General features: G+C 69.9%; 93 protein-coding genes, 4 tRNA genes and 5 pseudogenes. 65 read left to right on the top strand and 37 right to left on the bottom strand.

Annotation, left to right across the window (positions count from 1 at the left end):
* The 5 genes and pseudogenes from DI269_RS12850 to DI269_RS12830 form a co-directional block, all read left to right on the top strand.
* Positions 1-484, top strand: a pseudogene (locus DI269_RS12850) (hypothetical protein); the annotation flags it as partial.
* Positions 484-906 carry a roadblock/LC7 domain-containing protein gene (locus DI269_RS12845; protein ID WP_112136516.1) on the top strand — a complete coding sequence of 141 codons (423 nt, stop codon included), beginning with the start codon at positions 484-486 and terminating at the stop codon, positions 904-906. The pseudogene DI269_RS12850 and the gene DI269_RS12845, both read left to right, overlap by 1 nt.
* The gene (locus tag DI269_RS12840) at positions 906-1277 is read left to right on the top strand and encodes a DUF742 domain-containing protein (protein ID WP_112136514.1); all 372 of its coding nucleotides are present in this window, start codon (positions 906-908) and stop codon (positions 1275-1277) included. Before DI269_RS12845 ends, DI269_RS12840 begins: the two co-directional genes overlap by 1 nt.
* Positions 1255-1857: a GTP-binding protein gene (locus DI269_RS12835; protein WP_112136512.1), complete on the top strand. Its 603-nt coding sequence runs from the start codon at positions 1255-1257 to the stop codon at positions 1855-1857. Before DI269_RS12840 ends, DI269_RS12835 begins: the two co-directional genes overlap by 23 nt.
* An 11-nt stretch (positions 1858-1868) precedes the next feature.
* Positions 1869-2477, top strand: coding sequence for a GAF domain-containing protein (locus tag DI269_RS12830; protein WP_198667374.1), 609 nt, complete (start codon positions 1869-1871; stop codon positions 2475-2477).
* A gap of 82 nt (positions 2478-2559) precedes the next feature.
* Here DI269_RS12830 and DI269_RS12825 read toward each other — a convergent pair whose 3' ends face one another.
* The gene (locus DI269_RS12825) at positions 2560-3759 is read right to left on the bottom strand and encodes an acyl-CoA dehydrogenase family protein (protein ID WP_198667373.1); all 1200 of its coding nucleotides are present in this window, start codon (positions 3757-3759) and stop codon (positions 2560-2562) included.
* Positions 3760-4132: 373 nt separating this feature from the next.
* On the opposite strand from DI269_RS12825, the gene DI269_RS12820 reads away from it, so the two are divergent.
* From DI269_RS12820 to DI269_RS12810, 3 genes are all read left to right on the top strand, one after another.
* Positions 4133-5845, top strand: coding sequence for a bifunctional metallophosphatase/5'-nucleotidase (locus DI269_RS12820; RefSeq protein ID WP_112136510.1), 1713 nt, complete (start codon positions 4133-4135; stop codon positions 5843-5845).
* Positions 5846-5996: 151 nt separating this feature from the next.
* Positions 5997-6782, top strand: a complete 786-nt coding sequence (locus DI269_RS12815) for a Bax inhibitor-1/YccA family protein (protein ID WP_157974948.1) — start codon at positions 5997-5999, stop codon at positions 6780-6782.
* 4 nt (positions 6783-6786) lie between these two features.
* Positions 6787-7086 carry a hypothetical protein gene (locus DI269_RS12810; RefSeq protein ID WP_112136506.1) on the top strand — a complete coding sequence of 100 codons (300 nt, stop codon included), beginning with the start codon at positions 6787-6789 and terminating at the stop codon, positions 7084-7086.
* Here the strand turns inward: DI269_RS12810 and DI269_RS12805 are convergent.
* Positions 7083-9167: an FUSC family protein gene (locus DI269_RS12805; protein WP_112136504.1), complete on the bottom strand. Its 2085-nt coding sequence runs from the start codon at positions 9165-9167 to the stop codon at positions 7083-7085. The genes DI269_RS12810 and DI269_RS12805 overlap by 4 nt on opposite strands.
* 57 nt (positions 9168-9224) lie before the next feature.
* Here DI269_RS12805 and guaA point away from each other — a divergent pair, with 57 nt between their 5' ends.
* Together guaA and DI269_RS12795 are read left to right on the top strand one after the other, a co-directional pair.
* On the top strand, positions 9225-10769 hold the full coding sequence (guaA, locus tag DI269_RS12800) for a glutamine-hydrolyzing GMP synthase (protein WP_112136502.1): 1545 nt from the start codon (positions 9225-9227) through the stop codon (positions 10767-10769).
* Positions 10770-10800: 31 nt separating this feature from the next.
* Positions 10801-11721, top strand: coding sequence for an NUDIX hydrolase (locus tag DI269_RS12795; RefSeq protein ID WP_112136500.1), 921 nt, complete (start codon positions 10801-10803; stop codon positions 11719-11721).
* Here the strand turns inward: DI269_RS12795 and DI269_RS12790 are convergent.
* Positions 11718-12968, bottom strand: coding sequence for a phosphatidylserine decarboxylase (locus DI269_RS12790; protein WP_112136498.1), 1251 nt, complete (start codon positions 12966-12968; stop codon positions 11718-11720). The genes DI269_RS12795 and DI269_RS12790 overlap by 4 nt on opposite strands.
* Before the next feature lie 215 nt (positions 12969-13183).
* Between DI269_RS12790 and DI269_RS12785 the strand changes: the two genes are divergently transcribed.
* From DI269_RS12785 to pcrA, 4 genes are all read left to right on the top strand, one after another.
* Positions 13184-14302: a Cys-Gln thioester bond-forming surface protein gene (locus tag DI269_RS12785; RefSeq protein ID WP_112136496.1), complete on the top strand. Its 1119-nt coding sequence runs from the start codon at positions 13184-13186 to the stop codon at positions 14300-14302.
* A 390-nt stretch (positions 14303-14692) separates the two neighbouring features.
* Positions 14693-15799: a thioester domain-containing protein gene (locus DI269_RS12780; RefSeq protein ID WP_198667372.1), complete on the top strand. Its 1107-nt coding sequence runs from the start codon at positions 14693-14695 to the stop codon at positions 15797-15799.
* A gap of 243 nt (positions 15800-16042) precedes the next feature.
* Complete coding sequence (locus DI269_RS12775; RefSeq protein ID WP_269814159.1) at positions 16043-16309, top strand: chorismate mutase; 267 nt, start codon at positions 16043-16045, stop codon at positions 16307-16309.
* Positions 16310-16363: 54 nt separating this feature from the next.
* Positions 16364-18592, top strand: coding sequence for a DNA helicase PcrA (gene pcrA / locus DI269_RS12770; RefSeq protein ID WP_112136490.1), 2229 nt, complete (start codon positions 16364-16366; stop codon positions 18590-18592).
* On the opposite strand, the gene DI269_RS12765 is transcribed toward pcrA, so the two are convergent.
* Both DI269_RS12765 and DI269_RS12760 read right to left on the bottom strand, forming a co-directional pair.
* On the bottom strand, positions 18589-19332 hold the full coding sequence (locus tag DI269_RS12765) for a M23 family metallopeptidase (RefSeq protein WP_112136488.1): 744 nt from the start codon (positions 19330-19332) through the stop codon (positions 18589-18591). The two genes, pcrA and DI269_RS12765, sit on opposite strands and share 4 nt — an antisense overlap.
* Before the next feature lie 242 nt (positions 19333-19574).
* A complete protein-coding gene (locus DI269_RS12760; protein ID WP_112136486.1) occupies positions 19575-20534 on the bottom strand; it encodes a biliverdin-producing heme oxygenase in 960 nt (319 codons plus the stop codon).
* A gap of 312 nt (positions 20535-20846) precedes the next feature.
* Here DI269_RS12760 and DI269_RS12755 point away from each other — a divergent pair, with 312 nt between their 5' ends.
* From DI269_RS12755 to DI269_RS12725, 7 genes and pseudogenes are all read left to right on the top strand, one after another.
* A complete protein-coding gene (locus DI269_RS12755; protein WP_112136484.1) occupies positions 20847-21119 on the top strand; it encodes a hypothetical protein in 273 nt (90 codons plus the stop codon).
* A 63-nt stretch (positions 21120-21182) separates the two neighbouring features.
* Positions 21183-23672, top strand: a complete 2490-nt coding sequence (locus DI269_RS12750; protein WP_198667371.1) for an EAL domain-containing protein — start codon at positions 21183-21185, stop codon at positions 23670-23672.
* Positions 23673-23769: 97 nt separating this feature from the next.
* Positions 23770-23842 (top strand) — tRNA-Thr (locus tag DI269_RS12745).
* Positions 23843-23917: 75 nt separating this feature from the next.
* Positions 23918-23989, top strand: a tRNA-Met gene (locus DI269_RS12740).
* 96 nt (positions 23990-24085) lie between these two features.
* On the top strand, positions 24086-24256 hold the full coding sequence (gene rpmG, locus DI269_RS12735; RefSeq protein ID WP_091052442.1) for a 50S ribosomal protein L33: 171 nt from the start codon (positions 24086-24088) through the stop codon (positions 24254-24256).
* Between the two features lie 52 nt (positions 24257-24308).
* Entirely contained in the window at positions 24309-24677 is a 369-nt protein-coding gene (locus DI269_RS12730) for an FAS1-like dehydratase domain-containing protein (protein WP_157974946.1), read from the top strand.
* Positions 24641-25006, top strand: a pseudogene (locus DI269_RS12725) (MaoC/PaaZ C-terminal domain-containing protein); the annotation flags it as partial. The gene DI269_RS12730 and the pseudogene DI269_RS12725, both read left to right, overlap by 37 nt.
* 13 nt (positions 25007-25019) lie before the next feature.
* Here the strand turns inward: DI269_RS12725 and DI269_RS12720 are convergent.
* Positions 25020-25952, bottom strand: coding sequence for a 3-hydroxyacyl-CoA dehydrogenase family protein (locus DI269_RS12720; RefSeq protein WP_112136478.1), 933 nt, complete (start codon positions 25950-25952; stop codon positions 25020-25022).
* A 25-nt stretch (positions 25953-25977) separates the two neighbouring features.
* Here DI269_RS12720 and DI269_RS12715 point away from each other — a divergent pair, with 25 nt between their 5' ends.
* The 9 genes from DI269_RS12715 to DI269_RS12675 all read left to right on the top strand — a co-directional run bounded on the left by DI269_RS12715 (position 25978) and on the right by DI269_RS12675 (position 35163).
* The gene (locus tag DI269_RS12715; protein ID WP_112136476.1) at positions 25978-26622 is read left to right on the top strand and encodes a cob(I)yrinic acid a,c-diamide adenosyltransferase; all 645 of its coding nucleotides are present in this window, start codon (positions 25978-25980) and stop codon (positions 26620-26622) included.
* A 94-nt stretch (positions 26623-26716) separates the two neighbouring features.
* On the top strand, positions 26717-27709 hold the full coding sequence (locus tag DI269_RS12710; RefSeq protein ID WP_112136474.1) for an ABC transporter substrate-binding protein: 993 nt from the start codon (positions 26717-26719) through the stop codon (positions 27707-27709).
* A gap of 72 nt (positions 27710-27781) precedes the next feature.
* The gene (locus DI269_RS12705; RefSeq protein ID WP_112136472.1) at positions 27782-29302 is read left to right on the top strand and encodes a sugar ABC transporter ATP-binding protein; all 1521 of its coding nucleotides are present in this window, start codon (positions 27782-27784) and stop codon (positions 29300-29302) included.
* On the top strand, positions 29299-30348 hold the full coding sequence (locus DI269_RS12700) for an ABC transporter permease (RefSeq protein ID WP_198667369.1): 1050 nt from the start codon (positions 29299-29301) through the stop codon (positions 30346-30348). The genes DI269_RS12705 and DI269_RS12700 overlap by 4 nt, the downstream gene beginning before the upstream one ends.
* The gene (locus DI269_RS12695) at positions 30345-31370 is read left to right on the top strand and encodes an ABC transporter permease subunit (RefSeq protein ID WP_112136470.1); all 1026 of its coding nucleotides are present in this window, start codon (positions 30345-30347) and stop codon (positions 31368-31370) included. Before DI269_RS12700 ends, DI269_RS12695 begins: the two co-directional genes overlap by 4 nt.
* A gap of 134 nt (positions 31371-31504) precedes the next feature.
* Positions 31505-32431, top strand: a complete 927-nt coding sequence (locus DI269_RS12690; RefSeq protein ID WP_198667368.1) for an ABC transporter ATP-binding protein — start codon at positions 31505-31507, stop codon at positions 32429-32431.
* On the top strand, positions 32428-33279 hold the full coding sequence (locus DI269_RS12685; protein ID WP_232822727.1) for an ABC transporter permease: 852 nt from the start codon (positions 32428-32430) through the stop codon (positions 33277-33279). Before DI269_RS12690 ends, DI269_RS12685 begins: the two co-directional genes overlap by 4 nt.
* Positions 33280-33283: 4 nt before the next feature.
* On the top strand, positions 33284-33511 hold the full coding sequence (locus DI269_RS12680; protein ID WP_112136468.1) for a helix-turn-helix transcriptional regulator: 228 nt from the start codon (positions 33284-33286) through the stop codon (positions 33509-33511).
* A 152-nt stretch (positions 33512-33663) separates the two neighbouring features.
* Entirely contained in the window at positions 33664-35163 is a 1500-nt protein-coding gene (locus tag DI269_RS12675) for an alkaline phosphatase D family protein (protein ID WP_112136466.1), read from the top strand.
* A gap of 40 nt (positions 35164-35203) precedes the next feature.
* Here DI269_RS12675 and DI269_RS12670 read toward each other — a convergent pair whose 3' ends face one another.
* From DI269_RS12670 to DI269_RS12635, 8 genes are all read right to left on the bottom strand, one after another.
* A complete protein-coding gene (locus tag DI269_RS12670; RefSeq protein WP_112136464.1) occupies positions 35204-35641 on the bottom strand; it encodes a DUF2550 domain-containing protein in 438 nt (145 codons plus the stop codon).
* A 2-nt stretch (positions 35642-35643) separates the two neighbouring features.
* Positions 35644-35925: a F0F1 ATP synthase subunit epsilon gene (locus DI269_RS12665; protein WP_112136462.1), complete on the bottom strand. Its 282-nt coding sequence runs from the start codon at positions 35923-35925 to the stop codon at positions 35644-35646.
* A 165-nt stretch (positions 35926-36090) separates the two neighbouring features.
* Positions 36091-36768: a Crp/Fnr family transcriptional regulator gene (locus DI269_RS12660; protein WP_091052475.1), complete on the bottom strand. Its 678-nt coding sequence runs from the start codon at positions 36766-36768 to the stop codon at positions 36091-36093.
* A gap of 304 nt (positions 36769-37072) precedes the next feature.
* On the bottom strand, positions 37073-38269 hold the full coding sequence (locus DI269_RS12655; protein ID WP_112136527.1) for a MarP family serine protease: 1197 nt from the start codon (positions 38267-38269) through the stop codon (positions 37073-37075).
* Positions 38270-38295: 26 nt separating this feature from the next.
* On the bottom strand, positions 38296-38946 hold the full coding sequence (locus DI269_RS12650; protein ID WP_198667367.1) for an NUDIX hydrolase: 651 nt from the start codon (positions 38944-38946) through the stop codon (positions 38296-38298).
* Positions 38943-39497, bottom strand: coding sequence for a TlpA family protein disulfide reductase (locus tag DI269_RS12645; RefSeq protein ID WP_157974945.1), 555 nt, complete (start codon positions 39495-39497; stop codon positions 38943-38945). Before DI269_RS12645 ends, DI269_RS12650 begins: the two co-directional genes overlap by 4 nt.
* Positions 39494-40285, bottom strand: a complete 792-nt coding sequence (gene nth / locus DI269_RS12640) for an endonuclease III (RefSeq protein WP_112136458.1) — start codon at positions 40283-40285, stop codon at positions 39494-39496. The genes DI269_RS12645 and nth overlap by 4 nt, the downstream gene beginning before the upstream one ends.
* Positions 40282-41400, bottom strand: a complete 1119-nt coding sequence (locus DI269_RS12635) for a S8 family serine peptidase (protein WP_112136456.1) — start codon at positions 41398-41400, stop codon at positions 40282-40284. The genes nth and DI269_RS12635 overlap by 4 nt, the downstream gene beginning before the upstream one ends.
* A 198-nt stretch (positions 41401-41598) precedes the next feature.
* Between DI269_RS12635 and DI269_RS12630 the strand changes: the two genes are divergently transcribed.
* The 5 genes from DI269_RS12630 (at position 41599) to DI269_RS12610 (ending at position 47566) form a co-directional block, all read left to right on the top strand.
* Positions 41599-43965, top strand: a complete 2367-nt coding sequence (locus tag DI269_RS12630) for an SseB family protein (protein ID WP_112136454.1) — start codon at positions 41599-41601, stop codon at positions 43963-43965.
* Positions 43962-44327, top strand: coding sequence for a hypothetical protein (locus DI269_RS12625; RefSeq protein WP_091052758.1), 366 nt, complete (start codon positions 43962-43964; stop codon positions 44325-44327). The genes DI269_RS12630 and DI269_RS12625 overlap by 4 nt, the downstream gene beginning before the upstream one ends.
* A gap of 184 nt (positions 44328-44511) precedes the next feature.
* Positions 44512-45669: a Gfo/Idh/MocA family protein gene (locus DI269_RS12620; RefSeq protein ID WP_112136452.1), complete on the top strand. Its 1158-nt coding sequence runs from the start codon at positions 44512-44514 to the stop codon at positions 45667-45669.
* Complete coding sequence (locus DI269_RS12615) at positions 45666-46757, top strand: dihydrodipicolinate synthase family protein (protein WP_112136450.1); 1092 nt, start codon at positions 45666-45668, stop codon at positions 46755-46757. Before DI269_RS12620 ends, DI269_RS12615 begins: the two co-directional genes overlap by 4 nt.
* Positions 46754-47566 (top strand): sugar phosphate isomerase/epimerase family protein, encoded by an 813-nt coding sequence (locus DI269_RS12610; protein WP_112136448.1) that lies wholly within the window; start codon positions 46754-46756, stop codon positions 47564-47566. Before DI269_RS12615 ends, DI269_RS12610 begins: the two co-directional genes overlap by 4 nt.
* On the opposite strand, the gene DI269_RS29075 is transcribed toward DI269_RS12610, so the two are convergent.
* Together DI269_RS29075 and DI269_RS12600 are read right to left on the bottom strand one after the other, a co-directional pair.
* The gene (locus DI269_RS29075) at positions 47498-47821 is read right to left on the bottom strand and encodes a DUF397 domain-containing protein (protein WP_112136446.1); all 324 of its coding nucleotides are present in this window, start codon (positions 47819-47821) and stop codon (positions 47498-47500) included. The two genes, DI269_RS12610 and DI269_RS29075, sit on opposite strands and share 69 nt — an antisense overlap.
* A gap of 30 nt (positions 47822-47851) precedes the next feature.
* Positions 47852-48697, bottom strand: coding sequence for a helix-turn-helix domain-containing protein (locus tag DI269_RS12600; protein WP_112136444.1), 846 nt, complete (start codon positions 48695-48697; stop codon positions 47852-47854).
* A gap of 364 nt (positions 48698-49061) precedes the next feature.
* Between DI269_RS12600 and DI269_RS12595 the strand changes: the two genes are divergently transcribed.
* Positions 49062-49403, top strand: a complete 342-nt coding sequence (locus DI269_RS12595; RefSeq protein WP_112136442.1) for a hypothetical protein — start codon at positions 49062-49064, stop codon at positions 49401-49403.
* Here the strand turns inward: DI269_RS12595 and DI269_RS12590 are convergent.
* Together DI269_RS12590 and DI269_RS12585 are read right to left on the bottom strand one after the other, a co-directional pair.
* On the bottom strand, positions 49400-50032 hold the full coding sequence (locus DI269_RS12590) for a class F sortase (protein ID WP_157974943.1): 633 nt from the start codon (positions 50030-50032) through the stop codon (positions 49400-49402). The two genes, DI269_RS12595 and DI269_RS12590, sit on opposite strands and share 4 nt — an antisense overlap.
* Before the next feature lie 117 nt (positions 50033-50149).
* Positions 50150-50626: a hypothetical protein gene (locus tag DI269_RS12585; protein WP_157974942.1), complete on the bottom strand. Its 477-nt coding sequence runs from the start codon at positions 50624-50626 to the stop codon at positions 50150-50152.
* A gap of 205 nt (positions 50627-50831) precedes the next feature.
* Here DI269_RS12585 and DI269_RS12580 point away from each other — a divergent pair, with 205 nt between their 5' ends.
* The 4 genes from DI269_RS12580 to DI269_RS12565 are packed head-to-tail and all read left to right on the top strand — an operon-like array spanning position 50832 to position 55135.
* Positions 50832-51302, top strand: coding sequence for a 4Fe-4S binding protein (locus tag DI269_RS12580; RefSeq protein WP_112136436.1), 471 nt, complete (start codon positions 50832-50834; stop codon positions 51300-51302).
* Positions 51299-51790: an NADH-quinone oxidoreductase subunit J family protein gene (locus DI269_RS12575; protein ID WP_112136433.1), complete on the top strand. Its 492-nt coding sequence runs from the start codon at positions 51299-51301 to the stop codon at positions 51788-51790. The genes DI269_RS12580 and DI269_RS12575 overlap by 4 nt, the downstream gene beginning before the upstream one ends.
* A 50-nt stretch (positions 51791-51840) precedes the next feature.
* On the top strand, positions 51841-53487 hold the full coding sequence (locus DI269_RS12570; protein WP_112136524.1) for a DUF885 domain-containing protein: 1647 nt from the start codon (positions 51841-51843) through the stop codon (positions 53485-53487).
* Between the two features lie 4 nt (positions 53488-53491).
* Positions 53492-55135 carry a DUF885 domain-containing protein gene (locus tag DI269_RS12565; protein ID WP_232822726.1) on the top strand — a complete coding sequence of 548 codons (1644 nt, stop codon included), beginning with the start codon at positions 53492-53494 and terminating at the stop codon, positions 55133-55135.
* Between the two features lie 54 nt (positions 55136-55189).
* Here the strand turns inward: DI269_RS12565 and DI269_RS12560 are convergent, their stop codons facing one another.
* Together DI269_RS12560 and DI269_RS12555 are read right to left on the bottom strand one after the other, a co-directional pair.
* On the bottom strand, positions 55190-56077 hold the full coding sequence (locus DI269_RS12560; protein WP_112136431.1) for a CHAD domain-containing protein: 888 nt from the start codon (positions 56075-56077) through the stop codon (positions 55190-55192).
* Positions 56078-56211: 134 nt separating this feature from the next.
* Positions 56212-57342, bottom strand: coding sequence for a lytic polysaccharide monooxygenase (locus DI269_RS12555; RefSeq protein ID WP_112136429.1), 1131 nt, complete (start codon positions 57340-57342; stop codon positions 56212-56214).
* A gap of 181 nt (positions 57343-57523) precedes the next feature.
* Here DI269_RS12555 and DI269_RS12550 point away from each other — a divergent pair, with 181 nt between their 5' ends.
* Positions 57524-57976 (top strand): peroxiredoxin, encoded by a 453-nt coding sequence (locus DI269_RS12550; protein ID WP_112136427.1) that lies wholly within the window; start codon positions 57524-57526, stop codon positions 57974-57976.
* A 61-nt stretch (positions 57977-58037) separates the two neighbouring features.
* Here DI269_RS12550 and rdgB read toward each other — a convergent pair whose 3' ends face one another.
* The gene (gene rdgB, locus DI269_RS12545; protein ID WP_112136425.1) at positions 58038-58625 is read right to left on the bottom strand and encodes an RdgB/HAM1 family non-canonical purine NTP pyrophosphatase; all 588 of its coding nucleotides are present in this window, start codon (positions 58623-58625) and stop codon (positions 58038-58040) included.
* Positions 58622-59350 (bottom strand): ribonuclease PH, encoded by a 729-nt coding sequence (gene rph, locus DI269_RS12540; RefSeq protein WP_112136422.1) that lies wholly within the window; start codon positions 59348-59350, stop codon positions 58622-58624. Before rph ends, rdgB begins: the two co-directional genes overlap by 4 nt.
* A 156-nt stretch (positions 59351-59506) precedes the next feature.
* Here rph and DI269_RS12535 point away from each other — a divergent pair.
* Positions 59507-59591: transfer RNA gene (locus DI269_RS12535), tRNA-Leu, on the top strand.
* A 341-nt stretch (positions 59592-59932) separates the two neighbouring features.
* Positions 59933-60658: pseudogene (locus DI269_RS29070) on the top strand (SAVMC3_10250 family protein); the annotation flags it as partial.
* Positions 60659-60678: 20 nt separating this feature from the next.
* On the opposite strand, the gene DI269_RS27065 reads toward DI269_RS29070, so the two are convergent.
* Positions 60679-61350 carry a hypothetical protein gene (locus DI269_RS27065; protein WP_157974941.1) on the bottom strand — a complete coding sequence of 224 codons (672 nt, stop codon included), beginning with the start codon at positions 61348-61350 and terminating at the stop codon, positions 60679-60681.
* A 162-nt stretch (positions 61351-61512) separates the two neighbouring features.
* On the opposite strand from DI269_RS27065, the gene DI269_RS27060 reads away from it, so the two are divergent.
* Positions 61513-61653, top strand: coding sequence for a hypothetical protein (locus DI269_RS27060; RefSeq protein ID WP_157974940.1), 141 nt, complete (start codon positions 61513-61515; stop codon positions 61651-61653).
* A gap of 272 nt (positions 61654-61925) precedes the next feature.
* On the opposite strand, the gene DI269_RS12530 is transcribed toward DI269_RS27060, so the two are convergent.
* The 3 genes from DI269_RS12530 to DI269_RS12520 all read right to left on the bottom strand — a co-directional run bounded on the left by DI269_RS12530 (position 61926) and on the right by DI269_RS12520 (position 64771).
* Positions 61926-62504 carry a hypothetical protein gene (locus tag DI269_RS12530; RefSeq protein ID WP_112136420.1) on the bottom strand — a complete coding sequence of 193 codons (579 nt, stop codon included), beginning with the start codon at positions 62502-62504 and terminating at the stop codon, positions 61926-61928.
* A gap of 68 nt (positions 62505-62572) precedes the next feature.
* The gene (locus tag DI269_RS12525; RefSeq protein WP_112136418.1) at positions 62573-64387 is read right to left on the bottom strand and encodes an alpha/beta hydrolase; all 1815 of its coding nucleotides are present in this window, start codon (positions 64385-64387) and stop codon (positions 62573-62575) included.
* A 9-nt stretch (positions 64388-64396) separates the two neighbouring features.
* Positions 64397-64771, bottom strand: coding sequence for a hypothetical protein (locus tag DI269_RS12520; protein WP_112136416.1), 375 nt, complete (start codon positions 64769-64771; stop codon positions 64397-64399).
* Positions 64772-65150: 379 nt separating this feature from the next.
* Here DI269_RS12520 and DI269_RS12515 point away from each other — a divergent pair, with 379 nt between their 5' ends.
* Positions 65151-65810 carry a hypothetical protein gene (locus DI269_RS12515; RefSeq protein WP_157974939.1) on the top strand — a complete coding sequence of 220 codons (660 nt, stop codon included), beginning with the start codon at positions 65151-65153 and terminating at the stop codon, positions 65808-65810.
* A gap of 46 nt (positions 65811-65856) precedes the next feature.
* Here the strand turns inward: DI269_RS12515 and DI269_RS12510 are convergent, their stop codons facing one another.
* Complete coding sequence (locus DI269_RS12510) at positions 65857-66774, bottom strand: DMT family transporter (protein WP_112136412.1); 918 nt, start codon at positions 66772-66774, stop codon at positions 65857-65859.
* Here DI269_RS12510 and DI269_RS12505 point away from each other — a divergent pair.
* Positions 66773-68179 (top strand): aminotransferase-like domain-containing protein, encoded by a 1407-nt coding sequence (locus tag DI269_RS12505; protein WP_112136409.1) that lies wholly within the window; start codon positions 66773-66775, stop codon positions 68177-68179. The genes DI269_RS12510 and DI269_RS12505 overlap by 2 nt on opposite strands.
* A gap of 9 nt (positions 68180-68188) precedes the next feature.
* On the opposite strand, the gene DI269_RS12500 is transcribed toward DI269_RS12505, so the two are convergent.
* Positions 68189-69019: a hypothetical protein gene (locus DI269_RS12500; protein WP_112136407.1), complete on the bottom strand. Its 831-nt coding sequence runs from the start codon at positions 69017-69019 to the stop codon at positions 68189-68191.
* Between the two features lie 188 nt (positions 69020-69207).
* Between DI269_RS12500 and DI269_RS12495 the strand changes: the two genes are divergently transcribed.
* The 8 genes from DI269_RS12495 (at position 69208) to DI269_RS12460 (ending at position 76566) form a co-directional block, all read left to right on the top strand.
* Positions 69208-69438, top strand: a complete 231-nt coding sequence (locus tag DI269_RS12495) for a hypothetical protein (RefSeq protein ID WP_112136405.1) — start codon at positions 69208-69210, stop codon at positions 69436-69438.
* A gap of 57 nt (positions 69439-69495) precedes the next feature.
* Positions 69496-70569 (top strand): efflux RND transporter periplasmic adaptor subunit, encoded by a 1074-nt coding sequence (locus tag DI269_RS12490; RefSeq protein ID WP_112136403.1) that lies wholly within the window; start codon positions 69496-69498, stop codon positions 70567-70569.
* A 94-nt stretch (positions 70570-70663) separates the two neighbouring features.
* Entirely contained in the window at positions 70664-71371 is a 708-nt protein-coding gene (locus DI269_RS12485; RefSeq protein ID WP_112136401.1) for a response regulator transcription factor, read from the top strand.
* Positions 71368-72867, top strand: coding sequence for a sensor histidine kinase (locus DI269_RS12480; protein ID WP_112136398.1), 1500 nt, complete (start codon positions 71368-71370; stop codon positions 72865-72867). Before DI269_RS12485 ends, DI269_RS12480 begins: the two co-directional genes overlap by 4 nt.
* Positions 72868-72933: 66 nt before the next feature.
* Positions 72934-74115: an efflux RND transporter periplasmic adaptor subunit gene (locus DI269_RS12475; protein WP_112136395.1), complete on the top strand. Its 1182-nt coding sequence runs from the start codon at positions 72934-72936 to the stop codon at positions 74113-74115.
* Positions 74112-74816 (top strand): ABC transporter ATP-binding protein, encoded by a 705-nt coding sequence (locus DI269_RS12470; protein ID WP_112136393.1) that lies wholly within the window; start codon positions 74112-74114, stop codon positions 74814-74816. The genes DI269_RS12475 and DI269_RS12470 overlap by 4 nt, the downstream gene beginning before the upstream one ends.
* Positions 74813-76018 (top strand): ABC transporter permease, encoded by a 1206-nt coding sequence (locus DI269_RS12465; RefSeq protein ID WP_112136392.1) that lies wholly within the window; start codon positions 74813-74815, stop codon positions 76016-76018. The genes DI269_RS12470 and DI269_RS12465 overlap by 4 nt, the downstream gene beginning before the upstream one ends.
* Before the next feature lie 11 nt (positions 76019-76029).
* The gene (locus DI269_RS12460; protein ID WP_112136390.1) at positions 76030-76566 is read left to right on the top strand and encodes a hypothetical protein; all 537 of its coding nucleotides are present in this window, start codon (positions 76030-76032) and stop codon (positions 76564-76566) included.
* Between the two features lie 228 nt (positions 76567-76794).
* Here DI269_RS12460 and bcp read toward each other — a convergent pair whose 3' ends face one another.
* On the bottom strand, positions 76795-77268 hold the full coding sequence (gene bcp / locus DI269_RS12455) for a thioredoxin-dependent thiol peroxidase (protein ID WP_198667365.1): 474 nt from the start codon (positions 77266-77268) through the stop codon (positions 76795-76797).
* Positions 77269-77514: 246 nt separating this feature from the next.
* On the opposite strand from bcp, the gene DI269_RS12450 reads away from it, so the two are divergent.
* From DI269_RS12450 to DI269_RS12435, 4 genes are read left to right on the top strand one after another with little or no spacing between them, the layout of a single operon-like run.
* A complete protein-coding gene (locus DI269_RS12450; protein ID WP_198667364.1) occupies positions 77515-78249 on the top strand; it encodes an energy-coupling factor ABC transporter permease in 735 nt (244 codons plus the stop codon).
* Entirely contained in the window at positions 78246-78596 is a 351-nt protein-coding gene (locus DI269_RS12445; protein WP_112136385.1) for a PDGLE domain-containing protein, read from the top strand. The genes DI269_RS12450 and DI269_RS12445 overlap by 4 nt, the downstream gene beginning before the upstream one ends.
* A 28-nt stretch (positions 78597-78624) precedes the next feature.
* Positions 78625-79386: a cobalt ECF transporter T component CbiQ gene (gene cbiQ, locus DI269_RS12440; RefSeq protein ID WP_112136383.1), complete on the top strand. Its 762-nt coding sequence runs from the start codon at positions 78625-78627 to the stop codon at positions 79384-79386.
* Entirely contained in the window at positions 79383-80135 is a 753-nt protein-coding gene (locus DI269_RS12435) for an energy-coupling factor ABC transporter ATP-binding protein (RefSeq protein WP_112136380.1), read from the top strand. Before cbiQ ends, DI269_RS12435 begins: the two co-directional genes overlap by 4 nt.
* Positions 80136-80313: 178 nt before the next feature.
* Here DI269_RS12435 and DI269_RS12430 read toward each other — a convergent pair whose 3' ends face one another.
* Entirely contained in the window at positions 80314-81057 is a 744-nt protein-coding gene (locus DI269_RS12430; protein ID WP_112136378.1) for a DsbA family protein, read from the bottom strand.
* A 71-nt stretch (positions 81058-81128) separates the two neighbouring features.
* On the opposite strand from DI269_RS12430, the gene DI269_RS27055 reads away from it, so the two are divergent.
* The gene (locus DI269_RS27055) at positions 81129-82829 is read left to right on the top strand and encodes a copper resistance CopC/CopD family protein (protein WP_198667363.1); all 1701 of its coding nucleotides are present in this window, start codon (positions 81129-81131) and stop codon (positions 82827-82829) included.
* Positions 82830-82895: 66 nt separating this feature from the next.
* Here DI269_RS27055 and DI269_RS27770 read toward each other — a convergent pair.
* Positions 82896-83600 (bottom strand): annotated as a pseudogene (locus DI269_RS27770) (TatD family hydrolase); the annotation flags it as partial.
* A gap of 290 nt (positions 83601-83890) precedes the next feature.
* Here DI269_RS27770 and DI269_RS12410 point away from each other — a divergent pair.
* On the top strand, positions 83891-85009 hold the full coding sequence (locus tag DI269_RS12410; RefSeq protein WP_112136370.1) for a hypothetical protein: 1119 nt from the start codon (positions 83891-83893) through the stop codon (positions 85007-85009).
* 57 nt (positions 85010-85066) lie between these two features.
* Here DI269_RS12410 and metG read toward each other — a convergent pair whose 3' ends face one another.
* Positions 85067-86860, bottom strand: coding sequence for a methionine--tRNA ligase (gene metG, locus DI269_RS12405; protein ID WP_198667362.1), 1794 nt, complete (start codon positions 86858-86860; stop codon positions 85067-85069).
* Between the two features lie 188 nt (positions 86861-87048).
* On the opposite strand from metG, the gene DI269_RS12400 reads away from it, so the two are divergent.
* The 4 genes from DI269_RS12400 (at position 87049) to DI269_RS12385 (ending at position 92116) form a co-directional block, all read left to right on the top strand.
* Positions 87049-87852, top strand: coding sequence for a hypothetical protein (locus tag DI269_RS12400; RefSeq protein ID WP_157974937.1), 804 nt, complete (start codon positions 87049-87051; stop codon positions 87850-87852).
* A gap of 235 nt (positions 87853-88087) precedes the next feature.
* Positions 88088-90232 (top strand): transglycosylase domain-containing protein, encoded by a 2145-nt coding sequence (locus DI269_RS12395; protein WP_157974936.1) that lies wholly within the window; start codon positions 88088-88090, stop codon positions 90230-90232.
* Positions 90233-90423: 191 nt separating this feature from the next.
* The gene (locus tag DI269_RS12390) at positions 90424-91974 is read left to right on the top strand and encodes a dolichyl-phosphate-mannose--protein mannosyltransferase (protein ID WP_112136359.1); all 1551 of its coding nucleotides are present in this window, start codon (positions 90424-90426) and stop codon (positions 91972-91974) included.
* A gap of 69 nt (positions 91975-92043) precedes the next feature.
* Positions 92044-92116 (top strand) — tRNA-Ala (locus DI269_RS12385).
* A 50-nt stretch (positions 92117-92166) separates the two neighbouring features.
* Here DI269_RS12385 and DI269_RS12380 read toward each other — a convergent pair.
* The 4 genes from DI269_RS12380 to DI269_RS12365 form a co-directional block, all read right to left on the bottom strand.
* Positions 92167-93066, bottom strand: a complete 900-nt coding sequence (locus tag DI269_RS12380) for an alpha/beta fold hydrolase (protein ID WP_112136356.1) — start codon at positions 93064-93066, stop codon at positions 92167-92169.
* Positions 93067-93180: 114 nt separating this feature from the next.
* Positions 93181-94968, bottom strand: a complete 1788-nt coding sequence (locus tag DI269_RS12375; protein ID WP_198667361.1) for an ABC transporter ATP-binding protein — start codon at positions 94966-94968, stop codon at positions 93181-93183.
* Positions 94968-96653 (bottom strand): ABC transporter transmembrane domain-containing protein, encoded by a 1686-nt coding sequence (locus DI269_RS12370; RefSeq protein ID WP_157974935.1) that lies wholly within the window; start codon positions 96651-96653, stop codon positions 94968-94970. The genes DI269_RS12375 and DI269_RS12370 overlap by 1 nt, the downstream gene beginning before the upstream one ends.
* An 88-nt stretch (positions 96654-96741) precedes the next feature.
* Positions 96742-98508 carry a thioredoxin domain-containing protein gene (locus tag DI269_RS12365; protein ID WP_112136349.1) on the bottom strand — a complete coding sequence of 589 codons (1767 nt, stop codon included), beginning with the start codon at positions 98506-98508 and terminating at the stop codon, positions 96742-96744.
* Positions 98509-98651: 143 nt separating this feature from the next.
* Here DI269_RS12365 and DI269_RS29065 point away from each other — a divergent pair.
* Positions 98652-99230: pseudogene (locus DI269_RS29065) on the top strand (DUF998 domain-containing protein); the annotation flags it as partial.
* A 78-nt stretch (positions 99231-99308) separates the two neighbouring features.
* Here the strand turns inward: DI269_RS29065 and DI269_RS28215 are convergent.
* The gene (locus DI269_RS28215; protein WP_112136345.1) at positions 99309-99980 is read right to left on the bottom strand and encodes an aggregation-promoting factor C-terminal-like domain-containing protein; all 672 of its coding nucleotides are present in this window, start codon (positions 99978-99980) and stop codon (positions 99309-99311) included.
* Between the last annotated feature and the right edge of the window lie 107 nt (positions 99981-100087).

The following is a 100087-nucleotide window of genomic DNA, read 5'->3' as shown; positions in this document are numbered from 1 at the left end:
CCCGGCCGCGCCCCCGGCGGCGAGCATGCCGGTGCGCCAGCCGGGCGCGCAGACGCCCCCGCAGCTGCCGTCGGTGCAGCTGCGCCCCCTGCCCTCGGCGGGCAACGCCCCGTACGCCAACGCTCCGTACGCGAACGCCGCGCCCCGCATGGACGCGCCGGCCCCGGCGTACACCCCGGCCTCGGTGAACACCGGCGCCCTGCCGGTGACCGCGGAGATGGCCGCGATCGAGGCGCCCCGCCCGAACGGCTACGGCCAGCAGCCGGCGTTCGACGCCGACGGGCGGCCCGCCCTGCCCAAGCGCAGCAAGCAGACGCACCTCGCGCCGCAGCTGCGGGACGACCCGTCCCCGTCGTCGCGCGGGGCGGACCTGGGGCACGACCCCGGACTCATGGCGGCGTTCCAGCAGGGCCAGCAGCGCGCGGACGGCAGTCCGCAGATCCCCAACGATTCCGTTTCTTCTTACAGGAATGAGGAGTTCTAATGGCAGGCGACGAGGCAGGCGCCCACACGGATCTCAGCTGGCTGCTGGCGGGCCTCATCAGGAAGGTCCCGCACACCCGCAGCGCGCTCCTGCTGTCCTCGGACGGCATCAAGAAGGCGTTCCACGGCATGGGCACCGACCAGGCCGACCAGCTCTCGGCGATCGCGTCGGGCATGTTCTCGCTGGCCCGCAGCGCGGGGGCCCAGTTCGGCTCGGCCGGCGGGGTCCGGCAGGTGGTCGCGGAGCTGGAGGACACGCTGCTGTTCGTCTCGACCGCGGGCCAGGGCGCGGTCCTGGCCGTGACGGCCGGGCGGGAGGCGGACGCGGGCGTGCTCGGATACGAGATGTCCATCCTGGTCAAGAGCGTGCGGCCGTACCTCGAGACACCGGTGCGGAGACCCAGCGGCGAAATGGTGAGCTGATGGGCGACTTCGAGCACCGGCCACTGCTCGACGAGGACGCGGGGCCGCTGGTCCGGCCGTACACCGTCAGCAACGGGCGCACCGCCCCCACGGCGAAGCTGGACCTGCTGTCGCTGGTCCGCTCGACCGGGCAGCTGCGTCCCTCGCAGCTGGAGGCCGAGCACGCCGAAGCGCTGATCCTGTGCCGGGAGCCCATCTCCGTCGCAGAGGTCTCGGCCCACCTGCGGCTCCCCGCGATGGTCATCAAGGTCCTGCTGTCCGACCTCGTGGACTGCGGGGCCGTCACCGCCCACTCACCCGATCCCGCCGTCGATCCCACCGACAGAACCGTATTGGAGGCACTCCTCAATGGCCTACAACGGCGACTCTGACCGAGCGCCCGCACAACAACCAGTCCTGCCCACCGCCATCAAGCTGCTCGTCGCCGGGGGCTTCGGGGTCGGCAAGACCACCTTCGTAGGAGCGGTCTCCGAGATCGAGCCGCTGAGCACCGAGGAGACCATCACCACCGCCTCGATCGGCACCGACGACCTCACGGGCGTCGGGGACAAGACGACGACGACGGTGGCCTTGGACTTCGGGCGGATCACCCTGGACCAGCAGCACATCCTGTACCTGTTCGGCACCCCCGGGCAGGACCGGTTCTGGTTCATGTGGAACGAGCTGTCGGACGGGGCCTTCGGCGCGGTCGTGCTCGCGGACACGCGGCGGCTGGAGGACTGCTTCCCGGCGCTCGACTTCTTCGAGCGGCGCGGGACCTCCTTCATCGTGGCGGTCAACGAGTTCGAGACCGGTTTCCACTACGAGCCGGAGGAAGTCAGGGCCGCTCTGGACCTCAAACCGAATATCCCGATCGTCTGCTGCGACGCACGCGATCCACGTTCCGCAACCTTGGTGCTGGTCACCTTGACCAAGCACCTGATGTCGGCCGCTGCTTCGAGCGTCCGGTAAAGGAGCCAGCAATGTCCATGCCCGAGAACGAGTTCCGACTCACGATCACGCCCGACGACCCGGGCGCCACAGAACGGGTCAAACGCCTGCGCCAGATGGGGATCGGCGACCTGCCGGACCCCGAGTTCGACGCGCTCGCCAAGGAGCTCACCGAGCTCACCGGCGCCCCCTACGCGATGGTGAACTTCATCGACGAGGACCGGCAGTACTTCGCGGGCCTGGCGGCCCCGGACGCGGACGCCGGGAACCAGGCCATCGCGGGTGCGGGGGAGGCGGTCGAGGTGGGCCGCGAGATGGACCGCGACCACGGGTACTGCCCGCACGTCGTGGTGCGCGGCAAGGCGCTCGTGCTCGGCGACGTGTGCGACTACCCGCGCTTCGCGGGGAACCCGGTGGTCGACAAGATCGGCATCCGCTCCTACCTGGGGGCGCCGCTGATCGACGACGAGGGGAACACGCTGGGGACGGTGTGCGTGGTCGACACCGAGACGCACGACTGGGGCCGGCCGGGCCTGGACATCATCAAGGGCATGGCGGCCAAGGTGATGGACCGCATCCGCGAACGCAACCAGCCGGAGCCGCGGGACCCGTACGGGACCGAGAACCCGCTCCAGGGTTAAGCGCGGCAAGAAAAGAGAGGAGGCGGGTTCCCGCCTCCTCTTTCCGCGCGCCGCTCCGGCCGATCCCTCCGGATGGTGCGCTCTAGTGCACTGCCACGGCGCCGCCTGCGGCGTCGATGCGCTCAGACCACTGGCCCTTGGTCCGTCCCATCGCCGCCTCGGCGAGCCGAAGGCGCTGCACGTCGGAAGTGCCTGCGGGCGCGAAGATGTGGTACGCGTCCCGCAGGAACCGCTCGACCGGCCGCTCGGTGGTGAGTCCGATGGCCGCGTGGATCTCCATGGCCTCGCGCGCCGAGTCGAGTGCGGACTCGACGTTGACGAGCTTGGCGTTCATCAGCTCGATGTCGCAGGGCTTGCGCTGGTCGAGCAGGTCCGCGGCGTGGTAGGCGGTGATGCGGGCGGTCATCAGCCGCGAGGTGATCTGCCCGATCTTCTGCTTGATGTTGTCGAGTTCGGCGATGGGCCGGCCGTAGAGCTCGCGCTCCGAGGCGTACTCGACGGTGGCGTCGAGGATCGCCTGGTGGATGCCGAGCGACACGGCGGTGAGGTTGGCGCGCCCGTAGAGGATCGACGACGAGTAGGCGACCGCGAGGCCGTCCCCCTCGTCGCCCAGCCGGTTCGAGGCGGGCACCCGGCAGTTCTCGAACAGCAGCTCGCCGAAGCTGAAGCCGTGCAGGCCCATCGTGGACTGCTGCGGTGCCAGCGCGAACCCCGGCCGGTCCGCCTCGACGAGGAAGGCCGTGAGGCCCTTGGGCCCCAGGCCGGTGCGCACGACCACGCCGTGGAGGTCGCCGACGTGGCTGTTGCCGACGAAGACCTTGTGGCCGTTGAGGATGTAGTCGTCGCCGTCGCGGACGGCCTTGGCGCGCATGCCGAGGACGTGGCCGCCGGAGGCGGTCTCGGTGACGGCGATGGTGGGGAGGCAGGTCCCGTCGGCGACCTTGGGGAGCCAGGTCTTCTTCTGCTCGTCGGATCCGAAGTGGAGGATCTTGGCGACGCCGAGCTGGGACGCTTGGACCATGGCGCCCATCGCACCGGAGACTCTCGCGAGTTCTTCGATGATGATGGTCTTCGCCAAGTGGCCCATGCCCATCCCGCCGTATTCGGTGGGTATGGTGACGCCGAGCCAGCCCTGCGCGGCTATGAGCCGGGACAACTCGTGGTGGACGGTCTTCCGGGTTTCCATCTCGGGGATGAGCGGGCGGACCTCGCGTTCGGCGAAGTCCCGGACCCGGGCTCTCAGGACGTCGTGCTGTTCGGTCGTGAAATAGCCGGTCGTCAACGGGTAACCCCCCTGTGGGCGTGCGCTCGTCGATGTCCGCACCAGGTGCGGTGGTCCCCACCAAGTGACAAGCTGTATATGCGAAGTGTTCTCGCAGTGACTGTAGCAACCGTTATCGCATGGGGCAAGGGTCGGCAAAGTGGACCTACGACGGTTACGTGGCGGTAACGAACCGTTGGGGGCCAACGAAACCGTTTCCTCCCAAATCCCGGGAGTGACGATGTGCGATCGGCGGCGCCGTGCTAACCCGTTCGACCGTTGCCCGCCCTATATCAAGGCGTTATGCTGCGTTGACTCGCGGGCAATCGTCCCATGATTGGATCTAGCTGGGACTCCATGCCCCGCCCATCAACCCCATTCTGTACGGAGAGCCATGTTCCATACCAAGACGCGCCGCCTCACGGCCGCGGTCGGCGCCGCCGCGCTCGCGGCGACCACGCTGGCCGTCGGGGCCTGGTCGGCGAACGCCGGCGGCCACGGCCGCGAGGTCGACCTCCAGCTCCTGGCCATTAATGACTTCCACGGCAACATCGAGGCCTCGTCGAGCCTGACCTGGCCCGGGTACACCACCCCGGTCGGCGGCGCCGAGTACCTCGCCACCCACCTCGACCAGGCCCGCGAGGGCGAGCGCTACTCGACGACCGTCGCCGCCGGCGACCTCATCGGCGCGAGCCCGTTCATGTCGGCGGTCTTCGACGACGAGCCGACCATCGAGTCGCTCAACGCCATGGGCGTCGAGGTCTCCTCGGTCGGCAACCACGAGTTCGACGCCGGGTTCGAGGAGCTCAACCGCATCATCGAGGGCGACGAGGACTTCGAGGGCGCCGACTTCCCCTACCTCGGCGCGAACGTCGTCGACGAGGAGACCGGCCGGCCCGTCCTCGACCCGTACTGGATCAAGAACTTCGGCGGCGGCGTCAGGGTCGGCTTCATCGGCATGACCCTCGAAGGCACCGGCGACATCGTCTCCAAGTCCGGCATCGAGGGCCTGGTCTTCAAGGACGAGGTCGAGACCGCGAACAAGTACGCCCGCGAACTCAAGCGCAAGGGCGTCAACGCGATCGTCGTGCTCCTCCACGAGGGCGGCATCCCCGTCACCGAGGACACCGGCCACGACTGCGAGTCCGCCGCGGGCACCGCGACCGGCATGTCCGGCCCGATCGTCGACATCGCCGAGACCATGACCCCGCTCGTCGACGTCATCGTCTCCGGCCACACCCACCAGGAGTACGTCTGCTCCGTGGACGACCCGAACGGCAACCCGCGCCTGGTGACCTCCGCGTCGAACTACGGCCGCGTGTTCACCGAGATCGACGCGACCTACGACAAGCGCACCAAGGACATCGTGCGCTCCACCGTCGTCGGCTCCAACACCGTCGTCACCCGCGACGTCGCCAAGGACGAGGACCAGACCGCGATCCTGGAGGAGTACGGCCCGCTCGCGGCCGAGGCCGGGGGCCGCGTCGTCGGCTACATCGCCGAGGACATCAAGCGCGGCGCCACCAGGGCGGAGGAGTTCCCGCTCGGGAGCCTCATCGCCGACGCGCAGCTGTGGAACACCAGTAGTACGGATACCGGGGGCGCGGAGATCGCGTTCATGAACCCCGGCGGCGTCAGAGCCGACCTCCTCTACACGCAGGGGACTCCAGGCGAGGCGACGTACGGCGAGGTGTTCACCGTGCAGCCGTTCGCGAACTACGTCGTGACGCTCGACCTGACCGGCGCGCAGATCCTCACCGCGCTCCAGCAGCAGCTGCCGAGCGCGAGCCGCTCGACGACGCTGGTCCTCCAGGTCTCCGAGGGCTTCACGTACACGTGGGACAAGACGAAGACCGGGACCGACCAGATCGTCGCGGACTCGCTGTCGCTCAACGGGGAGCCGATCGTCGCCGACCAGACCTACCGGGTCACGGTGAACTCGTTCCTCGCCGACGGCGGCGACTCGTTCTACGCCTTCGCCGAAGGCCAGAACCGCCTCTTCGGCGAACTCGACGTGGACGCGTTCGAGGACTACATCGCCGAGTTCGGCACCAGCGCGACGCCGCTCCAGGCCCCGGAGCTCGGCCGAATCACGATCGTCTCCTAGGTTCCTGAGTAGATTCACATGCGGCGGGGGCCGTAAGGTCCCCGCCGCTATTCGTATTCAAAGCGCGAACCGGATAGTCTGGTACCACCCTGAACATCACGGAGGACCGCAGGTCATGGCAATGCAGAGCAGGAACTCATCCCTTCGCAGCATGGCGAAGGCGCAGTACAACGAGCAGCAGCACATGGGCGCGGCGTACGGGCCCTACGGGCAGATGACCCAGGCCCCGCAGGCCCAGGTCATGCGGATCGACGACGTCGTGGTGCGCACCGTCGCCCTCGTCGCGGCGACCTTCGTGGCGGCGCTCGTCACTTACGGAATGACCGCCAACGGCATCGCCACGGCCGACGCCGAAGCCCTCGCCACGGTCCAGATGCTCTCGATCGTCGGCGGCCTCGTCAGCATCGGCGTCATCCTCTTCTCCTGGTTCCGCCCGATCACCAACCCGATCCTCGCGTTCGTGTACGCGATCGGCCAGGGCCTCGTGCTCGGCGGCGTCAGCGCGATCTTCGAGGCCAGCTACCCCGGGATCGTCGTCAACGCGCTCCTCGCCACGGTCCTCGTGTTCTTCGGGATGCTCGCGCTCTACAAGTTCCGCATCCTCAAGAACTCCCCGATCTTCACCAAGGTCATGGTCGGCGCGGGCTTCGGCATCGCGGCCCTGCTCCTGGTGAACTTCGTCGCGGCCCTGTTCAGCGTGGACCTCGGCCTGTTCGCCGGCGTCACCGGCTCGGTGAGCGGCCTCCAGTGGATCATCATCATCGCCCTGACCCTGTGGGCGGCGTTCTCCTTCATCATCGACTTCGACGTCATCGAGTGGTCCGCCAACAACGGCGCCCCGAAGAAGTTCGCGTGGGCCGGCGCCTTCGGCCTCACCGCGGGCCTCATCTTCCTGTACTGGAACCTGCTGCGCCTGCTCTCGTACTTCCAGCGGTAGGCCATTGAGCACCGAACTTGAGCGGGCGATCGGGCGCGTCGTCGAAGGCACGCGCCACTGGTCGCCCGCTCGCTGGCTTCCCCACGCCGACACGATGCACGGCCTGGTGCAGGCCCTCGCCGACATCGCTGCCGATGCGGAAGGCCGCGAGCGCCGACCCGTGCCGCGCCTGCCGAACGACATGAGCCTGCCGGACCAGTTGCAGGTCGTCGGGGTCGATCTGATCGAGCTCGAACCCCTCGACTCAAGCCAAGTCAAGGCCGCGGACGAAGCGATAGCAGCAGCGAGAAGCGACTTGTTCTAGTCGATCCACCCGGTCATCAGCAGCGCCGCGTCGTCGAGCGCGTCCACCACGTTGTCCGATTCCCAGCGCAGGACGTTGCGCCTCGTGCGCGTCGCGCGGTCCTCGATCGCGCCCAGTCGCCGGTCCAGCCGCTGCGTCGCGTCGCTCAAGTCGATGCCGCGCGGCGGCGCCGCGTTCCGCGCCAGCGCCGCCAGCCGCATGTAAGCCGCGTCCAAAGCGTCGGCGAAGTCGTCGACACCCTTCAACCCCGTAGCGCCCTGGTCGTCGCGCCCGAGGGTCGCGTTCACCGCCACGAGCGCCCGCGCAGCGCGCGAGAGCGCCGCCTCGGCGCCGAGCACATCTGCCGAAAGCGGCCCGGGGCCGCCGATCGGTTCGGCCTTCGCCTGGTCCGCGGCCTGCGTGAGGGCGGCCCGGCGGGCCCGGACCTGGTCGATCGCGGCGTGCATGGTCTTGCGGTCGTAGTCGGCGGGGTGGGCCTGGCGGTCGAGGACGAGGCGCGCGTAGTCGCGGTAGGCGTCGACGAGGTCGCCGAGGAGGTCCCCGAGGCGGCGGGTCTGCCAGGTCGGGACGAGGACGTAGAAGCCGATCGCGAGGGCCGCGCCCGCGAGGGTGCACGCGCCCCGGTCGACCGCGGCGAGGACCGGGTTCTCGCCGGTGAGGTCGATCTGGAACACCGTGAACCCGGAGACGGCGGCCGCGAAGACGAGCATCGACACCGGCCGCGTCAGGTACGCGATGAGCGCGTAGGCGAGGATCGTGAGGCTGATCCACAGCTGACCCTCGGGGATCAGGAGCCCGAGGAGCGAGGCGAGGAGGACGCCGCCGGTGGTGCCGACCGCGCGGGTCGTGCCGCGGGTGAGGGTCCCGGAGAAGTCCGCTTGCAGGACCAGCCAGGCGGTCAGGGGGATCCAGTAGCCGTGGCCGGTGGGCCACAGCAGGCCGATGGTCATGGCGAGCGCGATGACGCCGGCGCGGCGCAGCGCGTGCTGGATGACCGGGTCGTGCCGGTGGAGGCGGGCCCGGAGCTGCCCGAGGGCCTGGCGGGCCGTGGAGGAGACGTGGGCGAGCGCGGGGTCGGCGACGACGGCGTCGCCACCGGCGGTGATGCGCTCGGCGAAGCCGCCGGTGTCGTGGAGGGTGCGCAGGAGCCCGCCGATCTCGGTGGGCATGGTGCCTGTGGTGGTGGCCATGGGGTTCTGGGAGAGGCCCGCGAGGAGGTCGTCCCAGTCGAGGTCGGCGGGGCGGCGGGCGGTGATGCGCCCGGCGAAGTGGGTGAGCAGGCGCGCGGCCATCTCCAATGCCTCGGAGTAGAACGCGACGGTGTCGCGGTCCTGGGCGTCGGCGCGGGCGCGCGCGGAGGCGGTGCGGCCGATCGCGGCGGAGATCGCGTAGATCTGGCGGCGCGCTTCGAGGATCGCGGCGGGCAGGACCCGGCGGCGGTCGAGTTCGCGGGCGGCCTCGTGGAGGGCCTCAGTGTCGAAGGGCGCGTCCGGGTTCGAGGCGAGCGTCTCGGCTTCGGCGGCGAGCGCGAGCCACGCCTCGGCGAGGGTGCGGCGGTCCTCGGCCCACCGGAAGTACGGGGGCAGGAGCGCCATCACGGCCTGGAGGACGCCGCCGGCGAGGACCGCGGCCGCCGCGAGCAGCACCGTCGTGCCAGTGGTGATGTGCTCGGCGAGGAAGAACATGATGCCGGAGACGGTGAACGTGACGCCGGCGACGTGCGTCACGGAGCCGATGAACGTGAGCGTGAACGCATACGCGGCCGCGGCCAGGACCAGGACGACCGGGTTCCCGATGGCGCCCAAGGCGACCCCGACGGCCCCGGCGAGGCCGACGAGGAGCGGGAGCGAGGGCCCGGTGCGGGTGCCGGGGGTGAGGAGGGCGACGCCGCCGAGCCAGGCGCCCATGATCGCGGCCTGCCCCCAGCCGGGGTGGTCGAGGAGCGCGACGGCGGCCATCGCGACGGCGATCCCGCAGGCCGCGCGCACCGCGAGGACAGGCGCGGCCTCGCCGGGGGTCCACGACCTGAGGTCGTCGCCGACCCGGCGGAACGACTCGTCGACGCCCGGGTTGTTGAGCACGTCAAAAGGGTAGCCGCGCCTACTGGTGTGAGGACGACTACCGGTTACCCTGGTGGCATGCGACAAACGGTGCTGGTGGTCGACTTCGGGGCCCAATACGCGCAGCTCATCGCTCGCCGCGTCCGGGAGGCCCACGTCTACTCGGAGATCGTCCCCTCCTCCATGCCCGCGGAGGAGATGCTCGCGAAGGAGCCCGCCGCGATCATCCTGTCCGGCGGCCCTTCGAGCGTGTACGCCGAGGGCGCCCCGCAGGTGGACGCGGCCCTGTTCGCGGCCGGGGTGCCGGTGCTGGGGATCTGCTACGGGTTCCAGGCGATGGCGAAGGCCCTGGGCGGCACGGTCGCCAAGACGGGCCTGTCGGAGTACGGCGGGACCGAGCTCGACGTGCTGTGCGCTTCGAAGCTCCTCGACGGGCTGCCCGAGCACCAGTCGGTGTGGATGAGCCACGGCGACTCCGTGACCGAGGCCCCCGCGGGCTTCGAGGTCGTGGCGACGACCGCGGGTGCGCCCGTGGCGGCGTTCGAGAACCTCGAATCCAGGCTCGCGGGCGTCCAGTACCACCCGGAGGTCGCGCACACCCCGCACGGCCAGGCCGTGATCAGGCACTTCCTGCACGACATCGCCGGGATCAAGCCGAACTGGACGAACTCGGCGATCATCGACGAGCAGGTCGAGGCGATCCGCGCGCAGGTCGGCGACAAGCGCGTCCTGTGCGCCCTCTCGGGCGGCGTGGACTCCTCGGTCGCGGCCGCGCTCGTGCACCGGGCCGTCGGCGACCAGCTCACGTGCGTGTTCGTCGACCACGGGCTGCTGCGGGCCGGCGAGGCCGAGCAGGTCGAGAAGGACTACGCGCAGCTCACCGGCATCGACGTGCGGACCGTGGACGTCTCGGAGCAGTTCATCACCGCTCTGAAGGGCGTGACGGACCCCGAGGAGAAGCGCAAGATCATCGGCCGCGAGTTCATCCGCACGTTCGAGGCGGCCGCGCGCGGCATCGCCGAGGAGCAGGGCATCGACTTCCTCGTCCAGGGCACCCTGTACCCGGACGTGGTCGAGTCCGGCGGCGGCACCGGCACCGCGAACATCAAGAGCCACCACAACGTGGGCGGCCTCCCCGACGACCTCCAGTTCGCCCTCGTCGAGCCGCTGCGGACCCTGTTCAAGGACGAGGTCCGCGCGATCGGCCTCGAACTGGGGCTGCCGGAGGCGATGGTGTGGCGCCACCCGTTCCCCGGCCCCGGCCTGGGCATCCGCATCGTCGGCGAGGTCACGAAGGAGCGCCTGGACATCCTCAAGGCCGCCGACGCGATCGCCCGCGCCGAGCTCACCGCCGCCGGCCTCGACCGGTCGGTGTGGCAGTTCCCGGTCGTCCTCCTCGCCGACGTGCGGAGCGTGGGCGTCCAGGGCGACGGCCGCACCTACGGGCACCCGGTGGTCCTGCGCCCCGTCTCGTCCGAGGACGCCATGACCGCCGACTGGTCCCGTCTGCCGTACGAGCTGCTCGCGAAGATCTCCACGAGGATCACCAACGAGGTCGCCGACATCAACCGCGTGGTGCTCGACGTCACCTCGAAGCCGCCGGGCACGATCGAATGGGAGTAGTCGTCCCGTCAACACGCCGTACAGTTGAGGGATGCAATTCCGGATAGCTGCGTACGGGGAGGTACGTGACGAGAACGGCCGGGTCCTGCTGACGCGCCGGAAGCGCGCGGGCAGAGAGGCGGGGCCCTGGCACCTGCCCGGCGGGGTCCTCGACCACGGCGAGCCTCCCAAGCGGGCCGCCGGGCGGCTCGTGGGGGAGCACACCGGGTACGAGGTGGCCGTCGGCAAGCCCATGGAGGCCGTCGCCGTCGCGCGCCGCGGCGTCCACACGAACGCCATCATCTACACGGCCTCGGTGACCAGCGGTCCCGACGCCGACTTCGCCAGCGACGCCGCCGAATGGGTCGAGCCGTCCCGGGCCGCCGCCGAGGCGCACTCGCCGTTCGTGTCCGCGGCCCTCGGGCTCGCCGACGACCGGCTGGCCGGGCGCGTCGACAAGGCACCGCAGGAGACGCGGCCCGTCCCGCCCGCGAAGGCCAAGAAGGGCCGGCGCAGGCGGGGCCAGCGCTTCGGCGCGTACGGGGTCGTCGCCGACGGCGACGGCCGCATCCTGCTCGCCCGCATCGCCGAGGGCTACCCCGGCGGCGGGACCTGGCACCTGCCCGGCGGCGGCGTCGACTTCGGGGAGTCCCCCGAGGCCGCGGTCGCGCGGGAGATCTACGAGGAGACCGGCCAGGAGGCCCTGGTCGGGACCCTGCTCAACGTCACGTCGTTCCGGCACCGCCGCGCGATCGGCCCCGAGGGGTACCCGCTCGACTGGCACGGGGTCCGCGCGATCTACTCGGCCACGGTCCCCGACCCGTCGGCCGCGCAGGTCGTGGAGGCCGCGGGCGGCTCCACCAGCGAGTCCCGCTGGTGGAACGCCGACGCGCTCGACGACCTGCCGCTGTCGGCGGCCGTCGAAGACGCGCTCCAAGTGGTGGACCTGAAGAACCTCGCGGCTCAGGCTTAACGCCATCTGGCGATCACCGTTTCGCCGGCGCGGACGGGCTCACCGGGGACGACCGCGGCTTCGGCGGCGCCCGCGGGGAGGTACACGTCGGTGCGGGAGCCGAAGCGGATGAGGCCGTACCGTTCGCCCTTCGCGAGGGACGCGCCGGGCTTGGTGCGGTTGACGATGCGGCGCAGGACCGCGCCGGTGCGCTGGGCGATGACGATGCGCCCGCGCGGGGTCGCGACCACGGTGTAGCAGGCGGCGTTGTTCTCGGCCTCGGCCGTGCCCACCTTCGAGTACCCGCCCTTCTCGGTGAACACGTCGACGACCTCGCCCGCGACGGGGGAGCGGTTGATGTGCACGTCGGTGAGCGACAGGTACGCGGCGATGCGCAGCCACTCGGACCCGGCCGAGCCGGTGGCGGCGCCGAAGCGCTCGTCGACGACGGTCTCCACGGCCATGATGCGCCCGTCCGAGGCGGCGATGACCGCCTCCGGTTCATCGTCCTCGCCGCGCAGGTCGGCGTCGCGCTGCGGGTCGCGGAAGAACGCGGCCACGGGGACGGCGGCGAGCGCGGGCAGGACCCACGCCTTCGACGAGGGCCGGATCTTCCTTGCGGCCCAAGCGGTCCCGAGGAGGAGCCCGGCGGCGATGACGCCGTTCGAGTCGAGGTGGACGTTCGGGGTGACGGCGACCGAGGAGGCGCGCCAGGCCGGGGCGAGGTCCTCGGCGGGCGCGATCGCTCGCGGCTCGCCCTCGTGCTTGGAGGCGGAGCCGATGCGGAGCTTGTGGATGCGCACGGGCGGGAGCGAGCGCACGATCAGGTCGGTGCCGATGCCGTAGTCGGCGACCAGTTCGGCGATCTCCTCGCGGGCTGGGGCGGTGAGGGTCGCGGCGAAGGAGAGGACCCCGCCGGGCTCGACCTTCTCGCGCAGCAGCGCGATGTCGTCGATGAACGCCTCGGCCTCGACGGTGACGGGGCCCGCGAGCATGACCTCTTCGGCGGGCTCGGCCTCTTCGAGGGTCGCGACGGCGGTGACGTTCCCGGCGGTCCAGGAGCCCTCGGCGGCCAGCGACGCGCGCAGGTCCTCAATGGAGTGGGTGTCGGCGACGACGGTGAGCCGGTCGGCGGGCATGAGCGCTTCGAGCGCGGCCGTCAGCACCGGGTTCCCCCAGGACGCGCCCACGACCAGCCCGGTCTTGGGGCCCCTCCGCCGGGCGAATTCGTCGGTGATGCCGCGAGCGGCGGCTTTCGAGATCGGCATGACTCCGACTATAGAGCGCGGGCCCGGATGCTCCGGCCCGCGCTCGCGTGTTGCGCGAGTGCGGGAAGCGACCCTTGCCCTGGTTTGGGCTCGTACTTTCGGAGGATTCTCCACATCGTTCGGGGGAGTGGCCGAGCCGCCGCGCCGGGGGCGCTCGTTCTCCACACGACAGGGACCTCACACCTCGCATCCACTCCCAGGAGGACCGAATCACGATGAGTCTCAAGACGTTCCGCACTCCGCTCGCCGCAGCCGCGGTGCTCGCCGCCGTCCTCACAGGAGGACCCGTGTTCGCGCAGGAGGAGTCCGAGCCGGTCACCGGCGACCCCACCGCGGAACCGGGCCTGGAGCTGCGCGGCCGCCTCGACGGGGAGCGGTTCGACGTGTGGGCCAACCTCCTCGGCCTCACGCCGCACGGCTCCGAGGAGACCTACACGGTCTACTGCATCGACATCCGGACCCCGCTCGACACCGAGAGCCCCTACGCCGAAGGCGACTGGGAGGAGTCGGGCGTCGCGAACCTCGAATCGGTCCGCTGGGTCCTGTTCAGCGGCTACCCGAACGTCGGCGCCGCGGACCTCATCGAGGCCTCCGGCGGCGAGGTCAACCCGGACTGGAGCGACGACGAGGTCGCCGAGGTCGCCTACGCGGGCACCCAGGCCGCCGTCTGGCACTTCACCGACGACTGGGAGCTCCTGGCCGACAACCCGGTCAAGGGCGGCAACGACGGCGAGGACGAGGCGGTCCTCGCGGTCTACGAGCACCTCACCGAGGACACCGGGCGCGTGCCCGACCCCTCGGAGTTCGTCGTCGACCTCGAAGGCGAGGAGGACGCGGGCTACGAGGACGGCCGCTTCGGCCCCTACACGATCCGCTCCAACGCCGGGCCCGTCGAGCTCGAAGCCGAGGGCGGGCGCCTGGAGAAGGCCAACGGCGACGAGGTCGGATCCCTTCAGGACGGCGAGCAGTTCTGGATCGTCCTCGAAGAGGGCTCCAGTGAGATCACCGTCAAGGGCACGGCCGCGTACGACCTCCCGGTCGGGCGGGTCTTCCTCGCCACCACCGAGGCCTCGCTCTCGGGCGACGCCGCCAACCGCGTGATCTCCGGCGAGTCCCAGAAGCTCATCCTCGCCGAGCCGCGCGCCGGCGAGGTCCCCGCCGAGTGGCGCTTCGCCCTCGACGCCCCCACCGACCGGCCCAGCGAGTCCGGCGGCGCGCAGCTGCCGAAGACCGGCTCCAGCCTCACCGTCGCCTTCGCCGCCGGCCTGGCGCTCCTGATGGGCGGCCTCACCGCCATCGTGTTCGCCAAGCGCCGCAACAACGCGACGCACTAGACCTCACGGACGCGGGCGGGCCCCCAGCCCGTCCGCTGCCGCAGGAGCGTTCCGGACCACCTCGACCCGGTCCGGACCCGGGCGCGCTCCGCGGTTCTGATCTCGGCCCGGCGCATGGTGCGGCCGGAACTCGGGCAAGCGATCCGCTCGGGTTCCGGCCACTCGCGTCCCACCAGTCGCCTCCCGTCACCGTCCCCACTGCACAGCGTGATCCGATACCGAATCGTTATAGTGGCGCACCTCATCGAGGTCGCGCCGCTTTCGTTGCCCCGCAAAGGGTCCCCAGTTCACAATCCCGCACGCCCCGCGTGCAACCGGCAGGCGACCGCTAACGTGTCCCAGGAAGATTCAACGCGTCAATCCCTCGGAAAAGCAAAGGGACTTCAACGAATGATGAGCAAAGCCCTGAAAGGGACGGTCGCCGCTGCGGCGGGCGTCATGCTCGGACTCAGCGGTGTCGCCGCGGCCCAAGCGCAGGACGAGGAACCCACCCCGTCGGGAGCGTCCGGCACCGTCGTCGAAGAGCCGGGGATCCGCCTCAACGGCGACACCCACAACCCGACGGCCGTCATGCTCGGCCTCGACCTCGGTGACGGCGAGACCCGCACGGTCTACTGCATCCAGATCAACGTCGGCCTCCAAGAGGCCCTGATCCACGAAGAGCGCCCCTGGGAGGACATCCCGGTCGAGGACCTCCCGCTCGTGCTCGGCGTCCTCCTGAACGGCTACGACGGCACCAACGCCGCCGAGCTCCTCGAAGCCGCCGGCGTCGCCTCCGAGAACATCGACCCCTACACCCAGGAGCAGGTCGCCTACGCCGGCACCCAGGCCGCCATCTGGGAGCTCACCGACGGCTGGGCCATCAACGCCGGCAACCCCACCCAGGGTGAGGCCGGAGTCGACACCGCGGTCCTCGCGGTCCACGACTACCTGCTGGAGAACTCCGAGCCGGTCGACGAGCCCGACTTCGAGCCGTACTTCGAGGTCGACGACTCCGAGGCCGTCACCGACGGCGCCAAGGTCGGCCCCTTCACCGTCTCCACCAACTTCGACTCGCTGACCTTCGCGCAGCCCGAGGGCGCCACGATCGTCGACGAGAACGGCGACGAGGTCACCGAGTTCACGAACGAGCAGACGTTCTACGTCCAGTTCGACGAGGCCGCGACCGGCTCCGTCAAGCTCGTGACCGACACGATCACCTGGACCACCCCGGCCGGCCGCACCTTCGTGCCGGTCGACGCCGAGGGCGCCGACGTCGAGGGCCAGCGCCTGATCCTCGCCGAGGAGTTCACCTCCGAGTACGCCGCCGAACTCGAATTCGAGATCGTCGTCGAGGAGACCCCCAGCGAGTCGCCCAAGCCGCAGCTCCCCGTCACCGGCACCAGCCTGACCTACGTCGCCACCATCGGCGGCGCGGTCCTGGCCGCCGGCGTCGTCGCGATGGTCATGATGCGCCGCCGCGCCGCCGCCCGCGCCGACTGGGGCTCGGACAGCTAAACAGCACTGAAACAGTGCGATAACGACCACACGCCCGCTGGCTGGACCGGCGGGCGTGTGGCATACTTGCGGCGTGACTCAGAGCGCGCGATTTTACTTTTACTACGGCCGGAACCGTCCGAGCCGTAGGTCGTCGCGCTGACACACAGACCTACAGGCCCCGGGCGGAACAACCGCCCGGGGCCTTTTTTCACGCCCAGGGCCACCGCCCGGACAAAGTTCCGATCCGCTCGCAAGGAGACCCTGATGACCGCCAAGACCGAAGTGACCACCGACGAGCTCGAAGCCCTGCGCACCGAGATCAACGCCCTCGACGACGAGCTCATCCGCATCTGGCAGCGCCGCGCCGCCGTCTCCAAACGCATCGGCGAGATCCGCATGGCCAACGGCGGCACCCGCCTCGTCCTCGACCGCGAGCGCGCCATCCTCGAGAAGTACCGCACCGCGTTGGGTGAGGACGGCGTGCAGATCGCGATGCTGGTCCTGCGCGCGGGCCGCGGACCCCTCTAATGGGCGATGGCCGCGCCGGAAAGTGTCGTACCCGGCGCGGCATAATTGACCGCGATGAATGACCTTCTGACCGGCCTCAACGAACCGCAACGCCAAGCCGTCGAGCACGCCGGATCGCCACTGCTCATCGTCGCCGGCGCCGGCTCCGGCAAGACCCGCGTCCTCACCCACCGCATCGCGTACCTGCTGAGCGAGCGCGGCGCCCACCCCGGCGAGATCCTCGCGATCACGTTCACCAACAAGGCCGCCGCCGAGATGCGCGAACGCGTCGACGACCTCATCGGCCCGCGCTCGCGCGCCATGTGGGTCCTCACCTTCCACTCCGCGTGCCTGCGGATCCTCCGCCGCGAAGCCCACCGGCTCGGCTGGAAGCCCAGCTTCACGATCTACGACACCGACGACGCCCGACGCCTGCTCACCCAGATCGTCAAGGACCTCGGCCTCGACTCCAAGAAGCACTCCCCGCGCTGGCTCGCCGCCGAGATCTCCCGGCTCAAGAACGAGCTCATCGGCCCCGACCAGGCCGCCTCCGCCGCCGACGACGCCCGCGCGAAGCTCGTCGCCGACGTGTACTCGCAGTACGACGAGCGCCTGCGCCTGGCCCAGGCCGTCGACTTCGACGACATCATCGGGTCCACGGTTCACCTGTTCCGGGCGTTCCCCGAGGTCGCCAAGCTGTACCGGATGCGGTTCCGGCACGTCATGGTCGACGAGTACCAGGACACCAACCACGCCCAGTACACGCTCGTGCGCGAACTCGTCGGCACCGGCGACGACCGCGCGGAACTGGTCGTCGTCGGCGACGCCGACCAGTCGATCTACGCGTTCCGCGGCGCCACCATCCGCAACATCATCGAGTTCGAACGCGACTTCCCCGACGCGAAGACGATCCTCCTGGAGCAGAACTACCGCTCCACGCAGACGATCCTCGACGCCGCCAACGGGGTCATCCGCAACAACACCGAACGCGGCCGCGAGAAGCGCCTGTGGAGCGACGAGGGCCCCGGCGGGCGCATCCTCGGGCACACCGGCGACAACGAGCACGACGAGGCCGCCTGGGTCGCCGCGCGGATCGACGAGCTCGTCGACGCCAGCGACACGAGCTTCGGCGACACCGCGATCTTCTACCGCACCAACGCGCAGTCGCGCGCGTTCGAAGAGGTCTTCGTGCGCCGCGGCATCCCCTACAAGGTCGTCGGCGGCGTCCGGTTCTACGAGCGCAAAGAGGTCCGCGACATGCTCGCCTACCTCAAGCTCACCGCGAACCCCGACGACACCGTCTCGGCCATGCGCGTGGTCAACACGCCCAAGCGCGGCGTCGGCGACCGCGCCGTCGCCGAGGTCGAGGCGCTCGCCGCGCGCCTGAAGGTCTCCTTCCCCGAGGCGCTCCACCGCGCCGACGAGGCCGCCGGGATCTCCGGGCGGGCCCGGCCCGGCATCAAGCGGTTCTGCGAGATCATCGACGCCGCAACGGAACTCGCGAAGACCGCGCCGCCCGAGGAGGTGCTCGACAAGCTCATCGCCGACACCGGGTACCTCGACGGGCTCGAACAGTCCAAGGACCCGCAGGACGAGGGCCGCATCGAGAACCTCCAGGAGCTCGTCGCGGTGGCCCACGAGTTCACCGAGCAGGTCGTGCGCGGCACGACCGAGGAGGACGAGGCCGACCTGAACGCGGACGTGCCGTCGTTCCTGGAGCACGTCGCGCTCGTCTCCGACGCCGACTCGATCCCCGACCCCGAGGCGCAGGAGGGCGGCGTCGTCACGCTCATGACCCTCCACACCGCCAAGGGCCTCGAATTCGACACGGTGTTCCTCACCGGCCTCGACGACGGGCTGTTCCCGCACGAGCGGTCCATGAGCAAGCCCGGCGACATGGAGGAGGAGCGGCGCCTCGCGTACGTGGGCCTCACCCGCGCCCGCAAGCACCTGCACCTGACGCGCGCGGGGACCCGGAACGTGTTCGGGCAGCCGCAGTACTACGCCGCCAGCCGGTTCCTCGCCGAGATCCCCGGCGACCTGGTCGAGTGGTCCGAGTCGGCCCCGCCGCCGCCGCGGGTCGTCAAGTCGAAGTCGCCCTCGTTCGGGCAGCCGATCGTCATGCGCAACTCGGGTGATGTGCCGGTGCTCGACGTGGGCGACCGCGTCACCCACGACAAGTACGGGCTCGGCCGCGTCGTGGAGCTCAAGGGCTCGGGCCCGCGGGCCCAGGCGCGCATCGACTTCGGCGACGGCGAACCCAAATGGGTGATCCTGCGCCTCGCGCCGGTGACGAAGCTCTAGCGGAGGTCCAGGCCCGCGCCGGCCAGGTAGTTCAGCGGCTCGACCGGCTCCCCGTTCACGTGCACTTCGAAGTGGACGTGGGAGCCGAACGAGAACCCGGTGTTCCCGGCGTCGGCGATGTGCGTCCCCGAGTCGACCCAGTCGCCGGGCTGCACGTTGATCGCCGAGTTGTGCGCGTAGTAGGTCTCCACGCCGTCCCCGTGGTCGATGATCACCAGGTTCCCGAAGCCGGACTCCCAGCCCGCGTGCTTGACCGTGCCCGGGTACGCGGCGTAGACCGGGTCGCCGGTCTCGGCGTCGAAGTCGACCCCGTTGTGGTTGCGGCCCCAGCGCTGCCCGAACAGCGACGTGATCGTGATGTCGTCGAGCATCGGCTTCCACTGGATCTGCGCGTCCTGCCCCGTGACCGGGGTGGTCCGCTCCGACTGCGCGGCGGCCTCGTCGGCCGCGGCGGAGGCGGGGGACGCGGAGCCGTCCGCGCTGGACGCCTGGGGGACGCTCGCCTCGGCGGCGAGCGCGGCGATGTCGTCCACGGCCCGCGACGGGGCGGGCTCCTCACCGGACGGCATCCCGGCGGCGGTCGCCATCGCGACGATGGACGCGCCGGCGACCGCCGAGCCGACGACGGCGGTGTAGCGGCGCTGGGTCCCCGCCAGCAGCGGGGAGAGTTCTGCGGCCCACGAGGCGCGGTGCTGGCCCCTCGTGCGGTGCGGCCGGGCGGCGTGACGCCTGATCGACAAGGCGGCTACCGGTCCGGTGTCTGACAATCGATGCTCCCCCTTGACGAAGCTTGCGAGTCATAAATTCGCACAGCCCGTGACGGACTCATCGGACGGGGCGTCGGGCCGCGGACTGGCGCGGCTCCGGGGGGCCGTCCGTGAGCTTGGCAACCGGCCCACGGTAGCGCTGCGAACGCCGGGCGGGGGAGATTCGTCACCGCCCGGCGTGTCGCGACAATCAGGACAATAAGGAAAGGTAAGGGCTACGCGCCCAGGCGTTCCTTCGATTCGGTGAAGATCCGCACGATCTCGGGGCGGACCTCGGCGCGCTCGGTCAGCGGCTGGGCCCAGTCGATGCGGATCGCGACCTCGCTGCCGTTCACGGCGGCCGCGAAGTCGGCGCCGTCCCCGTCGAAGCCGGTCATGCGGGCCGCGTGCGCCTCCGGCTGGCCGCCGGTCCCGCGGCAGATCACGAGCGTGTCGTCGGCGTGGTCGACGTTCATGTGGTGGCAGATCGCGGCCACGACCTTCGGCTCGAACGGGTTCCTCCCCAGGTTCGCGCCCAGTTCGGACAGGACCGATCCGTTGTGGTCGTAGGCGAGGAGGATCTCCTCGACGAGCGCGGCCTTGGCGTCCTCGGGCAGGTCGATCGCGTCCAGGCGGGCCCGGTACTCGTCCTTGAACGCCTTCGGGCTCGTGATGCCGGCGAACACGTAGAAGGACGCGCCCTCGTCCTCGAAGCCGTAGTTGCGCCGCGCGGCCTTCCCGAACGCCTGGCCGCCGGAGAGGTCGCCGAGGTAGCGGGTGTAGGCGTGAGCGACGTAACCGCCCGGCTCGGCCGCGGCGGCCGTGACGCGGTCCACATAGGCGCGCGTCGAGGAGAGCGGCTCGATGCCCGAACGCCACTTGGGGCCCATGAGGAACCGCAGGTCCGCCTCGATCGACGCCGTGCGCGCGAGTTCGGGGAACACGAACGGCCCGGCCACGGGATCGTCGGCGAGCCGGTCGCCCGCGGCCTCGATCGCCTCGTAGACGAAGAACTGCTGCGCGTGCCAGCGGGTGTAGTCGTCGACGGAGAGGGAGCCGTCGAAGAGGCGGTCGAACAGGCCCGGCGCGCGTTCGGCGTCCGCTTCGGCGGAGGGGTCGAGTCCCTGATGGCGCGACCACGACGCCTCGCGGATCCGGGCCGAGAACGACATCGCGGAGGCGGTGTCAGCAGACATGGGCGTCATTCCTTATCGGGATGTGAAGTTCTTCGAGAGTAAGGCAAGCCTAACCTACAGGGGCCCGCCGTGTCATGGGCTGCGAACGGCCGACCCGTCAGCGAACGCCGTCAGGTCATCGGCGAGAATGGCCACCTGCCCTACTCACACGTACGGCTGAACCAGAAAGAGCACGAGAATCACGGTCGCAAGCCTTCCCTAGTGCGACGCGACTGTGGCACCATGGGCTCAACTGGTCCCCTTGACTGAACGTACCCACCACTCACGGGAGGCCCTGTGAAACCGGCCAGACTTTTGAAGAGACTCGGCGCCGTGGTCGCCGCTGGCCTGATTGCCCTCGGCCTGGTCGTCGGAACCGCGAACATCGCCTCCGAAGGCGGCGGCTCGGGTGAGATCAGCGCCAACGAAGGCGGCGGCTCCGGAGAGATCAGCACCGCCGCCCCTGCCGATGCGAACGGCGGCGGCTCGGGTGAGATCAGCGACGACGAGACCGACGGCTCCGGCGAACTCAGCGACGTCACCATCGCGGGCGGCTCCGGCGAGCTCAGCGTCACCTCGATCCGCGGCTCCGGCGAACTCAGCTAGCCGCGGAGGGCGGTCGCCGAGATGCCGATGACGGGAGAGCGACGCGCGGCGTTCGACCGCGTCATGGCGAGGGTGACCACCGGTGTCGTCCTCGGCACCGGCATCCTCGGCCTGGTCCTCTTCGGCCCTCCCGAGACCTACCCGGTGACGCAGCTCGTACTGTTCGTCGCCGCGTTCTTCCTGTGCCAGGGCCTGCTGGTCCAGCACCACGCCCGCGGCGTGGCGATCTCGTTCAACCTGACCGACATCCCGATGGTCATCGCCCTGTTCTACCTCCCGCCGTTCTGGGTGGTGGCCACCAAGTTCCTCGCCGCGGGCCTGTTCTTCGGGCGCCGATACATCCGCGAGGACATCGGCCTGCTCAAACCGACGTTCAACACCGGCATCACCACTGCGGGCACCGTCGTCGCCGCGCTGTACGTCCAGTACATGCACCTCGGCGCGGCCTCCTCGACGAGGACCTGGCTCATCCTCGTCTCCGCGATCCTCCTCATGGGACTGGTCAGCACGGTCTTCATGTCGGCCATGCTCTACTTCCTGTCCGGCTGGGCCGCCGTCGTCAAGGCATGGAGCGGGTTCCTGCTCACCATGGTCGGCCCGGTCCTCGCCGCCTGCGTCGGCGTGATCTTCCTCGTGCTCCTGGACGCGACCATCTGGTCCGGCGTCCTCATCGGGCTCATCGTCATCGCCCTCGTGTACCTCACCCGCAGCTACATGGGGCTGCGCCGCCAGCGGCAGGTGCTGCGCGAGCTCAACGACTTCACGCAGCTCGTCGTCGACTCCGTCAGCTCCAAGCGGCTCATCGACGCGATGCTGGGCCGCCTGCGGGACATCCTGTCGGCCGAGTCCGCGACCGTGTGGGTCCCGGCTTCGGGCCGGTACTCCCAGATCCGGCTCACCTCCGCGGTCGACGACGCCGGACTCACCGACCTCGACCCCATCCCCGACAACCTTCAGCGCCAGGTCATGGAGTCGGGCGAGGGCGTCCTTCTCAGCCCCAAGAACGGCGGCCCCGAGCAGTTCGCCGAACTCGAAGCCGCCGGGCTGCGCGGCGCGATGCTCGTCCCCCTGCGTTCCGGCGACGAGGTCTACGGCTGCCTTTCGGTCGCCGACCGCATCGGCGGTGAGCTCTCCCATTTCCTTCCGCTCGACCTCCAGCTCCTGGAGACCATCGCCGCCAGCGTCGGCATCGCCGTCCAGAACGAGCGGCTGCTCGACCAGCTGCGGTACGACGCCTACCACGACCCGCTCACCGGCCTGCCGAGCCGCAGGCGCTCGCTCGAAGCGCTCCAGGAGGCCCTGTCGATCACCGTCGCGAACGAGGTCGTGGCCGTGTTCATGTTCGATGTGGACTCGCTCCACGAGATCAACGACGCGCTCGGACACGAGGCCGGCGACACCGCGCTGCGCGAGTTCGCGCGCCGGCTCAAGGAGCAGGCCCCGGCGGCGTCGTTCATCGGGCGCATCGACTCCGACGAGTTCATCCTCCAGACGCGGCTCGCGTCGACCGAAGCGGCCGTGGAGACCGCGCGGCGGCTGCGCGCGGGCATCCAGGGGCCGTTCGAGGTCGGCGGCGTCGCCGTCAGCCTCTCGGCGGCCGTGGGGGTCGTCACGCACCCCGACTTCGCGGCCGACGCCGACGAGCTCCTCAAGCGCGCCGACGGCGCGACGAGGCAGGCGAAGACCGCCGCCGACGGCGTCCAGCTGTACCACGCGGGGCTCGAATCCGAGAGCCTGCGGCGCATCGGCCTCGCCGCCGACCTGCGCCGGGCCCTGGACCGGGGCCGGCTCGAAGTGCATTTCCAGCCGAAGGTCCGGCTCGACCGGGCCCTGGACGCGGGCGGGGCCGTCATCGGCGCCGAGGCGCTCGTGCGGTGGCCGCACCCGACGTACGGGACCGTCGCGCCCGAGGAGTTCATCCCGATCGCCGCGTCCACCGGGCAGCTCGGCCAGCTCACCGACACCGTCCTCGACGAGGCCCTGAAGCGCTCGGCCGAATGGGCCGGGGAGGACGGGCCGCTGCCGATGTCGGTCAACCTGTCGCCGCGCACGCTCGCCGACGCCGGGTTCCCCGACCGGGTCCAGGCGCTCCTGGACCGGCACGGCGTGCCGCCCGAGCGGCTCACGTTCGAGATCACCGAGGACGACGTGGTCTCCGGCGAGCCGCGGCTCACCCCCGCGCTCGACCGGCTCCACGAGATGGGCGTGCGCCTGTCCGTCGACGACTTCGGCGCCGGGTACTCCTCGCTCGCGTACCTGCGGCGGCTGCCGGTGCAGGAGATCAAGATCGACCTGCGCTTCGTCCAGGGCATGGCCACCGACGACGACGACAAGGCGATCGTGGAGGCCGTCCTGGGCCTCGCCAGGCACTTCGCCATCGACGTGGTCGCCGAGGGCATCGAGTCGCACCAGACCGTCGAGCAGCTCCGCGAGCTCCACTGCGAGGCCGGGCAGGGGTACTACTTCTCGCGCCCGCTGCCCCCCGACCGCTTCGCCGCGTGGCTCGACGGGCAGGGCTGGACCCGCGGCCAGACCCGCCTGCGGGTGGTCTGAGACGGGCCTGTGGCCCGCACCGCAACGCGGGCCCCGGTTCGGCCTGGCGGGCGCCGTCATGTACTCTTGTCAAGGCCGCGAGGGAAGCCTCGCGAACGCCCCCTTAGCTCAGTCGGCAGAGCGTCTCCATGGTAAGGAGAAGGTCTACGGTTCGATTCCGTAAGGGGGCTCGGAGACACCTCGAAGCGCAAGCGGAACGGTGTCGGACTGCTCACCCAGAGCCAATCTGGCGGCAGTGAGCACACGGCGGTGTAGCTCAGTGGTAGAGCAAACGACTCATAATCGTTGTGTCGGCAGTTCGATCCTGCCCATCGCTACTTTTGGCAATCGGCGACCACTGCGTTACGCTGGTCGCCGTTTTGTTTTGCAGGGAGAGCCCGCCGACCGGCGGGTTCCGCTAGAGGAAGGCACTCATCGTGGCCAAGGCTACCGACGTCCGCCCCAAGATCACCATGGCGTGCGTGGAGTGCAAGGAGCGCAACTACATCACGAAGAAGAACCGGCGGAACAACCCCGACCGGCTCGAGCTCAAGAAGTACTGCCCGCGCTGCAAGACCTCGCAGGTCCACAAAGAGACCCGCTAAGTCTTCCCCGCCCCCTCGGTACATGCTCAACGCTTCGTATGCAGGCCGGTCCTTGCCGACCACCCCACCGGTGGCGGTCACCGCTGAATCGGTGACCCGCTTCGCCGAGGCCCTCGGCCTCCCCGACACCGGTGTGGTCCCGCCTACCTACCTGATCTCGCTGACGCTGCCCGCGGCGGACCGGCTCATCGACGACCCCGATTTCGGGCTCGACTGGAGCCGCGTCCTGCACCGCGAGCAGCGTTTCGCGTACCACCGGGAGCTGCGGGCGGGCGACGAGGTGACCTGCACGGTCACCGTCGAGTCGATCAAGACCGTCGCCGGGAACGACCTCCTGTCGCTGCGCACCGCCGTCGACGACGGCGAGGGCGTGGCCGCCGAGGTGTGGACCACATTGTTCGTGGCGGGAGACCCGCAGTGAACCACCTCGAAGTCGGGGCCGTCGTCTTCACGGCCTCCTACCCCGTCGAGCGCGCGGACCTCCAGCGGTACGCCGACGCCTCCGGGGACCACAACCCGATCCACCTCGACGAGGCCGCCGCCAAGGCCGCCGGGCTCCCGAACGTGATCGCCCACGGCATGTACACGATGGGCCTGGTCTCGCGCGCGATCCTCGAATGGGTCGCCGACGCCGGGATCGACGCCCGGCTCACCGAGTTCACCGCCCGCTTCGCCAAGCCCGTGGTCGTACCCGAGGGCGGCACCGCGGTCGAGGTCGAGGGCAAGGTCCGCAAGAGCGCGGACGGCTCGGTCGAACTCGCGATCACCGCGACCAGCGCCGGCGAGCGGGTGCTCGCACCCGCCCGCGCGACATTGGTGGCGAACTTATCCACAGCCCTGTGGATAACTCCGCGTAGTCGAAGAACCCCTTGCCGCTCTTGCGGCCGATCTCGCCCGCGGCGACCAGGCGGCGCAGCAGCGCCGGCGGGAAGAACTGCGGGTCCGCGGTGTCCTCGTAGATGTTCTCGGTCGCGTGCGCGATCACGTCGATGCCGGTGAGGTCGGCGGTCGCGAGCGGGCCCATCGGGTGGCCGAAGCCGAGCCGGCAGGCCGTGTCGAGGTCCTCGGCCGAGATGACGCCGTTCTCCACGAGCCGGGCCGCCTCGTTCACCAGGGCGCAGATCAGGCGGGTGGTCGCGAAGCCCGCGACGTCCCGGTTGACGACCACGCAGGTCTTCCCGGCGGCCTCGGCGAAGGCGCGGGCCGCAGCGAGGGCCTCGTCGCTGGTGTGGATGCCGCGCACGAGCTCGCACAGCTTCATCATCGGGACCGGCGAGAAGAAGTGGGTGCCCACGACCCGCTCGGGGTGCGTGGCGGCCGCGGCGATCTCCGTGATCGGGATCGCCGAGGTGTTCGTGGCGAGCACGGTCTCCGGGGAGACGATGCCCGAGAGCTGCCGGAAGACCTCCTGCTTGACCGGGAGGCGCTCGAAGACCGCTTCGACCGCGATCTCGGCGCCCGCGGCGGCCTTGAGATCCGTTGAGGTGGCGATCCGCGAGAGGGCCGCATCGGCGGCCTCCGCGGTGGTCTTCTCCTTGGCGACGAAGCGGTCGAGGGAGGAGCGGATCGCCGCCAGCGCCCGGTCGAGCGCCCCCCCGTCCGTGTCGATCAGCGTGACGTCGGAACCGCCGAGGCTTGTGACCTGTGCGATCCCGGAACCCATGAGTCCCGAACCGATTACCGCGACTTGTGTCATGGGGGGAGGCTATATGGTCGGGGGTATGGCGGTCAATCTCACCAGGATCTACACGAAAACCGGCGACGACGGCACGACCGGCCTCGCCGACTTCACCCGCGTCCCCAAGACCCATGTGCGGCTCGCGGCCTACGGCGACGTCGACGAGGCGAACGCGGTCATCGGCTCGGCGCTCGCGCTCCAGACGGGCGAGATCGGCGAGCGGGAGACCGCGATCCTGCTCGCGGTCCAGAACGACCTGTTCGACGTCGGCGCCGACCTGTCGACGCCGGTGGCCGAGAGTCCGAAATACCCGCCCCTGCGCATCGACGAGTCCTATGTGACCCGTCTGGAGGGCTGGATCGACGAGTGCAACGCCGATCTGGAGAACCTGCGGTCGTTCATCCTGCGCGGCGGGACGCCCGGCGCGGCGCTGCTGCACCAGGCGTGCACGGTGGCGCGGCGGGCCGAGCGGTCGGTGTGGGCGCTGCTGGAGTCCGAGCCGGACGTGACGCACGCGGTGCCGGTGACGTACCTGAACCGGCTCTCGGACCTGCTGTTCGTGTTGGCGCGCAAGGCGAATCCGGGCGGCGACGTGCTGTGGGCGCCGCGGGGCTCGCAGGGGTTACCGAGCGGGCGCTCGCGGCGTGTTGTGAAATCGTTACGGCTGCGGAGCGGTGCCCGTGCTTGACGAGAGCGATAACACGGGTAAGGATATGAGCGGTAACATGCATGCGCGCAAATATCGAAAACCCTCTCACCACCGCTCTTGAAAGGCGACCCCCGTGAAAAGAAGGACCTTTGCCGGCATCGGCGCCGGTGTATTCCTCCTCCCCTTGGCCGCATGCGGCGACGACAGCGACTCCGGAGACGGCGGCGGCGGCGACGGCCTGGTCGTCGGCTTCGCCCAGGTCGGTGCCGAATCCGCTTGGCGCACCGCCAACTCCACCTCCGTCCAGGACGCCGCCGCGGCGGACGACCGCATCGCCGAGCTCAAGTTCGTCGACGCGCAGCAGGACCAGGAGAAGCAGATCGAGGCGGTCCGCAACTTCATCACGCAGCAGGTCGACGTCATCGTCCTGGCACCGGTGGTCGAGACCGGCTGGACCGACGTCCTCCAGGAGGCCGCGGACGCCGGCATCCCGGTGGTGCTGGCCGACCGCGGCATCGAGGCGGCCGACGAGGACCTGTACGTGACGCGCCTCGGCTCGGACTTCGTAGCCGAGGGCCGCAGCGCCGGCGAGTGGGCGGCGACGACGTTCGCCGACGACGCCGACGGCACCCGCATCCTGGAGCTCCAGGGCACCACCGGTTCGGCTCCCGCGAACGACCGCAAGACCGGGTTCTTCGAGGTGCTCGACGCCGAGGGCCTGAACTACGAGATCGTGGACTCCCAGTCGGGGAACTTCACGGCCGAAGAGGGCAAGTCGGTGATGGAAACGTTCATCACGACCCACGGCCTCGACGGCATCGACCTGCTGTACGCCCACAACGACGAGATGGGCCTCGGCGCGATCCAGGCGATCGAGGAGGCGGGTTTCGCGCCCGGCACCGACATCCAGATCATCATCGTCGACGGCTCCAAGGCCGGCTTCCAGGCGGGCGTCGACGGCAAGCTCAACTACATCGTGGAGTGCAACCCGGTGTTCGGCGAGCAGCTGATGGACGTCGTGGTCCAGGTGGCCGACGGCGAGTCCGTCGAGAAGTTCACCCCGGTCGAGGAGGGCGTCTTCGACGCCACCCAGTTCGAGGCCGAGCTCCCCAACCGCCAGTTCTAGCCCCAGTGACGGCGCCACCGCCCGGACCTCGCGGTCCGGGCGGCGGCGCCGCTTCGAACGAAGGACGGTCCCATGACCGATGCTGCCCTGGTCCGCATGACCGGCATCGTGAAGGACTTCACCGGCGTCCGCGCCCTCGACGGCGTCGACTTCACCCTCAGGCCCGGCGAGATCCACGCCGTGATGGGGGAGAACGGCGCCGGGAAGTCCACATTGATCAAAGTTCTGACGGGCGTGCACGGCCACGACGCCGGCGAGATCCTCCTCGACGGTGAGCCGGTGCGCTTCTCCAGCCCCAAGGCGGCCCAGGCCGCCGGCATCTCCACGGTCTACCAGGAGGTCAACCTCACCGACAACCTGTCGGTGGCCGAGAACCTCCTCGCCGGGCGCGAACCGCGCCTCGGGCCGTTCATCAACTTCCGCGCCATGCGCCGCCGCGCGAAGGCGCTCCTCGACGACATCGGGATCGACCTCAACGTGGCCGCGCCCCTGTCGTCGTACTCGATCGCCATGCAGCAGCTCGTCGCCATCGCGCGGGCGGTCGACATCGAGGCGAAGGTCCTCATCCTCGACGAGCCCACGTCGTCGCTCGACCGCGACGAGGTCGAAGTGCTCCTCGGGGTCATGCGCCGCCTCGCCGGGAACGGCACCGCCATGGTGTTCATCTCCCACTTCCTCGACCAGGTCTACGAGATCTCCGACCGGATGACCGTCCTGCGCAACGGGAGGCTCGTCGGCGAATGGGCCACTGAGGACCTGCCGCAGAACGAGCTCATCGGGCACATGCTCGGCCGCGAGGCCGCGGCCCTGGAGCAGATCGAGCGGGCCGCGTCCCAGCACCAGGTCGAGGACGAGGCGCCGCTGGTCGAGGCGACGGGCTTGGGCCGCAAGGGGTCCATCGCGCCATACGACCTCCAGATCCGGCGCGGCGAGGTCGTCGGCCTCGCCGGGCTCCTGGGGTCCGGGCGCACCGAGACGGCCCGGCTCATCGCCGGTGCCGACCGCGCCGACTCCGGGACGCTCAAGTTCGAGGGGAAGAAGGTCGGCGGGCACAACCCGCGCACCGCCGCCGCCCGCGGCATCGCGTTCTGCCCCGAGAACCGCAAGACCGAAGGGCTCGTAGGGGACCTGACGGTGGCCGAGAACATGATCCTCGCGATGCAGGCGTCCCGCGGCTGGGCCCGGTCGATCCCGATCGCCAGGCGCGACAAGCTCGTCGCCGAGTTCATCGAGAAGCTCGGCATCCGCCCCGCCGACCCCGACATGCCCGTCAAGAACCTCTCCGGCGGCAACCAGCAGAAGGTCCTGCTCGCCCGCTGGATGCTCATCGAGCCGAAGCTCCTCATCCTCGACGAGCCCACCCGCGGGATCGACGTCGGCGCGAAGGCCGACATCCAGCGGCTCGTCGCCGAGCTCTCCGCCGAAGGGATGTCCGTCCTGTTCGTCTCCGCCGAACTCGACGAGGTCACCCGCCTGTCCGACCGGATCGCGGTCCTGCGCGACCGGGAACTCATCGCCGTGCTCGAATCCGAGGCAGACATGACGAGCGAACGCATCGTCGACACGATCGTGGCGGGAGGGCGCGAGTCGTGAGCTCTTACGCCAAGCGGCTCATGTGGCCGGTGCTCATCCTGCTGGCCCTCATCGTCGTCAACATCATCGCCACCGGCGTCGACTTCATCATTCCCAGCGTCAACGACGACGGCCGCCTCGGCGGCGCGTTCGTCAACATCCTGCGCCGCTCCGCGCCGCTGCTGCTCATCGCGCTCGGCATGACGCTCGTCATCGCCACCAAGGGGATCGACCTGTCCGTCGGCGCCGTCTACGCCATCGGCGCGGCCATCGCCTGCCAGCTGATCATCGACGCGCCGGACCAGACCGCGGCCGGGCTCGTCTTCACCGCGATCAGCCTCGCGCTCGTCGTCACCGCCGTCATCGGCGCCTGGAACGGCGTCATGGTCGCCTACTTCGGCATCCAGCCGATCGTCGCGACGTTGATCCTCATGATCGCCGGGCGCGGCATCGCGCAGCTCGTCACCGGCGGCCAGATCCCGAAGGTCCAGGACTCCAGCCCGTTCACCGAGCTCGGGCGCGGCGCGTTCCTGACGATCCCGATCCCCATCTGGATCGCCGCCCTCGCGCTCACCGCCCTCGCGCTGCTCACCCGCAAGACCGCGCTCGGGATGCTCCTCGAATCCGTCGGCGGCAACCCCGAGGCCAGCCGCCTCGCCGGCATCCGGTCCAAGGGCATCACCGTCCTCGTGTACCTCGTGTGCGGGCTCTGCGCGGGCCTCGCCGGGCTCATCGGCGCCGCCAACCTCGGCAGCGCCGACGCCAACAACGGCGGCCTGTGGATCGAACTCGACGCCATCCTCGCCGTCGTCATCGGCGGCACCGCGCTCGTCGGCGGCCGGTTCTTCCTGCTGGGCACCGCCATCGGCGTCGCCATCATCGGCACGCTCGAAGACACCATCATCAACGTCGGCCTCTCCAGCCAGTGGCAGTTCACCGCGAAGGCCGTCGTCGTCTTCGTCGTCGCACTGCTCCAGAGCCCCGAGTTCCGGGCCTGGATCCTGAAGCCGTTCAAGCGAAAGCCGGAGACCACGGCGCCCGCGCCGGTCGAGGAGGCCGCGAAATGACCGCCCAGACCCTGACCGAGCGCCCCTCGCGCTCGAAGCTCTTCGACGGGCTCACCCGGTACATCCCCATCGGCGCGACCGTGGCGCTGCTGATCGCCCTGTACCTCGGCGGGCTCGCGAACTACCGGAACTTCGACAGCCCCCAGGTCGTCGCCAAGCTCTTCATCGACAACGCCCCGCTGCTGGTCATCGCCGTCGGCATGACCTTCGTGATCCTCTCCGGCGGCATCGACCTGTCCGTCGGGTCGGTCATGGCGTTCTCGACGATGGCCTGCGCATGGCTCACCGTCGACGCCGGGGTGAGCGCGCCGCTCGCGCTCGTCCTCGTGCTCGCCTTCGGCACCGCCTGGGGCCTGCTCATCGGCGCCGTCATCCACTACTTCCACGTACAGCCGTTCATCGCGACCCTCGTGGGGCTCTTCCTGTTCCGCGGCCTCACCCTCCAGATCTCCGACACCGACGTGTCCATGCGCGAGGTCGGGTTCTTCCAGTGGGGCATGACCCACGTCGACTTCGGGAAGATCCGCGACGGCGGCTTCTGGCTCCCGTACCTGTCGTTCGTCGCCTTCGCGGTCGTGATCATCGCGTTCGTCGTCCTGCACTACACGCGCTTCGGACGCGGCGTCTACGCCGTCGGCGGCTCCGAGTCCTCCGCGCTCCTCATGGGCCTCCCCGTGGCGCGCACCAAGATCGGCGTCTACGCGATCAGCGGCTTCTGCGCCGCCCTCGCCGGCGTCCTCGCCGCCTTCGCCACCAAGAGCGCCAACCCGCTCGCCAACGTCGGCGCCGAACTCGACGCCATCGCCGCCGTCGTCATCGGCGGGACCCTCCTCACCGGCGGGGCCGGATTCGTCCTCGGCACCGTCGCCGGCGTCATGGTCTGGGGCATGCTCAACACCCTCATCGCCTTCCAGGGGAACCTCTCCTCCTGGTGGGCACGGATCGTCATGGGCGTCCTGCTCCTGGCGTTCATCCTCCTCCAGCGCATCCTCGCCCGCTCCGGCGAGAAGCGCCGCACATAGACACCACTCTTCGCACTAGAGGGGCCGTTCACCGCCAGGTGGACGGCCCCTCGACTTATACGGGTTGCCAGAGGTCTCCGACGAGATGTAGCATGAGTACTATCGATCAACGGAAGACTGCAACGGAGATTCAGATGGGACACCCCCCGGCATTCGACGGGCCCGTCATCGCCGTGTCCGACCTGCGGATGCGCTATGGCGACAAAGACGTGCTCACCGGCCTCGACCTCGAAATCGAACCCGGCGGCGTCACCGCCCTCCTCGGCCCCAACGGCGCCGGGAAGACCACCACCATCGAGATCCTCGAAGGCTTCCGCGCCCGCAGCGGCGGCGCCGTCGCCGTCCTCGGCACCGACCCCGAGCACGGCGACGAGCGCTGGAGGGCCGGCCTCGGCGTCGTCCTCCAGGAATGGCGCGACAACGGCAAATGGCGCGTCCGCGAACTCCTCGCCCACTTCGGCGAGTACTACAAGCCGTACTCCCAGTCCTGGGACGCCGACGAACTCCTCCAGATGGTCGGCCTCGAAGCCCAAGCCGCACAGCGCGTCCAGACCCTCTCCGGCGGCCAGCGGCGCCGCCTCGACGTCGCCCTCGGCATCATCGGCCGCCCCGCGCTCCTGTTCCTCGACGAACCCACCACCGGCTTCGACCCCCACGCGCGCCGCGAATTCCACGAGCTCATCCACCGGCTCACCGACCTCGACGGCACCACGATCCTGCTGACCACCCACGACCTCGACGAGGCCGAGAAGCTCGCCGAGCGCATCCTCATCCTCGCCGGCGGCCGCATCATCGCCGACGGCTCGCCCGACAAGCTCGCGCGCGCCGCCGCCACCACCGCCGAGGTCAAGTGGCTGGACAATAGCGGGACCCTCCAGGTCCACGCCACCGACGACGCCACCGAGTTCGTGCGCAAACTCCTCGCCACCGACGGCGGCACCGTCACCGACCTCGAAGTCCACCGGGCCAGCCTGGAGGACGCCTACCTCACCCTCGTCGCCGCCTTCGAAGCCGGACAGGCCGAGGCCGCCGTCGACACCTTCAAGGAGGCAACCGCGTGAACACCACACTGCACGCCTACAGCACCGGCTGGAAGCGCGGCCTCATCGAATCGCGCATCTCGCTCACCACCATCAGCGACCTCATGGGCTTCATCATGCCCACCGCGATCTCCATCGCCGTCCTGTTCTTCATGCGCGGCGCCGACTTCGAAGGCGCCCCCGTCTCACTCGGCTCCATGAACATGCCCAGCCTCATCGGCATGAACGTCGTCTTCGGCGGCCTCATGAGCATCATCGGCACCCTCTCCATGGACCGCACCAACGGGACCCTCCTGCGCGCCAAGTCCATGCCCGGCGGCATGACCGGATACCTCGTCGGCCACGTCGTCGCCACCGCGCTCTACGTCCTCGCCACCGTCGCCGTCATGCTCGCGGCCGGCCTGATCCTCTTCGACGGCCTCGAATTCGACACCCCCGACCGGTGGCTGCTGTTCCTCGCCGTCGTCCTCATGGGCATCGTCACGACCCTCCCGCTCGGCGCCGTCCTCGGCGCGCTCATCAACAACCCCAAGAACATGGGGCTCGTGATGCTCCCGGTCATGGGCTCGGTCGCGATCTCGGGGATCTTCTACCCGCTCGCCGCCCTCCCCGGCTGGCTCCAGACCATCGGGCAGGCCTTCCCGATCTACTGGATGGGCCTGGGGATGCGCCACGCGATGCTCCCCGACACCATGTCGGCCGTCGAGGTCGGCGGGTCCTGGCGGACCCTCATGATGTTCGGCGTCCTCGCCGCCTGGGCTATTCTCGCGCTGGCGCTCGCGCCGCGCCTCCTGCGGCGCATGGCCCGCCGCGAGTCCGGTTCGGCGGTGGCCGCGCGCCGCGCCGAGATGCAGCGGCAGTGGGGGTGACGGCATGGCCGGGGACGAGGTCTACAACCGGATCGCGATGCTCCGCGCCGAGCGGGGCGTCTCGCGCCGCCAGCTCGCGGAGGCCCTCGGCGTCCACTACCAGACCGTGGGGTACCTCGAACGCGGCGAGTACAGCCCGAGCCTCTACTTGGCGCTCAAGCTCTCCGAGTACTTCGAAGTGCCCGTAGAAGTCGTCTTCTCCACCAAGCCCTTCCCGCGCATCAGCGCCTGAGAGAAGGGCCTCCCGCCCCGCGCCCCGGAAACACCCCGGCCCACGGCCGTCCGGAGCGCGGGGCCTTTGTTCACTTTTGCGATACCGGGCGGTCGCCCGCGCCTGGAAGCGTGAGCGTCGAACCTTCAACCCCGTACGCATCGGAGACCACTGTGAACATCGACCGACGGCGGCTGCTGGCCGCCGGTGCCGGGAGCGCGATCCTGCTGGGCACGCCCGGCGTCTCGTACGCCTCCTCCCGGCCCCAGCTCACCCACGGCGTCCAGTCCGGCGACGTCACCGGACGCGGCGCGGTCCTGTGGACCCGCGCCGACCGCGGCTCCCGCATGCGGGTCGAGCTCGCGACCCGCCCGGACTTCAAGCACGCGCGCGAGATCAAGGGCCCCTCGCTGACCGACGCCACCGACTACACCGGGAAGCTCCGGCTGACCGGGCTACAGCCCGGGAAGACGTACCACTACCGGGTCCGCGCCGAAGGCGAGCGGAAGTCCGAGTCCCTCGAAGGCTCGTTCACGACCGCCTCCGACGAGTGCCGCGACATCGTGTTCCAGTGGTCGGGCGACCTCGCCGGGCAGGGCTGGGGGATCAACCCCGAGTTCGGCGGGTACCGGATCTTCCAGGCCATGGCCGACGCCGAACCGGACTTCTTCCTGTGCTCGGGCGACTTCGTGTACTCCGACGGGCCCCTCGTCGAGACCGTCGCGCTGCCGGACGGGACCACTTGGCGCAACACGGTCATCGAGGAGAAGTCGAAGGTCGCCGAGACCCTGGAGGAGTACCGGGGCCAGTTCAAGTACAACCTCCTCGACGACAACCTGCGCGCGTACCTGGCGCGGGTGCCGATGGTGAACCAGTGGGACGACCACGAGGTCACCAACAACTGGTACCCCGGGGAGATCCTCGACCTGCCGCAGTACACGGAGAAGAACGTCGACGTCCTCGCCGCGCGGGCCCGCCAGGCGTTCGCCGAGTACACCCCCGGCGGCTTCGACGCCGCGGGCCGGATCTACCGCAAGATCGAGTACGGGCCCCTGCTCGACCTGTTCGTGCTCGACATGCGGACCTATAAGAGCGCCAACCCCGACGCCGACGGCCCCACCGGGCAGATCCTCGGCGCGCAGCAGCTCGCGTGGCTCAAACGCGAACTGCGCCGCTCCAAGGCGACCTGGAAGGCCATCGCCGCGGACCTCCCCATCGGGCTCCTCGTCGGCGACGGCGCGGGCGCCTGGGAGGGCATCGCCGAAGGCACCGGGACCGCGCCGATGGGCCGCGAGACCGAGATCGCCGACCTCCTCTCGTACTGCAAGAGGGAGGAAGTGACGAACATGGTGTGGCTGACCGCGGACGTCCACTACACCGCGGCCCACCACTACAGCCCCGACCGGGCCGTGTTCCAGGACTTCGACCCGTTCTGGGAGTTCGTCTCCGGACCTTTGAACGCGGGCGCCTTCGGCCCCAACCAGCTCGACGCCACGTTCGGCCCCGAAGCGGTCTACGTCCAGGCCCCGCCCGCAGCCAACACCTCCCCGGCCGTCGGCTACCAGTTCTTCGGCGAAGTCCACATCGACGCCGAGACCGAGGTCCTCACGGTATCGCTCAAGGACATCGACGGCGAACCCCAGTTCACGCAGTCGGTCCAGCCGGTCGCATGACGAAGAACGCCCGCTCCGGGGAGCCGGAGCGGGCGTTCGTTCAGTCCGTCTTGCTGTAGAAGGCCGCGCCGGGCGGGGCGGCTTCGAGCCAGCTGAGGAAGCCGGTGACGGCCGAGGTCGTCATGGCGAGTTCGACTTCGCCGGAGGAGTTCTTGCAGCGGAGGATGGCGACCTCCGGGGGGAAGATCTGCGCCTCCGGGCCGACGGGGACGCGGCGGTCGGCGATCTGGAGGTCTTGGCGCGAGAGCGCGTAGCGCGGCCCGAACGCCAGGGAGAACATGCGGTACCAGCGGAGCGTGCCGCGCTCGTAGACCGCGAAACCGGGGGCCCAGCCGCGGCCCTCCATGTGCTTGGAGAGGCGGGCGGCCATGGCGACCGAGCCGGAACGGGAGAAGAACGAGCGCCGGACGTACGTCAGCACCAGGAACACCGCGACGGCCGCCGCCAGCGCGGCGACGATCAGCAGTGCCTTCAGCATGGCTAAGCCGAAGCGGGGGCGACCGCTTCGGCGGTCTCGGCGAGGATGGTCACGCCCTCGGTGGTGACCGACAGGAAGCCGCCTTCGATCTTCCAGGCGAGCTCGCCTCCGTCGGCCGGCTGGACGCGGACGGTGCTGTCGATGCGCAGCTCGCCCAGGAGCGGCTGGTGACCGGGCAGGACGCCCAGTTCGCCTTCGGTGGTGCGCGCGTAGACGGCCTTGGCCGTTCCGGACCACACCTTCGAGTCCACTGCCACGACTTCGACGTTCAGTTGCCCTGCCACAACGCTCCTTCAGCCAGACTCCGGGATGGTTACGGGAAGTCTAAACGGCGGGACCTGCGGCCGTCCATTCGCCCAAGGGCGCTGGGGGAGGTGATGAGGGGCACTACCTCGGAAACGACGAAGGCCCCCGGCGATGCCAGGGGCCCCGAAGTTCGACCGGAAGCGTTACACGCGCGCGCGGCGGGCGAGGCGCTCCGGGTCCATGATGATGACGCTCTTGCCGTCCAGGCGCAGCCAGCCGCGCCCGGCGAAGTCGGCGAGGGCCTTGTTCACGGTCTCGCGGGAGGCGCCGACGAGCTGGGCGAGCTCCTCCTGGGTGAGGTCGTGGGTCACGCGGAGGACGCCGCCGTCGCGGGTGCCGAAGCGGCTCGCCATGTGCAGCAGGGCCTTGGCCACGCGGCCGGGCACGTCGGTGAAGATGAGGTCCGCCATCGAGTCGTTCGTGCGACGAAGCCGGCGCGCTATCACCCGCAGGAGCTGCTCGGCGATCTCGGGGCGGTTCGCGAGCCAGGGCCGCAGGGCGGTCTTGGACAGGCGGGCCATGCGAGTGTCGGTGAGAGCGGTGGCGGTGGCGGTGCGGGGTCCGGGGTCGAAGAGCGCGAGCTCGCCGACCATGTCGGACGGGCCCATGACCGCGATCAGGTTTTGGCGGCCGTCGGCGGAGCGTCGCCCGAGCTTCACCTTCCCGGACATGACGATGTACAGACTGTCGCCCGGCTCGTTCTCGGTGAAGACGGTCTGGCCCTTGTTGATGTCGACGTACTCCATCTCTTTGATGAGCGACTCGACAGCTTCAGGGTCGACCCCCTTGAAGAGGGCGGCTCTCGCCAATACGTCTTCCATGTCCGTTCGCACCTTTCTTCAACGCACCGCTAGTGCAAGTACTGAGTCTATGCCTCTTGTCCGCATTGCGGGAGCGAGACCCCCGTAAATCCACATGCGCACCGTGCCGCCGGAATCGACATTCGTATCCGAATGAATGCGTTCCGTCCGTTCCGAGCGTCACCGGGTGAGACTCGCCTCGCCGTCGTAGCAGGGGTTTCCTTCCGATGAACGGAATGCGTCGACGGCGACCGATACAGCCTACCCGCATTGTGACGTCAGGCCCAACATCAGGCAAGGACGAAATTCCCCAAGATCGCACATGTCACGTGCAGGAACCGGTCCCCACGGACCCGCTCGCGGTGCGGCCCGCGTCGAGGACGGCCTCGGACTCGTCCATGGTGAGCGCGTAGCCGGTCTCGGGGTCGTCGACGGCGGCCGCGAAGATCACGCCGATCACCTCGCCGTCGGGGTTGATGAGCGGGCCGCCGGAGTTGCCGCCGATGATCTGGGCGTACAGCTGGTAGACCTCGCGGGTGACGGTGCCGTCCTCGTAGATGTCGGGGCCGGTCACGATGCGCGCCTCGCGGACCCGCGCGGCCGTGGCCGTGTACGGGCCGCCGCCGGGGTAGCCGAGGACGATCGCGTCGGCGCCGGAGTCGGCGGTCGCGGACTCGATGGGGAGCGGGTCGGCGTCGAGGTCGGGGACGTGGAGGATCGCGAGGTCCTTCTCGGGCTCGAAGACGATCACCTCGGCTTCGAGGAGGTCCCCGTCGGACTCGACGCGGACGTCGTCGGTCCCGGCGACCACGTGCGCGTTGGTGACGACGAGCTCGTCGTCGTACACGAAGCTGGAGCCCTCGATCTGGCGGTCGCAGGAGTCGGCCGTGCCGTGGACCTTGAGGACGGAGTCCTCGGCGTTCACGACGACTTCGGACGCGGCGAGTTCGGGGTCGGGCGGGTCGACGTCGCGGACCTGCGTCGGGTCGATGCCGTAGAAGATGTTCGGCATCCCCGAGGTGTTCAGCTCCTCGCGGAGGCGGTCGTAGACGCCGCGCACGGCCTCGGGCATGTTGTCGTCGATGCCGCCGACGATGCTGGAGTTGCGGACCGCGGCGGAGATCGCCGGGAGCGGCAGGCTCGCCAGGGGCGCGGCGGCCATCCACGTCACGAGCAGGACCGCGACGACGGAGATGACCGGGCCCAGGTAGTGGTCGACGCGCCTGGAGCCGTTGGTCTTCAGCTTCTTGCGGAGGCGGTAGCCGATGGCGGTCATGAGGGCCTGGCCGCCGAGGGCGAGCGCGAAGACGATGACGAGGGCGACGACGAGTTTGGCGATCGGCTCGCGGTAGAAGTCAGCGGCCCACGGGGCGATGTTGATGCCGAGGATGGCGCCGCCGAGGAAGCCGAGGAACGTCGCGGCCGAGAGGATGAAGCCCTGCCGGTAGCCGTTGATCGCGAACAGGAGCGCCAGGAGCACGATGATCACGTCGACCACGATTCCCGAACCACTCGCGCTCATCGCCACCCCGCAATCGTCGAGAGCCGCTAGCGCCCTTCGAGTTCCATGGCGCGGTCCCGGTCCCAGGGGCGGGACCAGCCGCCCAGGTCCAACAGCCACGACAGTACCCCGGCGGTGAACCCCCAAATCAAGGGCACACCGGCGACCTGGAAGCCCGGTCCGCTGCGTCCCGACGGGTACCCGACGGTGCCGCGCGAGGCGGGGTCGGCGAGGACCGGGAGCGGCACCTGGTGGGCGGCGGCGACTTCGGAGGCGGCCTGGGGCGCGACCGTGTGGGGGCGGCGCCACAGGGCGAGCACGGGCGTGACGGCGAAGCCGGACACGGGGATCCACAGCGGCGGCAGGGTCGCGCCGACGCTGACGGTGGCGGGGTCGACGGCGAGTTCCTCGGCGGCTTCGCGGAGCGCGGTGGCGGCCGCGTCGGCGTCGCCGGGGTCGGCCGCGCCGCCGGGGAACGCGACCTCGCCGGGGTGGTGGCGCAGCGTCGCGGCCCGCTGCTGGAGCAGGACCGTGGGGCCGGGTTCGCTGTCGCACAAGAGAACCAGGACCGCGGCGGTCCGGGCGTGCTCCTCTTCGTAAGGGCGCAGGTGGCCTTCGATGACGCGCTCGGCCGTAGGCCCCTGCGCTTCAGCTGCGGCTTTGAGGAGCGGCCCCCACCACTCGGGGTTCTGCGTCACGCCAGCTCCAGGCCGAACGCGGCCTCGGCGGCCGCGGTGAGGCTCTCGGCGGTCGTGCCGGACTCGATGATGAGCTGCTCGACGGTGCCGTCGGGGGCGACGAGCGCGATGCCGGGGAGGGCCGGGACGCCGAGGGAGGTCCGGATCGCCTCGTCGGGGTCGGCCACGGACGGGTAGGTCATGCCGAAGTCCTCGGCGAACCAGCGGCCGCGGTCGTCGATGTCGCCGGTGTCGACGCCGAGGACGTCGACCTGGGCGGCATTGGCTTGGAAGAACGCCTCGATCTCGGGGGCCTCGTCCTGGCACGGCAGGCACCAGCTGGCCCACAGGACCACGACCAGGGGCTTCCCGGAGGTGCCGACCGCGGTCGCTGTGCCGTCGCCGAGGCAGTCGAGTTCGAGGTCCCCGACGTCGGCGATCGGGACGGCGCCGCCGGCGCAGGCGACGGACCAGGTCGGTTCGTTCGAGTCGTCCGCGGTCTCGGTGTCAGCGGGTGAACCGGAGCAGGCCGCGAGGAACAGGAGCGGCAGGGCCGCGAGGAGTCGTCTCACGCGCCCACCGCGTGCTCGCTGTGCCCTCTTGAACCGCCTTCGGCGGCAGCCGCCAAGCGGATCAGCTCGTCGACGTTGTCGCCCTTGAGGAGCTTCGCGGCCTCGGCCGGGTCGGTGGGGCCCTCGCCGAAGGAGGGGCAGTGCGCGGCGAGCGTGCACGCGCCGCACGCGGGTTTGCGGGCGATGCAGACGCGGCGGCCGTGGAAGATGATGCGGTGGGAGAACATGGTCCACTCGCGGGGCTCGACGAGCTTCTGGAGCTGGAACTCCAGCTTCACCGGGTCCTTGCCGTCGACGAGCCCCAGCCGGTTCGTTATCCGGATCATGTGAGTGTCGACGGTGATGCCGGGGACGCCGAAGGCGTTGCCGCGGATGACGTTCGCGGTCTTGCGGCCGATCCCGGGGAGCTTCACCAGGTCGTCCATGCCTTCGGGGAGCTTCCCGTCGTGGTCGGCCACGAGGGCCTTGCCGAGGCCGATGATCGAGCGGGTCTTGTTGCGGTAGAAGCCGGTCGGCCGGATGATCTCCTCGACGTCCTCGGGGTTCGCCTCGGCGTAGTCGTCGGCGTCGCGGTACTTCGCGAACAGGGCCGGGGTCGTGAGGTTGACGCGGACGTCGGTGCACTGGGCCGAGAGGATCGTGGCGACGGCCAGTTCGAGCGGATTGGAGTAGTCGAGCTCGCAGTGGGCGTCGGGGTGGGCCGCGGCGAGGAGGCGGTCGATGACGCGGGCGCGGCGCTTCTTCGCCAGCTCGGATTCTGTGCCTTTTCGGGCGTCGGCGGCGGTCACCCCGCCATGGTACGCGGGCGCACCGGCAACCGCCTGCGGCCTCGCAGCAGCAGCGCACCCAGGCCCAGCAGCCCGCCGCCGGCGGCCGTCGCCGCCGCGCTCCACACCGTCGGGACCGATTCGGGCGCCTCGGTCACCGAGACGTCCGCGGCCACGGCCGCGCCCGCGTCGACGATCCCGGCCCCCAGATCCTCGCCGCCGGGATTCGCGGTCGAGACCAGGGCCCGGCGCACCTGCGCGGCCGACCAGTCCGGATGCGCCGAGCGGACCAGGGCCGCGGCGCCCGAGACGATCGCCGACGCGAAGGACGTGCCGGTCACGGTCTTGTGCCCGCCGCGGGCGTCGGCGGCCGTCAGCTCCGCGCCCGGCGCGGCCAGGTCCACGCCGTCGCCGGTGACGGCGGTCTGCCAGCGCTCGCCGTCCCGGTCGGTGCCGGTGACGGCCAGGACGGTGTCGATGCGGGCGGGGAACCACACCTCTTCATCTGCGACGCCCTGCTTCTGGTTCCCGGTGCAGGCGACCACGACCACGTCGTGGTGCTCGGCGTAGGCGATCGCCTCGGCGAACGGCGCGGAGTCGTAGTGGCCGCCGAGGGACAGGTTGACGACGTCGGCGCCGTTGTCGACGGCCCAGCGGACGGCCGCGCCGACCATCGCCGAATCGTGGTAGCGGTTCTCGTCGTCGAGGACGCGCACGGGCAGGATCGTCGCCTCGGGGGCGACCCCGGGGTTGCCGCCGCCGGGGCGGCCCGCGATGAGGCTCGCGACGGCGGTGCCGTGGCCGACCGGGTCGGCCTGCCCGAAGGCCCGCTCGTAGACCGGGTCCTCGTCCGAACCCAGAGCGAGGAGCCGCGGTTCGGCGCCGGGGTCGGCGTCGACGTAGCTGCGGCCCGGGAGGACGGCCCCCTGCAGGTCGGGGTGGTCGGCGTCGACGCCGGAGTCGATCACGGCGACCACGACCCCCTCGCCGTCCGCGACGGGCCACGCCGTCGGCGCCCCGGCCGCGGCGACCTGCCACGGGACCGGGGAGGCGGCCCCGGCGGGCGCGGACAGCAAGAGCGCCAACAGCGTCGAGCAGACGCAGGCCATCGTGTATCGAGCGGTGCGGTTCCCCATCAGAGCGGGATCGTTACACAGCGACAGGCCCACAGCGTGGGAATGACACGCGTTCGCCTTTATGATTTCGTTATTGTCAGCCTACTGAACGAAGCTTGACAACGCCCTCGCGTTACGGTGACCATCGCGAGGGGACGCCGCGTTCGCTCGACACCGCCCCATCCAAGACCGGTAGGGGGGAAGGGCTGAGTGGGATCGATGTGGGAACCGAGTAACGAGATCGAGCACCGCCTCAGAGAAGCGCTGCGAGCCGAGGACCAGGACGGATACTTCCGCATCCTGGCGCAGATCGAACTTGTGCTCCCACTGTCCTATGAGGGGGTCAACGGCACGGGAGCCGACACGTGGGCCACGTGGACCACGGACGACCGCACGCACATCTTGGCCTTCACGTCCGAGTCGGCGCTCCAGGTGTGCCTGCGCGACAACGCCGGATCGTCGCGGCGCGTGACGTTCCAGTCGCTCGCCGAGGCGTGGCCCGACGAGGAGTGGTGGCTGGCGGTCAACCCCGGCCTCCCGATCGAGGGATACCTGCCGGCCTGGTTCGTCTCCCAAGTCGCCCAGGGCATGACGACCGTCCCGTCCGACCCGGCACCGGCCCCGGCGCCCGCCGAGCCGTACCGCGAGGACCGCTTCGCCGCGACCCGCAGCGACCCGGACCCGTTCGCGAACCCGCTGGCGCCGCCGGCGCAGCGCGAGAGCTTCATGCCCCCGCCGCCGCCGATCCCGGACGTCCCGCCCGCGCCGCGCCGGTCCTCGGACTTGAACAGCGGCCAGAACTCGACGGTCGGCGGGACCACGAACGCGGGCCTGCCGCTGCGCCAGCCGCCGCGCGAGGACGCCGAGCCGCAGGGCTTCGGCGACCAGTTCCAGTCGCAGCCGTCCCAGCAGTCGTTCCAGCAGCCCCCGCAGGACTTCACGCCGCAGCCGCAGAGCTTCGGCTCGCAGCCGCGCGGCTACTCGCAGCCCCAGGGGATCGGGTCGCAGCCGCAGGGCTTCGGTTCGCCGCAGCAGAGCTACAACCCGTCGCAGCCCCAGGGCTACACGTCCCAGCCGCAAAGCTTCGGGTCGCAGCCGCGCGGGGAGGCCTTCCCGGCCGAGCCGCAGTGGCCGTCCCCGCAGGACCAGTGGCCCGACGCGCCGGACTGGCTGCGCGACCAGCAGCCCGACCCGACGACGCTGCCGACCCGCGCCCCGGCGCCGGTGTCGTACCCGGAGACCTACTCCTCCGGGGACGCGTTCGGCACGCCCGGGCAGCCGGAGGAGCCGCGCACGGCCGAGGCGTTCGCGTCGATGTCGAGCGCGTTCGGACGCCGGCCCGCGGCCGAGCCCGAGCCGCAGGCGAAGGCCGCGGCGCAGCCGGTGGAGCTCAACGGCGAGACCGCCGAGCCGCTCCTGGCTGAAGCGGCGTCGACCGGCGACACCGCCGGGTTCCTCCAGACCCTGCTGTGCGCCAGCGTGATCCTGCCGATCGGCGACCCCGAGGCCGCGCACCTGCGGGTCGGCGACCCGGCGTTCCGGTGGGCCAGCGACGTCGTCGACGGCAACATCGGGATCACGGTGTACACCACCGAGGCCCGCATGGCCGAGCGCTCCGGCGAGGACACCCCGCACACCACCGTCCCGTTCGGGTGGCTCATCCAGCACTGGCCGGGCCAGGACTACGCGCTGTACGTCAACCCCGGGACCTCGGTGGGCGCCAACATGTCCGGGCCCGAGATCGAACCGCTGCTGAAGTGGGCCGAGGCCAAGGACCTGCTCGTGTTCGCCCGCGAGATGGAGAAGCGCCACGCCGCCGCCGCGCGCGCGGCCTCGCCCGCGCACCGCGTGCAGCCGGTCCTGTGGCAGAAGACCATCCCGCACCACCAGGTGCCGTTCTACCTGGAGCGCGGCTACGACCGCGTCGGCGGCTTCGTGCACCCGGCCGAGGCCGTGGACCACCTGCGCACGCCCGCGCAGCTGTACCTGGCGCTCGGGCTCATCCGCTCCAGCGAGGACTTCAGCCCCACCGACGACTCGGTGCACGTGCTCCGCTGGGTCGGCTACCGGACCGACCTGTACCCGGCCGCGATCGGCGGCAACGACTTCCCGACCGCGGAGTCCCGCGGCGGCACGGTCGTCGAGCCCGGCCCGTTCCGCGGCGACGGGTTCGCGCCCTCGGAGTCCCCCGAGGACCGCATCCCCGAGCACAAGGTCGACTCGGTGCGGCTGCCGCACGGCGCGAAGATCCTCCGGATCGACTCGCGCGGCGAGGTCACCGAGCTGGCCCTGTACGACTCCGACACCCGTGAGTGGACCCCGGTCGACGGCGCCTTCGGCGGCCCGGCCGCCATCGAGGCGCCCTCCGTCCCGGCGCTGCCGCCGGCTCCGGCGCCCGCCGACGTCCCGCCCCCGGCCGGACCGATGGGCGAGGCCTACGGGTACGCGGCGGGCGGCGGCTACGACAGCGCGCTCGGCGAGGCCTGGGGCGACGCCGACGGGCACTACGACCTGGTGCGGCCCAAGCCCGAGGAGCGGGCGGCGTCCGTCCTCGACCACCGCACCAGTGACTGGAAGGACGGCTGATGCGCGACGGCTACATCGCCCGCTGGAAGGGCGCCGAGTACGACTCCAGCCCCGACGGGGCCCATGTGCGGCTCTACTCGCCGACCGGCGGCGACGGGTTCGTGCAGGTCGCCGAGGGGCGCTACCGCCGTGGCGTGCCGATCGGCGAGCTGGAGGACTTCTTCTACGTGCGCACGGTCTGCACCTGGCGCGGGGAGCCGTTCCTGCTGCTGGGGGCCTCCGGCGACTGGTACCGGCTCGAATACCGGGGCGGGCGCTCGGACACGGCCCGCGCGCTGGGCCTGGAGCCCTACGACAACGGGGTGTACCAGATCTGGGCCCCGGCCGAAGAGGTCACCGACATCAGCGAGCAGTACCTCTAGACGACACTTGCGACCCCGGTCCGTTCGGACCGGGGTCGCGTGTTGTCCAGGGGCGCAACACCTGGACGAGACGCATCGACTTGTGTAAATCTGTGTAGAGACCGCTTTCAAACCGGCCCGATATTGCTGTATGCTTCACAAGACTGTATGAAAGCGCTTGCCTTATCATCTGGAGCAGATCCCTATGGCAGAGAGAATCACCGTCGGCATCGCCCTCAACGGCGTGACCGGGCGCATGGGCTACCGCCAGCACCTCGTGCGCTCGCTCCTGGCCATCCGCGAGCAGGGCGGCGTCCAGCGCGCCGACGGCGGCGTCATCTGGCCCGAGCTGACCCTCGTCGGCCGCAGCGCCGACAAGCTCGCCGCGGTCGCCGAGCGCCACGGGCTCGACAAGTACACGACCAGCCTCGACGAGGCGCTGAACGACGAGTCGATCGGGATCTACTTCGACGCGCTGACGACGCAGCACCGCCTCGCCGCCGTCAACGCCGCCATCAAGGCCGGCAAGCACGTGTACACCGAGAAGCCCATCGCGACCAGCCTCGAAGACGCGCTCTCCCTGGCCCGGACCGCCCGCGACGCCGGCGTCAAGAACGGCGCGGTCGCCGACAAGCTGTACCTGCCCGGCCTGCGCAAGCTCAAGCGCCTGGTCGACTCCCGCTTCTTCGGCCGCGTCCTGTCCGTGCGCGGCGAATTCGGCTACTGGGTCTTCGAAGGCGACTGGCAGGAGGCCCAGCGGCCCTCCTGGAACTACCGCGCCGAGGACGGCGGCGGCATGGTCCTGGACATGTTCCCTCACTGGTCCTACCTGCTCGAAGGCACGTTCGGCTCGCCGATCAAGTCGGTCATCGCGAACGTGACCACCCACATTCCGGAGCGCTTCGACGAGCAGGGGCAGCCGTACACCGCGACCGCCGACGACGCCGCGTACGCGATCTTCGAGCTCGTCGACGGCACCGTCGTCCAGATGAACTCGTCCTGGGCCACCCGCGTCGACCGCGAGGAGCTCGTCGAGTTCCACGTCGACGGCACCGAGGGCTCGGCGATCGCCGGCCTGCGCAAGGCCCGCGCCCAGCACCGCGCGCACACCCCCAAGCCCGTGTGGAACCCCGACATCGACCAGCCGATCCCCTTCCGGCAGCAGTGGCACGAGGTGCCCGACAACGAGGTGTTCGACAACGGCTTCAAGCTCCAGTGGGAAGAGTTCCTTCGCCACGTGGTGGACGACGAGCCGTGGCACCATGACTTCCTGGCCGCCGCCCGCGGCGTCCAGCTCGCCGAGGCCGGCTACCGGTCCGCGCGCGAGGGCCGCCGCATCGAGCTTGAGGAGCTGGTCCTGTGACCCGCGAGTTCACCTCCCGCGTCATCTACTCCGCCGCGCACGTCGTCGCGAACCCCTTGGCCGACAACGGCCCCGGCCGCCCCGCCGCGGTCGACTGGGACGCGACCATCGGCTTCCGCCGCCACCTGTGGGACCTCGGCCTCGGCGTCGCCGACGCCATGGACACCGCCCAGCGCGGCATGGGCCTCGACTGGGACGCCACCAAGCAGCTCATCCGCCGCTCCGCCGAGGCCGCCGGCCCCGACGACCTCCTCGCCTGCGGCGTCGGCACCGACCAGCTCGGCGCGGCCCCCGCGACGATCGACGACATCCGCGCGGCCTACCTCGAACAGCTCGCGGTGGTCGAGGACGCCGGTGCGGGCACGATCCTCATGTGCTCCAGGGCGCTTGCGGCGAGTGCCAAGGGCCCCGACGAGTACAAGGCCCTGTACGCCGAGCTGCTCGGCGAAGTCAGCGGCAAGGCGATCCTCCACTGGCTGGGCCCGATGTTCGACCCGGCGCTGGAAGGCTACTGGGGCACAGGGAATCTCGAAGAAGCCGCAGACGTCTTCGTGGAGATCATCAGTGAGAACGCCGCGAAAATCGACGGCATCAAGATGAGCCTCCTGGACGCCGAGGCCGAAATCTCGCTGCGCCGCAGGCTCCCTGAAGGCGTCCGCTGCTACACCGGCGACGACTTCAACTACCCGCGCCTCATCGCCGGCGACGAGTTCGGCCACTCCGACGCCCTCCTGGGCATCTTCGACCCCCTCGCGCCCCTCGCCTCGCAGGCCGTCAAGCGCCTCGACGACGGCGACGTGGCCGGCTTCCACGCGATCCTCGACCCGACGGTGCCCTTGGCCCGCAAGGTCTTCGAAGCCCCCACCTTCAACTACAAGACCGGCGTCGTCTTCCTCGCCTGGCTCTCCGGCTACCAGAACCACTTCAAAATGGTCGGCGGCCTCGAATCCGCCCGCTCCATCGAGCACTTCGGACAGATCGTCGACCTCGCCCTCGAAGTCAACCTCTTCCCCGACGAGAACCTCGCCATCGACCGCTTCAACGCCCTCCTCAAAACCGCAGGCCAACCTCCCCGGACCCTCGCATGACCGCCGCCGACCGCTTCTCCTTCAACCACGCCACCGCGAAGTTCTGGGACCAGCGCGAAGCCGTCGAAGCCTGCGCCCGCGAGGGCGTCGGCATCGGCCTGTGGCGGGAACCGTTGCAGGAGATGGGTGTCGAAGCGACCGCCAAGCTGGTGAAAGACGCGGGGGTCGAAGTTACGAGCCTATGCAGGGCAGGCTTCTTCACCAACCCAACCAAGGAAGCGATCGCTGACAACAGAAAAGCGATCGAAGAGGCCGCAGCAGTAGGAGCCCCGACGCTGGTCCTCGTCTCAGGAGGAATCCCCGAAGGCAAAACGATCGACCAAGCCCGCGAAGGCGTGAAAGAAGCCCTGGAAGAACTAGCCCCCTACGCTGTAGAGCAGGGCATCACGCTGGCAATAGAACCCCTGCACCCAATGTTCGCGAGTGACAGGTGCGTGGTCACCACCCTCGGGGAAGCCCTGGACCTAGCAGCCCCGTTCTCTCCTGAGGCCGTAGGCGTAGTGGTGGACACGTACCACATCTGGTGGGACCCCGAAGTCTGGAAGGGCATCGCCCGAGCAGGCCGAGAAAACCGAATCGCCTCCTTCCAATTCGCCGACTGGATCACCCCCCTCCCCGCCGGAGTCCTCACCGGCCGAGGCCAACTCGGCGACGGCTGCATCGACTTCAAGCGCTACCTCAAGGAAGTAGACGCCACCGGCTTCACCGGCCCCATCGAGGTCGAGCTGTTCAACGACGCCCTATGGGCCCGCCCGGGCGCAGAGGTCTTCGCAGAAACCAAGGCCGCCTTCGAACGCGTGGTCGCCTGAACACAATAAGAAAGGGCCGCCTGATGGGCGGCCCTTTCTAATTCGCTGATTTGGCGCTGTTAACGCCACTTCGCCGGACTTGATGGCGGTGATGAGGCCGGTCCAGGTGTCGGTGTCCAGAAGGAGGTGCGGGAAGTCGCCTTCGGTAGGAAGTTTCGAGTCCCGGACCGCGACTGCCTCCGCGGTCGGGGCCACCTCAACGCAGTTTCCGTTGCCGACACTACGACTGGACTTGCGCCAGGCAAGAGCGTTCATTTGTCACCTTTTTGAGATCCGAGCCAATGATCAGTAAAGCTTAGCCATGACTTGGCTCACTTTTGCACGGGTCTCGGAGGTGGAATCCGCGAGTGTTTCCAGGCGATCGAAGGCGTTCTGGTAAACGCTTACATCTTCTTGTTCTTCCAGGACCTGCCCTTGAATGTAACCGTCGAGATAGACGACCGGACCCTCCGTAGGGTCGGGGAAATTCAAGAGCGTGAACGGTTCTGACATCGCTGGATGTCCGCCGACCGAGAACGGCAGGATCTGCAAGGTGATGTTCGGGAGCTCGGACAGTTCGAGCAAGTGCTGGAGCTGGGTGCGGAACTGCGATCGCGACCCCACCGGGCGCAGCAGGACGGCCTCGTTGATCACTGCTGAGATCCGCACCGGGTTCTCGCGGGTCAGGATTTTCTGGCGCTGGAGCCGGGCATCGACCTTCTGTTCGATCTCGGCGTCATGGGTCGTCAAGCGGAAGAGCTCCCGGGCGTAGTCCGCGGTCTGGAAGAGGCCCGGAACCGCCTCGGACTCGTAGGTCTCGATCGAGACCGCCGCTTCTTCGAGGCCGACGTAGAAGCCGAACCAGTCGGGAATGACGCTGAACTTCTGCCACCAGCCGCGTTCGGTCGCCCCTCGTGCAAGCTCGATCAGCGCTTCCGCCTGCTCGCCCGTCACTCCATAGAGGGCCAGGGCGGCACGGACCACCACCGGTCTCGCGGTGATCTCGCGGTTCTCGATGCGCCCCAGATTGCCCGGGCTCATGTCGAGGGCCTTCGCCGCTGCACTGCGAGTCAGCCCTGCCTGTTCCCGAAGGGCGGTGAGCTCCTTGGCGATGCGGCGGCGCTTGACTGTTGGGCTGCGCAGCTCGTACATGGGCTGAGTATTTCATGCAGACCGCGTTTAGGCAAAGATCAGTCACACAATCGGGTCTCATGCAAGTTGCATAACGATTTGGTTGCATGTATGATATGGATCACGGGCGAAAAGCCGCAGACTTCGCATCAGGTCGAACGCGAACGCTGCTGACTCGCAGGCCGGCCGGTCGACGTGGGGGACCGGGCGGTGCAGCCGATGCACGACCTCGGCCCGCTCCTTCGGAGTCGTAGACCGAAGGCGCGGGCCGTTTCGAGGGCCATCGCCCACTTGCACAACCGCATAGGTCGCACAGGCGGCGGCCCACTGGAAGATCTTTGGCGAGAAGCCAGCAGGCCGCCTACCCCAAGAGAGGTGAACTCTCATGGCACTTCTGACCATAGCCCTCGTCGACACGCCCCCTTCGCCGAGGCCGACCCCCGACCGCGTCGTCTGGACCGCCGCGATGGTCGAGTACCCGTGGCTTTACCTGGGAGAGTTCACCCGTGGTATCGGCATGGGGGCCAAGGTCCGGTTCCTCGTCGAGAGGTCCACTGCGGAGCTGACGCTGCACCGCATCCGCTACAGCGAGGGATTCGGAAGGGAGCCTTCGCTGGTCGCGTTCTTCACCGAGCCGGCCGCCTCCCCGACCATATGGCAGGCCGCCTGGAGGGGCGACCGGCTCAGTCCGGGCATCGAGGCCGATGCCAGGTTGATCGCGCGTTAGTCGCGGTCTTTGAAGGCGTCCCTGCCGTTGAGGGGGCGGGCGAGGTCCTTTTCGGTCGCCTGGTGGTGGCCGGTGTAGGCGGCGAAGACGACCACGTTCTCGGTGTAGTCGCCGGACTCGCGGTCGAATTCGCCGCCGCAGGTGATCAGGCGGAGGACCGGTTCGGGCTCGACGCCGAAGATGTCCTCGTACGGGAGGCGCTTCTTCGGATAGGACTCGACCTCGGTGACCTCGTAGACCACTACCATGCCGTCCTCGCGCGTGAGCTCGATTTCGTCGCCCTCCTTGAGGCGCTTCACGGCGTAGAAGACGGCCGGACCGCTGCGTTCGGTGTCCACATGGCCCATCAGGACCGTCGGCCCGAACTCGCCCGGGGTCGGGCCCGGCTCGAACCAGCCGGCCTCGTGCGGGCGCCACATCTTGGGGACCTCGAAGTTGCCCCTGTAGTCCAGGCCGAGCGCGACCAGAGGCGCGTGGACGTCGAGGCGGTCGATGTCGACGCGGGTCGGCTCGGAGCGGTCGAGCCAGTCGCCGCCGGCGGGGTCGGCGATGAGGAAGGGGTCGTCCTTGAAGGGGCTGCCGAACTCGGGCCAGTGGAGGGACGGGACGGGCGTGACGCTTCCCAGCATCAGGCCGAGGCCTCCTGCCAGGAGCATTGAGAGGACCACAGCGGCCACCGGCCGGAACGCTGGTTCCGGCCGGTGGCTGGGCCTCTCAAGCTGTTTCTCAGAATCCGATACGTCCATTTAGGCGGTCGTCACGCCGCTGCGGCGCTTCAGGAGCCACATGCCCGCCGCCGCCGCGAGGACGATGCCCGCGCCCGACCACAGGGCGATCGCGGCCGCATCGGAAGCGGTCGAGCCGCCGCCGGTCGCCGGAGCCGTCCCCGAGGTCACCGTGAACTTCGCGGTGGCGGTATCCGAACCGCAGGTCACCGAGATCGTGTAGGACCCGGGTTTCATATCGTTGGAGACGGTGAAGGTCCCGGTGGCATTGTTGTTGTTCTTGGGCAGCTTGAAGCTGACGTTCGTGCCCTCGACGTCGCCGGTGGCGTCCTGGTCGCAGTTCGAGGCCATGACCCCGACCAGCGTTCCCTCCGTACCCGTCGTCTGCGAGAGCGTGATGGTGATGGCCGCGTTCGCCGGAGCGGCGCTGGACAGCACGACCGCGGCGCTGAGCGCGATCGCCGCGAGCATCCCCCGGATGGGCTGCGTCATTCGCATGGGCACGGTTCCTCCCGATCGTCACCGGGACCGACCCGGTAAGACGTGACGTGTCAACTGCTCACGGTAATGGCTGGCAACGCGAGTGCAGGGGCTTTCATCGGAAAACGGGCCGCGGCCCGAAGCGTCGGGAATCGGACAGCCCGATATGCCGAACCGCTTGTCGGGGCTGGATTCCAGCGGTGTCATCTGACAAGCTGAGGACATGAGGCTTCCCGGGAGCGGTCTGGTCAGCGGTCTCGCCGCGACCGCGCGGACCGCAACGCGCCGTGCCGTCACCAGCCAGTACCCCGAGAACGAACCCGAACTCCCCGAACGCACCAGGGGCGTCATCGCCCTCCACGAGGGCAACTGCACCTCCTGCATGCTCTGCGCCCGCGAATGCCCCGACTGGTGCATCTACATCGACTCCCACAAGGAGACGGTCGAAGTGGAGGGAGCTGCCCGCCCCCGCCAGGTCAACGTCCTCGACCGCTTCGACATCGACTTCTCCCTGTGCATGTACTGCGGGATCTGCGTCGACGTGTGCCCCTTCGACGCCCTCTTCTGGGCCCCCGACTTCGCCTACGCCGAAGGCGACATCCGCAACCTCCTCCACGACAAGCAGCACCTGGGGGAGTGGCTGGAGCACGTGCCGCCCTCGAAACTCCCCAAAGAGGAGGAGGAGGACGCGTGACGCTCGCCGACGTGCTGCTCGCCGCGTTCGGGATCCTCGCGCTCGGCGCCGGCCTCGCCGTGGTCAGGACCGACCGGATCGTGCGGGCCGGGCTGTGGCTCGCCGTCGCGTTCGCCGGGATCGCCGGAGCCGCGCTCGTGCTCGCCGCCGAGTTCCTCGCGTGGGTGCTCGTCCTCGTCTACGTCGGCGCGATCGTCGTGCTGCTGCTGTTCGCGACCATGCTCACGAAGGCGCCGACCGATAGGTCGGAGGACATCGACCGGGTGCGCTGGCCCGGGGGACTCATCGCGGGCGGCGTCGGGCTCGGGCTCGCCGCCGTCATGGTCGGGGCGTTCGGGTGGACGAAGGCCGAAGTGCGCTCCGTCGGCGACGCGGCCGCCATGGGGGAGGCGGTCTTCGCGGAATGGGTTCTTCCGTTCGAGGTGCTGTCGCTGCTCCTCCTGTCAGCGCTCGTCGGGGCAGTGGTGGTCTCGACCAGGTCACGGTGACCGCGGATCTTGAAACAAACGCTTCCTAGCCGGGCGGTAAGCTGATGCGCATGACCTCACCGATTTTCGCTCTCGCCGACGAGTACATCACCTCGTACGCGCAGCTCGACCCCATGTTCGCCGGCGCCGTCGGCATCAAGGGCGACTTCGGCGTCGCCACCGACTTCGGGCCCGAGGCCGTCGAAGCCCGCGCGAAGCTCGACCGCGACACCCTCGCGACACTGAACGCCCTCGAATCCACCGGCCCCGCCGACGACCTCGCCCGGCTCCACATGGCCGAGCGCCTCCAGGTCTCCGTCGACCGCCACGACGCCGGCGAATGGCGCCGCGCCCTGCGCGTCCCCTACGGCCTGCTCCAGAGCCTCACCGGGTACATCGACCTGACGTCCCGCGAGACCGAGAACGACTGGCGCCTCAACGTCGCGCGCATGCGCGCCATCCCCGAGATGCTCGCGACCTGGCGCCAGACCATGAACGCCGGGATCGAAGCCGGCCAGACCGTGGCAGTCCGCCAGGCCGTCGAAGGCGCCAAGCAGGCCCGCCGCAACGCCGAGTCCCGCGTGTTCGACAAGCACCTCAAGGCCTACGGGGACGGCGCCCAGGCCGGGGACCTCCGCGACGCCGCCGAAGGCGCGTACGCCGCGTTCGCCGCCGCCGCCGACTACCTGGAGCACACCTACGCGCAGCACGCCGTCGCCGAAGACGGCGTCGGCGAGGAGCGCTACCTGCTCGCCGCCCGGTCCACCCTCGGCGCGGACCTCGACCCGCACGACGCCTACGCGTGGGCGTGGGACGAGCTGCACCGCATCGAGGACGAGATGACCGCCGAGGCCGCCAAGATCCTCCCCGGGGCGAGCCTCGACGAGGTCATCGCGCACCTCGACGCGACCGAGGCCGTCGACACCCCCGAGGAGTACCTCGACTGGCTCCAGGCCAAGCACCGCGGCGCGCTGGAGGCCCTCAACGGCGTCCACTTCGACATCGACCCGCAGCTCATGAACCTCGACGTGCAGCTCGTGACCGGCTCCTCCGCCGGGTCGGCCTACTACTCCGGCCCCAGCGAGGACCTGTCCCGCCCCGGCCGCACCTGGTGGCCCGTCGCCGACCGCGAGCGCTTCCGCACCTGGGGCGAGCTGACCACCGTCTTCCACGAGGGCGTGCCCGGACACCACCTTCAGATCGGCCAGTCGAAGGTCGCCGGGGACGGCATCTCCCGCTACGCCAAGGTCTTCGGCAGCGTCTCCGGCCACGCCGAAGGCTGGGCCCTGTACGCCGAGCGGCTCTCCGACGACCTCGGCTGGTTCACCGAGAAGGGCACCCGCCTCGGCATGCTCAAGGGCTCCGCGCTGCGCGCCGCCCGCGTCGTCATCGACGTCGGCTGGCACCTCGACCTGCCGCTGCCCGCCGCCGAGGCGAAGCTCCACGGCGAGCGGTGGAACTTCGACGTCGCCCTCGACGTGCTCACCAGCCGCGGCCGCATCGCCGAGCACCGCGCCTACCCGGAGATCGTCCGCTACGCGGGCTGGCCGGCCCAGGCGATCTGCTACAAGCTCGGCGAACGCGCGTGGGTCGCCGCCCGCGACGAGGCGAAGGCCGCCGCCGGTGCGAAGTTCGACCTGAAGGCGTGGCACACCGCGGCCCTGAACCTGGGCCCCATCGGGCTCGACAACCTCGCGTCCACCCTGCGGGGGGTGTGAGGCCGTGACGACCCCGATCTTCGCGCTCGCCGACGAGTACATCGACGCCTTCGCGCGCCTGAGCCCGATGTGGGCCGGCGCCGTCGGCGTCAAGGGCGACTTCGGCGTCGCCACCGACTTCGGCCCCGACGCCGAAGCCGAACGCGGGAAGCTTGAGCGCGACACGCTCGCGAAGCTGAACGCCCTCGAATCGACCGGCCCGGACGACGACCTGGCCCGCCGCCACATGGCCGAGCGCCTCGCCGTGCTCGTCGACCGGCACGAGGCCGGGGAGTGGCGCCGGGCGCTCATGGTCCCGTTCGGGATCCTCCAGAACGTGGTCAGCTACGTCTCGGTCGCGCCGCGCGAGACCGAGGACGACTGGCGCCTCAACGCCGCGCGCATGGCCGCCGTCCCCGAGATGCTCGGGACCTGGCGCCGGACCATGGACGCCGGGATCGAAGCGGGCCAGACCGTGGCAGTCCGCCAGGCGGTCGAAGGCGCGAAGCAGGCACGGCGCACCGTCGAGGCCCGCGTGTTCGACAAGCACCTCACGGCCTACGGCGACGGCCCGCTGGCGCAGGAGCTGCGGCAGGCCGCCGAGGCCGCCTACGCCGGATTCCTCACGGCCGCCGAGTACCTGGAGCGCGAGTACCTGCCGCACGCCGTCGAGCACGACGGCGTCGGCGAGGAGCGGTACCTGCTCGCCGCCCGGTACACGCTCGGGCAGCGCCTCGACCCGCGCGACGCCTACGCGTGGGGCTGGGAGGAGCTGCACCGCATCGAGGAGGAGATGGCCGCCGAGGCCGCGCAGATCCTCCCCGGGGCGAGTCTCGACGAGGTCACCGCGCACCTGAACGCGACCCGGTCGCTCGACACCCACGAGGCGTTCCTCGCCTGGCTGGAGGAGAAGCACCGGACCGCGCTCGACGCCCTGAACGGCGTCCACTTCGACATCGACCCGCGGCTGATGGACCTCGACGTGCAGCTCGTGCACGGGTCCTCTTCGGGCGCGCCGTACTACACCGGCCCCAGCGAGGACCTGTCCCGGCCGGGCCGCACCTGGTGGCCCGTCGCCGAAGGCGAGAAGTTCGGGATCTGGGACGAGCTGACGACCCTGTTCCACGAGGGCGTCCCCGGCCACCACCTCCAGGTCGGCCAGACCCGCATCGCCGGCGAGCGGCTGTCGCGCTTCACGCGGGTCTTCGGCAACGTGTCCGGGCATTCGGAGGGCTGGGCGCTGTACGCCGAACGGCTGTGCGACGAGCTCGGCTGGTTCACCGACACCGGCTCGCGCCTGGGCATGCTCGGCGGTTCGGCGATGCGGGCGGCGCGCGTGGTCATCGACATCGGCTGGCACCTCGGCTACCCGCTGCCGGAGGCCGAGGCGAAGCGCCACGGCAAGGAGTGGACCTTCGACGTCGCGCTCGACGTGCTCCACACCCGCGGCCGCGTCCCGCTCCACCGGGCCCGGCCCGAGATCGTGCGCTACGCGGGCTGGCCGGCGCAGGCGATCTGCTACAAGCTCGGCGAGCGCGCGTGGGTCGCGGCCCGCGACGAGGCGAAGGCCGCGGGCGGCGCGGACTTCGACCTGAAGGCGTGGCACACCGCGGCGCTGAAGCTGGGTCCGATGGGCCTGGACAACCTCGCGGCGATCATGCGCGGGTAGTCAAGACACGACAACGGCGGGCGCCCATCTGGGTGCCCGCCGTTCGCTTTTCTTCTACTGCCAGCGCTCCGACATGTCTGCCGTCGCGGCGTCGATCTGCTCGCCGAGCTGGCGCAGGTGCTCCTTCTCCAGGTCCGCGAGGCTCGCGGAGAGCCGGTCGGCGCGGTCGGCGCCCGGGAGCCGCAGGAGCCAGTTGCGGGCGACCACGGCCTGCCGGTACTGGACCAGGAGATGGCCCAGATCGGACACGGGCGCGATGATCTCGTCGGCGGCGCGGCCGAGCGCGGGTTCGGCGGCCTCGGCGAGGAAGTGCGTCTCCCGGGCCGCGATCCGCATCTGGTCGCGGGCGGCGACGAGGTCCGTCGCGTGGCTCATCTTCGCGTACGTGTCGAGCAGGTGGATCTTCGACTTGGAGAGGACCGCCATGAGCGAGGACGCGGGCTTGTCGCCGTCGCGGGTGAACCGCGCGTGCTCGGCGAACATCCGGACCTGCCCGAGCAGGGCCGCGACCCACGCCTGCGAATGCACCCGTTCGATCTGCCGGTAGGACTCGCGGACCTCCTCGTCAAGGGCGCCATACCATTTCGGGTACTCGGCGACCGTGAGGCCGAGCTGGTCGAAGCGGTCGGCGAAGTGGACGCGGAGGCGTTCGAGGTCCTCGGTGTGCTTGAGCGCCGCCAGCAGCTGGTCGAGCTGCGGGCCCCCGTGCGGGGTCTCGGCGAAGAGGTGCTCGTAGCCGCGGATCGCCGTGCGCAGACGGTGGATCACGGCGCGGACGCCTCCGGCGGAGCCGGGCGCGTGCCGTTCGGTGGCCGCGATCGCGCGGTTGAGCGCGTCGACCTGGCTGGAGATGTAGTACTGGACGACGGCGCCCGCACGTGTGGACGCGGTCATGGGCTCTTCGGTCGCGGCTCTCATGGGTGCCGCTGCGGCTGCTGACATGGCTCCTCCCCCCGGAAGACCTGCTGCAATGAGTATTCCAGCGGGTTCCCGGAGGGAGGAGCGGAAGCGGCGATTTTTCGACGATCGTTCAGGTTCCGGACGTGAAGTCGTCACCCGGAGCGATCACCCGGCTGTCATCCCGGGATGCATTCCATCGCCGGCATCGTCGTCAGGTTGCCCGTGACGTTGAAGCCGAAGTTCACCGATCCGTTCGCGTTGATGGTGCCGTTCCATGCGGCTGGACCGGCCATCTGCATGTCGGCCATCGACGTTATGGTCGAGCTCCAGTAGTCCCTGATCGTGATCCCCGAGTTCGGGGGCCACAGCCAGTGGATCATCCAGTTGCTCACCGGTGTGGTGCCGTTGTTCTTGACGGTGATGTTCACCGTCGCGCCGCCGCTCCAGGAGGAGACGGCCGCGGTCGCGGTGCAGGCCCCGGTCGGGTTGCCCGTCGGGCTGGTGGTCGGGCTCGTCGGGTTGGTGCTGGGGGAGACGACGCCGCCGTCGTTGCCCGGGAAGCTCGTGCCCGCGCGGACGCCGGAGATCTGGCCGTTGCCGCCGTCGAAGACCACGTCGGAGCACGCGTAGAAGTTCTCGTTCGAGTCCGAGCGCACCCAGTGCGTGAACACCATGTGGTAGCCGGACTTCTGCGGGAGCGTCAGGTTCGCGTAGTAGTAGTGGTCGTTGCTGCCGGGCCCGCCGTTGGAGGCCGGGTTGGTGAAGGTCTGGAACTTCTCCAGGTCGTCCCAGGCCAGCGGCTGGTTCGGGTCCCATCCGTCCTTGGTGATGTACAGGTCGAACTTGCCGGGGTGGTGGGCCCAGTTGTTGTAGCGCCACTGGACGGTCGCGCCCGCGGTCACGTGGGTCTTGGGCCAGTCGCCGGGGTCGTTGAACGCCGAGAAGTCGTACGGGCCGCGGCCGCCGCCGTTGCAGATCTGGCCGTCGGGGATGTACCCGACGGTCCGGCCCGCGCCGTTGGAGTCGAGGTTGCCGAACCAGTTGTAGAACGGGGTGGCCCCGCCCTGGTCCAGCGCGGACTGGCAGGCCTCGTTGTACGGGTCGAGCGCGCCGTTGCCGCCGAGCGCGTCGAAGTAGCACAGGTACTGGCGAGAGCCCGGGAACACGGTCGCCCCGTGCGCTTCGGCGTCGCTCTTCGTGAATAGCGTCGAGATCGTCAGGGCCGCAACGGCGGCCAGGACCATCGACATGACGGCGGCGATGCGGCGGCGTCTGCCGCCGAGCACCGCCGTGGCGGTAGTGGACATGGAGTAACTCCCTTGCCGGTTCTGGAGCGCTCCCAACCAGGCCCTGCGAGCCCGCGCGATCTTTTGGACTGCTGCTGACGCGAATTGCTATATTCGAGTGTATCTATATTGAGGCGTGAAGCGCAATCGCCCCCCTTGCGGACGGATGGCGCAAGCCGGGCACGTGGATAGACTGGGCGTCATGGACATCGGAGACACCGCCCCGGCATTCACGCTCGACGACGAGACGGGCAAGCCGCGGAGCCTCGACGACCTCGTCGCCGACGGCCCGGTCGTGCTGTTCTTCTACCCGCTCGCCATGTCGGCGGGCTGCACCGCCGAGGCCTGCCACTTCCGCGACCTGGCCGCCGAGTTCGGCGAGCTGGGCGCCACCCCGGTCGGCATCTCCACCGACGCGGTCGCGCGCCAGGCCGAGTTCTCGCAGAAGCACTCGCTGGGCTACCCGCTCCTGTCCGACGCCGACGGCGCGGTCGCCGAGGAGTTCGGGGTCCGGCGCAAGATCACGATCGTCCCGACCAAGCGCAAGACGTTCGTCATCGGTGCCGGCCGCGAGGTCATCGGCGTCGTCAAGAGCGAGATGAACATGCGCGCCCACGCGGACAAGGCCCTGGAGATCCTCAACGCGAGGAAGTGAAAGAGGCGGCCCGGAGGCCGCCTCTTCCTTCAGATCTTCGTCGCCAGTTCCCTACTGTGCTTCAGATTCTGCTCGCAAGCTCGCGGAATGCCTTGCCGCGGTGGGAGATCGCGTTCTTCTCCGCCGCGGATATCTCCGCGCTGGTGAGCTCGAACCCGTCGGGGACGAACAGCGGGTCGTAACCGAACCCGTTGGCGCCCTTCGGTTCGCGGATCACGCGGCCGGGCATCTCGCCGTGGACGACGAGCTCGCGCCCGTCGGGCCGCACGATCGCGGCCGCGCACACGAACTGCGCCGAGCGCAGGCCGTCGGGGACGTCGGCGAGCTGGTCGAGCAGCAGGGCGTTGTTCGCCGCGTCGTCCTTGTTCGTGCTGCCGGCCCAGCGGGCCGAGAGCACGCCGGGCATGCCGTTGAGGGCGTCCACGGCCAGGCCGGAGTCGTCGGCGATCGTCGCCAGGCCGGTGTGCTTGACGCCGTCGCGGGCCTTCAGCAGCGCGTTCCCGGCGAAGGTCAGCTCGGTCTCGGGGGTCTCGGGGTACTCCTCGACCGCGTCGAGGCCGACGAGTTCGACGTGGGGGGCGGCCTCGGCCAGGATCTGGCGCAGCTCGTCCACCTTGCCCGCGTTGCGGGTCGCCAGGAGCACCCTCATGAGGTCAGGAGGGTCCGGGCCTGGAGGCCGGCGAGTTCCTTGCAGCCCTTGAGGGCCAGGTCCAGGAGCTGGTCGAGCTCGGTGCGGTTGAAGACCGCCTCCTCGCCGGTGCCCTGCACCTCGACGAAGTCGCCCTCGCCGGTGCAGACGACGTTCATGTCGACCGACGCGGCCACGTCCTCCTCGTACGGCAGGTCCAGGACCGGCACGCCGTTGACGACGCCGACGCTGATCGCCGACACCGAGGTGGTGAGGATCTTGTCGGGCTTGCGGGCGAGCTTCTGCTCCTTGAGCCAGTCGACCGCGTCGTGCAGCGCCACGTAGGCGCCGGTGATCGAGGCGGTGCGGGTGCCGCCGTCGGCCTGGAGCACGTCGCAGTCGAGGGTGATCGTGTTCTCGCCGAGGGCCTTGAAGTCGACGCAGGCGCGCAGCGACCGCCCGATCAGGCGAGAGATCTCATGGGTCCGGCCGCCGATCTTGCCGCGGATCGACTCGCGGTCGGACCGCGAGTGCGTGGAGCGCGGGAGCATCGAGTACTCGGCGGTCACCCACCCCTCGCCCGAGCCGCGGCGCCAGCGCGGCACGCCCGGCGTGACCGTCGCGGTGCAGAGCACGCGGGTGCGGCCGAATTCGACGAGGACCGACCCTTCCGGGTGGTCGGTCCAGGAGCGGGTGAACTTCACGGGGCGCAGCTCGTCGGCCGCGCGCTTGTCAGGTCGAGTCATCCGCACCAGCCTACGGCAGCGTACAGGCGTGTGACACACTAGTTGCTGCTCAAATGAGAGCATCGGCACGCACACGACCGGCCCCATCCCCGGTCGCGGCGAGGCCGCAGGGCGCGCGAGCGGCGACTGTACATTCGGTCCGCCACGTCGCGCTCCGCGCGAGTGGCGGAACTGGCAGACGCGCAGGATTTAGGTTCCTGTGTCCTAGGACGTGGGGGTTCGAGTCCCCCCTCGCGCACCAAAGTGATCGTTGAGCTCATCTCGATGATCACGGATCAGTGCGCGTGGCTTTACCTGCAGGGGCGGAGCCACCCGCAATGATCCAAGATTCGATCTCGATCCGGTCGACGCTGCGGGCTTGACGCCTCGAAGGCGGCTACAGAATTGTGTATCTGCAATTCTGGTAAAAATTCATAATTCAGTCCTGATCGCATCATTTGGCCGAAAATATGTGTCAGGCGAACCATCACGGGGCGGTCTGCTCACGTGCGCGCGACGTGAGGTCTTGCCGAACTGTGCATTGATGCACCGTTTCGGTTATCCTTGCTATGGAAATGCGAGTTCTTAGGGGGATGGATCTTAATGCTTTCGCGGAAGAACCCCATGATATTGAGATATCTCTCTTCGTTGAAGTTGGCAAATGAGTTCGGGGCGATCGAGGGACTCAATGTCAAGGAAGACATATGGCGAATCAAGGCGAATCTTGACTTCGTCGAGGCTGAATATCAGCGAACTCGACAACAATCCGTAACTGAAATAGATTTTAAGAAGCTTCATCATGTGGTGAGGTATTTGGACCAGACTGTTATCGATGATATCGTGGATCCACGAATCCGAGTGCATCAATGGGTTCGCTTTGACCTCGACCTCGGATCCAGTACCCTTCGGAGGGATACTGGCAGTCGTTCAGATGACGTAGCTGTATTTGCGGGACTGCGATGGAAGCATGAGATCGGCCAAGAGCGAGATCTTGCAATCCTCCTATGTGGTTCATCATTCAATCTTACTGAACGTGTTGGAATGACGATGGGGAGGAGTGGCTCGGGAAGCGAGTGGATGTATGACGTAATTCTCGAGCTGCATCAGCGTGAGAAAGAAGGCATGTTCGCGATTCCCACCCTCCCAGAAGAGCTCATCTCCTGCCAAGGCTATGGCTCATTGGATGACCAGGCCGAGATCATTCACCACATGGCAATCCGAGATCAGACCCCTTCTCAACGAGGAAGACTCCGGGGTTACGCACGCGTCCTGCGAAATGTCGAGCAGGCACGGTATGGACAGAGACTTGTTGTTGCAACCCCGCTCTACGTTGAAGCGGTGCAAGAAGATCAGGAGTTGGTCTCTCCTGCAACTTCGATTCCCTCCTTGAGGTCACGGCGGCTCTGGCGTACTATGGTATCCAAAGTCTTTCGCAGATCCGAGCATGATTCCCAAAGTTTCTCCAATTCATAGGGGAACCAGTAGCAGCGCTCTTCTTTTGAATTGAGGAGCAGTTCTCTTGCGGTCAATGCGAGTCTCGCATCAAAGCTGAACCTTGCGGATATTTCTTGAAAACGGGCGAGCTGGTACCAGATCTCTGGGCTCCAGTAGGGTTCATATGGGGCGATCTGCAAAGGAGCCCGAAGTGTGTCCCATGGCCAGCGTTCGAGCTGCGCGCGCGCCCGTTCTAGATCCTGCAGCTCACCTTGGCAGCCATCTTGGACCAAATCCACTGCTTGGCGTAGGCTATGCAGCCATTGAGATAGTGCCTCGTACGCGATTTCAGTCCGTTCCTCAAATCTCTGGCGACGCTGATCTTCGATGTGAAGTCGATGCTGCTCATGCAAGATCGTGAGCTGCTTTTCCATAAGATTTGAGGTCAGTGCGGCCTGGTCGTATTGAGAGAATCCCAGTCGAAGTCCCGTTTGTATCCCGATCCGGTTCGCAATGAACAACATCAATAGGGCCAAGGGAATCAAGAAATATGAGATCAATTCGAGTTCTTCCGGGTTGATGGTCAATTGAAATTCTGACCATGTTTCTGTGCTACTGTTATGCGACAAATGGTTGGATTCTAGAGTTCTCAGGACTGGAACTCTCGGTATCGACTTCGTACTTGAATATCAGCTCGCTCGGAAATTCGCATTGCTCAGTATGATGTGCTTGGAATTCAGCTCTTCGGCATGCTTTGGATTTTCTATGATCTCGGGCGCGGCCACGAATATGCCCTCCTGGCGGCGGACCTTGAAAACGTCCTGCGGGCCCTTGGCGATCATGTCGTCAACGCCGGCATTGCTATTGCCTTCGCGATGTGCCTCAACTAACCCTCGCTGCCTGAGTTGAACAGCGTCTCCGCAAAGCGGCGACGATTGTCAGTTCGCCAGATAGCCGGCAAGCTGCTCGATACTATCGAAGCGGTTGTCCGGGACGACGTGGACCGTGATCGAGAATCTCAGGAATCGAAGCCTTCCCGCTCAGAAACCGAACGGCGTCGAGAAGTGAGAACAACTGGACTCGCCTCTTTGGGATCGGCGATAGTTTGCCCGTTCAGGGAAGCCCTGTCAACTCGGTGGAGCATCGTGTTTCCTTTCGATTCTCAACCACCGCTGGGGCTCTCGGAAGTGGTGGCGAACGGGTCGATGGCCTTGCTGGTTGAGCTCTCCGGGGGATTCATGCGGTTCTGGGCCGCCGGGTCGCTCTCGGGGAGGACACCACCGGCAGGGGGGATGTAGTCGGGCTTGTCGAACCCCTCGGTGGCGGGGATGCATCCGGTCTGCAAGGTCAGGGATACGCTGTCGGCGACCCACCACCACAGGTTGATTCCGTCCGGCCGCTCCGCCTCCAGGGACCCGCGACCGGTATCGAGTGCGATGTCGTCTCGGTGGATGTTGTAGCCCTCAGACTCCCACTGCTCGCGGAGGAGCATGGTGTAGTCCGTCCGGACCAGCGGCAATGAGGAGGTCGCATCGCTGAACGTGTAGCTGATTTCGAGGGCGACCCAACCTTCATAGCCGCTTCCGAGCGCTTCGGCACAGTCTTCAGGCCGGAGGTAGATCCGCTTCTCGAAACCGGGGAAGTCCGGAAGTTCCGAGATGGTGTCGAGCACGATCTGCTCCATGAGCGGATAGGCTTCCGCCTCATCGAACTCGCGATCTGGCGGGGGGTCTTGGAACATCGAGCATCCTCCGAGGGCGAGAGCGGGAATTGAGAGCAGCGCGCAGATTCGGGATCGCATGGGATCACTCAGTCCTTCTGGCCGGTGATGATCTCGGCCATCGTGGTCCGCGCCCGGTTCGGCTCATCATCGGCGTTCTCCTTCAGGTATCCGCTGTGAATATCGATTGAGTTCCCACCGATCGTGTCGGCATCGAACGTGTTGCCGCCGTAGTACTCACCGGTCGGATCGGCACCGAGCGCGCCTGTCAGCACGGCGGCGTTGATGACGTCCCCCTCGGCCCTGGTAGACCAGACGTCGTCTCCGCCGACACTCAGCTCATCGGCGGTCTCGACCATCAAACCGGGGCTGGCGAAGTCGATGATCTGGTCGGCGTCGATCTGATATTCGGCCGCGGTTGCACCCACCACTGCGCTGCCGTAGGAGTGGCCGAGCACTGTGGTGTGCGATTCGCCGTCATGCGTGGCGGAGAGGCCTTCGAGGTACGAGTTGAGGCCGCTCCTCGCTTCCAGCGCCTGATCGGTGTGCCATGCTTCGGGGTCGACACCGCCGTTGTGAGTGGGGTAGGCGCCGTCGGGGGCGTCGTAGTCCAACCACAACGTCACGGCGGTCTCCCCGTTGCCCGCCTTGTCCGCGTCGTACTGCATGACGCTCACGTCCGAGATCAGGCCGTCGATGCCCTGCATGTCCGAGGTGGTCCCCGGAACGTAGACCGCAGTGTGCTCTGCGGTGTCCGGGTTGCCGACCGAGACCACGGCATTGCCGTCTTCGCTGAGGTCGAAGTCGACGAGGAGCAGTGGTGCGCCCGAATCGGACCCATTGGCGAGAGCGGCCTGCAAGGCCTCCGCGTTGTCCAGCCGGGCCCGCGCCTCGGCGAGGTCGGCCTGGAGTTCGACCATGTCCGCGTTCTCGTACGAACCGTACGGTGAACCGCCCTCCTCCATCAACGCGATCTGCGTCTCCAGGGCCGAGATCTTGTCTTCCAGGTTCGGAATCGATGCGTCGAGCAGGTCCCGGTTGACGGAGTCCCGCGTGTCGGAGGGAATGCCGTCGAGGCCGCCGACGAGTTCCGGATGCGAGTCGATCAGTGCCGTCCGCTCCTCGTCGGTCAGGCTCGCCCACCAGTCGTTGACTCCGCCTGCGGTGGCCTCGGACTCATCCGAAGCGAGCGCGTATAGGAAATCCCGATTCCGCTCGGCATCGGCTTTCTCGTACTCCTCGATGAGGTCGTCGTAGGTGGCGCCGAGAGGCGGCGGCTGCTCTGCCGGGGTGTCCACGACCGACTTGAGAACGGCGGCGGCCTCGTCGTCGGAGTTGTGGGCACGGGTCATGATCGCTTTCAGCACCTCGGTCAACTCGCCCGCGATGGTCTCGGCCGTTTGGATGAGACGTTCACGGGACTCGTTCTGCCCGAAATCGGATGCGAAGTCGGACTGATCGACGCCGGCGCGCTCCATGAGGGCGGCGGTCACGTCCAATGCCGCGATCCGTTCATAGTGGCCGTCGGAGACGACGACGTACGGGTCGCTGGAGCCTCCCTCGAACCGGTACTCACCGGTGACGACGTCGATGAGGTCGAAAAGCTGGGCCTGGCATTCGACCAGTTCGTCATGGGCGTCTTCGAGAGTCGCCTTGATCTTGACCATCGCGTATTCGTGGAGGTCGTCCTGGAGAGAGTCGGCCAGCAGGTCGGCCTGGTGGCGGACATCGTCCGCGGTTTCGGATTCGAAGTTCTCGACGCTGAGGTGCTTCTTGACGACATCCTCGGTGATGATCTCGGCCTGCGCGGTCACCTCGCCGATGTAACTGCCCCACTGGTCCGCCAAGGTCTTCAAGACGCCGAAGTCCGTCTCTTTCAGGTCCTTCCAGTGCATGTCGCTCATCTGCTGCTCCTACCAGTCGGGGCGCGCGGAGGCGTTCTCGGCCGCGCGGCCGGGATAGCGGTCGTGGTCGGCCAGGGTGGCGAAGTCGTGGGCGGTGAAGTCGTCGATCTCGACCGCCTGTTCGGCGCAGACCGCGAGGTACTCGCCGAGGTTGCCGACCAGGCCGGTGAAACCCATGGTGCGCTGGACGCACCAGAAGTCCGATGCGGTCTTCAGTGCCTCGCCGATCGCGCACTGGGCGTCTGCGAGGACGCTGGCGACGCCTTCGGTGTCGGTCTGGATGCCGGTGGTGAGGTTGTCGACCTCGGCTTCGACCCCGAACAACACCTCCACCGCTTCGTGGACCTTCTCAGGAGCCATGGTGAAGACGTCGGCGCCGGACATCGGCTACCTCCTGGGCATGGGCGGGACGGGGAGTCGTCCGCTATGGGGCTCGGGGCGGGGCGTCGGTATGTGGTCGTGTTCGGCGCTGAAGCACGACTGGTGCGCGTGTGGCTACCGGCGGTCAGAACATGATGACACATTCGCGCAACTTCTTGGGATCCGGCTGTTTTGTCGGCTCTGCACGCTTCGTCTTCGACAAGAACGGGCCTGGCTGGGCAACCCGCCGGGCCCGTTCGCGCGTATGCAGGGGGACGCCATTGTGGGCGGATTCGGTTGCATCGGCACCGGAAAATGGATGTATTACACAAGTTCGTTTACCTTTGGGTGGTAAGGGATTATAAAGAGGACAAGTGAATGGTTCTTCCGAAAGGTGATCTTCATGTCCACTGCCAAGACCGCCACCCGCACCGCCTTCGCCGCCATCGCGGCCGCCGCGGTGTTCCTCCCGGCGACCGCCGCCTCCGCGCAGGAGACCGAGATCCCGGAGGAGGGCTGGGAGTACTCCGAGAAGTGGGACTTCGTGCGGGACGAGTACACCGCCGAGTTCCAGGCCGACGTCGACGACGCGCTCGCGACGCAGTTCGGAGACTGGACCTTCGACAACAGCCTGGAGGCCGTCCGGCTCCAGAACTACTACATCGACGGCGCCAACGAGACGCCCGTGCAGCGCAAGTTCCGCGCCGACTTCTGGGTGAACGAGACCGGCGAGGGCTTCGAGACCGCGGTCTACCTGCCCGGCGGAATCACCCCCGGGGTCCAGGACCTCACCGACGGCGGGGAGTACGACGCGCACTACCTGCTCCAGTGCCGTGCCGACGACACCGAGTGCGAGTCGACCGAGCTCGCCGACGGGACCGTGGTCGCGTACACGACCGACGGGACCTATGTGGAGGCCGCCGCGTTCTACCCGGACGGCTCCGCGAGCTGGTCCTGGTGGGGCGCTTTCGAAGGCCCGCTCCAGGTGACGCCCGACGACGTGACCTCGCTGGTGCTCGACCTGAGCACCGAACCGGTCTGGCACGCGCTCGAAAACGACTAACTCTCTTTTGGACGACGGCCCCCGCTCCTCCCGGCGGGGGCCGTTCTCATTGCGGGAGGCGGGATCTGACCGCGAGGGCGGCGCAGGCGACGACGGCGAGGCCGCCGAGGAGGGTGGGGAGACCGAGGGGCTCGCCGAGGAGGAGGGCCGACCAGGCGATCGTCATGACCGGCTGCACGAGCTGCACCTGGCTGACCTGGGCCATGGGGCCGAGGGCGAGGCCGCGGTACCAGGCGAAGAAGCCGAGGAACATGCTCACGGCCGCCAGGTACGCGAAGGCGCTCCACTGGACCGGCGTGGCGGACAAGGGCTCGGCGGCGAGTGCGAAGGCCGTCGCCGCGGTCATCACCGGGGCGCCGAGGACGAGGGCCCACGAGATCGTCTGCCAGGCACCGAGTTCGCGGGCGAGGAGGCCGCCCTCGGTGTAGCCGACCGCGGCCGCCGCGACGGCGGCGAACAGGAGCAGGTCGGGCCAGCCGAGTTCACCGAGGCCGCCGTTCCCCAAGGCGGCGAAGACGACCGCGGCGACAGCACCCGCGCCGGCCGCGAGCCAGAAGCGCCGCGGCGGGTGCTCGCGGGTGCGCAGCACCGTGGCCGCGGCGGTCGCGGCCGGCAGCAGCGCGATGACGACGGCCCCGTGGCTCGCCGACGTGTGCTGCAAGGCGAACGAGGTGAGCAGCCCGAACCCGGCGACGACGCCGGCCGCGACGAACACGAGGCGCCGCCACTGGGTCCAGGTGGGGAGCCGCTGCCGCGTGACCGCCAACGCGATGCCCGCGAGGACGGCGGCGATGACCGCGCGGCCCGCGCCGATGAACAGCGGGGACATGCCCTCGACGGCGATCCGGGTGAGCGGCAGGGTCAGCGAGAACGCCGCCACGCCGAGCAGGCCCCACCACAGCCCGGCCCGCGTGCGCGATAGCGGTGGCGTCGCGAGCGCGGTAGCGCTACTGTTGTCTCTCATGTTCAACGATAGCAGTGCGCGGATCGTGGAAGCACTCCGCGAACGGATCGCGCTCGCCGCACCCGGGACCAGGCTGCCGTCGACCAGGGAACTCGTCGCCGACTTCGCCGCCAGCCCCGTCACCGTGCAGAAGGCGCTGCGCGCCCTCGCCTCCCAAGGGCTGCTGGAGAGCAGGCCCGGCGTCGGGACCTTCGTGCGGGCCGTGCGCACCGCCAGGCCCAGCGACTACCGCTGGCAGACCGCCGCTCTCGGGGCGCCGCCCGCGCGCGTCCCGCGCCTGCCGACCGCGCTGAAGACCGCCGGGAACGAGGTCATCGCGCTCCACTCCGGCTACCCCGACCGGGAACTGCTGCCCGAGCGCATCGTCCGCGGCGCGTTCACGCGGGCCGCGCGCGGCGACATGGCCATGAGCAAACCGCCCGCCGCGGGGCTCCCCGAACTCCAGAACTGGTTCGCCGCCGAACTCGGCGAGACCGCGCCCGCCGGCGTCGCCCCGCCCGCGCCCAGCGACGTCATCGTCGTCCCCGGCAGTCAGACCGGACTCTCCTCCCTGTTCCGCGTCCTCGTCGGCCCCGGCCGGCCCCTCCTGATCGAATCGCCCACCTTCTGGGGCGCCATCGTGGCCGCCGCAAGGGAACACGTCGACCTCGTCCCCATCCCCGTCGGCCCCGACGGGCCCGACCCGGACGTCCTCGCCGAAGCGTTCGAGCGCACCGGCGCCCGCGCGTTCTACGCCCAGCCGAACTTCGCCAACCCCACCGGCGTCCAATGGAGCACCGGCCTCGCCGAACGCGTCCTCGACGTCGTCCGCGCCCACGGCGCCTTCCTCATCGAGGACGACTGGGCCCACGAGTTCGGCATCGGCGCCGAAGCGCGGCCCGTGGCCGCCCGCGACGACGGCGGGCACGTCGTCTACGTCCGGTCCCTCACCAAGAGCGTCTCCACCGCCGTCCGCGTCGCCGCCGTCATCGCCCGCGGCCCCGCCCGCGACCGCATCCTCGCCGACGCCGCCGCCGAGTCCATGTACGTCAGCGGCCTCCTCCAGGCCGTCGCCGTCGACGTCGTCACCCAGCCCGCCTGGCGCACCCACCTCCGCGGCCTCCGCCACCAGCTCGCCGCCCGCCGCGACCTCATGGCCGCCGGCCTCGCCGAACACGCCCCGCAAGCCCACCTCGAAGCCATTCCCCAAGGGGGCCTGAACCTCTGGGCCCGCCTCCCCGACGCCACCGACCTGCCCGCGCTCGCCCGCGCCTGCGAGGACGCCGGCGTCCTCGTCGTCCCCGGCGACGAATGGTTCCCCGCCGAACCCACCGGCGCCTACCTGCGCCTCAACTACTCCGGCCCCAACCCCGGCGCCTTCCCCGAAGCCGCCCGCATCATCGGCCGCGCCTTGGGAGGGTTTTGACGCTGGTGATCAGATGAAGTCGCCGTAGGTCCGGCCGTTGCCACCGCACGGATCGTCGAAAGAGACCTCATGCTGGCGGATGTGGTGGAAGTGCTCCGAGTCCATCACCTCGCCCCAGGTCAACCCGGTGGCGGACATTAGCTGGTATGTCGACGGTCTGCACCCGTGCTCGGCTTGGTGCTCTCTCATCGCCTTGAGCACCCTCGCATGTCGCCTCCTGAGGGCCTCGGGCGTCTCCCCGTAATACTTCGCGCTGAGCACGCCGCGGGTCTTCCCTTCGCACCGTTTCCACGCGTACGACTGGAACTTCCCGAGATACGGGAGGTGCATGAGAACCGCGCTTCGGAGGCTGATCTGGGCCTCCTGAGCGAAATCCTCGCGCTCGGAGGCATTGAACACGATGCGGCGTGCGACGGCCTTGGGGATGTAGTCGTACTTGAGCCAAAGTCGATCGAGCCGCTTCTTCTCCTCCTTCGATCCGATCGGAGTGTCGGCCAGACCGAGGAACTCCTCTTCCTCCTGTGAGTTCCGGAGTTCCTCCGAGGCGTTCGCCCATGCGAAGTGGTCGATGCAGCATTCGAGCCACGCCAACGGGAGGTCGAGTGCGTCCCGCAACCCGCGAAGGAACAGCATGTGGGGAATCGAGCGAGCCGATTCGAACCTGGCGACCATGTGAGCCTTGGTGTTCGTGAGGATCGCGACCTCGCCGATGTCCAGCCGGTGCCCCACTCTGGTCGCGAAGAGCAGCTCGGCGAAGGAGTCGAAGTGCTCGGCACGTGTGAACCGCTTTGCAGTTCCCCGCCTCGGCGAGGATCCGGGAAGAGCGCAATTGATACTCATGAACGGCCTTTCGGTCGAATGGGTCTCCGCGAACGAAATGAGCGTGAACCAGTGACGCGGAATCGGCCACCCCCAAACCGAGCCGGTCCGTTGACGCAAATGCCCTCGGCGCCGATTGAGGCCGCCGTGTGGGGCGGCGTTCATGCAGTGTTCGCCTTGCGGCCCACCGGGTCGCGGAGATTCGGGGTATGAGGGTTGTCGATGAGGTCGACCGGGTCGCGGGCCTGGCGCTGGCGGTGCAGCGGTCCGGGATGCTGCCGCTGGAAGAGCAGGCCGCACTGCTGGACACGTACCGCAGGGCCCGGGAACGGGTGCTGCGGCAGGGCGGAGAGGATGCCGTCAGGAGACTGCGCGAGATCGACGAGGCCGTGGGCCCTAGGGCCCGCCCTGCGGGTCAGGGCGGGCCCCGCCGGTTCTGAGTCGGTTCTGAGGTCCGGTTGAGGGCGCCCCGAGCGCGCCCGCCGACGCTTCAGCACATGGCATCAGTCAAGACCGCGGTGATCGCCGCATCGGCCCTCGTGCTCGCCGCGGGCGGCACCGCCGCGTACCTCCTCCTCGGCGATGCCGAACCCGCCACCGCCGCCACCACGGTCGAAGTCGAACGCGGCGACGTCTCGCTCACCGCCTCGGCGTCGGGCACGGTCGCTGCGGCCCGGTCGTGGTCGCTCGGATTCGAGACCGAAGCCGAGGTCACCGAAGTCAACGTCGCCGCCGGGGACGTCGTCGCCGAAGGCGATGTGCTTGCAGCCATTGACGACACCGAGGCATCCGAAGACGTCGACGACGCCCAGACCGCTCTCGATGAGGCAGAAGACGAGCTCGACGAGGCCGAAACCGACGCCTCCGAGGCCGAGTCCTGCGAGACCGCGGCCGCCGCCACCGACCAGGCGGCCATGGGCGGCCAGACCGGCACCTCCTGCGACACCTCCTCCGGCACCGACGCGATCCTCACCGCCCAGCAGCGCCTCAACCAGGCCGAAGCCGACCTCGAAGACGCCGAGGCCGCCCTCGACGCCACCGTCATCACCGCGCCCGCCGACGGCACTGTCATGTCCGTCTCCGCCAGCGAAGGCACCGTCCTCGCCGCCGGGACCGCCCTCATCGAGTTCGCCGACCTCTCCTCGGTCACCGTCGCCGCCGACTTCGCCGAAGCCGACGCCGCCGCGCTCACCGTCGGCCAAGCCGTCACCGTGACCTTCGGCGACGACCCGGCAGTCGACGCGCAGGTCGGCGCCATCGACCTCGTCGGCACCGCCACCGACAGCCTCGTCACCTACGGCGTCACCATCGGCCTCGCCGAAGCCCCCGAGGACGCCCTCGCCGGCTCCACCGCCACGGTCACCGTCGTCCTCGACAGCGCCCCCGACACCCTCTGGGTCCCCGCCGCCGCCCTCCAGGACATCGACGGCGACACCGCCACCGCCGTCGTCGTCAACGACGACGGCACCACCGAGACCCGCGACGTCGTCCTCGGCCTCCGCGGCGACGACGGCGTCGCCATCGCCTCCGGACTCGGCGAAGGCGACACCGTCAGCCTCGGCACCGACTAGACTCCGGCGGACTCTGACATTTCTTTGAGCTTTCTCCCAGCAAGGCCACGGCCTGCGGCGATAGGCATTCAGGGCACTGAGAAAAGGAGCCCTGGTGAGCGAAGCGCCTGAACACAAGGACCGAGTCCTCGTCGTCGACGACGAGGTGAACATCGGCGCGCTCCTGTCCGCGACACTGCGCCTGACCGGATTCGAGGTCGAAGTCGCCCACGACGCCGCCGAAGCCCTCCGCGCCGCCGGGAGATTCGAACCCGACCTCGTCATCCTCGACGTCATGCTCCCCGACATGGACGGCTTCGAAGTCGCCAAGCGCCTCCGCGCCGAACGCGACCTCCCCGTCCTCTTCCTCACCGCCCGCGACGCCGTCCGCGACCGCGTCACCGGCCTCACCGTCGGCGGCGACGACTACGTCACCAAGCCCTTCGACCTCGAAGAGGTCGTCCTCCGCATCCAGGCGATCCTCCGCCGCGCCAAGGCCCCCGCCCCCGCCGAGGACCGCGTCCTGCGCTACGCCGACCTCGAACTCGACGAGACCGTCCACGAAGTCCGCCGCGCCGGCAACCCGATCGAGCTGTCGCCCACCGAGTTCAAACTCCTGCGCTACCTCATGGTCAACGCCGGCAAGGTCGTCTCCAAATCGCAGATCCTCGACCGCGTCTGGAACTACGACTTCGGCGGCAACGGCCGCATCGTCGAGTCCTACGTCTACTACCTGCGCAAGAAGATCGACGTCCTCGAACCGCCCCTCATCCAGACCGTGCGCGGCTTCGGCTACGCCCTCCGAGAACCCCGCCGGAAATGATCAGGCCGCGGCGCTGGCGGCACTGGACCGTCCGCTCCCGCATGGCGTTCACGATCGTGACGCTGTGCGCGCTCGCGCTGGCCGCCGCGATCCTCATCGCCACCGCCCTGCTCCAGAACGTCCTCATCGACCGGATCGACTCGCAGCTGACGACCGCCGCGGAGATGACCCACCAGAACCAGCCCCGCGCGACCCAGCCCGACGAGACCGTCCCGTACGACTTCAACCCGCCCGGGCCGCAGGCGGGGCTGCCCGACAGCCCCCGCGTCTACATCTACGACTCCGGCGGCGAACTGGTGCGCGCGGTCGGCGGCGAGGACGCCGCCGAACTGACCGGGCTCGGCGACTTCACGTCGCATGTGGACAGTCCGTACACGGTGCAGGACGCCGACGGGAACTCGTGGCGGGTCCTCGTCGAGGAGACGGGCGAGACCGACGGGACCGGCGAGTACGTCGTCTTCGCGCTGTCCTCCGAGTACGTCAGCGCCGCAACCGAATCGCTGCTGCTCATCGGCGGCGGCGTGGTGCTCGCGATCCTGCTGCTGCTCGCGGTGAGCGCGTTCTGGGTCGCGCGCCTCGGACTGCGGCCCCTCGACCGGATGGAGGCCACCGCGGCCGCGATCGCCGAGGGCCGCATGGACGAGCGCGTCACCGACACCGACCCGCACACCGAGACCGGGCGGCTCGGCCAGGCGCTCAACACGATGCTCGGCCGCATCCAGTCCGCATTGGACGACAGCGCCGCCTCCGAGGCGCGGCTGCGGCAGTTCCTCGCCGACGCCTCGCACGAGCTGCGCACCCCGCTGACCTCGATCAAGGGCTTCGCGCAGCTGTACCGCCGCGGCGGCGTCCCGCCCGGGCCCGTCATGGACGACACCATCGGCCGCATCGAGGCCGAGTCGCGGCGCATGGGCCTGCTCCTCGACGACCTCATGCTCCTCGCCGCACTCGACCGGCAGCGGCCGCTCCAGCGCGGCCCCGTGGACCTGCTCGGCGTCGCCGCCGACGTCGTGGGCGACGCCCACATCCGCGCGCCCGGACGCTTCATCGCCTTGGAGCCCTTGGCGGGAGGTGCGGACGAGTTCCTCGACGCCGTCGACATCACCGGCGACGAGCCGCGCCTGCGGCAGGTCCTCACCAACCTCATCGCGAACGCGCTCAGGTACACGCCCGGGAACGCCCGGATCGCCGTGCGCATCGGCTGGAGCCACAGCCCCGGCCCGCGCTGCCTCGCGCAGGTCGGCGACCTGCCCGCGCTCCCGGCGGCCGTCGTCGAGGTCGCCGACACCGGCCCCGGCGTCGCCCCCGAGCACGCCGAAGCGGTCTTCGAGCGGCTCTACCGCGTCGACCAGGGCCGCGTCCGCGGCACCGAAGGCGGCTCCGGGCTCGGCCTGTCGATCGTCGCGGCCATCGTCACCGGCCACGGCGGGTGCGTGCGGCTCTCGGAGACGCCCGGCGGCGGCGCCACGTTCCGGGTCCTCCTGCCGAAGTCCTAGCTACTGTGAGCCTCCTTTGAGCTGACCGGGTCCCGTCCCCGAGCCGCGGCCGCGAGCATCCTCAGCATGCGAAAGCCACCTCCTTCCCTGCTGGTCAACGGCGGGCTCGCGCTGGTCCTCGCGGCCGGCGCGGGCGGGTCCTACCTGCTGCTGCGCGGCGACGCCGCGACGGCCGAGGACACCGGGTCCGCCCAGGTCGCCTCGACCGCGACCGCCGCCACGGGCACCGTCACCCGCACCGTCGCCGCCGACGGCACGGTCACGGCCGCCACCACGGCGACCGCCGAATTCGAGACGTCCGGCACCGTGACCGCGATCGAGGTGGCCGTCGGCGACACCGTCGAGAAGGGACAGACGCTGGCGGTGGTCGACGACGCCGACGCCCAGCGGGACCTCGAACTCGCCGAGGACGACCTCGACGCGGCCGAGGAGAGCCTCGACCGGGCCGAGACCGACGCGGAGACCGAGACCGCCGAAGACGCGGTCGACGAAGCCGAAGCGGCCGTTGAGGAAGCGGAGGACGCCGTCGACGGCACGGTGCTCACCGCACCGGCGGACGGGACCGTGATCGCGGTGAACGGGACCGTGGGCGGCAGCTCCGGCGGGTCCTCCTCGTCGAGCGGCGGTTCGGATTCGATGGGCGGCGAGACCGAGTCCACCGACTCCTCCAGCTCCTCCGACGGGTTCATCCAGATCGCCGACCTCACCGACCTGCGGGTCACCGCCGCGGTCGCCGAGGCCGACGCCGCCGACGTCGCGGTCGGCCAGACCGGCACCGTCACCTGGAACGCCATCGACGCGACCTCCGGTGCCGAGCTGACCGCGGTCGCGCCGACCGCCGGCTCCAGCGGGAACGTCGCGACCTACGACGTGACGCTCACGCTCGACGAACTCCCCGAGCAGGTGCGCCTCGGGCAGACTGTCACCGTGGCGATCACCGTCGAAGAGGTCGCCGATGTCCTCACCGTTCCGACTGCGGCCGTGGAGATCTCCGGCGACACCGGCACGGTGACCCTCATCGGCGACGACGGAACCCAGACCGAGGCCACCGTCCAGATCGGCCTCGAAGGCGACAGCTCCGTCGAGATCGCCTCCGGTCTCGCCGAAGGCGACACCGTCGCGCTCGTCGTCACCGACGAGGAAGACTCCGGCACCGGCGAGATGCAGTTCCCCGGCGGCGGGACGTTCCCCGGCGGCTCCGGCGGACAGGCCCCCGGTGGAGGCGGCTTCCCGGGAGGCAACGGATGAGCACCGTCATCGCGCTCGACCGCATCGCGAAGGTCTACGGGCACGGCGAGACCGCCGTCCACGCACTGCGCGGCGTCTCGCTCGCCGTCGAGCGCGGCGAGTACGTCGCCATCATGGGCACCTCCGGCTCCGGCAAGTCGACGCTCATGCACATCCTCGGCCTCCTCGACCAGCCCAGCTCGGGCTCGTACCGGCTCGACGGCGTCGACGTCGCCGGGCTCGACGAGGGCGCGCAGTCCCTGGTGCGCAGCAGGCGGATCGGGTTCGTCTTCCAGGCGTTCAACCTCATCCCGCGCACCACCGCGGCCGCCAACGTCGAACTCCCGCTGTCCTACGCGAAAGTCTCGCGAACGGAACGGCGACAACGGGTCGCGGCCGCGCTCGCCCAGGTCGGGCTCTCCGACCGGGCCGGGCACAAGCCGAACCAGCTCTCCGGCGGCCAGCAGCAGCGCGTCGCCGTCGCCCGGGCCCTGGTCACCGCGCCCTCGCTCCTGCTCGCCGACGAGCCGACCGGGAACCTCGACTCGCGGTCCACTGCGGACATCCTCGACCTGTTCGACCGGCTCCACGGGTCCGGCCGCACGATCATCCTCATCACGCACGAAGACGAGGTCGCCGAACGGGCCGGCCGCGTCATCCGCCTGCGGGACGGCGACGTCGTCTCCGACACCGCCCGAACGGCTTTGGAGGGCAAGCGATGAGTGCCGCCGAGATCCTGCGCTTCGCGCTGCGCGGCGTCGCCGCGAACAAGCTCCGCTCCTCGCTCACCGTCCTCGGCGTCCTCATCGGCGTCGCCTCGGTGATCCTCCTCGTCGGCGTCGGCACCGCCTCCCAGCAGGAGGTCGAGGAGTCGATCGAGGCGCTCGGCACCAACACGCTCACCGTGACCGCCTCCGGTTCCCAAGGGACGCAGGTGCGGTTCACCGACCTGACCGCGGAGATCGCCGAGGGCCTCGAAGCCTCCGAGCTGACCCCGGACGTCGCATCGGTCTCGCCCGTGGCGACCACGACCGCGACCGCCGTGTGGGACGGCGCGGAGTACGAGGTCGGGTCCGTCGTCGGCTCCGACGAGCACTACCTGGAGGCCGCGAACTTCGAAGTGGCCGAAGGCACCGGGATCACGGAGTCCGATGTGGAGGCGGGGGCGCGCGTCGCCGTCGTCGGGTCCACTGTGGTCGACGAGCTGTTCGGCGGCGACGACCCGGTGGGGGAGCAGATCAGCCTCGCCGGGGCCGTCTATACCGTCGTCGGCGTCCTTGAGGAGCAGAGCTCCTCGACCGGCTTCGGCGACAACAACGACCTCGTCGTCGCCCCGCTGACCGCCGTGCAGCGCACGCTCACCGGCTACGGCGCGCTCTCGCAGATCCTGTTGCAGTCCACCGGGTCCGACACCGTCGACGCCGCCGAAGCCGAGGCCTCGGCCGTTCTCGACGGGCTCATGCGCGTCTCCAGCGGCGAGACCGCGCCGTACTCGATCACCAACGCCGCCGAGCTGCTGGAGACCCAGGCCGACACGGCCGAGACGTTCACGTTGCTGCTCGGCGCCGTCGCGGGGATCAGTCTTCTGGTGGGCGGCATCGGGATCACCAACATCATGATGGTCTCGGTGACCGAGCGGACCCGCGAGATCGGCATCCGCAAAGCCCTCGGCGCGCCCCGCCGCGCCATCCTCACCCAGTTCCTCATCGAGGCCACGGCGCTGAGCCTGCTCGGCGGCGGCCTCGGGGTGGGTTTGGCCTACCTCGCGTCCTCGGTGACCATCGCCGGATACGAGACGGTCATCGTCCCCGGCACGGTGCTCCTGGCCCTCGGGGTCTCGGTGGGCATCGGGCTGTTCTTCGGCGGCTACCCCGCCTCGCGCGCGGCCAAGCTGCGCCCCATCGACGCCCTCCGATACGAGTGAAGGAGACCCGCATGGCCGACAGCGACACCGTGCTGCTCAAGGCGGTCAAGGACGACGACCCGCCCGAGCTGGAGCCGATGCCCGACGACCTGGAGCACGCGCTCGCGAAGCGCCGGCCCTGGACCAACAAGGCCACCAAGTGGATCGCGGCAGGGGTGCTCGCCGTCGGCGGCTTCGCCGGGGGCCTCTACGCGCAGCAGCAGTGGGGCGTCGCCGGCGAGGCGGCGCAGGCCGACACCGGCGGGATGCCCGACATGAGCGCCCTCGCCGAGGGCGGCTTCCCCGGCGGCGGTGGGGGAGGCGGCGGCTTCGGCGGGCAGGCGACCACCGGCACCGTCACCGCCGTCGACGGGACCACCGTGACGATCGAGACCGAGGACGGCACCGTGGTGACGGTGGAGACCGGCGAGGACACCGCGGTCACGTCGAGCGAGACGATCGACCTGGGCTCGCTGGCCGAAGGCGACACGATCACCGTGACCGGCGAGACCGCCGACGACGGCACCGTGACGGCGGACGCGGTCGAGAAGACCGGCACTACGGAATAAGCTCCCGCGCCGGCGCGCGCGGGAACACGACGGCCGGCCCCTCCGGGGGCCGGCCGTCGTGACACGTTGCCTACCGCCGTCACTCGTCCGGGTGACACGGGCGCGCGAGCGGCCCGTTTCTGTCGGACCCCCGTGTGAGGCTGGGACCTTATTCTTCCCCGGGTGGGTGGGGGGTAGGGATGGTCGTACACCTACCCCACCCACCCGCCCTGCGGGCGGCGCGCGTTCCTACTCGTCGAGTCCGAGCTGCTTCTTCAGGCGCGCCACGTGGCCCGTGGCCTTCACGTTGTACTGGGCCGCCTCGATGTTCCCCGACTCGTCGATGACGAACGTCGAGCGGATGACGCCCGTGATCGTGCGGCCGTAGTTCTTCTTCTCGCCCCACGCGCCGTACTCCTCAAGCACCTTGTGCTCGGGGTCCGACAGCAGCGGGAAGGTCAGGCCGTCGCGCTCGACGAACTTCGCGAGCTCCTCCGGCTCGTCGGGCGATATCCCCAGCACCGCGTAGCCCGCGGCCTGGAGGCTCGCGAGGCTGTCGCGGAAATCGCAGGCCTCCTTCGTGCAGCCGGGGGTCATCGCCCGCGGGTACGCGTAAAGAATCACCTTGCGGCCCTGGAGGCTCGACAGGGTCATCGTGTCGCCGGTGTCCGTGGCGAGCGTGAAATCCGGTGCCGAATCACCGGCCTGAAGTCGTACGTTCACAGGTCGCAACCCTACCTTCCGTCCCTGACAATCCCCTGGGAGCACGCTTGACGCTCCCTGTTCGAACGACGCGTCCCAAAAAGCGCCCCTGCGGTTGACGATCGCACCCGCACTCTTGCAAAATAATTGCAATAGCCCAACGCGGGTTGTTGATTCCAGCGTGGGCGCCTTGCATCCGGCAGGGCGGCCGCCGAAAACTCCCCCCGGACACATACGGCAGTACCCATGCAGAAAGGCGCGCCGCCCGTGGAAGACCTCGCGCTGCACATCCCGACAGACGTCATCGACGGCCCCACGTCGCTCATATTCGCGCTCGTCGCCGTCCTCGCCGTCGGCTGGTGCACCGTCGCCGCCCGGCGCGGCCTCGACGAGCGGCTCGTCCCGCTCGCCGGCCTCGCGACCGCGTTCATCTTCGCCGCCCAGATGCTCAACTTCCCGATCGCCGCCGGCGTCTCCGGGCACCTCCTCGGCGGCGCCCTCGCCGCCGCGCTCCTCGGGCCCTGGCTCGGGGCCCTGTGCGTCACCGTCGTCATCGCCATCCAGGCGCTCCTGTTCGCCGACGGCGCCGTCACCGCGCTCGGCCTGAACGTCGTCAACATGGCGCTCATCGCGACCTTCACCGCCTACGGCGTGCTCGCCCTGGCGCTCAAGGTCCTCCCGCGCACCCGCTGGGGCCTCGGCGTCGCCGTCTTCGCCGCGTCGATCATCAGCGTCGTCGCCGCCTCCGCCGGATTCGTGCTCCAGTTCTGGCTCGGCGGCGAAGAGGTCGGCCAGTCCCTCGGGGCCATGGCCGCCGCGATCCTCGGCACCCACGTGCTCGTCGGCATCGGCGAAGGCGTCATCACCGCCGGAGCCGTCACTGCGGTCGCGGTCGCCCGCCCCGACCTCGTCCACGCCCTCCGCGGCACCCCGCTCGCCCGGCCCGCGACCCTCGCCGAGACCCTGCCCTCGAAGACCCTTCCCTCGAAGGACGCCGCATGAAGAAGTTCCTGATCACCGGCACCATCGTCACGGTCGTCCTCGCCGGGTTCGTGTCCCTGTTCGCCTCCGCCTCGCCCGACGGGCTCGAATCGGTGCTCCTCACCGGCTGCGAGACCACCGACGGCGAGATCAGCGGCGGCACCTGCGTCCTCCAGGCCACCGGCGACCACGAGATCGGCGGCGTCTTCGCCGACTACGGCATGTCGTTCCTCGACAACGAGATCCTCGGCGCCTCGCTCGCGGGCATCCTCGGGGTCCTCCTCACGCTCGGCGTCGCGACCGGCCTGTTCTGGCTCCTCGCCCGCGGCAAGAAGCCCGCCGCGCCCGCGAACGACGTGCAGGCGTGACGCCCCGCAGGCGACCGGAGGAGCGGGCGTGAACGCCGTCGACGGCCTCCACCGGCCGGGGGACTCGCCGCTCCACCGGCTGCGGCCGCAGGTGAAGATCGTCGGGCTCGTTGCCTTCACCTGCGCCATCGCCGCGACCCCGCGGGAAGCGGTGTGGGCCTTCGGAATCCACGCCGGAGTCCTGGTGGCGCTGTTCGCGGTCGCCCGCATTCCCGCGAGCTGGGTCCTGACGCGCAGCCTCGTCGAGTCGCCGTTCCTGGTGCTCGCGCTCGCGTTCCCGTTCATGGTCGACGGCCCCGCCGTCCACCTCGGATTCCTCACGGTCTCCGAACCGGGTCTGTGGGCCGGATGGAACCTCCTCGCAAAGGCGACCCTCGGCGTGTGGGCCGCGCTGCTGCTCGCCGCGACCACGCCGGTCGCCGGGGTCCTCGCCGGGCTGTCGCGGCTCAAGTGCCCCGAGATCCTCCTCCAGATCACCGCGTTCGCGATCCGCTACGCGCACTTGACCGTGGCCGAGGTGACCCAGATGCGGCTCGCCAGGCTCGCCCGCTGTGACGACCCCCGGTTCCTGTGGCAGGCCGGGGCCCTCGCCCGCAGCCTCGGCACCGTCTTCATCCGGTCCTTCGAACGCGGCGAACGCGTCTGGCAGGCCATGTCCGCCCGCGGCTACACCGGCCGCCTCCCGCTCGAAGTCGGGCCCGCGCCCGCCAGCGCGGTCCAGTGGTCGGCCGCCATGGCCGTCCCCGCGATCGCCGTCGCCGTCGCGGCCTGGACGGCGGTGACTCTGTGAGCGCCTTGGAGATCCGCGGCCTCAAGCACGCGTACCCGGACGGCCACCGGGCCCTGAACGGCGTCGACCTGCACGTCGAGGAAGGCGAGCGCGTCGCGATCCTCGGCCCCAACGGCGCCGGCAAGACCACGCTCATGCTCCACCTCGCCGGGCTCCTCACCGCGACCGAGGGGGAAGTGTCGGTGGGCGGTGTCAGAGTGGAGAGGAAGACGCTCGCCGAGGTCCGCCGCCGCGTCGGCATCGTCTTCCAGAGCCCCGACGACCAGCTGTTCATGCCGACGGTCGCCGACGACGTCGGCTTCGGCCCCGCGAACCTCGGCCTGCGCGGAACCGAGCTCGCCGAACGTGTTGCGGAGGCGCTCAAGGACGTCGACCTCGCCGACCTCGCCGACCGGCCCCCGCACCACCTCTCGGTCGGCCAGCAGCGGCGCGCCGCGCTCGCCGGGGTCCTCGCCATGCGGCCCGACATCGTCGTCTGCGACGAGCCGAGCGCGAACCTCGACCCGGCCAGCCGCCGCGACCTCGCCGCGATCCTCCACCGGACCGCGCCCACGCTCCTGCTCGTCACCCACGACTTGCCGTACGCCCTCCAGCTGTGCGACCGCGCCGTCATCCTCGACGCCGGCCGCGTCGCCGCCGACGCCCCGGTCGCCGAAGTCCTCGCCGACCCCGAGCTCCTGGCCCGCCACCGGCTCGAACTCCCCTTCGGCTTCTCCCTGGAGACTGCGCTGGCCGCGCTGCGGCGTTGAACGACGAGACCGCTTCGGCCGTCGGGTACCGCTGCCGCGCCGCGCTTTTGTCGTACTCGCCGGGCACTATCGAACCGGGGGCGACTCAGACCGGGCGTGCTCGGCTCTGCCCCTGCCCGAAAACTTCCAGCGAAAAAGGGGCGCAGCCGTTTCCGGCTGCGCCCCTTTCACTGTCAAATCAAGAGGCGTCGATCGCGGCCTGGACCAGGTCGGCGAACTGCGCGTTGTCCTCGACGGCCGTGCCGTCGATCTTCGCCGTCGGGGTTCCGGTCACGCCGCCGTCGCCGGTGGCCCACGTGGTGCCCGCCTGGACCCAGCCCTTGTACGTCTCGTTCTCGACGCACGTCTGCCAGGTCGAATCGAGCCCGACGTCGTCCATGCCGATCGATATCAGCTCCGCGTCGGTGAGGCCCGTCGAGTTCTCCGCGGGCTGGTTCGCGAACAGCGCCAGCGAGTAGTCGAGGAACTGCTGCTGGCCCGCGTCGGCCGCGCACACCGCGGCCGAGGCCGCGCGCGTCGAGTACTCGGTTCCCGAGGAGAGCCGGTCGAGGATGGTGATCGGGTGGTAGTTCACCGTCACCGAACCGGCGTCGATCCACGACTGGATCTGCTCCGAGTACGCGGTCTCGAACTGGTTGCACACCGGGCACATGTAGTCGATGAACAGGTCGACCTCGACCGGCCCGTCCCCGACGGTCACCCCGTACGTGTCGGTGACCGCGGCGGTCGGCTCGGTCACCTCGTAGTCGTCGCCCTTGGAGTTGTTCCAGATGCCCCACCCCAGGAGCCCCCCGATCAGCACCACCGCGGCGCCGATCGAGACCCACAGGAGGATCTTGCGGCGCCTCGCCTCGGCGGCCTGCTGCTTCCGCAGGGCCTCGGCGGCCTTCCTGCGCTCGGTCTTCCGCTCTGATGAGCCCATGTGCCTCGCTCAGCCTTTCTCAGGTCCAACACTCGATTCGCGAACCGGTTTCGAGTACGCTCAGCGGCGATATGACGTACCGTCTGAGCACTCGACGCCGCTTCTTCGCCCGGAACCCCCGCACCGCCCGGCATGGTGCAGGCCCCTGGCGGCGACGCGCCGCCCGCCTCGCCTGGTCGTCGCTCGCGGCGGGCCTCATCGGAGTGCTGTGGGCCTCGGCGGCCTCGGCGCACGCGGCCGCCACCGAGACCGACCCCGCGTCCGGAGCGATCCTGGACGCGGCCCCGAGCGAAGTCGTCGTCGAGTTCAACGAGCCAGTCACCCCCGTAGACGCGGGCACCGGCGTCGTGGCTCCCGATGGTGACCGAGCAGACACCGACGTGGTCCGCAGCGACGACGGCACCAAGATCACCATCGAGGTCGACGCCGACCAGGAAGGCACCTACCTGGTCGGATACCGCGTCGTCTCCGACGACGGGCACCCCGTCTCCGGGACCTTCACGTACTCGGTGATCACCGAGACCGAGGCCCCCAGCGCCGAAGCGCTCACCGCCGCCGGCACCGACCCGTTCGTGCAGGCGCTCCTGTACGGCAACCGCTGGTTCGGCTACGCCGCCTTGGCACTCGCGTTCGGCGCCGGCATCCTCCTCGTCGCCGGGGCCCGGCCCCGCGACGCCGTCGCGAAGCTCGTCGCCCTCGGCCTCGCCGTCGTCGCCATGACCGCCGTCCTCGGCCTCCCGCTCCAAGCCGCATACGAGACCGGCACGAGCGTCTCCGACCTCGACGCCACCGGGCTCCAATCCGTCATGCAGTCGAACATCGGCCTCGCCGCGCTCCTGCGGCTCCTCCTCGTGCTCCTCGCGCTGCCGCTCATGCGCGCGGTCGTCACCGCCGAAGAGGAACCGGGCCCCGCGCTCACCGCCGGACTCGCCGGGGTCGGGCTCGCGCTCGGCGCGACCTGGCCGCTCGCCGGGCACCCCATGGCCTCCGACCCGGTCGTGGTCGCATTTCTAGCCGACTGGGTCCACCTGACGACCGCGCTGGCCTGGGGCGGCGGTGTGTTCGCGCTGCTGAGCCTCGCCCTCCGCAAGGACGCCGAGATTCCCGACCGCACCGCCGACACGTGGATCGCCCTGGTGCCGTGGCTCCTCGCGAACCTCATCGTCGCCGGGATCGCGTCATCGCTGCTGCACATCGACTCGATCGAGGCGCTCACGCAGACGCAGTACGGGAAACTGGTGCTGCTCAAGTCCGGGCTCGTCATCGTCATCGTCGTCATCGGCCTGTTCACACGGAAGGCCCTGGTCGGCCGCGCCGAGGGACGAGGGCGCCTGCGGCTCATGGCGGGCGTCGAGACGCTGTTCCTCGCGGTCGTGCTCGGGGCCGTCGCGGTGCTCGTGCAGGCCGTCCCGGCGAAGACCGCGCTGCTGGAGGCCGAGACGACCGAGAGCGCCTCCACGGAGACGGCGACACTCGTGACCACCGAGGTCTACACCGCGCAGCTCGTCCTCGAACCGGGCCGCCCCGGCGCCAACAGCGTCCGCATCCTCGCCGACGACCTCGAAGGCGCCGCGTTCGAGGCCGTCGAATGGACGGCGACCTACGGCCTCGAAGGCGAGGAGCCCGAGGAGCTGCGGCTCATCGAGCTGCGCACCGGCATCCTCGCGGGCGAGGCGAACCTCGGCGAGGAGGGCCGGTGGGTCTTCACGTTCACGCTGACCGACGCCGCCGGGAACACCGCGACGGCCGTCGCCGAAGTGGACGTGTCCTAACCAGGCCCCGAAGGCCGTCTCGGTGTTGCCCCACAGCCGCTCGCACCACGACTTCAGATCGCGCTCAAGGTAATCGGCCAGGAACCTCGCCGTGTAGTTCGTCAGCGCCGGGTGGTTCCGGTGCCCGCGCACCGGGATCGGGGCCATGAACGGCGCGTCGGTCTCGACCAGGACCAGCTCGGGCGGGGTCACCGCGGCGGCGTCGCGCAGGTGCTGCGCGTTCTTGAACGTGACGTTCCCGGCGAAGCTCATGAAGAACCCGCGCCGCGCGCACTCCTTCGCGAACGCCGCGTCCCCCGAGAAGCAGTGGAGGACGACGCGGTCGGGCGCGCCGTCGGCGTCGAGGATCGACAGGACGTCCTCGTGGGCGTCCCGGTCGTGGATGACCAGCGCCTTCCCGCGCTCCTTCGCGATCGCGATGTGCGCGCGGAACGAGCGCTGCTGCGCGGCCCGGCCGGTCTCGTCGGTGCGGAAGTAGTCGAGCCCGGTCTCGCCGAGGGCCGCCACGCGCGGCAGCACGGCGAGCGCGTCGATCTCGGCGAGGGCCGCGTCGAGGTCGGCCAGGCGCGGCGCGTCGTTGGGGTGCAGGGCGACGGCGGCCAGGACGCGCGGATCGGCGGCGGCGAGCTCGGCGGCCCAGCGGGAGGAGGCGACGTCGGTGCCGACCTGTACGACCCGCGCGACCCCGGCGGCCTCGGCCTCGTCGAGGCGCGCGCGGACCTCGGGGGCGTCCGGCGCGGGGGTCGGGAGGTCCTCCTCGGACCCGAACACGTCGACGAGGTCGAGGTGGGTGTGGCTGTCGGCGACGGGGAACGGGAGCGGCTCGGGCAGCGGCGCGGGTTCGGTTCGGTACACGGCTCAACCATGCCACGCCGACCTCGCATCCAGCGCAGTGTGCCGTCCGTAACATCTTCTTCATTTCGCGGACATGCACGCCTGACAGGGCGGGCCTACGTTGGCGGACAGCCGGTGCACCGGCTGTGGAGAGCCCGCTACCGATACATGTTCTTGAATATCAGGCGACATCGCCGTCGCACCCGCGCAGACGAATCGAGCCGCACATGACCCGCGACCTCGCGTCCCGCCGCAACCGCGCCGCAGCGCTCCAGCAACGCCGCCCCGCCGTCCCGGCCGAATCGACGCACCTCCAGACCGTCACCGTCGAATGGGATGGCGAAAGGTTCCCCGGCGCCGCCTACGCCGACGGCGCCGCCTGGGAGCTGTTCTCCGCGCTCCCGCGCCCCGACTTCCTCCCCAACACCCGCCCCGGCAGCGAGTACCCGTACCGGGCGTTCGTGCACGCCAGCGAGGTCCTGCGCGACGGCGTCCCCGTCACGGTGGACGACGAGCACGCCATGACCGTGCCGCTCGCGCCCGGCATCGACCTCGCGTACGTCCGCCGCCTCACTCAGACCGCGCACCTGGAGCCGGCCGCGCGCATCCTCCTCGACCGGGTCCGGCGCTCCGCGCCGCTCTCGCCCGGCGACCTCATGGAGCGGCCCGTCACGGCCGCGCAGGTCGCGCGCCTCATGGAGACCGCCGCGATCCCCGGCGGGTTCTGCTACCGCCGCAGGGACACCGCGCACCTGCGCACGCCCTCGTCGCGGTCGGTCCTCGGCGGCGAATCGGAGCACGGCGAGCCGTGGGCGTACGCGCTGCGGTGGGCCGTCGCCGAACCGGGCGACTACCAGGCGCCCGTGGCCCCCGACTACGAAGGGCTGACGGCGATGCCGTCCTCGGACCGGCGCGGCGCGCCCGTCCTGGGGACCGGGTTCGCGATCTCCTCGGCGCACCTGCTGCCGGAGCACGTCACCGCCGACCTCACCGACCTGCCGCTGCCCGAGGGCGCTTCGATCCTGGGCTACAACGAGAGCGGCGCCGAGGCCGAGCTGTTCCGCTACGGCGGCCAGCAGTGGACGCCCGTCCACGCCGCGTCCGTGCCGCTCGCCGGGGTCGAGACCGGCCGGGCGCACCAGGTGCGGCGCGTCCTGCGCGAGGCCGCCCGCGGGATCTGGAACGGCATCCCCGGGTCCCTTGTGGACGCCGACGACGAGTGGGCCCGGTTCCGGCTCTCGCGCCCGAGCCCGGACGTCCTCTCCCGCACCGGCGCCGAAGCGGTGCGCCGCGGCATCTACGAGAAGTGGGTCGCCCGCAGCGAGATCGCGCCCGCGATCCTCTGAAGGCTCGAACGCGCAGCGGCCCCCGGCGAACGCCGGGGGCCGCCGCGTCTGCGCTGCTTAGGAGTTGAGGCGCTCGATCTCCTCGTCGACGATCGACGGTTCGAGCTTGGCGAACACCGGGACCGGCTTGTCGAGCGGCGTGCCCGGGACCAGCGGCACGGACTCCCACTTCGGGACGTCCGAGTAGTCGCCGGTGAGGATCGGGTACGGCCCGTCGGTCGCGCCCGCGCCCTCGTCGAGGTCGGCGACCTCCTCGATGCGCGGCATCGGCGAGAACACGCCCGCGCCGCCGAGGAGCTCGTGCACGCGCTGCGAGGAGTGCGGCAGGAACGGGCTCATGACCGTCTTCAGGTCCGAGACGGCCTGGAGGACGGTGAACAGGACCGTGCCCTGGCGCTTCGGGTCCTCCTTCATCTTCCACGGCGCGGTGTCGGCGAGGTACTTGTTCGCGGCCGCGACGGTCTTCATGGCCTCGCCGATCGCCGCGCGGACCTTGTTCTGCCCGATGAGGTCCCCGACCGCGTCGAAGGACGCCTGCGTGGCCGCCAGGAGCTCGCGGTCGACGTCTTCGAGCTCGCCGGGCTCGGGGACGGCGCCGAAGTTCTTCGCGGCCATCGCGATCGACCGGTTCACCAGGTTGCCCCAGCCGGCCACGAGCTCGTCGTTGTTGCGGCGCAGGAACTCCGCCCACGTGAAGTCCGAGTCCTGGTTCTCCGGGCCCGCCGCGCAGATGTAGTACCGCAGCGCGTCAGGGGAGTACCGCTCCAGGAAGTCCCGCACGTAGATCACCACGCGCCGCGACGACGAGAACTGCTTGCCCTCCATCGTCAGGAACTCCGAGGAGACGACCTCGGTCGGCAGGTTCAGCTTCCCGAGCGCGCCCGGCTCGCCGCCCTTGGAGCCTTCACCGTTGGCGCCCAGGAGCATCGCCGGCCAGATCTCGGAGTGGAAGACGATGTTGTCCTTGCCCATGAAGTAGTACGAGACCGCCTCCGGGTCCTGCCACCAGCGCTTCCACGCGTCCGGGTCGCCCGAGCGGCGGGCCCACTCGATCGTCGCCGACAGGTAGCCGATGACCGCGTCGAACCACACGTACAGGCGCTTGTCCTTGCGGTCGACCCAGCCGTCCAGCGGGATCGGCACGCCCCAGTCGAGGTCGCGCGAGATCGGGCGCGGCTGGAGGTCGTCGAGCAGGTTCTTGGTGAACCGCACGACGTTCGTGCGCCAGCCGGTGCGGGTGTCGAGCCACGCGTTCAGCGCGTCGGCGAACGCCGGCAGGTCCAGGAAGAAGTGGTCCTCCTCCACGAACTTCGGGGTCTCGCCGTTGATCCGCGACTTCGGGTCGATCAGGTCGATCGGGTCGAGCTGGCGCCCGCAGTTGTCGCACTGGTCGCCGCGCGCCGAGTCGAACCCGCAGTGCGGGCACGTGCCCTCGATGTAGCGGTCCGGGAGCGTGCGGCCCGTCGACGGGCTGATCGCCCCGAGCGTCTTCTTCTGGAGGATGTACCCGTTGCCGTACAGCGTGGAGAACAGCTCCTGCACGGTGTTGTAGTGGTTCCCGGTCGTGGTGCGCGTGAACAGGTCGTACGACAGGCCCAGGGCGTCCAGGTCCTCGACGATGATCCGGTTGTACTTCGCGGCGGCCTCGGCGGGCTTGAGCCCCTCGGAGTCGGCCTGCACCAGGATCGGGGTGCCGTGCTCGTCGGTCCCCGAGACCATGAGCACGTCGTGACCGCGCATGCGCATGTAGCGGGCGAAGACGTCGGCGGGGACCCCGAATCCCGCTACATGTCCGATGTGCCGGGGGCCGTTGGCGTAAGGCCAGGCCAGCGCGGTCAGTACGTGAGTCATGGGCCCCATGGTATCCGTCCCACGAAATGGACGGGAGGCGTCCGAGGGCGCCGACTGCCAGGTCACGGCCGGTGATCATCCGTCTGCGCCTCCGGCGCGGCTCGCAGGCGTCGCCGGTGCCGGAGGCCGACACACTATCCCTGCGCGATTGCGCCCGGCTTCGGCGATTCGGTGATGCAATTACCGGTATGTCTGGAACATACCGCGCGGCAGATCCCCAGCCCCAGCCCGCCGGCTACGAGCCCGGCCGCGGGACCCCCGTGCCCGAGGTCCCGGCCGCCTACGGCGCGGTCGAACACGGCACGGTCGAGCACCCCGAGCCGATCGGCCCGGTCGATTGGAAGCCGGCCGACTGGGACCCCGCCGCCGACGAGCCCCGCCCCGTCTCCCAGCGCAGCCCCCTCGGCTCCCAGTCCGAGGGCATGGCCGCCATCCGCGCCGTGTGGGAACGCGCCGCCGAGACCGAGAAGCGCCGCCCCGCCCGCCCCGGCCGGCCCCAGCGCCGCCGCGAACCCAAGCGCCTCGGCCCCGCGCTCCTCGGCGTCCTCGTCTGCGCGTGCCTGCTCATGTTCTTCGCCTGGGCCGCCGCGCCCGCCCTGTGGATGAGCGTCGGCCACGCCCAGCACGGCACGGTCTCGGTCACCTCCTGCCAGGAGGGCTTCGCGCCCTCGTGCACCGGCGTGTTCACCACCGCAGACGGGAACGGCTGGACCAAGGTCCTCTCCCTCACCGGCGACGCCACCGCCGCCGACGTCGGCACCGACCTGCCCGCCCGCGCCACCGGCCCCGACGCCCACAGCGCCTACACCGGCGGCACCGGCGGGCTCCTGCTGCGCTGGGCCCCGGCCCTGGTCCTGTTCATGGTCGCCGCGATGGCGCTCGTCGGCACCTCCGGCGCGACCCGCCTCTACGAGGGCCGCTCCGGCGCGATCGGCCTGTGCTGGGCCTTCGCCGGAGCCGTGTTCGCCGCAGCCCTCGCGTTCGCATGGTGAGCGCACCCGGTGTGCGTCCACGTGCCGTAGCAGCCGGTGCATGATCGCCGCGGGCGGCGCGCCCGAGCCGCGGACGAGCTGTAATCGCCCCCACCCGAGCGGACTGCGTCAGAACCGCCCCTCCGGCGCGTCGTAGAGTTGGGGCGCCCCCGGAACTCCGCCCGAGCGGCGCGTGGCAGCGCCCAACTGAATTGACCGTTCCTACCCCGTTGCGGGGCTCCTCGGGAGACAAAGCGTGAGTGATTCCTCGAAACCGGTGGCGCAGACCTGGTTCGGACCCATCACCGCCGTGCAGCGCCGCGCCATGTTCGCGCTCGTGCCGGTGGCCGTGGCGTTCGGCCTCGTCGTCGGACTGGCGTTCCTGCCGGTGACCAGCGGCATCGGCGGCCTGGCCAAGGTCGGGTCGGAGGCCGTCCTCGACCTCCCCGACGAACTCGTGCTGCCCCCGGCGCCTGAGTCGTCCACGCTCTACGCCTCCGACGGCGAGACGGTCATCGCGACCTTCGGCGACCAGTACCGGGTCCAGCTCGAATACGACCAGATCCCCGAGTCCGTCATCCAGGCGCTCGTCGCCACCGAGGACTCGAACTTCTTCGAGCACAACGGGGTCGACCCCGAAGGCGTCATGCGCGCCCTCGTCACCAACATCGCCGACGGCGGCACCTCCGAGGGCGCCTCGACGATCACCATGCAGTACGTGCGCCAGGTGCTCTCCTACACCGCGACCACCCCCGAGGAGGTCGCCTCGGCCAGCGAGGTCACCATCGACCGCAAGGTCAAGGAGATGGGCTACGCGCTGGCCCTCGAAGAGGAGATGTCGAAAGAGGACATCCTCACGAACTACCTGAACACCGTGTACTTCGGCAACGGCGCGTACGGGATCGGCGCGGCCGCCCAGGTGTACTACGGGAAGGTCCCCGCCGACCTCACGGTCGCCGAGTCGGCGATGCTGGTGGGCCTCGTGCAGTCCCCGAGCCAGTACGACCCGATCAACGGCTCCTCGGAGGCCGCGCTGGCGCGCCGCAACCACGTCGTCAACCGCATGGTCGACGTCGGGTCCCTCACCTCCGAGGAGGGGAAGGCCGCGAAGGCCGAGGAGCTCAACCTGAACCCGCAGGAGGCCAACAACACCTCCGGCGGCGCGATCGACTCCGACTACGGCTTCTTCGTCGACTACTTCGAGAAGTGGTGGGAGCAGCAGACGGACTTCGGCGAGACCGAGGAGATCCGCAAGGCGCGCCTGTACCGCGGCGGCTACGAGATCACCTCGACGCTGAACGTGGAGCTCCAGGACGCCGCGCAGGAGGCCGTCGAGGACCAGCTGGAGACCGGCTCGGAGTACGCGCTCGGGTCCGTCGTCGTCGAGCCGGGGACCGGCGCGATCGAGGTCATGGCCGTGAACCGCAACTACTCCAACGACGTCTCCGAGAACGGCTCGAACTCGGCGGGCTCGGAGTACGGCAAGGGCACGTACCCGAACACGACGAACCCGCTGCTGAGCGGCAACTCCGCGGTGGCCGGGTACCAGGCGGGGTCCTCGTTCAAGATGTTCACGATGCTCGCGGCCCTCGAAGCCGGGATGCCGCTGGACACCACGATCTACTCGCCGTACCAGTACACCTCGCAGTACCCGATCTCCAGCTCCGACTCGTGCGGCGGGTACTGGTGCCCGAAGAACGCCTCGGCGTCGGAGGTCGGCGACTACAACATGTGGACCGGGTTCGGGGAGTCGGTGAACACGTACTTCGTGCAGCTGGAGGAGCGCGTCGGCGCCGACAAGGTCATCGAGATGGCCAAGCGCCTGGGCATCCAGTTCCACAACTCGAAGGACCTGAGCCTCACCTCCGAGGAGTCCGCGGAGGGCTTCGGGACGTTCACGCTCGGCGTCACGCAGAACACGCCGCTGGAGATGGCCGCCGCCTACGCGACGCTCCCGGCCGACGGCGTCTACTGCCCGCCGATCCCGGTGACGAGCGCGCAGACGATCACCGGCGGGACGATCACGTTCAGCTCCGGGTGCGAGCAGGTCATCGACGAGGAGGTCGCGCGCGCCGCGATCGACGCGGCCCGCTGCCCGACCGGCGACGGCGCCGAGGCCGGCTCCTGCACGTGGGGCACCGCCGAGCAGGTCGGCGCGGCCGTCGAAGGCCCCGTCGCGGGCAAGACCGGCACCACCGACGACAACTCCACGAACTGGTTCGTGGGCTTCACCCCGAACGCGGCCGCGGCGGCGTTCGTCGCCGACCCCGACAGCCCCGAGCACGTGGTGGGCGCGTCGAACCTCGGCAAGCCCGCGAACGCGGTCGCCGACATCCTCGCGGCCCAGTGGGACATCAACGGCGAAGGCGACTTCACGCCCCCGACCGAGCTGGTGCACTAGCGGTGACGGACGGCCTTTAGGGCCTGGCCGGGGCTTCGGACGGGCGTTATCCGGCCCGTTCGCCCGCTCGCTGCGTTGTCGGACCCCCAGATACAACCCCGGTATCTGGGGGTCCTTCCGCCTTGCGAGCGAACGAACGGACTCGGATACCACCTCGCCCGAAGCCCCGGCCAGGCCCTAGACTCGGGCCGGTGAGCGCCACCGCAGTCCGGCCCGAGCAGCCGCCCGCCGCCTGGCGGCCGACCCCGCTCCCCGGCCCCCTCCCCGCCGTCCGGGCGCGCCTTGCGAGCACCCTCCCGGACGACTCCCGCCGCGCCCTCTGGGTGACCCTCGCGGTCACCGGGATCGCCGCGGTCCTGCGACTGATCGGCCTGAACCACCCCAAGGGCCTGATCTTCGACGAGGTCTACTACGCGCAGGACGCGCACACGATGCTGTCGCACGGCGTCGAATGGGACGCCGGCACGACCGGCTCCGCGTACGTCGCGCACCCGCCGTTCGGCAAGTGGCTCATCAGCCTCGGCGAGATCACCTTCGGCTACGACGAGGTCGGCTGGCGCATCAGCGCCGCCGCCGCCGGCGTCATCGGCGTCGCGATCCTCATCCGCCTCATGCGCCGCCTCACCGGCTCCACGCTCCTGGGCGGCACCGCGGGGCTCCTCCTCGCGGTCGAGGGCAGCCACTTCGTGCTCTCGCGGACGTCGCTGCTCGACATCTTCATCGCGACGCTCATCCTCGCCGCCATGTACTGCATCGTCCGCGACCGCGACTGGCGCCGCGCGCGCTGGCTCGCCGCGATCGAGGACGGCCTCGACGTCCGCCGCCGCAGGCCGAGGCTCGGCATCCCGTGGTGGCGGATCGCGTCCGCGGTGTTCCTCGGACTCTCCATGGCCACCAAGTGGTCCGCGCTGTGGTACATCATCGCCGCGATCGTGCTCTACGTCGTCTGGGACTGGCGCCTGCGCGCCGACGTCGGCGCCCGCAAGCCCTTCCGCGACACCGTCATCTACGAGTTCGGCCAGAACCTGTGGTTCGGGCTCCTCGCGATCGGCGTGTACGTCCTGACGTGGACCGGCTGGTTCCTCAACGACACCGGCTCCTACCGGCACTGGCTCGCCGACCAGGGCAGGGACGAGCCGCCGGTGATCGGGGCGCTCGTCAACTGGTGGGAGTACCACCTGAGCGTCCTCCAGTTCCACGAGAACCTCTCCTCCGAGCACGCCTACCAGTCGTGGCCGTGGCAGTGGCTGTTCGACATCCGGCCCGTCGTCTTCTACTGGAGCGGCGACGTCAACTGCGGCGCGACCGACTGCGCCTCCGAGGTCCTCCTCCTCGGCACACCGCTCCTGTGGTGGACGTTCGTGCCCGCCACGATCGCCCTCCTGGCGTGGGCGGTCGCCAAGCGCGACTGGCGCGCCTGGTTCCTCCTCACCGGCCTCGGCGCGGGCATCCTCCCGTGGTTCTTCTACCCCGAGCGGACGATGTTCTTCTTCTACACCGCCCCCGCCGTCCCCTTCTTCATCGGCGCCGTCACCTGGTCCCTCGGCCTCATCATCGGCCGCCACCGCCGCGGCGAACCGTCCCTGGCCTCCCCCGAACGCCGCCTCACCGGCGCGCTCATCGCCGGCGCCTTCGTCGCCGTCGTCGTCCTCTGCTTCGCCTACTTCTGGCCCATCTACACCGGCGAGGCCCTCCCCAGAGACGAATGGCAGGCCCGCATGTGGCTCGACTCCTGGATCTGACCGAGTAACCCGCCCCACACAACTCCCTCGCAGCCCCCTCCCGGCGCCGTGCTAATCTTGTCGCCGCAAGGGGCTTTGGCGCAGTTGGTAGCGCGTCTCGTTCGCAATGAGAAGGTCAGGGGTTCGAATCCCCTAAGCTCCACAGCATGAGGGCCGGTCTCCCGTCGGGGAGGCCGGCCCTTTTCGTGTGCGCTAGGCGGAGACGGGGAGGCGGCGGAGGTCTTCGACCACCGTGGCGTAGGGGAGGTCGGGGAGGTCTTCGCAAGAGAAGAAGCGGGTCATGAGGTCGACGAGCTGGGCGGGGCGCTCCAGGTGGATGAGGTGGTCGGCGCGGGCGAACTCGACGTACCAGCTTTCGGGGCAGGTGAAGGCGAGGTCGCGGCACAGCTCGGGCGGGGTGAGGTTGTCGTGCTCGCCGGTGGTGAAGAGGATCGGGGCCTCGGGCGGGATCGAGGGGTCGATGAGCTGGCGGGAGAGGAGGCGGTGGGTGTTGGCGATGAACTTGGCGAGGTCGGCCTCGTCGGCGGAGCCGAAGCGCATCGACATGATGCGGCGCACCACCGCCTTGCCGATGATGTCGGGCTCGGGGCTCATGAGGGCCTCGATCGCGGCCGGGCCGAAGCGCTCGCGCGGGCCCGACTCGGCGAGGGCGACGGCGGCGCGCATCATCGGGCGGGACTCGGGCGGGATGCCGCCCATGGTGCCGGCCAGGACGATGCGGCCCACGCGCTCGGGGTGGGTCTGCGCGAGGCGGTAGCCCACGGAGGACCCGTAGGAGCCCGCGAAGACGTTGGCGCGCTCGATGCCGAGGTCGTCGAGGAGGCGCACGAGCGCCTCGACGGGGACGTCCGGGCCGAGGTACGGCGGCAGGAGGTCCGCCTCGCCCCAGCCGGGGAGGTCCGGGCACAGGACGTCGGCGACGCCGAGCATGCCCTGCTCGACGCGCCCCCAGTCCTCCTTGCGGTGCAGCGCACCGCCGATGAGCACGACCGGGTCCAGGCGCGGGGCCTCGGCGCAGGACATCCGCGACCAGTACGTGTAGCCCGCCCAGCGGTGCTTGCGGACGTGCGGGGGGAAGGTCGTGCGCGGCATGGAGGCTCCCGTGTCAGAGGCGCGGCGCGGGCGCCGCAGATACGGGAGATCACCTTAGTGTCGGAAATGCGAATTACTGGTATTTTGTGGCGCGGCTAGGGGAATGTCGTCCGTTCAGGGGAATAACGCGGCGACGCCCTTCCACGCCTTCCACAGGCCCGCATAGACACCGCCCGATTCGAGGAGCTCGGCGTGCGGGCCCTCCTCGGCGATGCGGCCGTCCTGGACGACCGCGATCCGGTCGGCCGACTCGGCGGCCTGGAGCTGGTGCGCGATCGCGATCACGGTGCGCCCGTTCAGGGCCGCGGCGAGCGCGGCCTCGACGTTCCCGGCGCTGCCCGGGTCGATCCCGGCGGTGGCCTCGTCGAGGATCACCACGTCGGGGTCGGCGAGGATCACGCGCGCCAGCGCGAGCTGCTGCGACTCGGCGAGGTTCAGCTCGTGGAACTCCTCGCCGAGCTTCGTGTCCAGGCCCTCGGGCAGGTCGGCGGCCCAGCGGGCGTCCACCGTGGCGAGCGCGTCCAGCAGCGCCTCGTCGCCGGCCTCGGGCGCGGCCAGGTTCAGGTTCTCGCGCAACGTCGCGGTGAACACGTAGTGCTCCTGGGTCACCAGGATGACCTTGCGGCGCAGCACTTCGAGGGGCACGTCGGCGACGTCGACGCCGCCGAGGGTCACCGCGCCCGAGCGCGGCCGGTCGATCCCGGCGACCAGGCGCGCGATCGTGGACTTCCCGGCCCCGGAGGGGCCGACGACCACGAGGCGCTCGCCGCGCTCGGGATGCAAGGAGAGCCGGTGCAGGACGTCGGGCCCGTCGCCGTACCCGAACGTCACGTCGTCCAATCGCACCTCCGCGCCGTCGGGAGCCGCGGTGCGGACCTCGTCGGGCATGAGGTGGACGCCTTCGACGCGGGCCATCGCGGCCCCGCCCATCTGGAACTCGCTGAGCGACATCATGGACCGGAACACCGGCCCGTCCAGGCGCAGCGTCAGCATCGCGACCGCCACGACCTCGCCGACGGTGACCCAGCCTTCGAGGTACCAGAGGCCGCCGACGATCGTGACGACCACGGCCGGGGTCAGGAACGTCAGGTCCGTGGCCGGGAAGAACCAGGTCTGGAGCCGGATGATGCCCTTGAGGCGGTCCATGTGCGTCGCCGCCCGCGCGTACCCGGCGTCGCGCCGCTCGCCCTGCATCCGGTAGGCGGCCACGGTGGTCGCGCCGGACGCCGACGCGGTCGCGGTCTCGGCGATCTCGCTCATCGCGGCCCGCTCGGAGAGGAACACCGGGCTCGCCAGGCGCAGGTACCGGCGCCCGGCGATGAACAGCATCGGCATGCCCGCCAGGAACAGGAACCCGAGCCGCCAGTCGACCACGAACGCCGCCACGATGATCACGGCGCCCTCGATCATCGCGACCGCGACCTCCGGCGCGGTCTTGCGCAGCAGCTCCGCGACCGCGCCGACGTCCCCGGAGGTGCGGGTCGCGAGGTCGCCGGTCCCGGCCCGCTCGACGGTGCCGAGCGGGAGCCGCAGGACCCGGTCGATGAAGGCCTCCCGCAGGCGCGCGGCGGCCCGCTCGCCGAGCCGGTACCCGAGTTTGCGGCCGATGCGCATGAGCACCAGCTGGAGGACGACGCAGGCGGCGATCGCACCGCAGATGACGTCGACGCGGGTCGCGGTCCACCCGGTGCCGATGCCGTCGATGACGGAGCCGAGCATGACCGGCAGGGCCGCGCCGGCGCCCGCGGCGGCCACGTACAGGGCCAGGACCGCCGCGAACGAGCGGCGGTCGGCCGCGACGAGGCGCTTGATCGCCCCGGTCATGGCCGCGCGGTCGGCGACGGGCAGGCGGGCACTGTCGAAGGGGGCACTGCCGGAAGGGGCACTGTCGAAGGCGCTCATCAGGACTCCTGCCTGGACGTGAGGGACCGGTACTCGCCGTGCGCGGACAGCTCGGCGTGCGTGCCGACGGCGTGGACCTTGCCGTCCACGAGCCATGCGACCCGGTCGGCGCGGGCGAGCCACAGCGGCGAGGCGGACACGACCGCGGTGGTGCGGCCCGCGCGGGCCGCGGCGACGCGCTCGGCGATGAGGTTCTCGGTGTGGGCGTCGACGGCGCTGGTCGGCTCGACCGCGAGGAGGATTTCGGCGTCGGCGGCGAGGGCCCTGGCGAGGCGCAGGCGCTGGCGCTGGCCGCCGGAGAGGTTGCGGCCGCCGTTGGTGATCTCGCCGTCGAGGGTGGACCCGAGGCTGGAGTAGACGTCTGCGGCGCCGGCGGCTTCGATGGCGGTGTGCGCGCGGCCGGGGTCGACGCGGAGGGTCTCGCCGAGGGACTGGGCGAACAGGTAGTCCTCGCGCAGGAGCAGGACCCGTGCGCGGACCTCGTCGAGTTCGAGGGCGTCGAGGCGGGTGCCGCCCCATTCGGCGCCGGACTCGCGGTAGCGGGCGAGGCGCTCGACGGCGGCTTCGGCGGGCTTGGCCTCGGCGGAGACGACGACGGTGAGCGCCCCGGGTTCGACGGCGAGCCCCGTCTCGGGGTCGCGGAGGGGGCCGTTCGCGCCGCGGCGGGTGCCGTCGTCGGCGATGTCGGATCGCGTGCCGAAGAACGCGGTGAGGCGCCGGGAGGCGACCTGGGCGGCGATGACGGCCTGCGCCATGCCGATCATGGCGCCGGAGTGCTGGGCGACGAGCGCGGTCACGCCGAACGCGGCCGACAGCTCCCCGATGGTGATCGACCCGTTCAGCGCCAGGCGCGCGCCGACCCACGTGACGGCGGCGATGAGCGCGAGCGGCAGGCTGGTGCGCAGGCCCTGGACCCACGAGTCGGCGGTGGCGACGCCGTACCCGGCGTCGCGCAGGTCGGTCGAGGCCTCCCGGTAGCGGCGCGAGAACTGCTCCTCGCCGCCGACGCCGCGGAGCACGCGCAGGCCGCCGACGACGTCGGAGGCCTGGCCGGTGAGGGTGGCGACCGAGGCCCGGTAGGCGATCTGGTGGTGCTGGAGGCGCCCGAGGACGGGGCCGACGACGAAGCCGATGACGAGGACGCCGCCGAGCGCGACGAGTCCGAGCGCGGGGCTCGCGTCCCACAGCAGGGCCGTGCCGATGACCATCATGACCACGCCCATCCAGCCGAAGCCCAGCTGGAAGATGAACGACCCCGTCTTGTGGGCGTCCTGAGTGGACAGGTTGACCATCTCGCCGGGGGAGACCGCGCCCCGCACGCCGGTCCCGGCCCGGTTCAGGTGGTCGGTGAGGTTCTCCACGGTGCGCACGCGCGCCCGCGACTCGGCCATGAACAGGGCCCGGTAGCCCGCGACGAACACCCACGAGGACGCGATCGCGACCCCGCCGAGGGCGAGGCCCCACGGCAGGAGCGGCTCGGCGGTGCCCGCGAGGAGCACCTCGTCGATGATCCGCGCGATCGTCCACGGCAGCAGCACCCACGCCGCGCCCGAGACGCTCAGCAGGACGAAGCCGAGCGCGACCGGCCCGGTCTGCTCCTTCGCGATGTGCAGCAGGTACCGCCACGGGTCGGCGGGGATGTCGTCGGGGGACAGCCTCGGAGGGCGCAGCGGGTTGGGCTTCACAACTCTCAAACGTAAGCGCAGCGCTTGCCGAGCGGCAAGGCGATTTCCCGTGATGGAGGGTGTGATCCCGCGCCTATTCGACCGGGCGCTACCGCTGGGCCCTGACCAGGGCCTCCGCCGCCGCGTGCAGCCCGGCGGTGAACCGCGGGTTCTGACCCATCACCGGCTCGGCCCGGGCGATCGCCCGCCACGCGTCGTCCTTGTACGTCTCGTCGCCCGTGGCCGCGTACGCCTCCAGCAGCGCCGCCGACGCCAGCGCCCAGCCCGACGCGGTCGGCCCGTCGTGCACGTCAGCGGGCCGCGACACGAGCCGCTCGGCGTCCGCGGCCGTGTCGAAGAAGCCCCCGAGGCCGTCCCCGAAATGGGCCCGGACCTGCTCCAGCAGGCCCTGCGCGCGCACGGTCCACTCGCCGCCCAGGCGCAGGAACCCGAGCGCCACGGCCGCGTAGTCCTCCAGGATGCCCGGCGCCGCCGACACCTCGCCGCCGAGCGAAGCCCGCGCGAGGCGTCCGTCCGCGCCGATGTGCTTCTCGGCCAGGAATCCCGCGGCCCGCTCGGCCGCGAGCCGCGAATCGCGGTGGCCGGTGCGCGCCGCGTACTCGGCGAGCGCCGCGATCGCCAGCCCGTTCCAGGCCGCCACGACCTTGTCGTCGCGCCCCGGCTGCGCGCGCTTCCCGCGCGCGTGCAGCAGCCGGTGCCTCACCGCCGCGAACCGCGCCCCGTCCGAGGGGTCCTCAGGCAGTTCGAGGACGTTCGCGCCGTGCTCGAAATTCGGATTCCGCACGTCGATCCCGAACGCCTCCGCGGCCCAGGCCGCGTCCGCACCGAGGACCGCCTCCAGCTCCTCGGCCGTCCACACGTACGTCTTCCCCTCGACGCCCTCGGTATCGGCGTCGAACGCCGCCGCGAACGCCCCCTCCGCGGTCGTGAACCGCTCCAGCAGGAACGCCGCCGTCTCGTCGGCGACCCGCGCGAACAGCTCGCCCTCCCCGGCCAGACGCGCGTACAGCCACAAGAGCTCGGCGTTGTCGTACAGCATCTTCTCGAAATGCGGCACCGTCCACGAGGCGTCCACGCTGTAGCGCGCGAACCCGCCTTCGAGCTGGTCGTAGATCCCGCCCCGCGCCATCCGCTCCGCACTCAGCTTCACGTGGTCGAGGAACCGCGCGTCCCCGGTGCGCACGTACGCGTCGCACAGGAACCGCAGCGAGGGCACGCTCGGGAACTTCGGCGCCGACCCGAACCCGCCGTTCACCGTGTCCGCCGCGGCCAGGACGGTCTCGGCCGCCCGGTCGAGCATCGCCTCCCGGATCGGCGGCGCCGGCGGGCACGGCCCGTCCAGCGGGCACGCCACCGTCACGTCGGCGAACGCCGGACCGCCCTTCGCACTCGCCTCCACGATCGCCGCGCCCTGGTGGCGCAGCTCCTCGCGCTGGCCGCCCCAGGCCTCGTGCACCGCGTCCAGCAGCCGCAGGAAGTGCGCCTTCGGGAAGTACGTGCCCGCGAAGAACGGCGTCCCGTCAGGGAACGCGAACACCGTCATCGGCCACCCGCCCTGCCCCGTGATCGCCATCGTCGCCTGCATGTACACCGCATCCAGGTCCGGGCGCTCCTCCCGGTCCACCTTCACCGGCACGAACCGGTCGTTGATCGCCGCCGCCACCGTCCGGTCCTCGAACGACTCGTGCGCCATCACATGGCACCAGTGGCACGTCGAATAGCCGATCGACACCAGCAGCGGCACATCCCGCGCCGCCGCGTCCGCGAGGGCGCCCGGCCCCCACTGGCGCCACGCCACCGGGTTCCCGGCGTGCTGGCGAAGGTACGGGGACAGCGCTCCGGCCAACTCGTTCACCCCGCAAGCCTCGCACACCCCCGCGCCCCGAGAGGAAGGTCCGCGGTAGGGCAGGCGCTACCTCCGCCAGGGTGCTGGCGGGGGGACCGATTCGGGTGTCCGCGTCACTGATTCCACGCCCGAAATTCGCGAGCCTTTAATGCATGGTTTCTTTTGCCCCCGCAGCGAACCGGACCGCAGCAGTATCGGTCCCCAATGGATTCACCGGCTTCGGCAACGCCGCGATGGCCGTCGGCGTGGTCGCCATGGTCGTCCTCCACGCCACCTCCGGGCTCAACCCGCTCTACAAGGTCATCAGCATCCACCTGTACACCCCGCTCGGCTGGCTCCTCCCCGTCGCGCTCGGCCTGTTCTCCCTCGGCGCCTCCGCCTACGCGCTCCAAGCGCGCGCCGCCGGAGCCCCCAAATGGCTGTCGTGGTCCCTGTTCGCATGGGCCGCCGCCATCGCCGTCGTCGCCATCGTCCCCTCCGACCGCGACGGCGTCACCGACTTCTCCACGCACCACTACGTGCACCGCTACGCCGCGTTCGTCGCCTTCTGCACCATGGCGATCCTCGGCATCGCCTTCGGCCGCTGGCTGCGCCGCACCGAACCCGACCGCGCCCGCCGCGCCGGCACCGTCATCGGCTGCTCCTGGTTCTCCGTCGCCGTCCTGACGCTCACGTCCCTGCCGTACGTCCTCGAATGGTGGGGCGTCCCCCGCCCGATCTGGCTGGAGATGGGCGGCCTCCTCCAGCGCCTCACCATCGCCTCCGGCATCGTCGCGCTCATCGTCATCGGCGGCTACCTCAAGACCCGCTCAGTAGAACCCCTCGGCCTCGGAGTACGCCCAGGCGTCGCACGGGGTCCCGTACTTCCCCTCGATGTAGCCCAGGCCCCACAGGATCTGCGTGACCGGGTTGGTGCGCCAGTCGTCGCCCTCGCTGGCCATCTTGGAACCGGGGTAGGACTGGGGGATGCCGTAGGCGCCGAGCGAGTTCTCGGCGAGCTCGTTCCAGCCGGACTCCTTGCTCCACAGCAGCTCCAGGCACGCGAACTGCTCCAGGTCGTACCCGCGTTCGAGCGTGATCGCACACCCCGTCGCACGGTTCCCGGAGAACTCGTCGCAGCTCGACGGGATCTCGACTGACGTCGGGTTCGTGTTCGCGGCGGCCTCCTCAGCGGCCTGGTCGGCGTCCTCCTGGGCGTCGTCCAGGCCCTGCGCCTTGTCCGAGGCGTACTCCGCGACCGCCGCGGCCTTCACCGTCACATCGGCACCGGCCGTCGCCGCGATGTAGTCCAGGTGGTGCGAGCGGGCCTCGTCGAACGCCGCCTCGGCGTCCGCCTGGTTCTCCGCCGCCGCATTGCTCGGATGCTGCGCGTCCTCGTCCGAGGGCCGGTCGGTCGCGGCCATCACCGCGATCACCGCCCCGAGGGCCAGCACGAGGACCGCCGCGATCCGCGCGGCGTGACGGGTCAACTTGGGAAGCAAGGGGACTCCTGGGGGGAGGGAACAAGGGGGAGGGACGGAGCGGGGCGGGCGCTCACGCGCCCGCCCCGGTATTCGGTCTCTAGTACCAGCCGACTTCTTCGGAGTGG

This window comes from Glycomyces dulcitolivorans, from assembly GCF_003265355.1.
Taxonomy (GTDB): domain Bacteria; phylum Actinomycetota; class Actinomycetes; order Mycobacteriales; family Micromonosporaceae; genus Glycomyces; species Glycomyces dulcitolivorans.
The sequence above is the reverse complement of the archived record's forward strand: the minus strand, read 5'-3'. Positions and strand labels throughout refer to the sequence as shown.

What these genes read in the sequence shown, in the direction of transcription:
- DI269_RS12840 (WP_112136514.1), top strand. Translation starts at nt 906, where the DNA reads ATGGGCGACTTCGAGCACCGGCCACTGCTCGACGAGGACGCGGGGCCG.
- DI269_RS12510 (WP_112136412.1), bottom strand. Translation starts at nt 66,774, where the DNA reads ATGAGAGACAACAGTAGCGCTACCGCGCTCGCGACGCCACCGCTATCG.
- DI269_RS12525 (WP_112136418.1), bottom strand. Translation starts at nt 64,387, where the DNA reads ATGAGCGACATGCACTGGAAGGACCTGAAAGAGACGGACTTCGGCGTC.
- DI269_RS12750 (WP_198667371.1), top strand. Translation starts at nt 21,183, where the DNA reads ATGGCGAGGGTGACCACCGGTGTCGTCCTCGGCACCGGCATCCTCGGC.
- DI269_RS12490 (WP_112136403.1), top strand. Translation starts at nt 69,496, where the DNA reads ATGGCATCAGTCAAGACCGCGGTGATCGCCGCATCGGCCCTCGTGCTC.
- DI269_RS12470 (WP_112136393.1), top strand. Translation starts at nt 74,112, where the DNA reads ATGAGCACCGTCATCGCGCTCGACCGCATCGCGAAGGTCTACGGGCAC.
- guaA (WP_112136502.1), top strand. Translation starts at nt 9,225, where the DNA reads ATGCGACAAACGGTGCTGGTGGTCGACTTCGGGGCCCAATACGCGCAG.
- DI269_RS12505 (WP_112136409.1), top strand. Translation starts at nt 66,773, where the DNA reads ATGTTCAACGATAGCAGTGCGCGGATCGTGGAAGCACTCCGCGAACGG.
- DI269_RS27060 (WP_157974940.1), top strand. Translation starts at nt 61,513, where the DNA reads ATGCTTTGGATTTTCTATGATCTCGGGCGCGGCCACGAATATGCCCTC.
- DI269_RS12590 (WP_157974943.1), bottom strand. Translation starts at nt 50,032, where the DNA reads ATGCTGGGAAGCGTCACGCCCGTCCCGTCCCTCCACTGGCCCGAGTTC.
- DI269_RS12695 (WP_112136470.1), top strand. Translation starts at nt 30,345, where the DNA reads ATGACCGCCCAGACCCTGACCGAGCGCCCCTCGCGCTCGAAGCTCTTC.
- DI269_RS12660 (WP_091052475.1), bottom strand. Translation starts at nt 36,768, where the DNA reads ATGGAAGACGTATTGGCGAGAGCCGCCCTCTTCAAGGGGGTCGACCCT.
- DI269_RS12620 (WP_112136452.1), top strand. Translation starts at nt 44,512, where the DNA reads ATGGCAGAGAGAATCACCGTCGGCATCGCCCTCAACGGCGTGACCGGG.
- DI269_RS12430 (WP_112136378.1), bottom strand. Translation starts at nt 81,057, where the DNA reads ATGGGCTCATCAGAGCGGAAGACCGAGCGCAGGAAGGCCGCCGAGGCC.
- DI269_RS12705 (WP_112136472.1), top strand. Translation starts at nt 27,782, where the DNA reads ATGACCGATGCTGCCCTGGTCCGCATGACCGGCATCGTGAAGGACTTC.
- DI269_RS12690 (WP_198667368.1), top strand. Translation starts at nt 31,505, where the DNA reads ATGGGACACCCCCCGGCATTCGACGGGCCCGTCATCGCCGTGTCCGAC.
- DI269_RS12555 (WP_112136429.1), bottom strand. Translation starts at nt 57,342, where the DNA reads ATGTCCACTACCGCCACGGCGGTGCTCGGCGGCAGACGCCGCCGCATC.
- rph (WP_112136422.1), bottom strand. Translation starts at nt 59,350, where the DNA reads ATGACTCGACCTGACAAGCGCGCGGCCGACGAGCTGCGCCCCGTGAAG.
- DI269_RS12410 (WP_112136370.1), top strand. Translation starts at nt 83,891, where the DNA reads ATGACCCGCGACCTCGCGTCCCGCCGCAACCGCGCCGCAGCGCTCCAG.
- DI269_RS12760 (WP_112136486.1), bottom strand. Translation starts at nt 20,534, where the DNA reads ATGTCTGCTGACACCGCCTCCGCGATGTCGTTCTCGGCCCGGATCCGC.
- DI269_RS12790 (WP_112136498.1), bottom strand. Translation starts at nt 12,968, where the DNA reads ATGCCGATCTCGAAAGCCGCCGCTCGCGGCATCACCGACGAATTCGCC.
- rdgB (WP_112136425.1), bottom strand. Translation starts at nt 58,625, where the DNA reads ATGAGGGTGCTCCTGGCGACCCGCAACGCGGGCAAGGTGGACGAGCTG.
- DI269_RS12780 (WP_198667372.1), top strand. Translation starts at nt 14,693, where the DNA reads ATGATGAGCAAAGCCCTGAAAGGGACGGTCGCCGCTGCGGCGGGCGTC.
- DI269_RS29075 (WP_112136446.1), bottom strand. Translation starts at nt 47,821, where the DNA reads ATGAACGCTCTTGCCTGGCGCAAGTCCAGTCGTAGTGTCGGCAACGGA.
- DI269_RS12585 (WP_157974942.1), bottom strand. Translation starts at nt 50,626, where the DNA reads ATGCGAATGACGCAGCCCATCCGGGGGATGCTCGCGGCGATCGCGCTC.
- DI269_RS12600 (WP_112136444.1), bottom strand. Translation starts at nt 48,697, where the DNA reads ATGTACGAGCTGCGCAGCCCAACAGTCAAGCGCCGCCGCATCGCCAAG.
- DI269_RS12465 (WP_112136392.1), top strand. Translation starts at nt 74,813, where the DNA reads ATGAGTGCCGCCGAGATCCTGCGCTTCGCGCTGCGCGGCGTCGCCGCG.
- DI269_RS12580 (WP_112136436.1), top strand. Translation starts at nt 50,832, where the DNA reads ATGAGGCTTCCCGGGAGCGGTCTGGTCAGCGGTCTCGCCGCGACCGCG.
- DI269_RS12530 (WP_112136420.1), bottom strand. Translation starts at nt 62,504, where the DNA reads ATGTTCCAAGACCCCCCGCCAGATCGCGAGTTCGATGAGGCGGAAGCC.
- DI269_RS12680 (WP_112136468.1), top strand. Translation starts at nt 33,284, where the DNA reads ATGGCCGGGGACGAGGTCTACAACCGGATCGCGATGCTCCGCGCCGAG.
- DI269_RS12595 (WP_112136442.1), top strand. Translation starts at nt 49,062, where the DNA reads ATGGCACTTCTGACCATAGCCCTCGTCGACACGCCCCCTTCGCCGAGG.
- DI269_RS12630 (WP_112136454.1), top strand. Translation starts at nt 41,599, where the DNA reads ATGTGGGAACCGAGTAACGAGATCGAGCACCGCCTCAGAGAAGCGCTG.
- DI269_RS12480 (WP_112136398.1), top strand. Translation starts at nt 71,368, where the DNA reads ATGATCAGGCCGCGGCGCTGGCGGCACTGGACCGTCCGCTCCCGCATG.
- DI269_RS12520 (WP_112136416.1), bottom strand. Translation starts at nt 64,771, where the DNA reads ATGTCCGGCGCCGACGTCTTCACCATGGCTCCTGAGAAGGTCCACGAA.
- DI269_RS12445 (WP_112136385.1), top strand. Translation starts at nt 78,246, where the DNA reads ATGAAGAAGTTCCTGATCACCGGCACCATCGTCACGGTCGTCCTCGCC.
- DI269_RS12460 (WP_112136390.1), top strand. Translation starts at nt 76,030, where the DNA reads ATGGCCGACAGCGACACCGTGCTGCTCAAGGCGGTCAAGGACGACGAC.
- DI269_RS12570 (WP_112136524.1), top strand. Translation starts at nt 51,841, where the DNA reads ATGACCTCACCGATTTTCGCTCTCGCCGACGAGTACATCACCTCGTAC.
- DI269_RS12635 (WP_112136456.1), bottom strand. Translation starts at nt 41,400, where the DNA reads ATGGGGAACCGCACCGCTCGATACACGATGGCCTGCGTCTGCTCGACG.
- DI269_RS12550 (WP_112136427.1), top strand. Translation starts at nt 57,524, where the DNA reads ATGGACATCGGAGACACCGCCCCGGCATTCACGCTCGACGACGAGACG.
- DI269_RS12715 (WP_112136476.1), top strand. Translation starts at nt 25,978, where the DNA reads ATGGCGGTCAATCTCACCAGGATCTACACGAAAACCGGCGACGACGGC.
- DI269_RS12815 (WP_157974948.1), top strand. Translation starts at nt 5,997, where the DNA reads ATGGCGAAGGCGCAGTACAACGAGCAGCAGCACATGGGCGCGGCGTAC.
- DI269_RS12835 (WP_112136512.1), top strand. Translation starts at nt 1,255, where the DNA reads ATGGCCTACAACGGCGACTCTGACCGAGCGCCCGCACAACAACCAGTC.
- DI269_RS12795 (WP_112136500.1), top strand. Translation starts at nt 10,801, where the DNA reads ATGCAATTCCGGATAGCTGCGTACGGGGAGGTACGTGACGAGAACGGC.
- DI269_RS12820 (WP_112136510.1), top strand. Translation starts at nt 4,133, where the DNA reads ATGTTCCATACCAAGACGCGCCGCCTCACGGCCGCGGTCGGCGCCGCC.
- DI269_RS12655 (WP_112136527.1), bottom strand. Translation starts at nt 38,269, where the DNA reads ATGAGCGCGAGTGGTTCGGGAATCGTGGTCGACGTGATCATCGTGCTC.
- DI269_RS12610 (WP_112136448.1), top strand. Translation starts at nt 46,754, where the DNA reads ATGACCGCCGCCGACCGCTTCTCCTTCAACCACGCCACCGCGAAGTTC.
- DI269_RS12785 (WP_112136496.1), top strand. Translation starts at nt 13,184, where the DNA reads ATGAGTCTCAAGACGTTCCGCACTCCGCTCGCCGCAGCCGCGGTGCTC.
- DI269_RS12495 (WP_112136405.1), top strand. Translation starts at nt 69,208, where the DNA reads ATGAGGGTTGTCGATGAGGTCGACCGGGTCGCGGGCCTGGCGCTGGCG.
- DI269_RS12845 (WP_112136516.1), top strand. Translation starts at nt 484, where the DNA reads ATGGCAGGCGACGAGGCAGGCGCCCACACGGATCTCAGCTGGCTGCTG.
- DI269_RS12400 (WP_157974937.1), top strand. Translation starts at nt 87,049, where the DNA reads ATGTCTGGAACATACCGCGCGGCAGATCCCCAGCCCCAGCCCGCCGGC.
- DI269_RS12515 (WP_157974939.1), top strand. Translation starts at nt 65,151, where the DNA reads ATGTCCACTGCCAAGACCGCCACCCGCACCGCCTTCGCCGCCATCGCG.
- DI269_RS12560 (WP_112136431.1), bottom strand. Translation starts at nt 56,077, where the DNA reads ATGTCAGCAGCCGCAGCGGCACCCATGAGAGCCGCGACCGAAGAGCCC.
- DI269_RS12500 (WP_112136407.1), bottom strand. Translation starts at nt 69,019, where the DNA reads ATGAGTATCAATTGCGCTCTTCCCGGATCCTCGCCGAGGCGGGGAACT.
- pcrA (WP_112136490.1), top strand. Translation starts at nt 16,364, where the DNA reads ATGAATGACCTTCTGACCGGCCTCAACGAACCGCAACGCCAAGCCGTC.
- DI269_RS12380 (WP_112136356.1), bottom strand. Translation starts at nt 93,066, where the DNA reads ATGCCGCGCACGACCTTCCCCCCGCACGTCCGCAAGCACCGCTGGGCG.
- DI269_RS12670 (WP_112136464.1), bottom strand. Translation starts at nt 35,641, where the DNA reads ATGCTGAAGGCACTGCTGATCGTCGCCGCGCTGGCGGCGGCCGTCGCG.
- DI269_RS12475 (WP_112136395.1), top strand. Translation starts at nt 72,934, where the DNA reads ATGCGAAAGCCACCTCCTTCCCTGCTGGTCAACGGCGGGCTCGCGCTG.
- DI269_RS12720 (WP_112136478.1), bottom strand. Translation starts at nt 25,952, where the DNA reads ATGACACAAGTCGCGGTAATCGGTTCGGGACTCATGGGTTCCGGGATC.
- DI269_RS12830 (WP_198667374.1), top strand. Translation starts at nt 1,869, where the DNA reads ATGTCCATGCCCGAGAACGAGTTCCGACTCACGATCACGCCCGACGAC.
- DI269_RS12375 (WP_198667361.1), bottom strand. Translation starts at nt 94,968, where the DNA reads ATGAGCGCCTTCGACAGTGCCCCTTCCGGCAGTGCCCCCTTCGACAGT.
- metG (WP_198667362.1), bottom strand. Translation starts at nt 86,860, where the DNA reads ATGACTCACGTACTGACCGCGCTGGCCTGGCCTTACGCCAACGGCCCC.
- DI269_RS27055 (WP_198667363.1), top strand. Translation starts at nt 81,129, where the DNA reads ATGACGTACCGTCTGAGCACTCGACGCCGCTTCTTCGCCCGGAACCCC.